The sequence below is a fragment of the Pantoea sp. SGAir0184 genome, assembly GCF_043544755.1.
Genome location: NZ_CP028051.1, coordinates 568,734 through 679,800, shown reverse-complemented (window position 1 = coordinate 679,800; position 111,067 = coordinate 568,734). Strand labels below are relative to the sequence as shown.

Annotated in this window: 90 protein-coding genes and 4 pseudogenes (1 of these 94 running past the window's edge); 41 read left to right on the top strand and 53 right to left on the bottom strand. The window is 56.3% G+C overall.

All coding sequences use genetic code 11. The features are described 5' to 3' along the window. The first annotated feature begins 635 nt into the window (after positions 1–635). Complete coding sequence (locus C1N60_RS23220) at positions 636–1,328, top strand: hypothetical protein (RefSeq protein ID WP_394521882.1); 693 nt, start codon at positions 636–638, stop codon at positions 1,326–1,328. Positions 1,329–1,953: 625 nt separating this feature from the next. Here the strand turns inward: C1N60_RS23220 and C1N60_RS23215 are convergent. The 3 genes from C1N60_RS23215 to C1N60_RS23205 form a co-directional block, all read right to left on the bottom strand. Next, complete coding sequence (locus C1N60_RS23215) at positions 1,954–2,508, bottom strand: hypothetical protein (RefSeq protein ID WP_136546502.1); 555 nt, start codon at positions 2,506–2,508, stop codon at positions 1,954–1,956. 366 nt (positions 2,509–2,874) lie between these two features. Then, a complete protein-coding gene (locus C1N60_RS23210) occupies positions 2,875–3,114 on the bottom strand; it encodes a hypothetical protein (RefSeq protein ID WP_058781467.1) in 240 nt (79 codons plus the stop codon). 521 nt (positions 3,115–3,635) lie between these two features. Next, on the bottom strand, positions 3,636–4,712 hold the full coding sequence (locus C1N60_RS23205) for a LacI family DNA-binding transcriptional regulator (protein ID WP_127834887.1): 1,077 nt from the start codon (positions 4,710–4,712) through the stop codon (positions 3,636–3,638). Between the two features lie 195 nt (positions 4,713–4,907). Between C1N60_RS23205 and C1N60_RS23200 the strand changes: the two genes are divergently transcribed. The 7 genes from C1N60_RS23200 (at position 4,908) to C1N60_RS23170 (ending at position 12,673) form a co-directional block, all read left to right on the top strand. Continuing rightward, on the top strand, positions 4,908–5,729 hold the full coding sequence (locus C1N60_RS23200; protein ID WP_058759175.1) for an ABC transporter substrate-binding protein: 822 nt from the start codon (positions 4,908–4,910) through the stop codon (positions 5,727–5,729). A 73-nt stretch (positions 5,730–5,802) separates the two neighbouring features. After that, a complete protein-coding gene (locus C1N60_RS23195; protein ID WP_348879641.1) occupies positions 5,803–6,609 on the top strand; it encodes an amino acid ABC transporter permease in 807 nt (268 codons plus the stop codon). A gap of 1 nt (position 6,610) precedes the next feature. Then, positions 6,611–7,357 carry an amino acid ABC transporter ATP-binding protein gene (locus tag C1N60_RS23190; RefSeq protein WP_394521881.1) on the top strand — a complete coding sequence of 249 codons (747 nt, stop codon included), beginning with the start codon at positions 6,611–6,613 and terminating at the stop codon, positions 7,355–7,357. Continuing rightward, a complete protein-coding gene (locus tag C1N60_RS23185; protein ID WP_394522011.1) occupies positions 7,357–8,430 on the top strand; it encodes a Gfo/Idh/MocA family protein in 1,074 nt (357 codons plus the stop codon). The genes C1N60_RS23190 and C1N60_RS23185 overlap by 1 nt, the downstream gene beginning before the upstream one ends. A gap of 34 nt (positions 8,431–8,464) precedes the next feature. Beyond that, the gene (locus C1N60_RS23180; RefSeq protein ID WP_394522010.1) at positions 8,465–9,583 is read left to right on the top strand and encodes an NAD(P)/FAD-dependent oxidoreductase; all 1,119 of its coding nucleotides are present in this window, start codon (positions 8,465–8,467) and stop codon (positions 9,581–9,583) included. 271 nt (positions 9,584–9,854) lie between these two features. After that, entirely contained in the window at positions 9,855–10,865 is a 1,011-nt protein-coding gene (locus C1N60_RS23175) for a GlxA family transcriptional regulator (protein WP_262264957.1), read from the top strand. A 158-nt stretch (positions 10,866–11,023) separates the two neighbouring features. Next, positions 11,024–12,673, top strand: coding sequence for a methyl-accepting chemotaxis protein (locus C1N60_RS23170; RefSeq protein ID WP_390958383.1), 1,650 nt, complete (start codon positions 11,024–11,026; stop codon positions 12,671–12,673). A gap of 91 nt (positions 12,674–12,764) precedes the next feature. Here the strand turns inward: C1N60_RS23170 and alsS are convergent, their stop codons facing one another. After that, on the bottom strand, positions 12,765–14,444 hold the full coding sequence (gene alsS, locus C1N60_RS23165) for an acetolactate synthase AlsS (RefSeq protein WP_262264959.1): 1,680 nt from the start codon (positions 14,442–14,444) through the stop codon (positions 12,765–12,767). 14 nt (positions 14,445–14,458) lie between these two features. Next, a complete protein-coding gene (gene budA / locus C1N60_RS23160; RefSeq protein ID WP_238562326.1) occupies positions 14,459–15,241 on the bottom strand; it encodes an acetolactate decarboxylase in 783 nt (260 codons plus the stop codon). A gap of 104 nt (positions 15,242–15,345) precedes the next feature. Here budA and C1N60_RS23155 point away from each other — a divergent pair, with 104 nt between their 5' ends. Both C1N60_RS23155 and C1N60_RS23150 read left to right on the top strand, forming a co-directional pair. Next, positions 15,346–16,227: a LysR family transcriptional regulator gene (locus C1N60_RS23155; RefSeq protein WP_262264960.1), complete on the top strand. Its 882-nt coding sequence runs from the start codon at positions 15,346–15,348 to the stop codon at positions 16,225–16,227. Positions 16,228–16,725: 498 nt separating this feature from the next. Then, the gene (locus C1N60_RS23150; RefSeq protein ID WP_136548388.1) at positions 16,726–18,507 is read left to right on the top strand and encodes a bifunctional diguanylate cyclase/phosphodiesterase; all 1,782 of its coding nucleotides are present in this window, start codon (positions 16,726–16,728) and stop codon (positions 18,505–18,507) included. Positions 18,508–18,625: 118 nt separating this feature from the next. Here C1N60_RS23150 and C1N60_RS23145 read toward each other — a convergent pair whose 3' ends face one another. The 3 genes from C1N60_RS23145 to malT form a co-directional block, all read right to left on the bottom strand. After that, positions 18,626–18,913 carry a type II toxin-antitoxin system RelE family toxin gene (locus C1N60_RS23145; RefSeq protein WP_394521880.1) on the bottom strand — a complete coding sequence of 96 codons (288 nt, stop codon included), beginning with the start codon at positions 18,911–18,913 and terminating at the stop codon, positions 18,626–18,628. Further along, the gene (gene relB, locus C1N60_RS23140) at positions 18,913–19,152 is read right to left on the bottom strand and encodes a type II toxin-antitoxin system antitoxin RelB (protein ID WP_058759167.1); all 240 of its coding nucleotides are present in this window, start codon (positions 19,150–19,152) and stop codon (positions 18,913–18,915) included. The genes C1N60_RS23145 and relB overlap by 1 nt, the downstream gene beginning before the upstream one ends. A gap of 127 nt (positions 19,153–19,279) precedes the next feature. After that, positions 19,280–21,982, bottom strand: coding sequence for an HTH-type transcriptional regulator MalT (gene malT, locus C1N60_RS23135; RefSeq protein ID WP_150059019.1), 2,703 nt, complete (start codon positions 21,980–21,982; stop codon positions 19,280–19,282). Between the two features lie 276 nt (positions 21,983–22,258). On the opposite strand from malT, the gene malP reads away from it, so the two are divergent. Continuing rightward, positions 22,259–24,661: a maltodextrin phosphorylase gene (gene malP / locus C1N60_RS23130; protein WP_262258159.1), complete on the top strand. Its 2,403-nt coding sequence runs from the start codon at positions 22,259–22,261 to the stop codon at positions 24,659–24,661. 8 nt (positions 24,662–24,669) lie between these two features. Continuing rightward, on the top strand, positions 24,670–26,739 hold the full coding sequence (malQ, locus tag C1N60_RS23125) for a 4-alpha-glucanotransferase (protein WP_262258161.1): 2,070 nt from the start codon (positions 24,670–24,672) through the stop codon (positions 26,737–26,739). 94 nt (positions 26,740–26,833) lie between these two features. On the opposite strand, the gene malM is transcribed toward malQ, so the two are convergent. From malM to malK, 3 genes are all read right to left on the bottom strand, one after another. Beyond that, on the bottom strand, positions 26,834–27,745 hold the full coding sequence (gene malM, locus C1N60_RS23120) for a maltose operon protein MalM (RefSeq protein ID WP_394521879.1): 912 nt from the start codon (positions 27,743–27,745) through the stop codon (positions 26,834–26,836). Positions 27,746–27,859: 114 nt separating this feature from the next. Then, on the bottom strand, positions 27,860–29,161 hold the full coding sequence (locus C1N60_RS23115; protein WP_104187313.1) for a maltoporin: 1,302 nt from the start codon (positions 29,159–29,161) through the stop codon (positions 27,860–27,862). A 41-nt stretch (positions 29,162–29,202) separates the two neighbouring features. Beyond that, entirely contained in the window at positions 29,203–30,312 is a 1,110-nt protein-coding gene (gene malK, locus C1N60_RS23110) for a maltose/maltodextrin ABC transporter ATP-binding protein MalK (protein WP_021509417.1), read from the bottom strand. A gap of 361 nt (positions 30,313–30,673) precedes the next feature. Here malK and malE point away from each other — a divergent pair, with 361 nt between their 5' ends. The 3 genes from malE to malG are packed head-to-tail and all read left to right on the top strand — an operon-like array spanning position 30,674 to position 34,355. Beyond that, positions 30,674–31,864, top strand: a complete 1,191-nt coding sequence (gene malE / locus C1N60_RS23105; RefSeq protein ID WP_165899346.1) for a maltose/maltodextrin ABC transporter substrate-binding protein MalE — start codon at positions 30,674–30,676, stop codon at positions 31,862–31,864. A gap of 58 nt (positions 31,865–31,922) precedes the next feature. Further along, entirely contained in the window at positions 31,923–33,455 is a 1,533-nt protein-coding gene (gene malF, locus C1N60_RS23100) for a maltose ABC transporter permease MalF (RefSeq protein WP_262258166.1), read from the top strand. A 9-nt stretch (positions 33,456–33,464) separates the two neighbouring features. Next, positions 33,465–34,355: a maltose ABC transporter permease MalG gene (gene malG, locus C1N60_RS23095; RefSeq protein WP_058759158.1), complete on the top strand. Its 891-nt coding sequence runs from the start codon at positions 33,465–33,467 to the stop codon at positions 34,353–34,355. A gap of 133 nt (positions 34,356–34,488) precedes the next feature. On the opposite strand, the gene C1N60_RS23090 is transcribed toward malG, so the two are convergent. From C1N60_RS23090 to C1N60_RS23075, 4 genes are all read right to left on the bottom strand, one after another. Next, positions 34,489–36,546, bottom strand: coding sequence for a pyrroloquinoline quinone-dependent dehydrogenase (locus C1N60_RS23090; protein WP_394522009.1), 2,058 nt, complete (start codon positions 36,544–36,546; stop codon positions 34,489–34,491). Between the two features lie 31 nt (positions 36,547–36,577). Next, complete coding sequence (locus C1N60_RS23085; protein WP_150360275.1) at positions 36,578–36,961, bottom strand: hypothetical protein; 384 nt, start codon at positions 36,959–36,961, stop codon at positions 36,578–36,580. Between the two features lie 353 nt (positions 36,962–37,314). Then, on the bottom strand, positions 37,315–38,343 hold the full coding sequence (locus tag C1N60_RS23080) for a methionine synthase (RefSeq protein WP_021509410.1): 1,029 nt from the start codon (positions 38,341–38,343) through the stop codon (positions 37,315–37,317). Between the two features lie 27 nt (positions 38,344–38,370). Next, positions 38,371–39,354, bottom strand: a complete 984-nt coding sequence (locus tag C1N60_RS23075) for a DUF1852 domain-containing protein (protein ID WP_262258170.1) — start codon at positions 39,352–39,354, stop codon at positions 38,371–38,373. A 575-nt stretch (positions 39,355–39,929) separates the two neighbouring features. Here C1N60_RS23075 and C1N60_RS23070 point away from each other — a divergent pair. Continuing rightward, positions 39,930–40,970, top strand: coding sequence for a tyrosine-type recombinase/integrase (locus tag C1N60_RS23070; protein ID WP_262258172.1), 1,041 nt, complete (start codon positions 39,930–39,932; stop codon positions 40,968–40,970). Between the two features lie 144 nt (positions 40,971–41,114). Further along, a complete protein-coding gene (locus C1N60_RS23065) occupies positions 41,115–42,809 on the top strand; it encodes a thiamine pyrophosphate-binding protein (protein ID WP_262258174.1) in 1,695 nt (564 codons plus the stop codon). On the opposite strand, the gene C1N60_RS23060 is transcribed toward C1N60_RS23065, so the two are convergent. Both C1N60_RS23060 and C1N60_RS23055 read right to left on the bottom strand, forming a co-directional pair. Further along, positions 42,799–43,719 (bottom strand): LysR family transcriptional regulator, encoded by a 921-nt coding sequence (locus tag C1N60_RS23060; protein WP_021509406.1) that lies wholly within the window; start codon positions 43,717–43,719, stop codon positions 42,799–42,801. The two genes, C1N60_RS23065 and C1N60_RS23060, sit on opposite strands and share 11 nt — an antisense overlap. Positions 43,720–43,843: 124 nt before the next feature. After that, positions 43,844–44,746: a LysR family transcriptional regulator gene (locus C1N60_RS23055; protein WP_260640860.1), complete on the bottom strand. Its 903-nt coding sequence runs from the start codon at positions 44,744–44,746 to the stop codon at positions 43,844–43,846. 137 nt (positions 44,747–44,883) lie between these two features. Between C1N60_RS23055 and C1N60_RS23050 the strand changes: the two genes are divergently transcribed. Both C1N60_RS23050 and C1N60_RS23045 read left to right on the top strand, forming a co-directional pair. Then, positions 44,884–45,477 carry a UbiX family flavin prenyltransferase gene (locus C1N60_RS23050; RefSeq protein WP_159377716.1) on the top strand — a complete coding sequence of 198 codons (594 nt, stop codon included), beginning with the start codon at positions 44,884–44,886 and terminating at the stop codon, positions 45,475–45,477. A gap of 10 nt (positions 45,478–45,487) precedes the next feature. Further along, positions 45,488–46,987, top strand: coding sequence for a UbiD family decarboxylase (locus C1N60_RS23045; protein ID WP_058770182.1), 1,500 nt, complete (start codon positions 45,488–45,490; stop codon positions 46,985–46,987). Here C1N60_RS23045 and C1N60_RS23040 read toward each other — a convergent pair. Both C1N60_RS23040 and C1N60_RS23035 read right to left on the bottom strand, forming a co-directional pair. Further along, positions 46,984–48,537: a GGDEF domain-containing protein gene (locus tag C1N60_RS23040; protein WP_058759152.1), complete on the bottom strand. Its 1,554-nt coding sequence runs from the start codon at positions 48,535–48,537 to the stop codon at positions 46,984–46,986. The two genes, C1N60_RS23045 and C1N60_RS23040, sit on opposite strands and share 4 nt — an antisense overlap. Positions 48,538–48,686: 149 nt before the next feature. Further along, complete coding sequence (locus tag C1N60_RS23035) at positions 48,687–49,715, bottom strand: zinc-dependent alcohol dehydrogenase family protein (RefSeq protein ID WP_394521878.1); 1,029 nt, start codon at positions 49,713–49,715, stop codon at positions 48,687–48,689. 110 nt (positions 49,716–49,825) lie between these two features. Between C1N60_RS23035 and C1N60_RS23030 the strand changes: the two genes are divergently transcribed. Continuing rightward, complete coding sequence (locus tag C1N60_RS23030) at positions 49,826–50,731, top strand: LysR family transcriptional regulator (protein WP_262258186.1); 906 nt, start codon at positions 49,826–49,828, stop codon at positions 50,729–50,731. Between the two features lie 301 nt (positions 50,732–51,032). Further along, a complete protein-coding gene (locus tag C1N60_RS23025) occupies positions 51,033–51,764 on the top strand; it encodes an N-acyl amino acid synthase FeeM domain-containing protein (RefSeq protein WP_127834908.1) in 732 nt (243 codons plus the stop codon). Positions 51,765–51,806: 42 nt separating this feature from the next. Here C1N60_RS23025 and C1N60_RS23020 read toward each other — a convergent pair whose 3' ends face one another. Then, positions 51,807–52,721: a LysR family transcriptional regulator gene (locus C1N60_RS23020; RefSeq protein WP_262258609.1), complete on the bottom strand. Its 915-nt coding sequence runs from the start codon at positions 52,719–52,721 to the stop codon at positions 51,807–51,809. Between the two features lie 119 nt (positions 52,722–52,840). Between C1N60_RS23020 and C1N60_RS23015 the strand changes: the two genes are divergently transcribed. From C1N60_RS23015 to C1N60_RS23000, 4 genes are all read left to right on the top strand, one after another. Continuing rightward, complete coding sequence (locus C1N60_RS23015; protein ID WP_132463874.1) at positions 52,841–53,578, top strand: SDR family oxidoreductase; 738 nt, start codon at positions 52,841–52,843, stop codon at positions 53,576–53,578. A 36-nt stretch (positions 53,579–53,614) separates the two neighbouring features. After that, positions 53,615–54,529 (top strand): SDR family oxidoreductase, encoded by a 915-nt coding sequence (locus tag C1N60_RS23010; RefSeq protein ID WP_394521877.1) that lies wholly within the window; start codon positions 53,615–53,617, stop codon positions 54,527–54,529. Positions 54,530–54,589: 60 nt separating this feature from the next. Further along, positions 54,590–54,850, top strand: coding sequence for a hypothetical protein (locus tag C1N60_RS23005; protein ID WP_394521876.1), 261 nt, complete (start codon positions 54,590–54,592; stop codon positions 54,848–54,850). Between the two features lie 158 nt (positions 54,851–55,008). Continuing rightward, the gene (locus tag C1N60_RS23000) at positions 55,009–55,338 is read left to right on the top strand and encodes a hypothetical protein (RefSeq protein ID WP_104093288.1); all 330 of its coding nucleotides are present in this window, start codon (positions 55,009–55,011) and stop codon (positions 55,336–55,338) included. On the opposite strand, the gene C1N60_RS22995 is transcribed toward C1N60_RS23000, so the two are convergent. Further along, positions 55,322–56,134, bottom strand: coding sequence for a DUF4225 domain-containing protein (locus C1N60_RS22995; RefSeq protein WP_394521875.1), 813 nt, complete (start codon positions 56,132–56,134; stop codon positions 55,322–55,324). The genes C1N60_RS23000 and C1N60_RS22995 overlap by 17 nt on opposite strands. Positions 56,135–56,460: 326 nt before the next feature. On the opposite strand from C1N60_RS22995, the gene C1N60_RS22990 reads away from it, so the two are divergent. Further along, positions 56,461–57,561 (top strand): NADH:flavin oxidoreductase/NADH oxidase, encoded by a 1,101-nt coding sequence (locus tag C1N60_RS22990; protein ID WP_394521874.1) that lies wholly within the window; start codon positions 56,461–56,463, stop codon positions 57,559–57,561. A 129-nt stretch (positions 57,562–57,690) separates the two neighbouring features. Continuing rightward, positions 57,691–58,104: a hydroxyisourate hydrolase gene (gene uraH / locus C1N60_RS22985; RefSeq protein ID WP_262258194.1), complete on the top strand. Its 414-nt coding sequence runs from the start codon at positions 57,691–57,693 to the stop codon at positions 58,102–58,104. A gap of 188 nt (positions 58,105–58,292) precedes the next feature. Here uraH and C1N60_RS22980 read toward each other — a convergent pair whose 3' ends face one another. Beyond that, entirely contained in the window at positions 58,293–59,132 is an 840-nt protein-coding gene (locus tag C1N60_RS22980) for a helix-turn-helix transcriptional regulator (protein WP_262258195.1), read from the bottom strand. A gap of 99 nt (positions 59,133–59,231) precedes the next feature. Between C1N60_RS22980 and C1N60_RS22975 the strand changes: the two genes are divergently transcribed. Continuing rightward, the gene (locus C1N60_RS22975) at positions 59,232–60,128 is read left to right on the top strand and encodes an SDR family oxidoreductase (protein WP_394521873.1); all 897 of its coding nucleotides are present in this window, start codon (positions 59,232–59,234) and stop codon (positions 60,126–60,128) included. A 131-nt stretch (positions 60,129–60,259) separates the two neighbouring features. Here the strand turns inward: C1N60_RS22975 and C1N60_RS22970 are convergent, their stop codons facing one another. The 4 genes from C1N60_RS22970 to C1N60_RS22955 form a co-directional block, all read right to left on the bottom strand. After that, positions 60,260–61,498, bottom strand: a complete 1,239-nt coding sequence (locus C1N60_RS22970; protein ID WP_394521872.1) for an aromatic amino acid transporter — start codon at positions 61,496–61,498, stop codon at positions 60,260–60,262. 158 nt (positions 61,499–61,656) lie between these two features. Beyond that, positions 61,657–62,667 carry a Gfo/Idh/MocA family protein gene (locus C1N60_RS22965; protein ID WP_058776359.1) on the bottom strand — a complete coding sequence of 337 codons (1,011 nt, stop codon included), beginning with the start codon at positions 62,665–62,667 and terminating at the stop codon, positions 61,657–61,659. A 31-nt stretch (positions 62,668–62,698) separates the two neighbouring features. Beyond that, positions 62,699–63,520, bottom strand: coding sequence for a TIM barrel protein (locus C1N60_RS22960; RefSeq protein WP_394521871.1), 822 nt, complete (start codon positions 63,518–63,520; stop codon positions 62,699–62,701). Between the two features lie 136 nt (positions 63,521–63,656). Then, entirely contained in the window at positions 63,657–65,102 is a 1,446-nt protein-coding gene (locus C1N60_RS22955; RefSeq protein WP_394521870.1) for a sugar porter family MFS transporter, read from the bottom strand. 317 nt (positions 65,103–65,419) lie between these two features. On the opposite strand from C1N60_RS22955, the gene C1N60_RS22950 reads away from it, so the two are divergent. After that, positions 65,420–66,763, top strand: coding sequence for an MFS transporter (locus C1N60_RS22950; RefSeq protein ID WP_394521869.1), 1,344 nt, complete (start codon positions 65,420–65,422; stop codon positions 66,761–66,763). A 3-nt stretch (positions 66,764–66,766) separates the two neighbouring features. Here the strand turns inward: C1N60_RS22950 and arnF are convergent, their stop codons facing one another. Genes arnF through arnB form a run of 7 tightly spaced genes read right to left on the bottom strand, consistent with a single transcriptional unit; the run spans position 66,767 to position 74,111 of the window. Next, a complete protein-coding gene (gene arnF / locus C1N60_RS22945; protein ID WP_394521868.1) occupies positions 66,767–67,129 on the bottom strand; it encodes a 4-amino-4-deoxy-L-arabinose-phosphoundecaprenol flippase subunit ArnF in 363 nt (120 codons plus the stop codon). Then, positions 67,126–67,446, bottom strand: coding sequence for a 4-amino-4-deoxy-L-arabinose-phosphoundecaprenol flippase subunit ArnE (gene arnE / locus C1N60_RS22940; RefSeq protein ID WP_021509383.1), 321 nt, complete (start codon positions 67,444–67,446; stop codon positions 67,126–67,128). Before arnE ends, arnF begins: the two co-directional genes overlap by 4 nt. Continuing rightward, positions 67,443–69,098: a lipid IV(A) 4-amino-4-deoxy-L-arabinosyltransferase gene (gene arnT, locus C1N60_RS22935; RefSeq protein WP_394522008.1), complete on the bottom strand. Its 1,656-nt coding sequence runs from the start codon at positions 69,096–69,098 to the stop codon at positions 67,443–67,445. The genes arnE and arnT overlap by 4 nt, the downstream gene beginning before the upstream one ends. A 31-nt stretch (positions 69,099–69,129) precedes the next feature. Then, positions 69,130–70,014 carry a 4-deoxy-4-formamido-L-arabinose-phosphoundecaprenol deformylase gene (gene arnD, locus C1N60_RS22930; RefSeq protein WP_021509381.1) on the bottom strand — a complete coding sequence of 295 codons (885 nt, stop codon included), beginning with the start codon at positions 70,012–70,014 and terminating at the stop codon, positions 69,130–69,132. Then, positions 70,011–71,990 carry a bifunctional UDP-4-amino-4-deoxy-L-arabinose formyltransferase/UDP-glucuronic acid oxidase ArnA gene (gene arnA / locus C1N60_RS22925; RefSeq protein ID WP_394521867.1) on the bottom strand — a complete coding sequence of 660 codons (1,980 nt, stop codon included), beginning with the start codon at positions 71,988–71,990 and terminating at the stop codon, positions 70,011–70,013. The genes arnD and arnA overlap by 4 nt, the downstream gene beginning before the upstream one ends. Then, positions 71,987–72,973, bottom strand: a complete 987-nt coding sequence (gene arnC / locus C1N60_RS22920) for an undecaprenyl-phosphate 4-deoxy-4-formamido-L-arabinose transferase (RefSeq protein ID WP_021509379.1) — start codon at positions 72,971–72,973, stop codon at positions 71,987–71,989. Before arnC ends, arnA begins: the two co-directional genes overlap by 4 nt. Before the next feature lies 1 nt (position 72,974). After that, positions 72,975–74,111, bottom strand: coding sequence for a UDP-4-amino-4-deoxy-L-arabinose aminotransferase (arnB, locus tag C1N60_RS22915; protein WP_215800940.1), 1,137 nt, complete (start codon positions 74,109–74,111; stop codon positions 72,975–72,977). Between the two features lie 457 nt (positions 74,112–74,568). Here arnB and C1N60_RS22910 point away from each other — a divergent pair, with 457 nt between their 5' ends. The 4 genes from C1N60_RS22910 (at position 74,569) to C1N60_RS22895 (ending at position 79,251) form a co-directional block, all read left to right on the top strand. After that, the gene (locus tag C1N60_RS22910; RefSeq protein ID WP_230201141.1) at positions 74,569–74,784 is read left to right on the top strand and encodes a hypothetical protein; all 216 of its coding nucleotides are present in this window, start codon (positions 74,569–74,571) and stop codon (positions 74,782–74,784) included. Between the two features lie 625 nt (positions 74,785–75,409). Next, entirely contained in the window at positions 75,410–76,174 is a 765-nt protein-coding gene (locus C1N60_RS22905; protein WP_394521866.1) for a prepilin peptidase, read from the top strand. Between the two features lie 215 nt (positions 76,175–76,389). Then, positions 76,390–77,772 (top strand): diaminobutyrate--2-oxoglutarate transaminase, encoded by a 1,383-nt coding sequence (locus C1N60_RS22900; RefSeq protein WP_176428146.1) that lies wholly within the window; start codon positions 76,390–76,392, stop codon positions 77,770–77,772. Positions 77,773–77,784: 12 nt separating this feature from the next. After that, the gene (locus tag C1N60_RS22895; RefSeq protein ID WP_058770207.1) at positions 77,785–79,251 is read left to right on the top strand and encodes a pyridoxal phosphate-dependent decarboxylase family protein; all 1,467 of its coding nucleotides are present in this window, start codon (positions 77,785–77,787) and stop codon (positions 79,249–79,251) included. 83 nt (positions 79,252–79,334) lie between these two features. On the opposite strand, the gene C1N60_RS22890 is transcribed toward C1N60_RS22895, so the two are convergent. Next, positions 79,335–79,727, bottom strand: coding sequence for a RidA family protein (locus tag C1N60_RS22890; RefSeq protein ID WP_058770208.1), 393 nt, complete (start codon positions 79,725–79,727; stop codon positions 79,335–79,337). Positions 79,728–79,856: 129 nt separating this feature from the next. Here C1N60_RS22890 and C1N60_RS22885 point away from each other — a divergent pair, with 129 nt between their 5' ends. Then, positions 79,857–80,459: a TetR/AcrR family transcriptional regulator gene (locus C1N60_RS22885; protein ID WP_021509093.1), complete on the top strand. Its 603-nt coding sequence runs from the start codon at positions 79,857–79,859 to the stop codon at positions 80,457–80,459. Here C1N60_RS22885 and C1N60_RS22880 read toward each other — a convergent pair. Beyond that, positions 80,440–81,351 (bottom strand): LysR substrate-binding domain-containing protein, encoded by a 912-nt coding sequence (locus C1N60_RS22880; protein WP_021509092.1) that lies wholly within the window; start codon positions 81,349–81,351, stop codon positions 80,440–80,442. The genes C1N60_RS22885 and C1N60_RS22880 overlap by 20 nt on opposite strands. 97 nt (positions 81,352–81,448) lie before the next feature. Between C1N60_RS22880 and C1N60_RS22875 the strand changes: the two genes are divergently transcribed. After that, positions 81,449–82,312: an aldo/keto reductase family oxidoreductase gene (locus C1N60_RS22875; protein WP_394521865.1), complete on the top strand. Its 864-nt coding sequence runs from the start codon at positions 81,449–81,451 to the stop codon at positions 82,310–82,312. Between the two features lie 14 nt (positions 82,313–82,326). Here the strand turns inward: C1N60_RS22875 and C1N60_RS22870 are convergent, their stop codons facing one another. After that, entirely contained in the window at positions 82,327–83,820 is a 1,494-nt protein-coding gene (locus tag C1N60_RS22870) for a MocR-like pyridoxine biosynthesis transcription factor PdxR (protein WP_215787765.1), read from the bottom strand. A 109-nt stretch (positions 83,821–83,929) separates the two neighbouring features. Between C1N60_RS22870 and gabT the strand changes: the two genes are divergently transcribed. Next, entirely contained in the window at positions 83,930–85,183 is a 1,254-nt protein-coding gene (gene gabT / locus C1N60_RS22865) for a 4-aminobutyrate--2-oxoglutarate transaminase (protein WP_394521864.1), read from the top strand. Between the two features lie 104 nt (positions 85,184–85,287). Next, positions 85,288–86,685 carry a GABA permease gene (gabP, locus tag C1N60_RS22860; protein WP_021509088.1) on the top strand — a complete coding sequence of 466 codons (1,398 nt, stop codon included), beginning with the start codon at positions 85,288–85,290 and terminating at the stop codon, positions 86,683–86,685. 31 nt (positions 86,686–86,716) lie between these two features. Here gabP and C1N60_RS22855 read toward each other — a convergent pair whose 3' ends face one another. After that, a complete protein-coding gene (locus C1N60_RS22855) occupies positions 86,717–87,037 on the bottom strand; it encodes a hypothetical protein (protein ID WP_058759124.1) in 321 nt (106 codons plus the stop codon). A 172-nt stretch (positions 87,038–87,209) separates the two neighbouring features. Between C1N60_RS22855 and C1N60_RS22850 the strand changes: the two genes are divergently transcribed. Beyond that, entirely contained in the window at positions 87,210–88,502 is a 1,293-nt protein-coding gene (locus tag C1N60_RS22850) for a glycoside hydrolase family 10 protein (protein WP_394522007.1), read from the top strand. 40 nt (positions 88,503–88,542) lie between these two features. Here the strand turns inward: C1N60_RS22850 and C1N60_RS22845 are convergent, their stop codons facing one another. The 7 genes and pseudogenes from C1N60_RS22845 to C1N60_RS22815 form a co-directional block, all read right to left on the bottom strand. Then, on the bottom strand, positions 88,543–90,402 hold the full coding sequence (locus C1N60_RS22845) for a hypothetical protein (RefSeq protein ID WP_394521863.1): 1,860 nt from the start codon (positions 90,400–90,402) through the stop codon (positions 88,543–88,545). Positions 90,403–90,743: 341 nt separating this feature from the next. Beyond that, on the bottom strand, positions 90,744–92,726 hold the full coding sequence (locus C1N60_RS22840; RefSeq protein ID WP_394521862.1) for an autotransporter outer membrane beta-barrel domain-containing protein: 1,983 nt from the start codon (positions 92,724–92,726) through the stop codon (positions 90,744–90,746). A gap of 518 nt (positions 92,727–93,244) precedes the next feature. Then, positions 93,245–93,606 (bottom strand): annotated as a pseudogene (locus C1N60_RS22835) (immunity 8 family protein). Further along, positions 93,603–93,884 carry a hypothetical protein gene (locus tag C1N60_RS22830; RefSeq protein WP_394521861.1) on the bottom strand — a complete coding sequence of 94 codons (282 nt, stop codon included), beginning with the start codon at positions 93,882–93,884 and terminating at the stop codon, positions 93,603–93,605. The pseudogene C1N60_RS22835 and the gene C1N60_RS22830 overlap by 4 nt, the downstream one beginning before the upstream one ends. 9 nt (positions 93,885–93,893) lie before the next feature. Further along, positions 93,894–94,295 (bottom strand): hypothetical protein, encoded by a 402-nt coding sequence (locus C1N60_RS22825; RefSeq protein WP_394522016.1) that lies wholly within the window; start codon positions 94,293–94,295, stop codon positions 93,894–93,896. 711 nt (positions 94,296–95,006) lie between these two features. After that, positions 95,007–95,195: a CPCC family cysteine-rich protein gene (locus tag C1N60_RS22820; protein WP_222986736.1), complete on the bottom strand. Its 189-nt coding sequence runs from the start codon at positions 95,193–95,195 to the stop codon at positions 95,007–95,009. Further along, positions 95,192–96,133 (bottom strand): annotated as a pseudogene (locus C1N60_RS22815) (VENN motif pre-toxin domain-containing protein); the annotation flags it as partial. The gene C1N60_RS22820 and the pseudogene C1N60_RS22815, both read right to left, overlap by 4 nt. Positions 96,134–96,497: 364 nt before the next feature. Here C1N60_RS22815 and C1N60_RS22810 point away from each other — a divergent pair. After that, positions 96,498–96,730: pseudogene (locus tag C1N60_RS22810) on the top strand (SymE family type I addiction module toxin). Positions 96,731–96,787: 57 nt separating this feature from the next. Here the strand turns inward: C1N60_RS22810 and C1N60_RS22805 are convergent. From C1N60_RS22805 to C1N60_RS22785, 5 genes and pseudogenes are all read right to left on the bottom strand, one after another. Then, positions 96,788–97,204 carry an Imm63 family immunity protein gene (locus C1N60_RS22805; protein WP_348879319.1) on the bottom strand — a complete coding sequence of 139 codons (417 nt, stop codon included), beginning with the start codon at positions 97,202–97,204 and terminating at the stop codon, positions 96,788–96,790. A 1-nt stretch (position 97,205) separates the two neighbouring features. Further along, positions 97,206–97,471, bottom strand: a pseudogene (locus C1N60_RS22800) (TNT domain-containing protein); the annotation flags it as partial. Positions 97,472–97,642: 171 nt separating this feature from the next. Beyond that, positions 97,643–97,861 (bottom strand): hypothetical protein, encoded by a 219-nt coding sequence (locus C1N60_RS22795; RefSeq protein WP_282997118.1) that lies wholly within the window; start codon positions 97,859–97,861, stop codon positions 97,643–97,645. 108 nt (positions 97,862–97,969) lie between these two features. After that, a complete protein-coding gene (locus C1N60_RS22790; RefSeq protein ID WP_282997117.1) occupies positions 97,970–98,149 on the bottom strand; it encodes a hypothetical protein in 180 nt (59 codons plus the stop codon). Then, positions 98,128–98,295, bottom strand: coding sequence for a VENN motif pre-toxin domain-containing protein (locus C1N60_RS22785; RefSeq protein WP_394522006.1), 168 nt, complete (start codon positions 98,293–98,295; stop codon positions 98,128–98,130). Before C1N60_RS22785 ends, C1N60_RS22790 begins: the two co-directional genes overlap by 22 nt. Positions 98,296–98,578: 283 nt before the next feature. Between C1N60_RS22785 and C1N60_RS22780 the strand changes: the two genes are divergently transcribed. After that, on the top strand, positions 98,579–98,791 hold the full coding sequence (locus C1N60_RS22780) for a SymE family type I addiction module toxin (RefSeq protein ID WP_058775899.1): 213 nt from the start codon (positions 98,579–98,581) through the stop codon (positions 98,789–98,791). Between the two features lie 303 nt (positions 98,792–99,094). On the opposite strand, the gene C1N60_RS22775 is transcribed toward C1N60_RS22780, so the two are convergent. Further along, on the bottom strand, positions 99,095–99,886 hold the full coding sequence (locus tag C1N60_RS22775; RefSeq protein WP_394522005.1) for a VENN motif pre-toxin domain-containing protein: 792 nt from the start codon (positions 99,884–99,886) through the stop codon (positions 99,095–99,097). A gap of 336 nt (positions 99,887–100,222) precedes the next feature. Here C1N60_RS22775 and C1N60_RS22770 point away from each other — a divergent pair, with 336 nt between their 5' ends. After that, positions 100,223–100,441, top strand: a complete 219-nt coding sequence (locus tag C1N60_RS22770) for a SymE family type I addiction module toxin (protein ID WP_058775900.1) — start codon at positions 100,223–100,225, stop codon at positions 100,439–100,441. Between the two features lie 38 nt (positions 100,442–100,479). Here the strand turns inward: C1N60_RS22770 and C1N60_RS22765 are convergent, their stop codons facing one another. The 3 genes from C1N60_RS22765 to C1N60_RS22755 all read right to left on the bottom strand — a co-directional run. Then, complete coding sequence (locus C1N60_RS22765; RefSeq protein WP_058775970.1) at positions 100,480–100,752, bottom strand: colicin immunity domain-containing protein; 273 nt, start codon at positions 100,750–100,752, stop codon at positions 100,480–100,482. Positions 100,753–101,107: 355 nt separating this feature from the next. Further along, complete coding sequence (locus C1N60_RS22760) at positions 101,108–101,440, bottom strand: hypothetical protein (RefSeq protein WP_394521860.1); 333 nt, start codon at positions 101,438–101,440, stop codon at positions 101,108–101,110. Then, positions 101,440–111,067 carry the 3' portion of a hemagglutinin repeat-containing protein gene (locus C1N60_RS22755; RefSeq protein WP_394521859.1) on the bottom strand. The gene runs 1,082 nt beyond the window's last position, so 9,628 of the gene's 10,710 nt are visible here — the last part of the coding sequence; the start codon falls outside the window, past its right edge — the gene reads right to left on this strand; it ends in the stop codon at positions 101,440–101,442. The genes C1N60_RS22760 and C1N60_RS22755 overlap by 1 nt, the downstream gene beginning before the upstream one ends.

The following is a 111,067-nucleotide window of genomic DNA, read 5'->3' as shown; positions in this document are numbered from 1 at the left end:
CGAACTCGCTGTTGTGCAGGCAAAGATGCCACGACCATGCAGTGTTGTCTCCGGTGGTACAGCACCCGAATAAATATAATCCAGCATGACAGCATCGCCCGCATAGCCGCGTGGTTTGCTAAACGCTCGGGAGGTGTAAGGATCCTGCTGGCAGAGCATAAAGAAGGGATGTTGACGGGCCGACAGCCAGTAATCATCTGAAGAGCTAATGTTTATCCTGTCGCAGAGCCGAGTGAGTTTTTCTCCGCTGAGTTGAAAAGCAGAAAAGTAATCGCCTCTTTCACAATAAGCCAGCGCGCAGTCCAGTAGGGAATGTAGCTGTGTCTAAAGAGAATCTGATTTTGTTTCAGAGAGTTGCATGTGTATCCCACCTTAAAGGGTAAGTAGCGGATAACGCATAGAGACAGACAAAAATGAGCTTAGCATTCATAAATGAATTTACTAGATCGAGCCGCTACGCTTTTTTGTAAATGTCAGATGGAGGGGTATGGAGCGGGGCAGAGCTGACAGGTTTTCTCAGTGCCCGCAGCAAAAAATGACCTCTACGGTCTGAATCAATTGATAGCCTGTTATATCTGATAGCGATACTATTCATCATCTTCACCGGTATTCACCCAAATGCTGTAAGGTCTGACATGCAACCACTAAGCCTGCAAAACAGATATCGTTCTGCAAACGAAAACACCATCGCGTTGTGGGCGAAAAATGCAGGCATCGGAAACATCCGTGAAGAGAACTACTACGATCCGGTAAAACTGGCGCTTGTCGCAGGGATAAAGCCGTCAGTTCCCTTACCGGTGTTACGTCTGATTGATGAATTGCAACGACTCACACTGGCAGATCCGCTTGCCGATACGCTGCCAGCGCAAGGCCTTCATTTTACTTTTTTGCCTCTGACTTTACCGCTGTATAACGTCAACGAGCCTTTACCAGCGAAAGCGGCGCAATTGACCACGATCTGGCAGGAATTTGCTGCAAAAAAAATCGTTATCCGGAATCTGCGCTTAGTGGCGTTGCCCAGTCAGTTATTGCTTGCGGGCATACCTGATACGCCTGCGATTGCCATGCGTCAGTCATTCTGCGACAAGGTTCTGGATTCAGACTGGAAAAAAGAATTGCTGATGCGGCATGGCAACAGCCTGTTGCCGGCACCCTTCTGGCACAGCACGTTACTGCGCTACAGCGCTGAGTTTTTACCCGCAGTTTTGCGTCAATTCTTTTATGAGCGTCAGGACATAAATTTTGGTGCGGTGGCGGGAGAACTGATGCTGGCGAAGACTAACTACAACTGGACTAAGTGTTATCCGTTATTGCCGGCGAGGGTTTAAATATGGTGAGTGCGCCATAACTGGCAGCCTCAGACTAATGGAGCTGTGTGTGGATACTACTGATTCACCTTTCGGGTCAAAGTGCGCATAATCATGATTATGTTAAATATGGTATTCCGTCAGGTATCGCAATCCTTCAGTTTCGCCCTTTACGCCTCTTAGCAGGCCCACAACTCATTCCACCACGGCGATACTATGTGAAAACTTATCCCACCGGTCCGTTTGATGGACACCACGGAGATATCCTGGTGCGCATCAATGCGCACCCTACAACAGACTGTCCGCTGCCCCCTCACGCTGTCGTTAGGTTTCGCCCTTCACGCCTCTTACAAGGCCCACAACGCATTCCACCACGGCGACACTATGTGAAAACTTATCCCACCGGTCCGTTTGATGGACACCACTGCGTTATCCTGGTGCGCATCAATGCGCACCCTACAACTGAATACCCGGTTAGCTTCGCCCTCGGTGCTTCAACTATCTCTTTAGCTCATCCACAATGACAACGCTACGCGAAAACATCCCGGTTATCCCTCAGCGCTTTCGTCAGATTTCACGTAGCGCTATCGATTTGTTTGCTGGATATAGCTAGTTATTTTCAGAAGGTTTTAATCCAGGCAGTTTCTTATTTCATTACAACAATTTCGTTGTCTTTTTTGTCTTCACATTTACCCTTTCTTTTCTCTAATGTATTGACTTCCTTGCCCGGGTTTATATATTCATAGTCAAAAAGTGATTTAATCTCACTATGAAGCATTTTACAAGAATTTTTATCTAAATTTGTGATAATGTAAGCAAAGTATTTCACATCTTTAGATTTACCATCAAGAGGTGGGATTTCTTTTATAAATAAATTTTCCGGGATTTTCATGTCGATATAAAATCTCTTCAACCAGTCAGACCCTTTGCTCTCGTAACTGATATAACTTTCTTCAAGGTTGTTATAGTATCCATTGGACGGTGAAGATATTAAAGCGACAATTTCCGCTGGTTTATAAATGGCTTTTACTCTATTAATTCCTTCGAAGGTGTGATTTATATTTGATACTGTTTCAGCCACCTCAATAGCCATTAACGGCGAAGCAGAGATGGAAAATGTCGTTAAATTAACTCCTAATAATATTGCACCAAATCTGCACCCAAATGATTTCAATTTTTTATCAAGCGAAAAATTCATCATGGAATCCTCTTTGTCTAAGTTAAAGTTTATGCTTACATACCTGAATAATATATCAAAAAAGTAAAGTTAATCTTATTTTTCAGTTAAAATTAAATTTATTCAATAAGTTAAGATCGCGCTTCTCGATAATGTTTAAGTAAAAGGATCGGTGTCCGGGCGCATATCACAAATTCACCCTGTCGGCACCGCGAGCCTGAATCGGTGCGCGTCGTTCCTATACTCCAGATCCGGCTTTGCGAGAGGTGAAATGTAGCCCGCGCTGCAAAACAGTCGAGTTCGGGAAACGACATGGCCAGCGATCGCTGGTGCTGGCCATCGAGGCGTATTTCGTCGCGTTTCCTTTCTAGCACCGGAATAACCAGCTCATTAGTCGATAAATCCTGTTCGGTTAAAATGCCCGACTGGTAATATAACCCCGCTGCATGCTGTGGCCTGCGGCGCGGCAGCGTTCCACAGCGCGTCTCGCTGCTGCTGGTCTTGCTGCAGTCGCTGTTGCTGCTGGTTCTGAATATAGTCGCGGTCGCCGGGATTCAACGGTGCGGCCAGCGCTGAAGCAGTAAATAAGCTGACGCTTAGCGCCAGTAACTTCCCTGTATTTGCCATCATAGAAGACTTAAGTGAAATTGATTGTAAATGTTTTGTAAGCCTGCTTGCGCAGAATATCACTTAAACAATCAGAAAGTTCCTGATGGAGAAATAAAACGAGAATGATTCTTTGATAGCATTTAATTTGATGTGGTGTGCTGCGCTAACTCAAATCAAAAGAGAGTTATTTTATAATTACTGGCAAGCGCTGAAATTCATCCGGGGTTATTACAACTATCTCATTAATCATAGCGCTGGATTTAAAACTTACCCACTCTGACAAATTAATGAAACGAGGGTATCTCCTTGATTACGCCTATGCAGTGCTATCCAGGTGCGCATGAATGCGCACCCTACGAGATATCGCACAATTTAGTGTTTATGCGGTGCGCATGAATGCGCACCCTGCGAGGCATCACACAATTTACTTTTTCTCTGGCGCGTTTTAAGAAACAAAACCGTGCGGTTTTCTGTAGGGACGCCATTCATGGCGACCAAAAAAAGCAGGGAGAAATTCCACAAGCTCGCCGCGGCGCATGGTATCACCCGGCCGGCGGGTTTTCCCCCACCGAGCCGCGCACCACCATCCAGCTGTCAAACGCGGGTAAAGCGCCGGCGGATTGCTGGCGGATATGGCAAATCAACCGGCGCGCGGCTTCGCGACCCATTTCATACACCGGCTGGGCGACCACGGTCAGCGGCGGTGACATCAGCTCGGTCCAGGGAAAATCGTCGTACATCACAAAAGAGATATCTTCGGGTACACGCAGGCCGCGTTTGGCCAGGCCGCGCAGGATGCCCATTGCAATCAGGTTATCTGAGGCAATCAGCGCGCTGGGTGGTTCGGCGAGCGCCAGCAGTTCAGTCAGGATCTGCTCAATGATGGCTTCGCTGAGCGCATTAAGCCGAATCAGCGCTGGATCCAGTTCCTTACCTGCGGCCCGGTAGGCATCAATCATTCCGCTAACACGTTGCGCCACCGGCGTGGGGCCCAACGTGATTGCCGGCGAATACGGTGCAGCGCTGCGCATGCTGGAGAGATAAGCAATTCGCTGATGCCCGGCCGCCAGTAACAGCTCCGTCGCCTGTTTGGCCACTGCGACAAAGTTCGCCTGGATGGTCTCCACTTCCATCCCCTGCACTGCCCGGTCGAACATCATTAATGAACGCCCTTCTGCCAGCACCTGGCGCAGATGTTCATTATCCTCAAACAATGAGCTGCATGGCGCGACGATGATGCCATCGACGCGCTTATCCAGCATCACGCGCACGGCTTCCCGCTCCTCGTCCAGTGTTTCATCGCTGTTGCTCAGCAGCAGGTGAAAGCCCGCCTGGCGCGCGACGTCGGCCATGCCGCGCAGCGCGAGGCCAAAGTGCGGGTTTTCGATGTCGCCGACAATCACCCCGATGGTATTGGAGCGGCCGGTGTTCATGCTGCGCGCCAGCTCGTTCGGTCGGTATCCCAGCGCTTCAGCAGCCTGATTCACCCGCGTCTGCACGTCTTCACTGACGGAACCATACCCGCCCAGCGCGCGAGCCGCCTGAGCTTTGGAAACATTGGCGGCGCGGGCGACGTCGGCGACGGTCGGACCGCGTGAACGAGCATTTTCATTGGTCATAATTATTTCGAATCACAAGTTGATAACAACATAATTGACGCTGCTGATAGCGTGTGCTTAATATCAGTATATCCGAATGAGACCGGTCTCACAACCAGAGCCGGTTTCATTTTGCCCCGCGTTGAGACCGGTCTCAATAACAATAAACCGGCTTGGCGAACTCTGAAGTTTCACCTGCACAGACGGAAGAGCCTTATGACATCGCACAAACGTTTCAATCACCTGACCGCCGCCCTGTTCGGCACGGCAATGCTGGTTTCCGCCAGCTGGAGCGCCCATGCCGCCAGCGACAGTAATCCCTGGGGTTTGATCGAACCCGGTCATCTCCGCGTTGCCAGCCTCGGCGACGCGAAGCCCTACACCTTCACCGATAAAAACGGCAACTTCACCGGCTTTGACGTCGAATTCTTCAAAAATGTGGCGCATCGCATGGGCATCGATCAGGTGGATTTTATCGGTCAGGACTTCTCCGCCATTCTGCCGGCGGTGGCAAATGGCCAGTATGATGCCGGCGTCGCCGCGATTGGCATCACCCCGCTGCGCGAAAAAACCGTCGATTTCTCCACCGGCTATCTTGCGGGCTATCTGACGGTGCTGACCCGCAGCGATTCCGGGGTGAAAAACGTTGAAACCCTGGCGCATAAACGGCTGGGGGTGATTCAGGGCACGCTGCAGGAGAACTATGCGCTGCAGCACTTCAAACAGACCGATCTGGTGCGTTTCCCCGATAACAACGCAGCGGTGTCCGCGCTGAATAACGGCACGCTCGATGCCATGTTCCTCGACTACGAAGCCGCCAAAGATTATGCCACCCGCTTTAAGCTGGTCACGGCGGCGAACATCCCTTCATTTGACGCGCCTGCGGGTGTCGCCATCGCCAAAGGCAAGCCCGAGTTCAAAGCAGCGCTGGATAAAGCCATCAAAGCGGCGATGCAGGATGGGACCTGGAAACAGCTGTACCAGAAGTGGTTCCCGGGTTCGCCAATGCCGCAACAGTATCTGCCCGGCGGCCAATAACCCTGCGCATCGTTATGCGTGAGACTGCATCCGGTGACGGCGCATGTCCGTCACCCGCAACCGAGAATCGGCTATGGATCTGATCACTATTCTTTCCCGTACGTTTTTTGATATTCCATCGATGATGGACGTCCTGCCACAGCTGCTGGGAACCGGACTGGTTAACACCATCATTATCTCCGTGGCGGCCACCGTGCTGGGCACGTTATTCGGCCTGATACTGGCGCTGATGGGCATCTCGCCCTCGCGCTGGCTGCGCGTGCCCGCGCGGCTGTATACCGATCTGTTTCGCGGCTTGCCTTCCATCCTCACCATTCTGTTGATTGGTCAGGGCCTGGCGCGTTTTAGCTATCAGCTATTTGGTCCGACGCCGTATCCGCTCGGCATTTTTGCCCTGAGCCTGATTGCCAGCGCTTACATGGGCGAGATTTTCCGCTCCGGTATTCAGAGCGTGGAACAGGGGCAGATGGAAGCCTGCCGGGCGCTGGGAATGAGCTATGGCCGGGCGATGCGCCTGGTGATCATTCCGCAGGGCATCCGCCGCGTGTTGCCTGCGATAGTCAATCAGTTCATCGCAATCATCAAAGACTCGTCGCTGGTTTATCTGCTGGGTCTGATGACCGGTCAGCGTGAGCTGTTCCGCGTCGGCCAGGATGCCGCCGTGCTAAGCGGCAACCTGTCACCCCTGATGCTGGCCGGGCTGTTCTATCTGGTGATCACCGTGCCGCTCACCCACGCCGTGAACTACATCGACGTCCGCTACCGTACCGGACGTCGCCGCGCCACCGCGCCACAAAGCGGCCTGAAGGAGCTCGATGAAGTGCAGCAAAAGCGCAACGTGGTTCCGGCGGTCTCACTTACCAGCGAGCGAGGACACTAATATGGCCATGCCATCTGCATTTCACGGCGCCAGTCTCGAGCTGCGCAATCTGACCCTGGCGTACGGCCCGATTGAGGTGCTGCGCAATGTGTCGCTAAGCATCGAACCGGGCACGACAACCTGCATTATCGGTCCCTCGGGATCGGGAAAATCCACCTTACTGCGCGGCATCAATCGCCTGCATGAGCCGAAGAACGGCGATGTCTTACTGGCCGGGCGCTCTGTTCTCAAGGACAAGCCCGATGCGCTGCGGCTGAGAATTGGCATGGTGTTTCAGCATTTCAACCTGTTTCCCGATCACAGCGCGCTGGAAAACGTGGCGCTGGCACCGTGGAAAGTAAAAGGCCGTCCGAAAGCCGAAGCGCTGGAGATTGCCCGTCAGCGGCTGGCTGAAGTGGGACTTGCTCAGCGAGCCGATCACCGGCCGCGCGATCTCTCCGGTGGGCAGCAGCAGCGGGTGGCAATAGCGCGCGCGCTGGCGATGGAGCCGGAAGTGATGCTGTTCGATGAATCTACCTCGGCACTCGATCCTGAGCTGGTGAAAGGCGTTCTGACGTTAATGGCCGATTTGTGCCAGCGCGGCATGACCATGGTAGTCGTGACCCATGAGATGGGCTTCGCCCGGCGCGTGGCCGACCAGGTGGTGTTTATGGATGAAGGCGAAATCGTGGAAGCCGGCACGCCGGAACAAATCTTTGACCGTCCGCAATCCGCGCGCCTGCAGCGTTTTCTGTCGGAGGTACTGTGATGACACATCTTCAGGTTAGCGGCCCAATCCGCACGGCGCTGGTGGGGTTTGGCGTCGCCGGCAGCGTGTTTCATGCACCGCTGCTTGCCCATAACGCCGACTATCGTTTCGACGTTATCGTCACTGGCGATGCCCAACGCGTAGCGACCGCGCAGCAACGTTACCCCCATGCACGCGTGCTGCCGGACTGGCCAGCGCTGCTCAAGGCCATTGATGGCGGCGAGATCGGCATCGATCTCATCGTGCTGGCCACGCCGACGGCGCAACACGCGGAGCAGGCTGTACAGGCCAGCCAGCGCGCGATCCATCTGGTGGTGGATAAACCGTTCGCACCAGACGTGCAGGCGGCAGAAATGATGATCGCTGCCGCGCAGCAGGCCAATACCTTGCTCACCGTGTTTCATAACCGACGCTGGGACGGCGACTTTCTGACGTTGCAGCGCCTGGTGCACAAGGAAGCCTTCGGCACCGTAAGGAGTTTTGAGTCGCGTTTCGAGTGGTGGCGACCACAGGGATTCGGCAACTGGCGTGACAGCGTCACGCTGGCGCAGGGCGGTGGTTTGCTGCTGGATCTCGGCAGCCATCTGATTGACCAGGCCATCCAGCTCTTTGGCCCGGTCGCCCATGCCACGGCAGAGCTGGCGCGCCATTCCGGCCCGCAATCGGACAGCGACGAGGACTGTTTTGTCTCATTGCTGCACCACAACGGCGTGCGCTCGCGGCTGTGGATGAATGGCCAGGCGGCACTGAATGCGCCGCGCTTTCACCTGCTGGGCAGCAAAGGCGCTTTCACCCACTGGGGGCTGGACAATCAGGAGCCGCAGCTGGCGGCTGGCATGTCGCCCGGCGATAGCCAGTACGGCGTGACGCCGGCAGAAAACTCTGCCCGGGCCGGCACGGTCGGGGCAACCACAACGGTGCCGATTGAACGTGGCCACTACCCCGCTTTCTATCAGCTGTTAGCCAACGCCCTGATACATGGCGGGCCGCCGCCGGTTGATGCGCGTGAAGCGCTCGGCGTTTTACAGCTTATTGAGCAGCTCCATCGGCAGCATCGCGTACGTATTGCCTGAAGGGCGAACATTTTTTTAACAGAAGGAATGAATGATGTCTGACAAAACCGTGGCAAAAACCGTCATCGTGCTGGGTGGCGGCATCCTCGGCGTCTCAACCGCCTGGCAGCTGGCGCAGGCGGGCGCGCAGGTCACGCTGGTGACGGAAGCGGCACTCTGCTCCGGCGCCACCGGCCGGTCCCTCTCCTGGCTCAACTCCGCGGGCGAGCGTTCGCAGCCTTACCATGCGCTGCGCATGGCGGGCATTGACCGCTATCGCACGCTGTTTGCCCGCCATCCGCAGCTCGACTGGCTGCGCTTCGACGGCGCGATTTACTGGGCCGCTGACGATGACGCGGGCACCAAAGCGCGTCATCACTATGAAAAAGCGCAGGGCTACGACTCAAAGCTGATCAATCGCGCCACGGTCGGTGATGTCGATGCGCAGGTGAATCCGGCCAGCCTGAGTCAGGTCGCGATTGCCAACCCCGGTGAAGGCTGGGTCAGCCTACCGCATCTGGTTGAGCATCTGGTTCAGGCATTGCGCGCGCTGGGCGGAGAGATCGTTGAGCACGCCGGTAAAGCCAGCGTGATCACCAAAGACGGCCGGGCCAGCGGCATTCGCAGCGAAAAGCGCGGTGAGCTGCTGGCCGATCGCGTACTGGTAGCGTGTGGCCCGTGGACGCCGGAAGTGGTTGCCCCGCTCGGCGTGCACATCCCCAACGGTTCTCCGGTCTCTATGCTGGTGACCAGCCAGCCCGGCGATCACCGGCTGCAGGTGGTAATGAATACGCCGCGCGCGGCGGTCCGGCCTAATCCCGGCAACACCATCGCCGTCGATCATGACTGGTATGAAGAGCACATCGTCGCGCAGGCCGACGGGCAGTACAGCATTGATACCGCAGTCATTAACCAGCTGATGGCGGAAGCAGGTAACCTGATCGCTGACGGCGCGCCGCTGAAAGCCAGCAGCTGGAAAATCGGTCTCAAACCGATTCCTGGCGATGGCGAACCGGTGGTCGGTGAGCTGCAGCAGATTCCCGGCTGTTTTGTTGTCTTCACCCATTCCGGCGCCACGCTGGCATTGATCCTCGGTGAGATACTGACGCAGGAGATACTCACCGGCGTTAAACACCCGATGCTGGCGACCTTCCGCCCGGAAAGATTCAGCTAACGTCAGCACCAGCGCCACGATGATGTTGGCGCTGGCTACACGCCCTATTGTCTGTCACACACCTCTCATTTGCCCGATCCCATCGCTTCATCCACGCGCCCTTTCCGCTTCCCTGCTGGTCTGATATCCGCGTATTGCCGGTTTCTTTTCCGATGACAACCGCCAGGGCCAGATAAACTAAGAGTCCGCTATTGAGGCCACAAAGCTTCAGCGGCGGAAAATGTCACATTTTTCACGCAAATCACGACAATCTGAACACAGGAAACCCCTTATGCGTATCGCCATACTCGCCCTGGAAGGCAGCGTACTGTCCGCCGTTGCCGGAATGACCGACCTTTTCTGGATAACCAATAAAGCGATTGCCTCTTCCCCCGTGCACGCCGCACGCTTTCCCGATAAAGCTTTTGAAACGCTGATTGTCAGCGCCAACGGGGATCCGGTGTGGGATACGGAAGGCCGCCTGATTCACATCGACAGCTCATTTCAGGGGGCCGGTGCGGTTGATGTGGTGATTGCGCCCGGCATGTTGCTGGGGCCCGACCTGCAACCGATCAACCTCGACAGTATCCGTCAGGCTGCTGGCTGGTTTAAAAAACTCTATCAGCAGGGTGTCTGGGTGGCTGCTGCGGGCACCGGTGGCGTGATCCTCGGCGAGGCGGGTTTGCTGAATGACCGTTTCTACACCACCACCTGGTGGGTCAGCCATATGCTGCAGGCGCGCTATCCGCAGGCGCGACTGGCGAAAGGCAAAACGCTGGAGGAAGACGATCGCGTCATTACCAGCGGTGGCTGTTTTTCGTGGATATCGCTGGCCCTGTATATCATTGAAAAAAGCGCCGGCAAGGCGGTGGCGGATCTCACCCGGGAGATGTCGCTGGCCGATAACCCTGTGCTGCACACCCACCTTCCCGGCTCGCCGGGTACGGGGAAAAGCAGCACGCCGTTTCTGGTGCGGGCGCAGGAGATCATCCGCATGGAAAATCCCGCCATCAATGCCGCGCAGCTGGCAACCGCACTCAACGTTACCGGGCGCACCCTGCAGCGCAGAATGAAAGCCCTGTCGCAGGAGACGCCAAAAGAGTTTATTACCCGCATCCGCATTGAACTGGCCTGTACCATTCTGGCCAGCACCGACGTTAGCGTGCGTCAGACCGCCATGCAGTGCGGCTACAGCGAAGACACCGCCTTCCGTAAAGCCTTCCATCAGGTGATGGCGATGACGCCGGCCCAGTATCGTGAGTGGATAGCACACCGTAAGGCGCAGGTAATCAGCACCAAATAATACGCCACGCATTTTGAAAGTTTTTTAATTACTTCAAAATTAATGATCCTGAGAAGTTAATTTATTCATATTTTTTGAAATAACCTTTTGTGATGTGATGCCGATTAACGCTGAGTTGTTGTGTTCTTCCTTTTAAACTTTTTCCAGGTAAACAGATGATGAATATTACTCAAAGACTTACCCTGGCTTTCATTTTGCTCTCAGCTTCACTGGTGGTGACGGGTATTATTTCTGTGCGACTGCTGGGCGGTTTTCAGGACCGTTTTGAATACGTACAGGCTAACGCAATTCCTTCTATTCGCGATTTATCCGAGCTGATCGATCGCAGCAATAAACTCTCTCTGTCGCTATATAAGCATCAAAGCCAGACTGACAATGCGCGCATGCCGCCGGTCGAGAAAGAGATCGCCCAGCGCCTGGCCGATATTAAAACGCTGGCAGAATATTATTTAGCCAATGATATCTCCAGCGACGAAGACAAGCAGATCACCATTAAAGGCCTGGCGACGCTGCGGCTGGTGGAGTCGCGGTTGCCGGCGTTTCTTGCTGCTTCACATGCTCATCAGGATGACGTCACGCTCGGCATGCTGGAAGCCGAAAGCGGTATTGGCGGCGCCATCAGCCAGTTAAAAAATGATTATCGCCAGCAGATGGCGCTTAATTTGTCGCTGGGTGACGGCTTGCGCGTGGTGAACCAGGAGATCTATCACCGCACATTCTGGGGATTGAGTGCCGGGGTCACGCTGACACTGCTGTTACTGGGTACGCTCACCGCGTTAACCCTGATGCGCATTCGTCAGAGCCTGAAAGCAATTGGGCAGGTGATGGATCACGTTGGCAGCAGCCTTGACCTGAGCGTCACCGCCGATGACAGCAAAAAAGACGAAGTCGGCAACATGGCCCGCGCCTTTAACCAGCTGCTTGACCGGGTTGGCAGCGCGCTGGCGCAGGTCAGTACCGCTTCTCACGCCGTCAGTTCGGCGTCGGCACAAATCGCCGCGGGTAATGAAGATCTCTCTTCCCGAACCGAGCAGCAGGCCGCCTCGCTGGAACAGACGGCGGCCAGTATGGCGGAACTGAGCGAAACCGTGCGTCAGACGGCGGATAATACCCGGCAGGCCAACCGTCTGGCCGGTAACGCGACAGAACTTTCAGACGCCAGCGCGGTGTCGCTGGGCAATATGCTCAGCACCATGGCGGAGATTCGCTCAAGCTCGAAAAAAATCACCGAAATTGTCACGCTGATCGAAGGCATTGCCTTCCAGACCAATATCCTGGCACTGAATGCTGCTGTCGAAGCGGCACGCGCCGGTGAACACGGTAAGGGCTTTGCGGTCGTCGCGGGTGAAGTGCGCAACCTCTCACAGCGTTCGACCCAGGCGGCCAGAGAGATCAAACAGCTGATCGATACCTCTTACAGCCTGGTGGAATCGGGTGCGGTACAGGCCGAAGCGGTGGAAGAGAACATGGCCGGACTGAAAACCGCGTTCCGCCAGGTGAATGATTTAGTCAGCGAAATTGCGGCGGCTGCGGAAGAGCAAAACACCGGCATCTCTCAGGTGCACCTGGCGATCAATCAGATGGATGATGTGACGCAGCAGAATGCGGCGCTGGTAGAGGAGGCCTCTGCCGCATCGGCGTCATTGCAGGATCAGGCGCAAACCCTGTCCGGCCTGGTGAATCAGTTTTCACTGGCCGGGTCCGCGCGACCTGCTGAGCGCCCGAAAACGGTCTCCGCGCTGAAACGTCCGGCTGCTGTACCCGTGGCCGCCGGTCACGGCATGGACGCGGACTGGCAGAGCTTTTAACCCAATACGGCCAGCCAGGCGCTAAATAGCGCATTACTCCGGACCGCCGTGACGTTGACGGCCGGTCCGGACTGGCTCAGGTGACAGCCGATCAAAGCAGCTGGCTGAGGTGCAGCTGCCCCATCAACAGCGGGTTATCGCTGTAATCTACCGGGATGGCGACCACAGCCGGTCCTTCCACCTCCATCGCCCGCCGCAACGTGGGTTCCAGTTCAGCTGCGCTGTTCACCGAAAATCCAGCGGCACCAAACGCCTGCGCGTAAGCTTTGAAATCCACCGGCCCGAAGTTCACACCGGACACGCGCTGGTATTTCTTCTCTTCCTGAATCGCCACCATGTTATAGCCATTGTCGACCCAGATGATGTGCAGAATATTGGCCTTTAACCTGACGGCGGTTTCCAGCTCCATGCTGGATTGCAGAAAGCCGCCGTCGCCCGACACTGAAACCACTTTACGGGACGGATCGACCAGCCAGGCGCCAATCGCCCACGGCAGCGCCACGCCCATGGTTTGCTGCCCGTTGGAAATCATGATTTGCCGTGCCCGGAAGCTGTAAAGATAACGGGCAATCCAGATATGAAAACTGCCCATGTCGACCGTCAGGCTGACGTCACTGTTAATGATGTCCTGCATCGCCCGGACGATACGCAGTGGATGCAGGGCGAACTGATCGAGGCTGGCACCCTGCATCGCCAGCAGCTGACGCTGTTGCTGACGATCCTGCAGAATGGTGGCGGCAGCGTCGCTGAGCTGCAGCGGCGACGTGATTTGCGCGGCGATTTTGCGCACCGTACCGGCGATATCACCTACCAGTTCGGCGTCGGGCTGATAGTGGTTATCGGTCTCGGCGGGCAGCACGTCGATGTGCACCAGCAAGGCGTTGCTGCTGTTCCACATGGCCGGTTCATACTCGACCGGGCTGTAACCAATGGTGATAATCAAATCCGCCTGCTGGAGCAGGCGGTCACCGGCCTGATTGTTAAACAGGCCAACCCGGCCGGCAAAGCGTGAGAAGTGCTCCTGCCGCACCGCGCCCGCCGCCTGATAGGTGCTGGTCACCGGAATACGGCTTTTGCTCAGCAGTTCATGAATCGCCGCGCTGTTCTCCGGCTGGCTGGCCATCAGGCCCAGCATAATCACCGGATTTTTCGCCCGCGTAATCTCGCGGCTTACGGCATTCACCAGCGCGTCGGGCGCAGCGCCCAGCGTGATGTGTGCTGAACGCTGTAACAGGCTGCCTGACACCGGCTGGTCAACAATGTCCTGCGGCAGACTGAGGAATGATGCGCCGCCGCGCCCGTTTTCGGCATGGCGAAACGCGTTCGATACGCACTCCGCGAGCGCCGAGGCATCAGTGACTTCGACGGCAAATTTGGTCACCGGGCGAAACATCGCCACCGTGTCCATGCTTTGATGCACCTGTTTGGCACTGTCGGAGCGCTTAACCGCCCCGCCGATCGCCACCACCGGATCGCCTTCGCTGGTGGCAGTGGCCATGCCGGTCACCAGGTTCGAGCAGCCGGGGCCAGACGTCACCAGCGCTACGCCGGCGTGGCCGGTCAGACGGCCAATCGCCGCGGCCATGAACGCCGCGTTGGCCTCGTGGCGCACCGGAATCAGCTGAATGGAGGAATCCACCAGCGAATCAAACACCTTGTCGATTTTGGCACCGGGAATGCCAAAAATATGGTTTACGCCCTGCGCTTCCAGCTGAGCGACAACCAGGTCTGCACCACTGTTCCACAGCGTCTGGGTTTTAAGCTGTTTCATGATCACCTCTGCGATTAACTTTCGACGGAACGGATCGCGGCATCCAGATCCTGCGGATTGAGATCGGCCTGTAAAAACTCTCGATCCTGCGGCAGGTCGACCACCAGCTTGCTGATGGCACCAAACGTCAGCGTGCCCTGCTCCAGCACATAGTCGAGGATATGCCCGCCGCCCTGACGATCGTCGGTGATGAAGTGCTCGTGATAGCCGGCGACGTTAATACCCTGCATATATTGCGGCGTGCGGAATCCAATCAGCTCACCGTCGCGCTGGCGAAAATCAAAGGTGGGCTGATTGCCCAGCACTTCCGGCATAGAGCGATACGGACGGCACTGGCAGGGCACGGTGCGCGTCTGTACCGAGGCAAAGCGGCCGCTCAGGCGCAGCGCGCAGAAATGGTTATCGGAGGTGATGATGCGATCAATCACCTGATGGACGTCATCGCGCGTGGCGGTATGCGCAAAGCGGTGCTGATGTTCCGGTTTAAAGAAGGTCATCACGGCGAACGGGGTTTGTTGCTCAGGCCGCGCCGGACTGGCGCTGCCGTCGGCGCGCAGCTGATAAACCTGCCGGTCAAATGCCACCAGTTCACCATCCAGCTGATTGAACGTGCCGAGGCCAAAATCGCCCTTCTGCAACAGCTGCGCGACGGTGGTTGAACCGTCATAGACGCCGTTGAGCAGCGCACTCATCAGGGAGGTCTGATAGATAACCTTTTCTGGTGATTGCTGTTCCAGTTGAGTGACGGATGCTTTTAGCTGATCTTCGCATGAACAATCAGATACAAAGTTACACATTTGCTGCCTCACAATCAGATAGTTAAGCCGTGTTAATATCATGGTGGGCTACATAGCTCACAGAATCCAATAGTGAAAACTGCCAACTTCGAGACGTTTTTGATATGGAACTTCGCCACCTGCGTTATTTCGTTGCCGTTGCTGAAACGCAGCACTTTACCCGCGCTGCCGAGTTGCTGGGCATATCGCAGCCACCGCTCAGCCAGCAAATCCAGCGGCTGGAGCACGAGATCGGCACGCCGTTGCTGAAGCGCCTGACGCGCGGCGTGGAACTGACCGATGCGGGCCGCGCGTTTCTGCCCGATGCGATAGCGATTGTGCAGCTGGCCGATATGGCGCTGGAAAAGGCGCGCGGCGTGGCGCGCGGCATGAGCGGCCAGATGTCACTGGGTTTTGCCAGCTCGGTGGCGTTTGGCGCGCCGGTGTTTGAACTGATTCGCGCCTTCAAAACGCGCTACCCGGCGATGGAGCTCATCACCCGGGAAGAGAACATGGCGCTACTGATGCAGGACTTAGGGGAGGGTTTGCTGGATGCGGCGTTCATTCGTCTGCCGTGTGAGAGCAGTAAGGCGTTTAACCTGAAAGTGATCGCCACGGAGGAGATGAAAGTGGCGCTGCCAGCCAGCCATGCGCTCAGCCAGCAGCAAAGTGTTGCGCTAACGCAGCTGGCCGAAGAATCACTGATTATTTTCCCGCGCGAGGTTGCGCCCAGCCTGTACGAATTAATCGTCAGTGCCTGTCTGCGCGCCGGCTTTGATGCAACACGCTTTCAGCAGGCTCCGCAGATTACCTCCTCGCTCGGCATGGTGGGCGCAGGCTGCGGGGTTGCGCTGGTGCCGGCTTCGCTGTGCTGCGTCAACAATCCACAGCTGGTATTTCGTGACATTGAAAACAATACGCTGTTCACCGACATTGCCTTTGCCTGGCGGCGTAATCATCCGGCCAAAACGGTGTTACACCTGCTGAGTTTGATTAACGGGGAATAATTTGAGGGGGAAATCTGATGTCTGTGGTGACAGAGCGGAATGAACAATACGCTTATATAACATTAGCCGGGATAATAAATATACCGGCAGGTGCGTTTTTTATCAGGATAATAATACGCAGTGATACTATTATTTTGCTCATCAATCACTAAAAACCAGCATTATTTCCCGACTCATCCCTGCCAGAAATTAATAACGTCTTCATTGGCAATGTCTAATACCTGTACCTTCTACTTAATTAGAGTTAGCAGTAAGGACTCATAACCTGTTATCAATCAGACTGATAAAAATATTACGATAAATTATCAGAATCGTCGCTGCTTAAAAATTTCGTTAAAGAAAATAAAAATGACAGATGCCGGTGTTAAGCCTACCATGAGAAAGACCATTATAATATTTACGCTTATTAACCACGCCAGCGGCAGGGTGTTGCAGGCCGCATACTGTACTTTTTGCTGTTAAATTTCGCATCGGAACCAGGCCGGCGCGGAGGAAATTATGCTGATGAATTTCAACGGTGACGACGATCGCCGTGCGCGGGCATTGAAGGCGCTGCGCAGTCGCGACGAAAGCCGTGACGACGTATTACAAAACTTTGTCCGGCTGACCAGTCAGGCACTGGGTATTCCAGGTAGCTTTGTCTCGGTTCTGGATGATGAACATCAGCATATCTGCGCCGCCCACAATTTTGCGCTGGAGCAGTCTTCCCGCGAGGACTCGCTGTGCCGCCACGCCGTGGACAGTGACGGCGCGGTAGTTATCTCCGACACCCTGCTGGATGCGCGTTTTGCCCGTCATCCGCTGATCATCGGTGCCCCTTTTATCCGCTTTTACGCCGGTGTGCCGCTCAGGCATCGTGACGGTTACGTGCTGGGCACGCTGTGCGTGACCGACGTTGCACCGCACCCGTTCAGCGCTGATCAGGTGAAGGTATTACAGCTGCTGGCCGATCTGGTGATGTCATTCCTCGAAGCGTGGCACTGCGCCGGCTTCACCGATCCGGTCACGGCACTGCCTAACCGCCAGCGCCTGATTCGCGACCTGCAGCGGCTGGCCTCCATCGGGGACCGGACGCCGCAGCGGCTGATCCTGATCGACTGCATTGACATGCCGCGCGCCTACGAGCTGGCGCGCTCCATGGGCATGGGGCCGGTGGAAAGCCTGCTGAAGCACGTCACCACGTTACTGCCTTTGCGCCTGCAGCCCGGTGCGGACGACATCATTTATACCGTCGCCACCGGGCGTTTTGCGATTCTCACCATGGATAACAGCCCGCTGACCGCCGCATCGGTGGCGGAAAACCTGGCAGGGATCAGCGCGGATTTGGACGCGGGCATCTCTGTCGCCCTCACCTGCTTTACCGGCGAGGTCATTTTCATTCCAGCAGAACTTCGCGCGCAGGAAGTGCTGCGCCGGGCGGTGAGTGCGCTGCATGAGGCGATCGGCAACCGGGTGCCCGCCATGAGCTTCAGCCTGGTGGCCGATCAGCGCCGCACTCAGGACTTTCTGCTGATGAACGATCTGGCTGCGGCACTGCAACAGGATCAGGGCCTGTGGCTGGCGTTCCAGCCGAAGATCTGCCTGAACAGTGGCCGGCCCATTGGACTGGAGGCACTGGTGCGCTGGCGGCATCCGCAGCGCGGCGAACTCGCTCCCGATCTGTTTATCCCGCTGGCGGAACAGACCGAGCTGCTCAGCGCCTTAACCAGCTGGGTGACCGACAAGGCGATCGCCAGGTTAAAACGCCTGCAGCACAGCCCCCTCCAGCTGCCAGTGACCATCAATATCAGCAGCCGCGACTTCTCTGATCCCGGCTTTGCCGATGCGCTGGAAACGAAGATGCTGCAGGCCCGCCTGCCGACCTCGCTGCTGGGCATTGAATGTCTGGAGACCGAGCAGATTATTAACAGTCCCGCCGCGCTACAGGGGCTGGAGATGCTCAAGCTGCGTGGGTTTGGCATCTCGCTGGATGACTTTGGCACCGGCTACAGCAATATCGGCTACCTGCGACGGATGCCGCTGGATGTGATCAAGCTTGATCGCGCGCTGATCAGCGAAATCGCCTCAGATACCGCGTCGCGGATTATCGCACGCAGCATCATTACCATGCTGAAACAGCTGGATTACACCGTACTGGCTGAAGGCGTAGAGAATGTCGACACCGTTGCTGCGCTGGCGGAGTACGGCTGCGATCAGGCGCAGGGTTACTTCTATGCGCGCCCGCTGCCGGAAAGCGAGCTGGATGCGTGGCTTACGCGCCAGCTCGCGGCACAAAGCTGAGTTGTGGTTCAGTGCACGCCGGGGAGCGTCTGGAGCAGATTCAGTGGCAATACGATGACTCTGTTAGCTTAAAGCAGAATGATACTTTAAAGGTGAAACAGAAATACCCGGCTTAGTTTTAGAGAATGCGCTTCACGGCCTCGTTATAAACCTCCGCGCGTTCTCTTTTACCAACCGAAATCACGAAAACCACCACCTTCTCGTCTATCACCTGATAGACAAGGCGATAACCTGAAGACCTGAGCTTTATTTTGTAGCAGTCAGGCATACCGCGAAGCTTGTTCGCTTCAATACGGGGTACCTCAAGTACTTCAGCCAGCTTTTTTTTTAATTGTTCACGTACCGTCGAGCCCAGCTTTCGCCATTCCTTTAGTGCCCGCTCGTCAAAATCCAGAAAATAGGCCATCAAAGGTCATCCAGCGTCACACGAACTGGCTTAGGATTGCGAAGCCGCTCTTTCACTATTTCGACCAGCTCAGCATCTTCGTCGCTCAGCAGTGTCTGTTTGAACGGTAAACGTTCATTTTCGGCGATATACTCAAGCATGAGACGAAGCGCTTCAGAGGGAGTCACCCCCATTTTTTCAAGCGCAGCGTAAGAACGTGCTTTGAGTTCATCATCAATACGCAGGTTGATGCTGCCCATGTCCTACACCTCTTGTACATACAAATGTCATTACAAGTATTTCACTCCCTCATGCATATATCAAGTCATGCCCAGCGTTATACGCGCTCTGCGAGGTAATGAGATCCACCGCCACACGACTTCTGCCTTAAACGTAGCCCATCAGTTTCAGCATTGACTGCGCCTGGTGCATCGCTTCGGCGCGATGGGTGACGCCCAGCTTCTGGTACAGATTACGGATATGGGTTTTGATGGTGGTTGCCGCGACGTCCAGCTCGCCGGCGATCTGATCGTTGCTGTAGCCGGAATAGATCAGCCCCAGCACCTGCCATTCGCGCTGGGTCAGCGGACTGGTGCGAATCAGCTCCGGCACATCCGGGTGGTTCAACAGCCGGCTGACGAAGCCCTCATCGAAATGGGCAAACTTATGCCGGTGATACTTGTTGATCTCACTGAGAATGCGCCGGGCCCGATGCTGATCGAGTTCGCTCAGCGTATTGAGCTGAATTAACTGGCGCAGCTGCTGCGCCATCATTTCGCCCTCAATCACGAAGTGGCTGACGAAGCCGGTGCTGCGTGCCAGCTTCAGCGCTTCGAGCAGCGCCTGCTGCGCCTCCGCTTTGCGCGCGGTTTGCCAGTAGATTTGATTAAGCAGCAGCAGGTTACGGTTTAAATCACTCATCAGCCGCAGCGCATGCGCATTCTCATTCAGCTCATCGAGGATCACTTCGGCCTGGCTGAGGTTGCCCAGCAGGATCTGCGCCCGCGCCACATTGCGCCACTGGCCCTGCAAAAAATGATTGTTGGCAAAGGCGGGTTTATCGGTATGGCGCATCCAGTGGCTGGCGCTCTGCGCATCGCCCGTCATCTGCCAGTAGATCAGCCGCACTTTGTCGGCGTTGGCAATCCAGTCGCTGTGCAGCACGCCGTTATTCATCAGGTTTTCCAGCCGGCTGAGATAGCTGCGCGCATTATCCAGATTGCCGCGTGCCAGCGAGCACTGAATCAATAGCCCAAGGCACTGGATTTGCTGCTGGGGCGGATAGCCTTTCAGGACTTTGATGCCTGCGCGCGCGGCGTGTTCGGCCTCATCCAGCCGGCCCCACGCCCACATCAGCTGCGCACGGATGCGCAGTAAAAACTCGTGCAGCGGGATGTTCGCCAGATGCTGTTCACTCACCAGCACAAACGCTTTTTCCTGAATCTCCCACGCTGACTGTAAAAAGCCCTGCGCGAACAGGATTTCGCTCTGCTGAATCAAACTCCACAGCGCGTAGTGCCAGGCTTCATCGCGGCGCGCCATCTGTTCGGTTTGCCGCATCAGCGCCAGCGAGTTGGTCAGGTCACCTTTGCAATGCATCACTTCGCCGTGCACTGAGGTGGCCACAATGCGGCTGTAGCGACGCGTTTCCGGCAGCGTTTCCAGCGCCAGCCGTGCCAGCCGCTCTGCTTCGTCGGCGTTGCCGTGATTGATGGCCACCTGTGCGCGCACCGCATTGAATTCGCCCTGCAGCGCGGCGTCAATTTCGCAGTCGCAGCCTTCCTCAAAGCGCGCCAGCAGCCGGTTAACTTCAGAAAAGCGATGCTGGCTCTGCATCAACCAGGCCTGCAGCAGTACCAGTTTCGGACTGGCCAGCAGCGTGCGCCACGGCAGCGCATTCAGCGACTGCTCCAGCAGTGCCAGTTCGCTGCGGTTGAACAGCGTCCACGCATGCTGCAGCAGCACGTCGCGCAGCATATCGGTATCGCCGGACGCCAGCGCATGATGAATCGCCTCGCCGGGAAAACCTTGCGCCATCCAGCTTTGCGCGGCCGCGCGGTGAATGGCCGGTAGCTCGCTGGCCAGCTCCCATTCGCAGCGCTGACGCAAAAAGCTGCCGAACAGCGGGTGATAGCTGAACCACTGCCCTGAATCATCCATGCGCTGAATAAACAGCCCCTGACGTTCAATTTCTTCCAGCCGCATGCGCCCGTTGTCTTCACCGGTCACGCAGGCGACCAGCGCATCATTCATCGACTGCAATAACGCGCTTTTCAGCAAAAAATGGCGCGTGGCGGCATCGACGTTATCCAGCACTTCCTCGACCAGATAATCGGAAAGGTGGCTGGCATTAATACCGGAGAGCCGGCGAGCGGAGTCCTGCGCCGATGCCGCGCCCTGACGGGTGGACAGTGCGATCAGCTGTAACGCGGTCGCCCAACCTGCTACATCATCACACAGACGGTTGCTCTCATCCGGCGCGAGCGGCGCACTCAGGCGGCAGTCGAAGAACTGTTTCGCCTCCTGATGGGTGAAGGCCAGCTGCTGGCTGCCCAGCTCCAGCAGTTGTTCACGCACGCGCAGATTAGCAATACCCAACTGCGGCAGATTGCGGGACAGCACCACCAGCGTCAGGTTATCCGGCTGATGGCGCAGGAAAAAGCGCATCGCTTCATGCACGGCAGGATTGGTGATGTGATGATAATCATCAATGATCAGCCACAGCGGCTGCTGCCACGCGGCCAGCTCATTAAACAGCTGGGCGAACAGCGCATTGAGGTTCACGTACTGACGCTTTTGCGCCAGCGTCTCGCTGCGGCTGCATGCGCCGCGGGTAGCCTGCTGCAGCGCGGCGATCAGGTAATCGGCGAAGCGCTCCGGCTGATTGTCGCCCTCGTCTAATGAATACCAGCCCAGCTCGCTTTTATCAGCCGCCCACTGCGATACCAGCGTGGTTTTGCCGTAGCCCGCCGGGCTGGCAATCAGCACCAGCCGGTAATTCGCCGCTGCGCTGAGCTTTTGCAGCAGACGATCGCGGGTAACCGTGCTTTCAGGACGAACGGGACGACTCAGTTTTGAGGGTATCAACATGGGCGCACGCTTCTCCGTTAACGTTCAGCGCATCATTTTTTTACGCTTCGTAATTAATAGTCATACACGTTCGGAGATTCGGTTACTGAATGCAAGCGAACTGATTAGTTACGCTTTACAAAAGCGAGTGTTATCACACTCCTGCCGCGCTTTCAGATTTACCTCAGCCTCTCCACCCTCCCAGTCCTCCCCGTGGAATTTTTTACAGGAGGAGGTAGCCGCCTGGCGGCAGCGTCACACTGCCTGTAACCCTATTTATTCGACTGGAGTTTCCCTATGGCACTGCCCACATTTGACCCTGACCGTTTTTCTGCCGCGCTGGTGCGCCAGTGGCAACGTTTTGGCCTGCCGGATGCGCAGGAAATGAGCCCCGACCAGTGGTGGCATGCGCTGAGCGGCGCGCTGGCCGAACTGCTGGCGGATATACCGGTGCAGCCGGCCGCTGGCGGACAGCGCCACGTTAATTATCTGTCGATGGAGTTTCTGCTGGGCAGGCTGACCGGCAACAATCTGCTGAATCTCGGCTGGTACGACGGCGTCAAAGCGACGCTGGCCGCAGCAGGCGTGACGCTGAGTGACGTGCTGGAGCGTGAAACCGATCCGGCGCTGGGCAACGGCGGTCTGGGACGGCTGGCCGCCTGTTTTCTCGATGCGATGGCGACCACCGGCCAGCCTGCGATCGGCTATGGCCTGAACTACCAGTACGGCCTGTTTCGCCAGCATTTTGTCGGGGGCGCGCAGCACGAACAGCCGGATGACTGGCAGCGCGATCGTTATCCCTGGTTTCGCCACAACGCGGCGCTTGACGTGCAGGTCGGACTGGGCGGCAGTGTGACCAGCATTGACGGCGTGACGCACTGGCAGCCTGCTTTTGTTGTGCAGGGTGAAGCCTGGGATCTGCCGGTGGTCGGTTTCCGCAACGGCATCACGCAGCCCTTGCGTCTGTGGCAGGCAAAGCATGCCCGACCGTTTGATCTCCAGCGTTTCAATAACGGCGATTTTCTGCGTGCAGAACAGCAAGGCATTGAGGCGGAAAAACTGACCAAAGTGCTCTACCCGAATGACAACCATCAGGCCGGCAAAAAGCTGCGTCTGATGCAGCAGTATTTCCAGTGTGCCTGTACGCTGGCGGATATTCTGCGCCGTCATCAGGCCGCGGGGCGAGCCATCGAAACGTTAGCGGATTATGAAGTGATCCAGCTGAACGATACGCATCCGACGCTGGCCATCCCGGAGCTGTTGCGCCTGCTGCTGGATGAGCACCGGCTCAGCTGGCAGGACGCCTGGCGCATTACTCAGCGCACCTTCGCCTATACCAACCACACGCTGATGCCGGAAGCGCTGGAGTGCTGGAGCCTGCGCCTGGTGCGCAGCCTGCTGCCGCGCCATGTGATGATCATCAATACGCTCAATGCGCAGCTAAAACAGCAGGTTGAGGCACGCTGGCCGGGTAATCAGGCGATCTGGTCAAAACTGGCGCTGGTGCACGATCAGCAACTGCGCATGGCAAATCTGTGCGTGGTCGGCAGCTTTGCAGTCAACGGCGTGGCGGCGCTGCATTCGCGGCTGGTGGTACAGGACCTGTTCCCCGAGTATCACGCGCTGTGGCCGGAGAAGTTCCACAATGTCACCAACGGCATCACGCCGCGTCGCTGGATCAACCAGTGCAATCCGGCGCTGGCGGCGCTGATCAACAAAACGCTGCAGCGTCCGTGGCTTAACGATCTCGATGCGCTGCAGGATCTGACGCCATTCGCCGACGATGCCGCCTTCCGCGCCGAATATCGCGCCATTAAGCAGCACAACAAGCAGGCACTGACAGAGTGGATCGCCGCCCGAACCGGCATTGCGGTGCAGCCTGATGCGCTGTTTGACGTCCAGATCAAGCGGCTGCACGAATACAAACGGCAGCACCTGATGCTGCTGCATATGATTGCGCTGTGGCAAACGCTGGTCAGCGATCCGCAGGCCAATCTGGCTCCGCGCGTGATGCTGTTTGGTGCCAAAGCGGCGCCGGGTTATGCGCTGGCAAAAAACATCATCTACGCCATCAATAAAGTGGCGGAAACCATCAACCACGATGCGCGCGTCGGCGACCGGCTGAAAATTGTCTTTATCCCTGATTACAACGTGTCGGTTGCCGAGCGCCTGATCCCGGCCGCCGATCTCTCGGAACAGATCTCTACTGCGGGCAAAGAAGCATCCGGTACCGGCAATATGAAGCTGGCGCTGAACGGCGCACTCACCATCGGTACGCTGGATGGGGCCAACGTTGAAATCGCGCAGCAGGTCGGTGAAGAGAATATCTTTATCTTTGGCCATACCGTAGAGCAGGTCAGCGCGCTGAAACAGGCCGGTTACTCGCCATTGAACTGGCGCAGTAAGGACGCGCAGCTGGATCGCGCGCTGACCGCGCTGGAAGATGGCACCTTCAGTAACGGCGACCGCACGGCGTTCAGCGATCTGGTCAACAGCCTGGGCGCGCAAGGCGGCGATCCTTATCTGGTACTGGCTGATTTTCGCCACTATCTCAACGCGCAGCAGCAGGTTGAAGCGCTGTGGGCCGATCCTGAGGCCTGGACGCGCGCCGCAATCCTCAATACCGCGCGTTGCGGCATGTTCAGTGCCGATCGCGCCATTCGTGACTATCAGCAACGTATCTGGCAGGCCAGCCGCTAAGGAACGCCATGAAACCCAAAGATGCTCTTGATCGCCGTGCTGACGCGCTTATCGCTGCGGAATATATTGATGCGCACGGAAAACCGCGGCAGATTTCTGCTCTTACCCATCAGCGTCTCGCCGCGCTGATGCAGGCCCCTGCGGACGGCTCCGCACCGCTGCCGCCGGTGGTGATTTTTTATGTCGGACAGCCACTGAGTCTGGCACCGGTGCTCAGCGCCGATGCGGAATGGCAGCTGACGAGCGAAAGCGGCGAAAACTGGTCCGGGCGCTGCCAGCCAGGTGAAGCGTTGGTGTTGCCCGCGTTGCCCGCCGGTTATCACCAGCTGACATTGACCCAGGAGTTACAGTGTCACCGTTGCCCGATTATAGTGGCACCCCGCCGCTGCTACGAACCTGCGGAACTGCTGGCGGGCGAATCGCTGTGGGGCAGCTGTATTCAGCTGTATACGCTGCGCTCTGCGGCTAACTGGGGCATCGGGGATTTCGGCGATCTGCGGCAGATGATCGCTGAAACCGCGCGGCGCGGCGGCGCGTTTGTCGGGCTCAATCCGCTGCACGCGCTGTTTCCTGCCGCACCGGAGAGCGCCAGCCCTTACAGTCCCTCTTCCCGGCGCTGGCTCAACATCGTCTATATCGACGTGGGCGCTGTGGCAGATTTTGGCCTCAGCGACGCGGCGCAGGCCTGGTGGCAAGCTGAGGAGACGCAGCAGGCTATTCGGGCAACGCGTGATGCCGCGTGGGTGGATTACACTGCCGTCACCCGGCTTAAGTTGCAGGGACTGCGGCTTGCCTGGCAGCAGTTTCGCCGGCGCACGGCAGATGATGGACAGGCGCAGGCGTTTGCGGAGTTTGTGCGTGCCGGGGGCGACAGCCTGCTGCATCAGGGGCTGTTTGATGCGCTGCACGCGGCGCGCAGCGCCCAGGATGGCACGGGCTATGGCTGGCAACACTGGCCGGCCGAATGGCAGCAGGCCAACAGTGCGACAGTGCTGGCGTTTCGCATTGAGCACAGCGACGAGGTGCGTTTCTACATGTGGCTGCAGTGGCTGGCGGCAGAGCAATTCGCCGCCTGCTGGCAACTGTGTCAGCAGCAGCAGATGGCGATCGGGCTGTATCGCGACCTGGCGGTGGGCGTGGCGGCGGATGGCGCGGAAACCTGGCGCGATCGGCAGCTTTACTGCCTGGACGCCAGCGTTGGCGCGCCGCCGGATATCCTCGGTCCGCTCGGTCAGAACTGGGGATTGCCGCCGATGGACCCGCAGGTGATGGCCGCGCGCGGCTATGAACCATGGATCGCCCTGCTGCGCGCCAGCATGCGCGACTGCGGCGCACTGCGCATTGACCATGTGATGGCGCTGCTGCGTTTATGGTGGATACCGAAGGACGAAAGCGCGGCGCACGGTGCCTATGTGCACTATCCGGTGGATGATTTGCTGGCGATTCTGGCACTGGAGAGCCAGCGCCATCGTTGCATGGTGATTGGCGAGGATCTGGGCACCGTGCCGGAAGCCATCGTTGATAAACTGCGCGACGCCGGTGTGTACTCCTACAAAGTGCTCTACTTTGAGCAGGAATCGCAGCGCCACTTCCGCGCGCCCGCGGCGTGGCCGCGTCAGGCGATGGCCGTTACCACCACCCATGATATGCCGACGCTGCGCGGCTGGTGGCAAAGTGACGATTTGCGGCTGGGCAGTGCGCTGGGGCTTTACCCCGATCGGGCGATTCTCGCTGGCCTGTATCGCGATCGGCGCCTGGCTAAACAGGCGTTGCTGCGTACGCTGTTGCGCAGCGGTGATCTGCCGCCGCGCCGCCGCTTCCGGCGGGCCAGCGTCCGCATGAGCCATCAGCTTAGTCAGGCGATCCATCGCTATCTGGCCCGCAGCCAATGTGCGCTGCTCGGTTTGCAGCCGGAAGAGTGGCTGGATATGGCACTGCCGGTCAACGTGCCGGGCACCGTCGATCAGTATCCCAACTGGCGACGTAAACTCAGCGTAACGCTGGAAGCGATGGCGGAGGATGACAGAATTGATGCGTTGCTGACGGCGGTACATTCACGCCAGCGTCAGCGTAAGTAGCACGAAACCGACCTGCTGCGTGCAGGTCGGAGTGCCATAAAAAAGGTGCGCCGAAGCGCACCAGGTGGGGCAACTCAGCACTGTCGGGGCAGTTTCACCCCTTGCCTTTAACACTGCTGATAAAGGTTTGCCGCGCCGATGTCGATCCCAGACGCTCTGCTTCATCCAGCAGCTTCAGCGCTTTATCGATATTGCCCTGTTGCACCGCCTGACGAATGCTCTGATTGAAATAGCTTTCCGTCTCATTCTCCAGCGGTGCCGGTTCAGGCGCTGGCGCGTGCGCCGTCGTGGCGGCCATGGCCGGCCGGGTGCTGCCAACGGTGACAGCGGCAGGCGCGGCTGAGCCAAACAGCGGGCCGACCAGAATCGACGAGCCGGAACTGGTTGCCACTTTCAGTTTGATTTTGCCGTCGCGACTGTGACGCGCCACCGGATCGGGAATATCCGGTACCGCATGGCCGGTGCCTTTGGCATAAGCTTTGGCCGGATCCAGCAGCGTTGTGGTCTGGGTTAAATCCTGATCGGTGGTGAACACCAGCAAATAGATCTTCTGCTGGCCCGGCACCGGCGTCAGCTTCATCACCCCTTCCAGCCGGTCGGCGCTCATCACGCCGGGCTGCTGATAGCTAAAGAAGCGACTCGGAAACCACGCGGCCGGCTGCAGGTTTTCATCCAGTACCAGCACATTAGGGGCAAAGACCTGATTGTGTACCACCTCGCTGCTTAGCGTAACCGTCAGCTCGCCCTGATTGGCAGGCAGGCTGTAAGCCGCGATGGCTCCTGTCACGCCACGTACATCCAGCGGCGTTGCGCTTTGTGTCAGCGTGGTGGTTTGTGCACGCGTTGCATCTACCGGCTGCCAGCTGAGCTGCTGCAGCCGCGCGGTGGGAATGGACGGCGCCGCGGAAAGATCCTGCGGTACCAGATTGATGTCGGCCTGAACTGGCATAATGACGCCGGTCAGCAGCGCGCTGCTCAGGCAGAAGGCAATAAGATGTTTTTTCATTGTGATATCCCAACAAGCTGTCAGGCAGCGACGTGGGCCAGGCAATGGCTGCCGCTGTCCGAATACGCCGTGCGTCTGCCGCACGGCGGATGTTTGCTTAACCTGCGCAGCGCCTTACCACCAGATTTCCATCTGTGCGCCGAAGGTCCACTCATCGTTGTCGCCACGGCTGTTGGTGAACAGACCGTTGCCGCTGCTGTCCGCCGCGGCCAGCGAAGTGATATCGCCGGAGGCGTCTTTGCTGTAGCCCCACTTCTCATCCCATTTGGCGTAGGTGGCGAACAGGCGCAGCGCCGGACGTGACCAGATGCTGTCGCCAGCCTGCCACTGCTGCGCCAGGGTAATTTTGTACTGGCCGTTGCGTTCGCTGACCTGCTGTGACTTAACGTTGTCATAGCCGACTTCCAGCAGGGTGCTCATGATAGGCGTCCATTTGTACATAGGACGTACGCCGACGGTGTACCACTCGGTTCCGCGGTTGTTATCCAGATCGACGTTCTGGTACATCGCCACGTACATCAGATCCCAGCGATCGGCCAGCGAGATCGCACCGTGATCGAGGATGCGGTACATATTGCCGTTGTTATTGATGTTGCTGCCCTGCGGCAGGCCTTTGCCCTGCGAGGTCAGCGCATCAGTGGCGTACTGCAGCACAAACTTGTTGTAGCCTTTCAGCATGCTCTGCGTGTGTTCCGCGGTGAACATCCAGCCATCTTTCGACGCGCCGTCATCTAAGCGATAACCGTCACGCGCGTTGGCGCGGCCATAGTCGACACCCAGTTCCAGCACGCCATTGGGGTTAGTTTCCATGCCGGCGAGACGTACATCAAAAACGTCATTGGCGGTACTGGTGGCGTAATCACGAATCTGGTCACTGGAGAAGGTGTAAGAGCCGCCCGCTTCGGAAGAGCGTGTCGCGGCGAACGAGAGCTTACCAAACCCGAGATCGACATCTTCCAGACCGGCGCCCGGACCGGAGATATCCCAGTAGTAGAAGTCGATCATGTGAACATCATGACGCTGATAAAAGCGTTTACCGGCCCAGATGGTGGAACCCGGCAGCGCATCGATCAGGTTTTTACCTTTAACGTTGGCTTCACGGAAGGCCGGTGAGGTCGCTTCCCAGTCATTCTGCTGGGAAACGGAATAGGCGACGTTGGTATCGAAATAGAAACTTTTATCGCCCTCTTTCCACACTTCCTGACCCAGTTTCAGTTCAGCATAGGTTTCACATTCGTTGCCCAGACGGTATTTGCTTTGCGCGCCGGTAGCCTGAAAGCACTGTTGCTCACCGCCGCTGCCGGTCCAGCCGATACCCGAACGGGCGTAACCCGTAAAATCGACCGCCATGGCTTGAGCGGAGAGCGTACCCGCTGCGATGGCAATCGCGACGGGAAGTTTGCGCAGAGTTAACATTTTCTATCTCCTGAGGTCATTGCTTTTATTGTTTTGCAGGGCTAAACACCGGGTTCCTGATGCAGCCTGCGGCAGGCGCTCCCGTCCTCGCGGAACAGGTGACAACGCTCCGGCGGCAGGCCAATACCCATCAGGGCGCCCTCTTCTACCAGCACCACGTCCTCCTGGCGATACACCAGGTTCTGACGAATGGCGGGGATCTGGATATGGATTTGCGTCTCGTGGCCGAGCTGCTCAACCACCTGCACTTCGCCCTCCAGCGTGACATCGGCGATGTCGCTGGAGAGCAGATGTTCCGGACGAATACCCAGCGACATGTTGCTGCCGATCTGGACGCCGGCGCTCTCCACCGGCAGCCATACAAGCTGATCGTTGGGCAAACGCACCTGCACCTGATCGATGGCGGTGGCGGTCACTTTGACGGGCAGAAAATTCATGCGCGGCGAGCCGATAAAGCCGGCAACGAAGCGGTTAGCGGGATAGTGATAGAGTTCGAGCGGCTTACCGACCTGGGCGATGCGACCGGCGTCCAGCACCACGATCTTGTCGGCCAGCGTCATCGCTTCGATTTGATCGTGCGTAACGTAAATCATGGTGCGCTTCAGGCGCTTGTGCAGGCGTGAGATTTCAATGCGCATCTGTACGCGCAGCGCGGCATCAAGATTGGACAATGGCTCGTCGAGCAGAAACACACGCGGTTCGGCCACCAGCGTGCGCCCGATGGCCACGCGCTGCCGCTGTCCGCCCGATAGGGCTTTGGGCCGCCGTTCCAGCAGGTGCGCCAGCTGTAACACCTCTGCCACCTGATTGACGCGCTGCTGGATTTCAGCACGCTTTACGCCGGCCAGCTTCAGGCCAAACGACATGTTTTCGGCCACCGAAAGGTGCGGATAAAGGGCGTAAGACTGAAACACCATGCCGATGCCGCGCTCAGCGGGCGGAACATCGTTCATACGCTGACCGCCAATCAGCAGATCGCCGCGGGTGATGGTTTCCAGGCCGGCGATCATGCGTAACAGCGTTGATTTGCCGCAGCCGGAGGGACCGACGAACACCACAAATTCCCCTTCGCCGATCTCCAGATTGATGTCTTTTGATACCTCGGTATCGCCCCAGGCCTTGGTGACATGGTGTAACGCAACGCTCGCCATGATGCTTTCCTCTTCGCAGGCTCATGCTTGCCTGCAGCACCGCAGGCAGACTCCGGCGACCACTATGGGCAGGCGCAGACGGCGCAACATCCTCCACCGTGTGGGTTTTTACTGGGGGATGAGGCGGGAGGAGGAGTACGCGCACGCCAGCCGCGCCGGCGCGACGTTCACGGCAATTTTGTGAGCTGTCACGCAGAGCTGATGCGTCAATAGTGTGCGCCAGCGCGTATTAAGGCGCTGTTTTGCAAGCGCGATCACGGCTTAGTGCCTTTGGGCGTAGAGCGCAGGAGGATGAGGAAATGGCATAACGCCGCACAATGATGCCACTAATGATTTCCGCTTCCGCTAACAGGATGGAGTTATGACAATGAAAACCGGCGCACGCGTTCTGGCCCTTTCCGCCCTTACGGCCGTACTGTTTTCGGCTTCGGCCGTGGCCAAAATTGAAGAAGGTAAACTGGTCATCTGGATCAATGGTGATAAGGGCTATAACGGCCTCGCCGAGGTAGGCAAAAAATTCGAGCAGGACACCGGTATCAGCGTGACGGTCGAACACCCGGACAAAATGGAAGAGAAATATCCGCAGGTTGCCGCCACGGGTGACGGTCCGGACATTATCTTCTGGGCGCACGATCGCTTTGGCGGCTATGCCCAGTCAGGGCTGCTCGCCGAAGTCACGCCGGATCAAAACTTCCAGCAAAAGCTGTTTCCGTTTACCTGGGATGCAGTGCGCTTCAACGGCAAGCTGATTGGCTATCCGGTGTCTGTGGAGTCGCTGTCGCTGATTTACAACAAAGATCTGCTTCCCACCCCACCGAAAAGCTGGGAAGAGATGGCGGCGCTGGATAAGCAGCTGCGCGCCAAAGGCAAGAGCGCCATCATGTTTAACCTGCAGGAACCCTATTTCACCTGGCCGCTGCTGGCCGCCGGTGGCGCCTATGCTTTCAAAAAGACCGATAGCGGCTATGACGTGAAAGATACCGGCGTCGACAACGCCGGCGCGAAAGCAGGCATGCAGTTCCTCGTCGATCAGGTGAAAGCCAAAATCCTTAATGCCGATACTGACTATTCGATTGCCGAAGCGGCCTTCAATAAAGGACAAACCGCGATGACCATCAACGGTCCGTGGGCGTGGAGCAATATCGACAAAAGCGGCATCAACTACGGCGTTACACTGTTACCGACGCTGAACGGCAAGCCAACCAAAACCTTTGTCGGCGTACTGAGCGCGGGCATCAACGCGGCCAGTCCTAATAAAGAGCTGGCCAAAGAGTTTCTGGAAAATTACCTGCTGACTGACGCCGGTCTCAACGCGGTTAACAAGGACAAGCCGCTGGGCGCGGTCACCCTGAAGTCATTCCAGCAAACGCTGGAGAAAGACGCGCGCATCGCCGCCACCATGAACAATGCGCGCAATGGCGACATCATGCCTAACATCCCGCAGATGGCGGCCTTCTGGTATGCGATGCGCACCGCGACGCTGAATGCGCTGAGTGGTCGTCAAAACGTCGATGCGGCGCTGAAGGATGCGCAGGCGCGTCTCAATAAGTAATGCTGTTACGGAGCCGACGGCTGTCGGCTCGCCACTGGCTGTTAAGGAACACCGTATCATGTCAGGAATACCGCAAAAGAGACGGCACAGCCTGGTGCTGCGCAGCCTGCTGGTCGGGATCGGCTGTCTGCTGGTCGGCTACCTTCTGGTGCTGATGTATGCTCAGGGTGAATACCTGTTTGCGCTGGTCACGCTGGTAGTCAGCGCCGCAGGCCTGTGGATTTACACCAACCGGCGCGCCTATGCCTGGCGCTATGTGTATCCGGGACTGGCCGGCATGGCGCTGTTCGTGCTGTTTCCTCTGGCCTGTACCGTCGCTATTGCCTTCACCAACTACAGCAGCACCAACCAGCTCAGTGAGGCGCGCGCGCAGCAGGTGCTGCTGAGCCGCCAGTATCAGGCCGGGGCCGCGATGAACTTTGCGCTCTATCCGCAGGGCGATCGCTGGCAGCTGGCGCTCAGCACAGGCGATAGCAGCTTCCTGTCCGCGCCCTTCACGGTGGGTGGGGCACAGCAGCTCAGCCTGACACCAGCAACGCTGCCCGCCACCGCGCGCGCCAGCTTAAAAATCATCACCCAAAACCGTCAGGCGCTGAGTCAGTTAACTGCCCGTCTGCCGGATGGTCGCGAGCTGGTGATGAGTTCGCTGCGCCAGTTTTCCGGCACGCGGCCGCTGTATGTGCTGGACGCACCGGGACAGCTGAGAAATCAGCAAAACGGTGCCCGCTATCAGGCTAACCGGGACACGGGGTTCTATCAGCAGATTAACGCAGATGGCAGCTGGGCCAGCGAACAGCTCAGCCCCGGCTTTACCGTTGGCGCGGGCTGGAAAAACTTTGCCCGCGTGTTCACCGATCAGGGCATCCAGAAACCCTTCCTGGCGATATTTGGCTGGACGATGCTGTTTTCGCTGTTGACCGTGCTGCTGACGGTCGCGGTGGGCATGGTGCTGGCGTGTCTGGTGCAGTGGGAAGCGCTGCGGGGCAAGGCCATCTATCGCGTGATGCTGATTCTTCCCTACGCGGTACCGGCATTCATTTCGATACTGATTTTCAAGGGGCTGTTTAACCAGAGTTTTGGCGAAATCAACGTCATGCTCAATGCGCTGTTTGGCTTCAAGCCAGCGTGGTTCAGCGATCCGACGCTGGCGCGCGCCATGCTGGTGATCGTCAATACCTGGCTGGGTTATCCCTACATGATGATCCTGTGCATGGGCTTGCTCAAGGCGATCCCGGACGATCTGTATGAAGCGTCCGCGATGGATGGCGCCGGGCCGCTGCAAAATTTCTTTTTGATTACGCTGCCGCTGCTGCTGAAACCGCTACTGCCGCTGATGATCGCCAGCTTTGCTTTTAACTTCAATAATTTCGTACTGGTGCAGCTGCTGACTAATGGTGGCCCCGATCGACTCGGCACCACTACGCCGGCGGGCTACACCGATCTGCTGGTCAACTACACCTGGCGCATCGCCTTTGAGGGCGGCGGCGGTCAGGACTTCGGCCTGGCGGCAGCCATCGCCACGCTGATCTTCCTGCTGGTCGGTGCGCTGGCGGTGATTAACCTGAAAGCGCTACGCATGAAGTTTGATTAAGGAGGCGTTATGGCCATGGTACAACCGAAATCGCAGAAGCTGCGTCTGCTGCTGACGCATCTGCTGCTGCTGCTGTTTATCGCGGCAATTCTGTTCCCGCTGCTGATGGTGATTGCCATCTCGCTACGCAGCGGCAATTTCGCCACCGGCAGTCTGATCCCGGAACAGATTTCATGGGAACACTGGCGGCTGGCGCTCGGGTTCAGCGTCACCCATGCCGATGGTCGCGTGACGCCGCCGCCCTTCCCGGTGCTGCTATGGCTGTGGAATTCGGTGAAGATCGCCGCCATTAGCGCACTGGGGATTGTGGCGCTCTCGACCACCTGCGCCTACGCGTTTGCCCGCATGCGCTTCGCCGGTCGCGCCAGCCTGTTAAAAGGCATGCTGATTTTTCAGATGTTCCCGGCGGTGCTGTCGCTGGTGGCGCTCTATGCGCTGTTTGACCGGCTGGGGCAATATCTGCCGTTTCTCGGCCTCAATACCCACGGCGGCGTGATCTTCGCCTATCTGGGCGGCATCGCGCTGCACGTCTGGACCATTAAGGGCTATTTCGAAACCATTGATGGTTCGCTGGAGGAAGCGGCGGCGCTGGATGGTGCCACGCCGTGGCAGGCGTTTCGTCTGGTATTGCTGCCGCTTTCGGTGCCAATCCTCGCGGTGGTGTTTATCCTGGCGTTTATCGCTGCGGTCACCGAAGTACCGGTCGCCTCGCTGCTGCTGCGCGACGTCAACAGCTATACCCTCGCGGTCGGGATGCAACAGTATCTTAATCCGCAGAACTATCTGTGGGGCGATTTCGCGGCGGCGGCGGTGCTGTCCGCCATTCCCATCACGCTGGTGTTTTTACTGGCACAGCGCTGGCTGGTGAGCGGGCTGACGGCGGGCGGTGTAAAAGGTTAAAGATTCATCAGTACCACTGCTTCCTCAACGGCAACCACCTGTTGAGGTTTTGGCGGCCAATGGCCGCCGTTTTTATTGCAGGCATAAAAAAGTGGGGCACCGTGGCCCCACTTTGTTGGTTTACTGCGCTGGGTTATTCCGGCAGTGCGTAAACCACCACCTGATCGCCCACCTGATCCTTCAGGATGGTGTTACCACCGGCGACAAAGGCAACATACTGCCGGCCTTTGTATTCATACACCGAGGGGTTGGCAACTGCGGGCGCTTCAACCTGATCGGACCACAGCTCTTCGCCGCTATCCAGTGAATAGGCGCGTACTTTGGCATCCATTGAGGCACCGATAAAGATCACGCCGCCGGCGGTGACTGCCGGACCGCCAATGGTTGGCGAGCCCCAGCTTTCCGGCATGAAGAAGCCGTACTGCTGCGACGCGCCGACCGGTCGACGCCATTTCACATCACCGGTGTGCATATCGAGCGCAACAATCTCGCCAAACGGCGGCTGCCAGCACGGCATGCCCAGCCAGTTATTCGCCACCATCAGGCGCAGGCCGTAAGGCGCGCCTTCCTGCGGGGCGAAACCACTCTCGTTACCCGAGCCGTTATCGGCCTTGTCGTAATCGGCGCGGCTGTACAGCTTCACGTATTGCACGATGTGTGAGGTGTTCACAATGGCGATCTGTTTTTGCGGATCGAACGCCACGCCGCCCCATTGCACGCCGCCCGCGCTGTCCGGATAGGTCAGTGCGCCTTCGCCTTGGGTGGTTGGTGGTGTGTACATGCCGTCATAGCTCAGCTTATCCCACAGGCGTGAGCACTGACCGGCGCCAACAATATCAGCCAGCTTCCAGATCGCCGGTTTTTTGGATTGATCCAGCAGCGGTGCCGGTTTGGTCGGGAATGGCTGGGTTGGCGACAGTTTCTCGCCCTGCACCGAACCATCCCCCTGCGGCACCGGACGCTCCTCAATCGGCCAGACATCTTCACCGGTCAGGCGATTGACCACAAACAGGAAGCCCTGCTTGGTGGCCTGAATCAGCGCCGGAATCTGCTTGCCGTTCACGGTAATGTCCATCAGCGTCGGTGCTGAGTTAATGTCGTAATCCCACACATCATGGTGCACCCACTGGCGCGACCACACCACTTTGCCGGTATTCACATCCAGCGCGGTCGTGGAGGTGCCGAGCGGAATTGGATCGACGCGGTTGCCGCCCCAGTAGTTTGGCGAAGGTGATGACACCGGCAGATAAACCAGGCCATGCGCTTCATCGGCCGACATGTGGGTCCAGACGTTAGCCGTGCCGGTGCGCTGGCGAATGCTGGCCGGGATGGCGTCAAAAGTCCATTCACGTGCCCCGGTCTGCGCGTTAATTGAAAACACCGTGCCCGGCGGCGCTTCTGCGTAAGCCCAGTCTTTGCCCGCCCAGCCAACGATCAGGTGATCACCCACCACCGTCGGCGGCTGGAGCAGGGACAGCGGGAATTTAGCGTTAACCGTATTCCACTGGTTGACGTTGAGCACGCCTTTATCCGCAAAGTTTTCGCACGGCTTGCCGGAATCGGCATCCAGTGCGTACAGCTTGCCGTCAACGGTGCCCATATAAACGATTTTCTGGCAGGCCTGACCCACCTGCGGATTTTTCGCCTGCCAGTAAGAGACGCCACGATTTTTCAGTACCGGCTGGGTCAGCGCCTGACGTGGCGATTTAGTATCGTAATGCCACTTCTCCTTGCCGGTGCCCGGATTCAGCGCAATCAGCCGATCAAATGGCGTGCCGATGTACAGCGTATCGTTGGCAAAAATTGGCGTGGCGGACCAGACGGTCGCTGGCGTGTCGCCCTTGCCATCCGAAACGTCACCGGTGTGAAACTCCCAGATTTTTTTCAGCTTGCTGACGTTGTCAGCGGTGATTTGTTTCAGCGGGCTGTATTTCTGCGCGTTGAGCTGGCCGTGAAAACTGTCCCACGTCGCCGTGGAGGGCACCAGCGGCGTGGCCGGCTGGCTGGCAGAGGCCACTTTCTCGCCGTCGCGCTTGCCGCTGGAGACATCATCAGTGGCGTGCGTGGTGCCGGGCGCCTGCTGATCGGCCGCATCCACGTTGAGTTTCTCCTGCGTACCCATCGACGCCTCAGCGGCTTTATCCTCGGCGCGTAGCGTGGCAGGTGCCATCAGCAGCGCCAGGGCGGTCATGCCGACTTTGAGCAGCGGAATGTATTTTTCATTATGCACGGTTAGCTCCTTGTGCAGTGGCGTGGCGAACGCGATGCGCCGGATTGCGCGCCAGCATAATCAGACCAATCAGGCCGATGATCATCGCCAGCGTAATGATCCCCTGATGCAGCAGCGCGGCAGCAAAACCGATCGCGCATAGCAGCAGCAGCGTGATGACGATCAGGAAAATGCGCCCGGCACGGCCGGTGGCCGCGCGCAGCAGAAAGGTCAGCACCGCCAGGACGACGCTGGCAATGGCGACGCCCAGCGCGCCAATGGTGCCGGTAACACCGGTGAGTGGCGTGAGCCAGGCATACAACGCGACAGCAAAGCCGATGAGTGCCGCCAGCAGCAGCAGTAAACTGCCCAAACGGGAGGATTGAGATTGCAACATACCAGGAAGTCCCTAAAGGATGAAAGCACAGAAAAAAGCGTGTACTGATGAGTCAATGCGGCTGTTGTTCGCGCGGGCTAATCAAATTAACGCCAGCGCAGCGTGAAAAGCAGCGGCATATATCACTTCGCGTTGCTGAGTATAGACGATGATATTCAGGCTGCCCGCCGGAGTAGATGCAGAGCAGGAATCAGATAAAAATGGGGAATTTGTAATGGTCGGAGCGTGTATTTATAAAGGATAATTTAGCGAGGCCAGACAGGCGGCACGGCAAGGATGTTGATTACCGACGCTCAGGCCGCAGGATATTTAAACCCTGCGGACTGAGTCAGAGACAAATAAGGCGTTACGCGTTAGCCTTGCAGTTCTTTCCGCACAATCTCTGCGCCGGCACTTAATGCCTGCAGCTTGCCGTAAGCCACATGACGTGACAGTGGCGTCATGCCACAGTTGGTGCTTGGATAAAGTTTATCGGCATCAACAAACTGCAGCGCTTTACGCAGCGTGGCAGCCACTTCTTCCGGTGTTTCGATGGTGTTGGTGGCGACATCAATCGCGCCAACCATGACTTTTTTACCACGAATCAGTTCAATCAAATCCATCGGCACGCGTGAGTTCTGACACTCAAGCGATACAATATCAATGCCGGAACTCTGCAGTTTCGGGAAGATCTCTTCATACTGACGCCATTCAGTGCCCAGCGTTTTTTTCCAGTCGGTGTTGGCTTTGATGCCGTAGCCGTAGCAAATGTGCACTGCGGTTTCACATTTAAGGCCTTCAATGGCTCTTTCCAGAGCGGCAATGCCCCAGTCATTCACCTCGTCGAAAAAGACGTTAAACGCGGGCTCGTCGAACTGAATAATATCAACGCCAGCGGCTTCTAATTCGCGCGCTTCCTGGTTGAGAATTTTAGCGAATTCCCAGGCCAGCTTCTCACGGCTTTTATAGTGATCGTCATACAGCGTGTCGATCATGGTCATCGGGCCAGGCAACGCCCATTTGATTGGACGCTGCGTCAGCTGACGCAGGTATTTGGCATCATCGACAAAGACCGGTTTCTGCCGGCTCACTTCGCCCACGACGCCGGGTACGCTGGCATCATAGCGATTACGGATGCGCACCGTTTTGCGATTTTCAAAGTCAACGCCGTTAAGGTGTTCGATAAAGGTGGTGACGAAGTGCTGGCGCGTTTGCTCACCGTCGCTGACGATATCAATACCGGCCTGCTGCTGGTCGTCCAGACATAAACGCAGTGCGTCCTGCTTGCCCTGAATCAGCTCATCGCCCTGCAATTTCCACGGCGACCATAATGTCTCTGGCTGCGCCAGCCAGGAAGGTTTTGGTAAGCTGCCCGCGGTTGACGTCGGTAATAATGTTTTCATTAATCAATAACCTTATTTATTCGTTAATCAAAGAGCGAAATGATCAGACCACTGTTTCAGAATGCTGTGGTAAGGCTTAATAAACTGCTCTTCGGTAAATTTACCCTGCTCAATCGCCAGGCGTGTACGCTCTTCGCGATCGTAAACAATTTTGGTCAGCGAGTGATCCTGATGATACAGGTCTGGCTGATATTCAATGCCCGCCGGTGAGTTCGCATTGTAAATCTCCGGGCGGTAAATTTTCTGGAAGGTTTCCATGGTACTGATGGTGCTGATCAGCTCAAGGTTGCTGTAATCGCTCAGCAGATCACCGGAGAAATAGAAGGCGAACGGCGCCACGCTGTTGGCCGGCATGAAATAGCGCGCTCTGAGCCCCATTTTGGCAAAATAGAGATCGGTCAATGAAGATTCATTTTGCTGATACTCAATGCCCAGTACCGGATGCTGGTTACCGGTACGACGGTAAATATTTTTGCTGGAGACGCTGAGGCAAATCACCGGCGCTTTGCGGAAGTTAGCCTTATACGTCTCTGAGTTGACAAAATGGCGGAAAATATTGCCGTGCAGCACGCCGAAGTCATCCGGAATACTGAAACCGGAACGGCCTTTATTATGCTCGGACAGCAAAACGCTGAAATCATAATCACGCACGTATGAAGAGAAATTGTTGCCGGTGATCCCTTCAATGCGCTCACTGGTTTTTTTATCGACGATGTTGGTCTTCAGGATCTCAATCGCCGGAAAGCTTTTGCCCTCGCCGCCTGCACCCAGATTCATCTCCACAGAAATGATATCCAGTTCAACCGCATAGCGATCGCCTTTGGGGTTGTCCCAGTTCGCCAGCGAATTGAAACGGTTATTCATCATGATCAGCGCATTGCGCAGATTCTCTTCACGATTGCTGCCGCGCGCCAGGTTGGCAAAATTGGTGGTAATGCGCGTATCTTTGGAGGGATTGTAATTCTCATCGAAGCGCGTGCTTTTTATACTAAAGGTAAAATCATTTTTCATCGCGAGCGGGCATCCTGATTTCTGCTTGCAGCCTGACGCTGTTCTCTCCTTTACCGGAGTTCTCAAAACGTTTACAGGTTTGCAAATTCAGCAGTGGTCATATTGTCGAAAATATTTAACATGACCTTAGTTATGCCAGAGTCCCTGCGTGAGGAAAAGTGATTAAATTTCAAAGCAAGATGAGCTAACTTCATGTTACCTGCACCAGGCTCGCACTGAGGGTAAGTAAGCAAAGGTTGGGCAAAAAACCTGCAAAATCAGGCGATAATCTGAACCATTGAGCTGGCAACCCTTAGCCTGACAGCTGACGGCGCGTTTGTCAGTTGAAAAAACTTCACCATCACCGTTTTTCATCCCCTTTAGCGCTGTCCATCCAGATTTTCAGCGGTTAGAATAGCTGACTTCATATAATTGGCATTATATGAAGTCAGGATCCGCAGGATCATCACCTTTGGTTAACATGAGGCAGTGTGTCTGCTCCACGCCGTGCATAAAAAACCGGCACCGCTACGTTAAATCTGGCGGGTGATGACCCTGCTACATGCACAGAATTCACGTAGCGACATCATAAATTAATGAGTAAAACGGACACCCTGCCCGGGATTACCGCCAGCCCGGCCCTGATGCACAGTGCTGATGAGGATATTGCTGAACGCCTGAGAGAATTTGTCAGTGATAAAGAGGCGTTTTCTGATAACACGTGGCGACAGTTGCTGAGCGTTATGCGGATCGGCAGCCGCTGGGCGACTGAACATGGCCGGCAATTTTTACCGATGGATCCTGCCGATCTGCGTGACTACCTGCTGTGGCTTCAGGCATCGGGACGCGCCTCTTCTACCATCGCGACTCATGCGGCATTAATTTCCATGTTACACCGTAACGCCGGTCTGGTGCCGCCCAATGTTTCGCCGCTGGTGTTCCGCGCGGTGAAAAAAATCAATCGCAGCGCGGTGATAGCCGGTGAACGTGCCGGCCAGGCCATCCCCTTTCGCATTCGGGATTTACTTAAGCTGGATCAGCGCTGGGCGGGCGCTGACCGCCTGCAGCAGCAGCGCGATCTGGCATTTTTGCATGTAGCTTACGCCACGCTATTACGCATTAGTGAATTGAGCCGCCTGCGGGTGCGTGACATTTCGCGTTCGGCCGATGGCCGTATCATTCTTGATGTCGCCTGGACCAAAACCATTGTGATGACCGGGGGACTGATTAAGGCACTCGGCGATCTCTCATCACAACGGCTGACCGAATGGCTGGTGGTATCCGGGCTGATCGCAGAACCCGACGCGTTCATTTTTGGCCCGGTGCACCGCGCCAACCAGGCGCAGATTGTCTGCGATAAACCGCTCTCGACTCGCGCGCTGGAGGATATTTTCGTCCGCGCCTGGCGTGAAGCGGGACCGGGCACCGGCGTGCAACCCAATAAGAATCGCTATCGCGGCTGGTCGGGACATAGCACCCGGGTCGGTGCCGCCATCGACATGGCCAGCAATAAGTACAGCACCGCGCAGATCATGCAGGAAGGCACCTGGAAGAAGCCGGAAACGGTGATGCGCTATATTCGCCACGTTGATGCCCATGCCGGGGCGATGGTGGATTTGATGAATGGGCACCTTTAATCACGCGGCTTTGCTTCATAGCCATACCTTTTAGGGTATCAAACAGGCCAATCTTAGTATTGGAATCAACGCTCACCCTGCTTCTAAGATAAATTCAGCCCGGAAACTGGCGGATTATTAACCGATAGTCAGAGGTGAACAACGATGAATAAACCCATTGCAAAATTAAACGACACCCCGGTACGCCGCGGTGGTGATGTCCTGCTGGAAGTGTTAGAGAGCGAAGGCGTTGAGTATGTGTTCGGTAACCCAGGTACGACTGAATTACCGTTCATAGACGCCCTGCTCCGAAATACCAACATCAACTATGTGCTTGCCTTGCAGGAAGCCAGTGCGGTTGCGATGGCCGATGGTTACGCGCAGGCTGCCGGTAAGCCCGGTTTTCTCAATCTGCACACGGCCGGTGGTCTGGGGCACGGCATGGGCAATCTGCACAATGCGGTTTGCTCGCAAACGCCATTAGTGGTGACGGCTGGCCAGCAGGATTTACGCCACAGCATCACCGATCCCCTGCTGCTGGGGGATTTAGTGGGTATGGGTAAGATTTTTTCCAAATGGTCGAAGGAAGTCACCAGCGTTGACCAGCTGCCAATCCTGGTGCGCCGTGCTTTTCATGATGCGGACGCCGCACCCAAAGGCCCGGTTTTCCTCTCTTTACCGATGGATGTGATGGAAGCCATGAGCTCCGTTGACATCGGCGCGCCGTCTAACGTTGATCGTAAAGCGGTCGCAGGTTCACTGCCGCTGTTAGCCAAAAAGTTAGCCGCCTTCACCCCCGGCAAGGTCGCGATTATTGCCGGCGATGAGATTCATCAAAGCGGCGCGGCTGCGGAAGTTGTCGCACTGGCTGAGTTGCTGGCCGCTGACGTTTATGGCTCAACCTGGCCGAATCGGATTCCGTATCCCACCGCGCATCCTCTGTGGCGAGGCAATCTCTCTACTCAGGCGATAGACATTGCCAAAGCGCTTGATCAATACGATGCAATCTTTGCGCTCGGCGGTAAATCGCTCATCACCATCCTCTACACCGAGGGGCGTGCCGTGCCGGAGCATTGTAAAGTGTTCCAGCTCTCAGCTGATGCCGGCGATTTGGGACGAACTTATCGTAGCGAGCTCTCAACTCTCGGCGATATTAAATTATCGCTGGCGGTGCTGCTACCTGAGCTGAAAGAGGCTACCGCGCATAATCGCCCGGATTATCAGCGTCGTTTCGCGGCTGCGGCAGCACAGTTCGAACAAACTAAAGAGAACTTATTACAGTCGGTACAAGAGCAGCAGTCGGCCACGAAGATCACGCCATTGATCGCCGCATTTGAGGCCGCGCGCGCTATTGGTCCGGATATAACCATTGTTGACGAGGCCATTGCGACCTCACAATCGCTGCGTAGATCGCTGTCGAGTAACAGAGCAGATCAATATGCTTTTATGCGCGGTGGCGGTTTGGGCTGGGGCATGCCCGCTGCAGTGGGATATTCCCTCGGACTGGGCAAAGCCCCTGTTGTCTGTTTTGTTGGGGATGGTGCGGCAATGTATTCGCCTCAGTCGCTGTGGACCGCCGCTCATGAGCAATTGCCGGTAACCTTTATTGTGATGAACAATACTGAATATAATGTTCTTAAGAACTTTATGCGGTCTAAAGACGATTATACCTCGGCGCAAACCAATCGCTTTATCGCCATGGATTTGGTAGATCCTGTGATTGATTATCAGGCACTTGGCACCGCGCTGGGGCTGAAAACGCGTAAGATTGAGGTGGCTTCACAGATCGCTGCGGCTGTCGAGGAGGCTATCGCCAGCGGTAAACCCAGCCTGATCGAAATCGTGATTGCTAAGAACTGATGCGGGTATCCGATGCCGTGCTTAACTCCTCTGCGAGGGCACGGCATTGGTTAACAAAGTGTTCCAGCGCTGGATTTTTATTATTAGAAGACCACATCAGGATATTTTCGATGGTATTTGCGTCCGCAATCTTCCGATAATTAATGCCTCTTATCTGCGCCGTCGCCATACTTGCCGGAATGATGGCCACCCCTAATCCATGAGCGACGAAATTAACGATGGTTTGCTGGACCGAAACCTCAACGCCAATATGTGGACTAAAGCCGGCTTTCAGGCACTGATTAAAAATTCTGTCATAAAGCAGCGGCGACATAGGGCGAGGCACAATGATAAACGGGTCATTGGCCAGCGTTTCCAGGGTGAAATTTTCGACATTCGCCTGGGGATGATCCGCAGGCAGCGCGACAATTAACGGTTCACGCAATAACACCAGCGAGTTAATCGCGGAGCTGGTAACTTCCGAAAAGCTAATCGCAACGTCCAGCCGCCCATCCTCCAGCGCAGCGTTTAACCCGGTCGGGATCATTTCCTGAAATTGCAGATCAATACTGGGATAATTCATTCTGTGTTTCATGACCAGTTGCGGCACAACACTGTACGATGCGTACATGGTTGCGCCCAGCTTAATTAATCCCATTTGCCCTTCTGAAACAGCCTGCACATTACTACACGCCTGCTGCATCATTCTTAATACGGCGTAAGCATCTTTTAAAAATTGCTCGCCGGCAAAGGTAAGTTTCATGCCTTTGGCATTACGGGTAAACAGTTTCGCACCCACATCACGTTCGAGCTGGGCTATTTGTCTGCTTAGCGGTGGCTGCGAAATATTCAGCTTTTCTGCTGCCCGGCCTATATTCCCCACTTCTGCCACGGTACAAAAACTCATTAGCTGATTAAGTGTTGGCTTCATGACTACGCTTCTCACGCATAATCTGACAATAGATGACGTCAGTGAATCACAATTTAGCCGATATGCCATAGCAATTCGCCATATTGATCCCCATAACGCCGCTGAGGCTGGAATGCCCGGCTGATTACGCAGCGGGTTCCTCACCATAGTGTGACTGCGCGTACCCGGCAAAGCGCCGGATCTCCGGGTTAGCCGCGCCGGTTTTCCAGCACAGGTAGAGTGCCGTTGTGACATCCTGCTGCGCCAGCGGCAGCAGTGCCACATCCTGCCGCAAAAATCTCTCCGGAGCGTGGGGGATGAAGGTCACGCCCAGACCCAGCGCAGCGAGGTCAACGGCGGTGGCCACATCGCGCGCGCGGAGCACGCTGACGGGAATCTGCCTGGCGACCGCATAGAGATTAAGTACCGCGCCACCCAGCCCGATGCCTTCCGGATCTTCCTGCAAAATCAGCGGCTCCGCTAGCAAATCAGCGAGCGAGACGCAGGCCTGCTGCGCCAGCGGATGGTCGTCGGCCAGCACCGCACACAGCGAGGTTTGATGCAGAATTTGCCGGCTAATCTGACGACGTTCCGGCAGTGGCCCGCGCAGGATGCCGATATCCAAATCGCCGCTCTCCAGCAGGCTTAGCTGTTGGTTGACGCTGTACTCCACGGGTTGCAGCGCGATCTGGGGAAAATCACGTCTGAAGGCACGGATAATTTTGACCAGCGCCGGCTCCAGCATAGATGTGCCCACATAGCCAATGCGTAACATGCCGCGTCGTCCGGCGGCCACCTGCTTAATCGTGTCCTGCAGATGCTCCACACGCTGCACCGTTTGCTGGACTTCCCCGAGCAGCAATGCGCCTTCGCGCGTCAGACTCACCTTACGCTTGTCGCGCGCAAATAACTTCACGCCCCACTGCTGCTCCAGTGCCTGAATATGCTGAGACAACGCCGGTTGCGTCAGGTTAACCGCCGCCGCCGCTCGCGCGAAATGCAGCGTATCGGCGAGTGCCAGAAAAGAACGCAGCTTACGGTAATCCATGGCACACCTGATAAGGGTTCGTTATTAATAAAAGCATAATACCAATTAGACCCTGATTAGCGAGCGCATTATCTTTGCCAGCAGGACGGCGACGGCAGGAACGCGCCGGAAAATTTTTGCCTTTCACAGGAGGCCTTATGCGCATCATTGTCGGCGTAACCGGCGCTACCGGTGCCCCACTCGCGCTGCGATTACTGCGGCAGCTGGCGGACATTCCGCACATCGAAACGCATCTCATTTTGTCACGCTGGGGAAAAGTGACGCTGGAACATGAAACCAACTGTTCTCTCAACGACATCAAACAGCTGGCCGATGTGTTTCATCCCGCCGGTGACCAGGCCGCGACTATCTCTTCGGGCTCATTTGTCACCGACGGGATGGTGATTATTCCCTGCAGCATGAAAACGCTGGCCGGTATCCGCAGCGGGTATGCGGAAGGGCTGATTGGCCGCGCGGCGGATGTCGTCCTGAAAGAGCAGCGCAAACTGATTCTGGTACCGCGCGAAACCCCGCTCAACACCATTCATCTGGAAAACATGCTGGCGCTGTCACGCATGGGCGTCAGCCTGATTCCGCCTATGCCGGCCTGGTACAACCATCCGGCCACGATTGCCGATGTGGAAAATCATATCGTGGGTCGCGTGCTGGATCAGCTTGGTATCGACACTGCTGGCGCCACGCGCTGGCAGGGTTTACATCCCGCCAGTGATGACCTGACACTCCCAAACTAAGGAACAGCCTATGTCAAACACATCTCCCTCTTCGCACAGCAGTGAGGTTTACGATCTGCGTTCTGCCATCGAACTGCTGAAACAATTTGATGGTGAGTATATTGAGACCGATGAACCGGTAAATCCCGAAGCGGAACTGTCCGGTGTCTATCGTTACGTTGGCGCGGGCGGTACCGTGATGCGTCCCACGCAGACCGGACCGGCGATGGTGTTTAATCACATCAAAGGTTACGACAACTTTCGCGTACTGATTGGTTTGCTGGCTTCACGGCAGCGCGTGGCGCGCCTGCTAGGAGTGCCGAAAGAAAAGCTGGCGCATCTGTTGCGTTCATCGGTACACAACGCCATTGCGCCGGTGGAAATAAGCCAGCAGCAGGCGGTTTGTCAGGAAGTGGTGCACCTCGCCACGGAAGACGGTTTTGATATCCGCCGCCTGCTGCCTGCGCCTACCAATACGCCTGAAGATGCCGGCCCTTATTTCACCATGGGGATGTGTTATGCCGCCGATCCAGAAACCGGCGAACATGACGTCACTATTCACCGCTTGTGTGTACAGGGCAAAGATGAGATCTCGATGTACTTTGTGCCGGGCCGCCATCTTGATCAGTTCCGCATTAAGGCTGAGCAGGCGGGCAAAGCGTTGCCGATTACCATCAGTATTGGTGTCGATCCGGCCATCGAAGTTGGCGCCTGTTTCGAGCCGCCGACTACACCGCTCGGTTTTGATGAGCTGGCGATAGCCGGGGGCTTGCGCGGTCGGGCGGTTGAGCTGGTTAAGGGTGTCGCCGTTGATGCCCGCGCCATTGCCCATGCAGAGATCGTGATTGAGGGTGAACTGGTGCCGGATTATCGCGTACAGGAAGATCAGCATACCCATAGCGGTAAAGCGATGCCGGAATTCCCGGGTTATACCGGTGAAGCGCAGGCGGCAGTGCCGGTGATTAAAGTCAAAGCCGTGACGCACCGCAAAAATCCCATCCTGCAAACCTGCATCGGACCGAGCGACGAGCACACCAATCTGGCCGGTATCCCGACCGAAGCCAGCATTCTCGATATGGTTGAGCGTGCGTTACCCGGTCTGGTGAAGAATGTGCATTGCCCTTCGCCAGGCACCGGGAAATATGTTGCGGTGCTGCAAATCAATAAGCGCGGCCCACAGGATGAGGGACGCCAGCGTCAGGCTGCCCTGCTGGCTTTCTCGGCCTTTTCAGAGCTGAAGCACGTGTTCCTGGTCGATGAAGATGTTGATGTGTTCGACTTAAATGACGTGATTTGGGCGATGACCACGCGTTATCAGGGCGACGCGGATACCATCTTCATTCCCGGCGTGCGCTGTCACCCGCTCGATCCCTCACAGGATCCGGCCTTCAGCAACTCGATTCGCGCTCATGGCATCACCTGTAAAACCATTTTTGACTGTACGGTGCCGTATGACCTGAAACACAACTTCCAGCGCTCGCAGTTTATGGAAGTCGATGTTTCACGCTTCATTCCAGGTTTTAACCGTTAATCACTCACTGCCCGCCAGGCCTGCGCCTGATTGCGTCCGCTATGCTTGGCCTGATACAACGCCGCATCAGCATGCTCGATCAGGTTGCCGGCCTGATCGTCATGCCAGGTGGTCGCACAGCCCGCGCTGAGCGTCACCTGCGCGTCGGGCAGTGCGGAGGCGGCGTGAGGCAGATGCAGGTCAGCAATCGCCTGTACTGCCTGACGCGCAATATTCAGCGCCGCATGCTGATCGGCACCGGCGAGGATGATGGCAAACTCCTCGCCGCCATAGCGCGCGACCATGTCGCTCTGCCGTAGCTTAAGGCGTTTAAGCGCGTCGGCCACCTGGCGTAAACAGTGATCGCCTGCCACGTGCCCGTAGCGATCGTTGTAGTGTTTGAAGTAGTCAATATCCATCAAAATCAGCGACACCGGTGCTGATTTTTCCCGCAGATTATGCAGAGCATTCTGCAAAAAGCGGTCAAACTGTCTGCGGTTAGCCAGACCGGTCAGCCCATCAAAAAACGCCAGCTGATCCAAATGGTGATTGGCATCGGCGAGGTCGTTTTTTAGTTTGAGCAGCGCTTCCTGATAATGCTGGCTATGCCGAGCCTGACGAATGACAAACAGTCCCAGCAGGATAATCGCGACCAGCAGCGCCACGTTCAGGGAAATATCCTGCAGTCTTCCTTTCACCCAGCGCAGATACAGATTGCGCTTGTCATAACCCGCCGCGACGACCAGCGGATAGCGTTCTGAGCTGGCGAAGCCGAAGATGCGCACCTGGCCATCCAGCGCCGCGTTCCACTCGCCGCTGCCGCGATCGGCTTTCACCAGCATCTGCTGGAACAGATGGCTGGCGGAGAGACTTTTGCCGATATAGCTGTCGGGCATCGGACGGGCATAAAGCACCGTGCTGTCTGCCAGCATCAGTACCAGCACGTCGCGCGGCCCCAGTTCGTAGTAACTGTAAAAACGGCGGAAATAATCCACTTTAATGGTGGCTAACAGGATGCCTTTGAAATCACGCGCGGCATCGCTGACGCGCAGGGAAACCGGAATAACCAGATCGCCAGTGCTGCGGCTGCGAATCACCGGGCCGATGTGCAAACTGTCACGGCTGTTGTTGCGGTGATAGCGGAAATATTCACGGTCAGAGTTGTTGGTGCCCACCGGCACGCTGCGCGTGGAGGTGGCGATCCAGCGGCCCTGCTCATCATAGTAAAACAGCCCATGCAGCTGCGGCAGACGGCTTTGCAGATCGCGCATAATCTGGCTCAGATTGGCGGCGTTGAGTTTTTCCAGCGGCTGCGCCTGCAGGTCGCGCTGCACTTCACGCAGGGCCAGTTCGGTCTGGAGCACGGTATCTTCCGCCTGACGTGACTGTGACAGGGAAAGATTGACCGCCATCTCTTCCGTCTGGCGCACCGCGCCGTGCCAGTCTTCGCGCAGCGTCCACAGGGTGAGCGCAATGATCGCGCATATCAGCAATCCGCCGGACAGCAAAATACTGCGCAGCAGCGAGGAACCTGAAATGATTGCCGCTTCATTTTTCCTTTTAAACGTCATGTTTCACCCTGTTGCCGTGTTAACGCTAAGTTAAGCACATAATCAGCGACGGGATTTTCAGGATTAAAGACGGTAATGATGTCAGGCGTGGCGATGGCCACTGGACGACGGGTGAATGCTGCATAAATCGCCAGCGATCAGCGCGCGTCTCACTCGCTGCTCATCGTGATGACTACCTTACCGAAAGGCCCCCGGTCCAGATGATCCAGTGCTGATGGCAGGTCAGAAAACGCGTACACTGAGTCGATCACCGGCTTTATGCCGGTCCGATCAACGGCACGAATCAGGCGTGTGAGTGCGCGACGGCTACCGGTGCCGATACCATGAAGGGTCACGTCTTTCATCATCAGCGGCATCGCCGGTGAGCTAAAGTCAAAGCCCTCAAGCGCACCGATCTGACAGATGTGCCCACCGACCGCCGCCAGCTGCACGGATTTCCCCAGATGATCGCCACCGATGACTTCAAGGATATGATCGGCGCCGTGATTGGCGGTGATGCGGTAAATTTCTTCCATCCAGTCTTCACGGTGGCGATCCACATAATGGTCGGCACCCAGCGCTTTCGTCCGGTCGGCGTTGTTGGCTCTGCCGGAGACAATCACCTGCGCGCCATGAGCTTTGGCAATCTGCAAACCAAACAGGGCAACCCCGCCGGTACTGGGAATCAGTACAATATCGCCAGCCTGCACGCCGGCACGTTCGACCAGCGCAAACCAGGCGGTGAGACCGGCACAGGGCAATGTGGCAGACTGAATCGCGTTAAGCGTCGCGGGGGCGGTAACCAGCCACGCTTCCGGCATAACCACATATTCAGCCAGCACGCCGGGATAATAGCCGCCCAGCGTTTTATAGGCTGGCGTGCGCGCATCGCCGGGACGCACACCGTCAATCCAGTCGGGCGTAAACGTTGAAATAACCCGCTCACCGATGCTGAAGCGGCTGACACCTTCCCCCCGGCCAACAACGACGCCGGCCAGATCGGACCCCGGTGTAAAAGGAAACGCAAGCGGCAGACCCCGGCCATTCTCAATTACCATCTTGTCCCGGTGATTCAGGGCGACGGCTTCAACCTTCACCAGCACCTGCTGCGGACCCGGAACCGGCATTGCGACCGTTCTCAGTTCGAGGTTATCGCGCCCGATGGCGTCTGTTTCCCAGCGCCGCATGTGTTTTGTCATCGTTAAGCCCTTCCAGGTAATTAATTTTGTTGGTGTTGTTAGTCTCCGGCTTCTGATTATGAATAACAATACGCTATAATCGACACAGGTTGTTGAGCCGGGAAGCAATAATGAAAGGCAGCGAATATAGCGAACTCCGGGCATTTGTTTGTGTCGCGGAGGAACGCAGTTTCAGACGGGCGGCGCAGCGCCTGAGTATGTCGCCCTCCGCGCTGAGTCATACCATCCGCGTGCTCGAAGAGCGTTTGGGTAGCCGGTTACTCAACCGGACCACCCGCAGCGTGGCGCCGACGGAAGCAGGACAGGCCCTGCTCAATCGCCTGATGCCGGCGATGGCGGAGATCGCCTCGGCCGTCAGGGACGTCGGTGCCTGTCAGGACGAGCCGCGTGGACGGGTTCGCATCAATCTGCCACGTATTGCTGCCCGCATGTTGATTGCGCCCATGCTGCCGTCATTCAGGGAGAACTATCCGCATGTCTCTCTTGATGTGGTCATTGATGACAGCCTCACAGACATTGTCGGCAAGGGATTCGATGCCGGTATCAGATCGGGACAACTCGTGCAGCAGGATATGATTGCCGTGCGGCTGACGCCCGACATGCGGATGATTGTGGTCGGTTCCCCGGACTACTTTTCACGCCATCCCGAGCCACAACATCCGCAGGATTTGCGCCAGCATCAATGCCTGACCTATCGCTGGGCCGATACCGGGGTGCTGCAACGTTGGGAATTTCATGGGCCGGCAGGCGCGCACAGCGTGAATGTTGAAAGCATTGTCACCGCCAACGAAACGGATTTTGTGCTCGACGCGGCGTTAAAAGGAACCGGGCTGGCCTATATCAGCCATCAGTTCGCACAACCCTGGATTGAACGCGGCGAACTCAGGCAGGTACTGGGCGAGTGGTCTGCAGTGTTTTCAGGTCTTCATCTCTATTACGTTAACAATCCCCATATGTCGGCCTCGCTGAGAGCGTTTATTGACCAGTTAAAATCCTTTGTCGCGACGAGGCGTTGAAATCAGCCAGCGCCATGCTGCTGGTCCCGCCACGAATATTAAATCACGCTAATCATTAACCCTGCTGTCGTTCCGGTTGTTACCGCCGGTATTTTCTCCCCTGTAACGCGCCTTATCCCCTGCCGCCACGCTTTTCTGAAGATCTAAATTTGCAGCAAAAATTTATTCAATCATTAAATTATATTTATTATATTAGCGAAACTTTAATGTGGACTGGTTGAGGATTACAGTGCATTTAACAAGGAAATCAGTGATTAGCAGCGCTATCTCTGATGGCGTACTGACAAAAAGAACCCACAGAATGTGCAGGATACTTAATGGTATCGATCAGCGCATTAGCATTACACCGGCAAGCGGATTGATTGACTTCCTTAAAGGGATGGAGGTGACCAACGAACAGTACCGGCGCAGTGGAATCGTTAAGGAAAAACGCTCAATTTTTCTCTATAACGAAGGGCTGCTGAATCCGGAAAGCACGCTGTTTCTCGCCCGCAAAGGCCAGGATATCCTCGGCACGCTAAGCGTCATCGCCAATCACAATAACCGTCTGCCGTGCAGCAAACTTTTTCGTGAAGAGATGGCCGCCCTGCAGCTGGAAAAGCGCAAAGTGGTAGAGCTTGGCACGCTGTCGGTACGCTATCAGGCAGACAGTGAAAACATCGTGTTTATGCTGTACCTGAAAATCATGATCTACACCATTTTCATTGAACAGGTGGATGACATCTTTATTCAGGTTAAAGAGAAGGTTGCTGCGTTTTACGAGCGCAATTTCCTGTTCAAACAGGTCGGCGGCACGAAAAAGCACCCGGATTACAGTGACCTTAACGCCGCACTGCTGCGCGTGGATGTGAAAAGTATCCGCGACAAAATTTATGAGCAGCAGTGTTATGGCCCGATGGGCTGGCTGCGCATGCTGCGTGAACTTGGTTTACTGCAGCACTACCGCACGCTGAGCCAGCAGTGCCACAGCTGCCCGCGCTTTACGCCGGATCAGCGGGACGCGGAGCTCTATCAATATCTGTGTAATCTGTGACGGCGCCAGACTCCTCTGCACCGTTTTCGATTTTCACACAGATCACTTGCCGGCATTGCTATCCACGTCGTGCTGCAGGAAGAGTTCTTTTAGCCATTCGATGAAGACCCTGACTCTGGGCGATAGCTGTCGGTTACGCGGATACAGGACAGAGACGGGAGACGGTTCAGGTGGAAAGGCTTTGAGCAATTCGACAAGCGCCCCCGTCTTCAGATCATCTTCCACGTGATAACGCGGCACCTGGATGATGCCGAGACCCATGCGCGCCACGGATACAAAGGTATCAGCCGCATTAACGGTAATTGAAGTTTTGATCGTCGTGGTGATGCGCTTGCCGTCCACCCTGAATGCCAGCGGGAGTATGCCGCTACTGCCCGTGGTGCGGAATCCGATCATCCTGTGGCCGGAATGCAGTTCATCCGGATCCGACGGAAGCCCGAACCGGGAGACGTAACCGGGCGAAGCGACCGTGACCTCTTCCAGCGTGGCGACGCAGCGTGCGATCATATCGCTGTCCTGCGGCGTTCCGACACGCAGGACACAATCAATTCCCTCACGCACCAGATCGACCAGCCGATCACCCTCGCTCAGATAGATTTCGATATCAGGATAAGCTTCGAGGAAACAAGGTAGGTGCGGCAGAACAAAATGTCTTGCCAGCGTGCCATGAACATCGACACGCAGCAATCCCTTCGGCCGGGCGCCGGCAAACGCGCCCTCGGCATCCTCGATATCGTCCAGTATAGAAACGCAGCGCTTGTAATAGGCTTCACCGTCCAGCGTCGGGCTGACGTGACGCGTGGTGCGTTCCAGCAGCTTAATCCCGAGGCGCGACTCAAGTTGCTTAATCGCGTCCGTTACGGTCGAGCGTGGCAGGCCGAGATCTTCCGCCGCCCTTTTGAAGCTGCGGCGCGCTACCACACGCGTGAAAACGCGCATCGTATCAATTCTGTCCATGATATTGTTCGTCATAATCGGATTCTGATACCAGATAATGACTGATTATCCGGAAAGGATACAGTGCTAGATTTTCTCCGTGTTCAGGCGCGATACCGCGCGAAAATCGGAGAATATCTATGTCTGTTTCAGAGAAAGTTGCAATCGTAACCGGTGCATCCCGCGGAATTGGTGCCGCCATTGCCAGGCAGCTTGCTGCGGACGGCTTTGCCATCGTGGTGAACTATGCCGGCAACGCAGAGGCCGCTGCCGCCGTGGTTGAGGAGATCGAAGCCGCCGGTGGCAGAGCCATCACCGCGCAGGCGGACGTTGCTGATGCCAGCCAGGTCAAACGCATGTTCGATTTAGCCGAATCTGCGTTTGGTGGTATTGATGTGCTCGTCAATAATGCCGGCGTAATGATGCTATCTCCGCTGGCCAGCGCCGACGATCAGAGTTTTACCAAGCAGATCGACATCAATCTGAAGGGAACGTTTAACACCCTGCGCGAAGCGGCAAATCGCCTGCGTTCTGGGGGACGCATCATCAACTTCTCCACGTCGGTTGTCGGGCTTAAGCTTGAGAATTATGGCGTCTATGCCGCGACCAAGGCGGCCGTCGAAACACTGACAACCATCATGTCCAAAGAGATGCGCGGACGCAGCATCACCGTCAATGCCGTCGCGCCCGGTCCGACTGCGACCGACCTCTTCCTCAACGGGAAAAGCGATGAACTGATCGCGCGCATGTCCAAAATGAATCCGCTGGAACGCCTCGGCACGCCTGAGGATATCGCCAGTGTTGTTTCTTTCCTCGCCGGACCACAGGGCAGCTGGATGAACGGACAGATCCTGCGCGCCAATGGCGGAATGGTCTGAGCCGCAAACTGCAGATTGAGTCAAAGGAGTACTGTTATGTCTCAGAAGATTATCCTGGTGACCGGATCGTCAAGCGGCTTCGGTCGCCTGACTGCCGAAGCGCTGGCTCGTGCTGGCCATACCGTTTATGCATCAATGCGGGATATTGCGGGTCGTAATGCCGCAAATGTCCGCCAGTTAAGCGAACTTTCCACGCGGGAAGGAATTGACCTGCGACCGCTGGAACTTGATGTTCAGAGCGATAAATCGGTTGATGCTGCCATTGAAACGATAATATCCGACGCCAGGAAGCTTGATGTGGTGGTACACAATGCTGGCCACATGATGTTCGGCCCGGCCGAAGCCTTCACGCCAGAGCAGTTCGCCCAGCAGTATGACGTTAACGTGCTGGGAACGCAGCGCGTCAATCGGGCCATACTGCCGCATATGCGCTCCCGCCGTGAAGGCCTGCTGGTCTGGATTTCCAGTTCCAGCGTGACCGGCGGCACACCGCCCTATCTGGCCCCTTACTTTGCCGCCAAAGCGGCGATGGATACGCTTGCCGTTCAGTATGCGCGCGAGCTCAGCCGATTCGGCATTGAGACGACAATCATCGTGCCGGGAGCCTTTACCAAAGGGACGAACCATTTTGCCCATTCAGGAAGTCCTGCCGACACCGGGCGTGTCGCAGAGTATGAAGCAGGTCCTTATGCCGGTTTCGGCGATGTTGTGCAAAAGGCCTTTGCGGAGATAGTGCCGGAAGATGCCGATCCCGCGCGCGTTGCAGCACAGATTGCCGATGTTGTCGGTATGCCTTTTGGTACGCGTCCATTTCGTGTGCATAACGATCCGTCCGAAGACGGCGCGAATATCGGCTTTGCGGTCATCGACCGTTTGCGCGCCGAAATGCTACATCGGGTTGGACTGTCCGATCTTCTGACACCAGCAAAAGCACCGTCGTGTGAAGGATAACAGGCGTGACCGGCGGGATCGCTCGCCGGTCGCTTTAACACGCAAACAGGAGCGCCGGAAATGCACACCGTTGTCATCCTTATCTGTGGCTTTGCGCTATTTGGCATCTTCCTGGCATTTGGATGGCTCTGGCATTTAGGGCCCTTTCCCAGTGAGTTAACCACGAAAAGTTTCATCGCCGTCTGGGTGATAATCGCATTCATCAACATGTGGACAGGTATCAACAAAGCCGGCTATGCGTTCAGTGAAGAATTGGCCGTACTGCCGTTCGTGTTGCTGCCGCCGGTCATCGCTGCCGGTTTCGTGCTGTTTCTCTGGTAAATCGATTACAAGTAACCAGCAAGTCAGACTAATGACGTAAGCTGCTGTTTCAAAGTTAAATTAACTAACATCGAAACATGATTCACAGATGGCGATTTATCGCCTGTTTTCGGGTAAACTCACTGGTGATGTTATGGTGAATTTTAAGGATGAAATCCATGAAAATTAGCGAAGAATCACTGCTGGAGTCCGGCTTCAGTCATAAAGATCTCCAGAAAATCAAAAGCAATGTGGAAAATTTCGGGGGAACTCTTGATGAAGTGGTTCAGGATTTAGCAAAACGATTCAATGTAGCTAAGTGGATAACTATTATTGCTTTTTTAATCCTGATTTTTACATCTTTTTTATCTACAAAAAATAACACACTCTCTCTGGCTTTTGCGTTAATTGTAGGGTTACCTTTTATCTGGTATTTAACGCCCGCCAAACTCGCTTTTAAAGCCTGGCGGTATAAAAAACATGCTTCCGGGATTAAGGGCGATCTGTAATTGTCATCAGATCAAAAATAACTTTGGCCTTCACGCCGTATCCAACAATTTTCATGGTTAGTTTTGGCCGACTTAACGTACTGACTTTCCTGTAATAATCGATGGGCATATAGCGAAATAGCCTCCATGCTCCAGGCTTTCTTATTAAGCCTAAAATGCTGTAAGCGTTAGCAATAAGTGAGATTGATTTATATACGCCTAATCCACTTTTAGAACTAAAACCCATAAATTCAGCCGCAGACATAGCAGCATTGGCAGCGAACCCTTCAGATGAAGAATCATGAAGTACCTGATGGCTAAATTCTTTACTAAGGCCATTGAATCCATCCACAACGAGTATTGCGCCAGCCAGCACACCCAATGGATTAGCGCTAGCCAGTAGCGTTGTTCCTAAAGCTATTTCTGCGCCCGAAAGCACTACATTCACAGCAGAAATCACATAACCGACAATTTTGTTATTTTCCCGGACGAACTCCACTTTGGCGTAAAGTTTCGCAGTATTCCTGCGCAGCATTTGCCCCTGCTCTGCAAGATTTTCGGTCTCTGCCCTGAGGTTTTCTACGCAGGCCATGCACTCTTCATCAGACTTTGCGCGCCGGGCGATCGAGAACTGCTCTTCAATCACATCCCTTATTTCCTGCACAAACTGGAGTCGTGTAAGTCCATCCCTGATGTGAAACCCGGCTTCACGGTTAGCCGTTTCAATCAGCTTACGGGCTTCAAGATTGACCATCGATTCTGCCCAGGCCCTGTTGCGCCCATTTGAACGCATCATTGCGAGTAGTGCTTCATCCATTTCACAGTTCCTTTGATTAGCCGATGATTCGATAATACTTAATCAGATCCCACTTAACATGAGAAGTTATTTTGAGCCGCCAGGTTTACGCCTGTCCAAAGTCCCTTAGCGTTAGCTTGCGTTCTGTTAAACCTCAGCCCCTGGTTTGAATGGCTGGTACTATCCAGCCTTACCGGCACGTTAGCCGAACCCGGCGCTATTACATCAATCACTAAAAGTATGTTGTAATTAATGTGTGTCATTGCCGCTTACATCTGGCATTGCTGCAAATCCGGCTGCAGCTCCTATGCTGTAGGGAGTCATTAACGTGCGGATATGAGGTATGCATGAGTTTACTGTTTAGCGCGACGCAGCTTGGCGAGTTGTCGCTGGAAAATCGCATTGTAATTGCACCGATGTGCCAATACTCAGCGGAAGAGGGTCAGGCAACGGCCTGGCACCGCATTCATCTCGGCCAGCTGGGGCTCTCTGGCGCGGGACTGCTGATTATCGAGGCGACGGCGGTGGAAGCCATTGGTCGTATCACGCCGGGCGACCTGGGATTATGGGACGACGCTACTGAAGCCGCGCTGGCCAGCGTGCTGCAGGACGTGCGGCGCTACGCTACCCTGCCGATTGGCATTCAGTTGGGTCACGCCGGGCGCAAAGCATCCTGTGCAGCGCCATGGCAAGGCGGTGCGCAGCTCTCTGAGGAACACGGCGGCTGGCAGACCGTCGCGCCGTCTGCGCAGCCGTTTGGACAGGATGAACGTCCGCCGGCCGCACTGAGCAAACAGGATCTGGCGCAGCTCAAAAAAGCCTTTGTCGATAGCGCCCTGCGCGCGGTACGCATCGGCATTCAGCTGGTTGAACTGCATGCTGCGCACGGCTATTTGCTGCACCAGTTTCTGTCGCCGCTCAGCAACCAGCGTGACGATGAATATGGCGGCTCATTAGAGAACCGACTGCGTTTCCCGCTTGAGGTATTTAAGGCGCTGCGCGCTGCGCTGCCGGCGGAAATCCCGGTTGGCGTGCGGCTTTCCGCCACCGACTGGATCGAGGGCGGCTGGGATAATCAGCAATCGATTGTTTTCAGCCAGCAGCTCGAAGCCGCAGGCTGCGCCTACATTCACGTCTCCAGCGGGGGCCTGGCACCGCAGCAGCAAATCAGCGTGGGCCCTGGTTATCAGTTGCCGTTCGCCCGCGAGATTCGCCAGCAGGTCTCGATTCCGGTGATTGGCGTGGGGCTGATTACCGAACCGAAACAGGCCGAGCAGGCGCTGCAGGAGCAGGATGCCGATTTGATCGCGCTGGCACGCGCGGTACTGTATGACCCACGCTGGCCATGGCACGCCGCCGCCGAACTGGGCGCGCAGGCCAAAGCGCCGCCACAGTATCTACGTTCCGAACCGCACGGCCTCAAAGGCACATTGATCAGTAACCAGTAATCCGACTGACCGGCAGCCGCCCGGTTGCCGGTCCTGTTCTGGGAAATTTCACAGATTTCAGCCCGTTGTGCGCCTCTGCACGCTTTTCGTCTTATGCTTCTTCTGCCAATCAACCAAAAGGAAGATAAAATGAAATTGCAGCATTATTTACTGGGCGGCGCGCTCTGTGCTTTCAGCGTGAGCGGCCTGGCCGCAGAGATGAAAAACCCACTGAGTGTGCACGTGCTGAATCTGCAAACCGGTGTACCGACCGCAGGTATTGAGGTCGAGCTGGATAAGCAACAGGGTGAAGAGTGGGTGAAACTGGCGCAGGGCACCACCAACGAACAGGGACGTATTCCGGCGCTTTACCCGGCGGGCCAGAAGGCGCAGACCGGGATTTACCGCGTAATTTTTAAAACCGGTGACTATTACAAAAAAAACGGTCAGCCGACCTTCTTCCCGGAAATTCCGGTGATGTTCAACCTGGATAATGCCGATCAGCACTACCATATTCCACTGCTGCTCAGCCAGTACGGCTACTCCACCTATCGCGGCAACTAAGCAAAAAAGGCGCTGCGAACGGTATATTTATACCAGTACGTTTTGTTGAACCGTTGCCTCGTTAAGCGATTGAATCAGGCAGGAGAACCTCTATATCGTTTCTCCTGCCCATTACAGGGTAAGCCTGTTTTTTTTCGACTGGTGTGATTGCTATAGCGTGCTGGCTGACGCATTAAAAACTGCCTGACTCAGCTTTCGCGCTGAGCTGGGTTCTGTGAAATCCAGCGCTCTGTTTTCGCTCTGCTTTCATCGGTTGCCGGATTAAAGAGCATCATCGTTAAATCCGGCCTGCCTTCAACAGAATAGGTCGAGAACTCCAGGGCAATCGTCCCCATTTGCGGATGATGCAGCACCTTAAACCCTTCGCCATGCCCGGCCACATCGTTGTTACGCCACAGGCGGGCGAAGTCAGCGCTTTGAGCGGATAGCTCCTCAACCAGTCGATCGATTTCCTCTGAAGCACCCAGGCGCGCGGCATCCGCCCGAAAGGCGTTGACGATGAGACGGGCCACGCCCTCCCAGTCGTCTTGCATCCCCCGCGCTTCCTGGTCGGTAAACAGCAGGCGCAGAATATTGCGCCGCGCGGGCGGAAGTTGCCCGTAATCCTTCAGCACAACCGTCGCCGGGTGATTCCATGCCACCACGTCCCAGGTGGCGGTTTTGATAATCGCCGGAATCGTCAGGCTTTCCAGTACGCGTTGCAGCCGTGGGGTTATGCTGTCGGACCGACTTACCCGGTTTTCTGGCGGATGCCCAAATGCGAGGATAAACAGATGATCGCGCTCGGGAGACGTAAGCCGCAGCCCGGCAGCAATGCGGTTCAGTACCTCACGCGAGGGCGCTCCCCCGCGGCCCTGCTCAAGCCAGGTGTACCAGGTCGGGCTGATATTCGCGAGCTGGGCAACCTCTTCGCGGCGCAGGCCCGGGGTACGGCGGCGGCCGGGCAAAAAACCAAACGAAGCCGGGTCAATTGCCAGACGGCGTGCCCTTAAAAACTCACCCAGCGGATTTTCAGAAAGCAGCGTCATAAATCACCCTGTTAATGTTTATACCCTGATAACTTCACTACTTTAATAGTAAAAGATCCGCGCTTACGCTGTCGCACTAAATCACTCAGGAGACAGGCTATGCGTATTTTTATAACGGGTGCGACGGGCTTTATCGGCTCACGCGTTGTATCGGCCCTGCTGGCTCGCGGCCATCAGGTGACCGGTCTTGTACGTTCAGAAGAAGCAGCTCAGCAGTTAAACGATAAGGGCGCCACAGCCCAGCGCGGTACGCTGGAAGATCCCCAGGCGTGGATTGCCGGCATTGAACAATGTGATGCGGTGATTCACACCGCTTTCGATCATGATTTCAGTCGTTTTGTCGATAATTGCGAAAAAGACCGCCGCGTTATTCGCGCGATTGGCTCTGTGTTGCAGGGCAGTCAGCGTCCGCTGCTCATCACTTCTGGTACCGGAATGGGTGATGACGGCAGCGGCCAGCCCGCTCTTGAGCAGAATTTCAATCCGGCACACCCTAACCCACGCGTTGCCTCGGAAATGGAAGGCATTAAGCTCCTTGAATCGGGGATCGATCTACGTGTGGTGCGTTTACCTCAGGTTCACAACACCGAACGTCAGGGATTAATCAGCTATTACATCGCTCTTGCCAGGGAGAAAGGCGCGGCAGCTTATATCGGCGGAGGTGAAAACGCCTGGTGCGCGACACACGTTGATGACGTCGCGGGGCTGTACGTAAAAGTGCTTGAGCAAGGCGAACGCGGCAAACGATATCATGCGGTAGCAGAGGAAAGCATTGCCTCACGGCTGATTGCTGAAACCGTGGCAGCAGGGCTGGGTATTCCTGCCGTTTCGCTGAAACCCGATCAGGCCGCGGAGCATTTCGGCTGGTTCGCCGCTTTCGCCAGGCTGGATCTGCGTGCCAGCGGTGCCTGGACGCGGCAGCAGCTCAACTGGCAGCCCACAGGACCGGGTCTTATCGCTGATTTAAGCAGAGTGAATTATTCAACCCAGTCGTAGCCCCAGCGCCAGGTAGCGGCGCAATTCATTGCGCAATTTACAACGGCGCGGTGGCCAGATTAGCGCGATAAATCGCGCCGCTACGATACGAATAGTGCAGCCTCACCTCTGAACCCCATGGCTCACGCCACTCAGGCCGCAGCAAATTGCGGTAACACACCCAGCCAGCTCAGCGTCCATGCCAGCACATTCAGCGCGCCGAAAAGCAGCACCAGACCAATCGCCAGTGACGTACGCGGCCGATCGGCGAAACGCTGTTGCGCACGCCGCGCCAGCAGCGCCGGAATAATCACCGCCCACAGCGTGGCAAACAGACCGGCAAAACCGATGGCGGCGACGAAGCCATGCGGCCACCATAGCGAAGCGAGCAGCGGCGGCAAAAATGTCAGGCAGGCGGTTTGCAGACGCGCGCGCGGGGAATGCCCCCAGCCGAGGCGGTCGGCGATGAAATCAAACAGGCCTGCCGTCACGCCGAGAAACGAGGCAATTACCGCAAAATGTGAGAACACCGACATCATCAGCGACAACGCGCGCACGTGCAGATGATCGCGCAGCGCGGCCATCAGCGCGGCAATATCTCCACCCTGCTGCACGATGTCAGGAAACGCAGCGCGCGGCAAATTCCCCATGGTGCAGACAATCCAGAACAGGTACAGCGCCAGCGACATCAGCGTACCCAGCACCAGCGCGCGTGTCACCGGCGACTCGCGGCGCTGATAATAACTCACCAGTCCGGTGATGTTACCGTGATAGCCAAAAGAGGCCAGACAGAACGGCAGCACGCCCAGCGCGTAAGGCCAGTAGCTGTCTCCCGGCGCGGCGGCAGCGAACAGTGAGGGCACATCGACCTGGGTTAACAGTCCGCCGAACAGCAAAATCAATAGCAGGATTTTTGCCAGCACGCAGAACGTCATCAAACGACTGACGCCGGTGGTGCCGAGCCACACCACGGCGGCGACACACAACGTCAGCGCGATTTTGGCCCCGGCGGTTGAGAGCGGCACGCCAAGCTGATTCAGCGAGTGCTGGTAAACCGGACCGCTGGCTGAGATATAGGCGTAGGTGAGAATGCCCAGCACAAACAGGATGCTAAGGCCATTGATGCTGGCCCAGCCGCGCCCAAGCAAATCGCGCGTCAACGTATCGTAGCCCGCGCCTGGCGGATAATGCAGGCTGACACGCATAAACAGCAGCCCGGAGAGCAGCATTGCGCCCCAGCTTATGCCCAGCAGCAGCAGCGCCCAGCCAAACCACGCCCCGGCCATCACGATCGGCAACGTAAACATACCGGCGCCCACTACCGTCCCACAGATGATCATGGCGCCCCACCATACCGAGGGCTGGCGGCGCGCCATTACGCTCTCCGTCATCACACTTTTCCTTGCACAACATAAAGGCGGCGATGATACACGGGATCGCTAACAAATGTGAGGCGCGGGCGGTGACTGACGGGAAGACAGCTGTCAACAGGTGACAATGTCACACAAAAGCGCACCGGTTAGGGTGCGCCAGCCGCGATGTGACGGGATTAACGATAGAAAGCCGGACGTGGCGGCATGGTAATCGGGACAATGTCACCGTTGTTCTGTGCTGCGACACAGGCATCGGCCGCCACGGCGGCGGCATAGCCGTCCCACGCCGACGGGCCTGTCATATTGCCCGACAGCACGTTGTTAATGAAATCCTGCAGCTCAACGTCATAGGCAGCGATAAAACGCTTTTTCCAGTCGGTCAGAATGCCGGTGGAGAGCTGCGCCGCGTGGCGGGTCTGTACCGACATTGGTTCAGGCAGGCGGGCAATGCCGCTCTCGCCAACCACCTCACACTGAATGTCGTAACCATAGGCGCAGTTCACGAAGATCTCGACATCAATGCGGATGCCCTTCGCGGTTTCCAGCAGCACAATCTGCGGGTCCTTCAGGTGCGATGACGCGTGGCGGGTCTTGCGTGGGTAAATCACCTGCGCACTAACGTAATCATCGTTCAGCAGCCAGCGCAGCACGTCGAGTTCATGGATCAGCGTATCGGTGATCGCCATATCCGTGGTGTAAGCATCGCCGACCGCCGGATTGCGGTGCGCGCAGTGCAGCATCAGCGGCTCACCCAGGGTGCCGCCGTCGATAACTGCTTTCAGCGCGCGATAGCCGCTGTCGTACGGTCGCATAAAACCCACCTGCACCAGTTTTTTGCCTGCGGCAATTTCCGCTTCGACAATATTCATACAGCCCTGCGCGGTCACTGCCAGTGGCTTCTCGCAGAATACCGCTTTGCCGGCTTTGATGGCTGCCAGCACAAACTCTTCATGCGTCGGGCCCCACGAGGTAACCAGAATGGCCTGCACCTCCGGCGCGGCGATTAAATCGTGCGCGTTGTCGTAAATCTCCGCCTGCAAGCCGAGCTCGCTAATCACCTGCTCACAGTTGCTGCGATTGATATCATTAAGCGCGACCACGCGCGCATGCTGCAGCACCTGGCTGCAACGACGAATGTGTTCACGGCCGATAGCGCCAGTGCCGATTACACCAATATTGAGTGTCATGCGAGGTTCCTTCAGCAAAATGCCGGATTGGTTAGTGATTTAGATAATCAATGCTGCTGCGGATTTCGCGCGCAATATCCTCAGCGCTCCAGCTCTTCATCACCGAAGAAAACGGCTCGAAAGCATAAACACCGCGATAGCCCATCTCTTCCAGGCGCTGCACCTGCTCGCGGGATTTCAGCAGGTCATCCGCGCTCAGCATGATGCGCTCTTCGTCGGTGAGTTGATGAGTCGGGCGCGCATCCGTTACGCCAGAGAGATGCACCAGGCCGATGTGATTCACGTCTACGCCACCGGCGAAATCCTGTTCGGCGCCTTCGTACAGGTGATGATGGAAGGTATCCAGCACGATGTTAAACGGCACGCCGGCCTGAGCGATAAGCTGCTGCGCCAGCGCGGCGGAGCGCAGTGAGCTCTGCGGAAAACCGAGCGGTTCAACCAGCCCGGCAACACCATATTCGGCAAACAGCGGCGCCAGGGTTTGCAGCGCCTGTACGGTTTGCTCATTACTTACCGGTGTCCCATCATTGAGCGGACAGAGCACCAGCGCTTTCGCCCCAGTGGCGCGCGCATCGGCTAACAGCGCGCGCGTTTTTTCCAGCACTGCATCATCTAACTGATTGAAGGGATACACCGCGTTGATGGTTTCGATCTCAAGCTGATGCTGCGCTGCCAGACGACGCACTTCCTCACCGCCTGCGCCGTCGGTCACGCTGCCGCTTTTCATATCGTTGCGTATTTCAACTTTATTTAATCCCAGTTGTTCCACCAGCGCGAAGAATTCCGCCATGCTGAGATGAGGGGCAATTTTACGGTTAACACAGAATCGGTCACTGCTTATTTTGTAGGTCATGATCTTTCCTGGATAATAATCACTGGGTAAGGTTCTGTTTACTGCAAGGTACTGACATGCCCTGATAGTAAGTTATCTTTTTTGTCCGCTCTGCGGCTTCTTTGAGTGATTTACATCAGCCTGAGCGCCCTCACATTTAGCCTTTGCCGTCATACAGTTCATAGAAATAGTGTTCGACCTGTTCCAGGCTGCGCCCTTTGGTTTCCGGGATAGCGCGCAGTACAAATAGGGAGCCGCCGATCCCGATTACGGCGAAGGTGAGAAACGCTCCGGCCAGGCCAAAGGCGGCCAGCAATAGCGGGAAGGCCATGGAAATGGCGAAGTTGGCAATCCACAAGGCAAAAACGGCACCGCCCATGCAAATGCCGCGCATGCGCGCCGGGAAAATTTCCGACAGCAGCAACCAGGTGACCGGTGACAGCGCGCCCTGCTGAAAACATAAAAACATCAGCATTCCGGCCAGTACCAGGTAGGCCCGCAGCAGATTAACCGCACCACCTGCGTGATACTCTGGCATTAGCAGGCACACCGTGGCGATAAAGAACAGGCAGGCGGTACAGCCCATCTGCCCAATCAGCACCAGCGGACGACGACCAACCTTACCGATTATCACGATCCCCACCAGCGTCATGATTACCGAGATCACGCCGTTGGCGATGGTGGCGAACAACGCCGCATCGTTGCTCAGGCCGGTAGCAGTGAGCATGGTTGGCGCGTAGTACATGATGGTGTTCACACCGGTCAGCTGCTGGATGGCGGCAATGCCAATTCCCAGTAAAAACACTTTGCGCAGCCATGGCGTGCGCAAATCACGCAGGCGACCTTTGCCTTGCTGGCGATGCTCTTCGATGGTCTCTTCGATCTCCTCCAGCTCCCACTCTACGTCCTCCGCCGCCCGGGTTTTCTCCAGCACCCTGCGCGCGCCAGCGGTGTTGCCGCGCATGACGTGCCAGCGTGGACTTTCCGGCATAAAGACCATCCCGATCCACAACAGCACGGCGGGTACGGTGGAGATGGCCAGCATCCAGCGCCAGGTATGTTCGCCACCCCAGATTTCATTAAAAGTCGCATTGGAGACATAGGCCAGCAGCTGGCCAGAAACAATCATCAGTTCCTGCAGCGTCACCAGTTGGCCGCGTTTATTCGCCGGAGCAATTTCCGCGATATACACCGGCACCGTGGCAGCCGCCCCGCCAACGGCAATACCAAGAAACAGGCGTGACGCAATCATCGTCACCACATCAGGTGCGAAGGCAGAGCCGACCGCGCCGAGGGCAAAAATAAAGGCCAGCGTGATGATGATTTTGCGGCGCCCGAGGGCATCCGCGAAGTGCCCTGCCAGCAGTGCGCCAAAGGCAGCGCCTAACAACAGTGAACTGGTCACCAGCCCGGTAGTGAACGGCGTGAGATGCAAATCACTGCGCATGAAGAGCAGCGCACCGGATACCACGCCGGTATCGTAACCAAACAGCAGCCCGCCGAGTGTCGCCACCAGCGCGATGATTTTTACGAAGGGTTCGGTTTTTGTTGTGCTGTTGGGGCCGGACGCGGTGTTGGTGGAGAGATAAAGTTCTTTTTCCATAATACCTCCTGGTAAAAAATGCGTTAGGAAAAGCATCAGAACAAAGCAGCGCGTCCAGGCTATCGGCATTTTTATTTCATGTTAATTTATATTTGAAACCTGCTTTTCAAATTGTGAGTTCAAGCCTTTTGACCGGTTTATTTTGATGGATTTACATCAGCCGAAATAAGGAGAATGGAGATTGGGCGAGGTGGTTATGGAAGCGCAGCTGACCGGCCCCTTTACGCCGAGAGTCGCCACGCTTTGTGATCAATCGCGCAACAGCTGCACAAACCTTCTTGTATGGTAGTCGCTCTTTAACCTCTTAGGGATTTGTCATGGCCTCTTCAACTGTTGCTCAATCTGATACCGCTGAAGCTCACCCTAAATCATTGATTCGCCGCGTCGCCAGCGCCTCGGCGATAGGCACGGCGGCAGAGTATTACGACTTTTTCGCTTACGGTACGGCAGCGGTACTGTTCTTTGGCCATCTGTTCTTTCCCAGTCACGATCCGCTGGTCAGCACACTCGCTGCCTTCGCCACTTATGCGGTTGGCTTCCTCGCACGTCCCATTGGCGGCATGGTGTTTGGGCACATCGGCGACAAAGTGGGACGCAAAAAGGCGCTGGTGGCGACCATCCTGATCGTGGGCCTTGGCACGTTCTGCATTGGCCTGTTGCCAACCTACGAAAAAATTGGCGTCTGGGCCCCGATATTACTGATTGCCATCCGCTTGCTGCAGGGGTTTGGCGTTGGCGGCGAACAGGCGGGCGCGGTATTAATGACGGCCGAATATGCGCAGCCTGCCCGGCGCGGTTTCTTTGCCAGCTGGGTGCAGATTGGTGCTCCGGTCGGGTTTCTGCTGCCGCTGGCGCTGTTCGCTATGCTTAATGCCGCGCTGAGCGCGGAGCAGATGATGGACTGGGGCTGGCGCGTACCTTTTCTGCTCAGCGCGCTGCTGGTGATTGTCGGCCTGTTTATTCGCCTGCGCATTGATGAATCGCCGGTCTTCGCCGCCATTCGTGAAACCAAAGCGGCAGAATCCAGGCCGTTAAAAGAGGTGCTGCGTGGTAATCCGCGGCTGGTGGTCAACGGCGTGGCAGCGAAACTGATCGAAGCCTGCGCCTTTGCCCTGTTTACCGTCATCATCCTTGCCTGGGGTAAGGCTAATCAGCTTGATGCCGGTATTTTGATGAACAGTATGATCGTCGCGGTGATCCTCGAAGTCCTGGCGATCCCGCTGATGGGTGCCCTTTCCGACCGCATCGGTCGCAAGCCGGTTTACCTGATCGGCACGCTGCTGATCATGCTCTCGATCGTGCCCTTTTTTCTCGCGCTGGCGCACAACAGCTACTGGCTCACGCAGCTGGCGATGATCGTGGCGCTGACGCTGGGTCACAGCATGTGTTATGCCCCGCAGGCGTCATGGTTCCCCGAACTGTTTCCCACGCACATTCGCTGCAGCGGTATCGCGGTGATCTGGCAGATCGGTTCGCTGATCGGCAGCGGCGTACTCGGACTGGTGGCGGTGAAAATTCTGCAGGTGACCCACGGCCACTGGTATGGTCTGGCGCTGTATGTTGCAGTGCTGGGCGTGATTTCATTGTTCGGCCTGCTGCGTTTGCCGGAAACGGCGCCAGCCCGCCGCCAGGGTGAATATCACCCGTGGCAGCAGCATTAACGGTTAACGGCGCGGCAGCGCCACGCACAGCAGGCCGCAGACGATCAATATGACGCCAGCGAGACTGCTCCAGCGGAAGGTTTCATGCAAGGCTGGCAGGGAAATGGCGGCCAGCCACACCAGCACATAGCTCAGACTGAGCAGCGGATAGAGCCGGTTGAGCGGCAACAGCCGCAGCGCCAGCAGCCAGCACAGCATTGAGCAGCCGTAGGCGGCCAGTCCGGCGATTAACGGTATCAGGCCGTGCTGCCACGGTAGCGCGGTCCATGTATCCAGCGGTGGCAGCGCGAGCATTGCCGTGCGAAGCAGCAGCTGCGCCAGCGACACCAGCAGCACGCTGGCCAGCGCCAGCAGCCAGCCCTTCACAGGTGGCTCCCCATCAGCGCAACCCCGGCAACGATCGCCAGCGTACCCAGCCACTGCCGCCGCGTGTAGGTCTCTCGCCAGATGACGCGCGCCGCCACCGCCACCAGCACAAAATTCAGGCTCAGCATCGGGTAAGCCACGCTGACCGGCACGGTGCGCAATACCACCAGCCACAGCAGCATCGCCGTCCCCAGCAGCAGCAGGCTGAGCACCAGCCAGCCGAACAGGCGGTGCCCGCCGCAGTGGGCCGCCTGTTTCTGGCACAGCTGGGCGGCACAACTGAGCAGGCTTACCAGCAGGATCAGCAGCAGATTCATGGTGTCGCGTTGTAGCCGTAGTAGACCAGCCGTCCCTGCTGATAGACATCGTCCGGCACCGGCAGATGCGCATCCGCTTGCTTTTCGTCAGAATTTAGCAGCAGCACCAGCGCTACCGGACCCTGTCGGCGATGCAGGCGCAGCCAGTCGGCGAAAGCTTCCCCGTCGACGTAGCGCGTTTTTGCATCGGGATAACCCAGTCCGTACTCCAGCTCACCTTTTTCATCGAAGAAAGTGATATCGCTGCGGCGCAATTCCCATGCGACCGCAGAAGCGATGCCGGAATTGTCCACCACCAGATAGCGGCTCTGCGCCAGCTGTGGCCGAACGGCGCTCACGAAGCTCTGCGGCTGTTTGCTATCACGTACCTTTTGTGGGATAGCCAACCCGACCAGCAGCGCCAGGGCCAGCGGGCAAAGCGCAGCCAGTTGCCAGCGGCCTGTTTTCAGGCTTAACCAGCCCATCACCGCCCAGCCGGCAAATGCCAGCGCAGCGCACAGTACCCGCAGCAACTCATCGCGCGCGTACACCGGATGGTGCGCCAGTCCCCAGGGTGCCAGCACCACCACGACCAGCAGCGTGGCGCCCAGACCAAACAGCAGGTTAATCCAGCCATTTACCGCCAACGCCTGTTTCAGGCGCGCGGTGTTACCGTGCGCATAATGCGCCATTAACAACGCCAGCGGCGCAAAGCACGGCAGGATATAGGTCGGCAGTTTGCCTTTGGCGATGCTAAAGAACAGCAGCGGCAGCACAACCCAGCTAAGCAAATAGATCGCGGCAGCGTGCGGTTGACGCTGTCGCCATGCGTCGCTCAGCGCGCCCGGCAACAGGCCGAGCCATGGCAAACACCCTGCCAGCAGCACCGGCAGGTAATACCAGAACGGGGCTTTGTGCTGCGCATCGCTCTCCGCGAAGCGCTGAATATGTTCGACCCAGAAGAAGTAGTGCCAGAAATCGCCTTCCTGATGCTGAATGGACAGCGCCCAGGGCGCGCTGATCGCGGCCGCCACCAGCACAGTAAGCGGGCCCCAGCGCAGCAGTTCGCCAAAACGTCGCTGCCAGAGCACCCAGGGCACAATCGCCAGCACCGGCACCGCCAGCGCCAGAAAGCCCTTGGTCATGAAACCCATGGCACAGGCCGCGCCGAGCAGCACATACCCCATCAGCCGCTGTGAGGTACTGTGCGCCTGCGCAGCAAACCAAAAGCTGCACATTGCCGCCACCAGCCACAGCAGCAGAATCGGATCGAGCACGGCGTAAGTGCCGATGCCGTAAACCAGCAGCGAGGTAAGAAAGATCACGCTGGCGGTGAGCGCTATTTTGCGGCTGGCGAACATCCGCTTGCCCAGCCAGTAGATCAGCAGGGCACTCAGCGTGGTACAGATAATCGCACCGGCGCGCACGCCAAAATTATTATGCCCAAATAACAGCTGGCCAAAATTATTGATCCAGTAACCGGCAATCGGCTTCTCGAAGTAGCGCAAATCAAAAAAATGCGGCACCACCCAGTTACCGCTCAGCAGCATCTCGCGGCTGATTTCGGCATAGCGGGTTTCATCCGGCTGCCAGAGATCACGGAATGGCACCGGGATCAGATAGTAGAGAGCAAAAAGCGCTATCAGCAGCACTATGCGGGTGCGGCTGCGCATCGGTGTTTCCATACTTGGGTCCTGTAAAATGTTAACTCTGGCAACCCAGCCAGCCTTCCCGGCCGGCAATGTGCCCGCGCACCACATGGCCCTGCGGCAGCGTACTGAGATCGTCCGGCAGCAGCTCGCTCAGCGGACAAAACCGGATGCCCTGCTGCTGCGCGCGCGTCAGCAGATCGGCAAAGGCGGGCAAACCGACAATGCCTTCGACCTCTGCGTGAATGGTATAGACCGGCGTACCGCTGGCGGCATGCATCTGCGCGAGAATAAAGTCGTTAAATCTCTCCGCGCTGACCTGCTGGCCCACCACTTCATCCCACGTTGGCAGGGTTACCGGAATTTGCACCGTGCCGAGGCTGCCATCGCTGAGGCGCGGAATGAACGGCCCGCTGCCGCGACAGTCGCTGTTATAGCGAAAGCCAAACGGCTGCTTGGCATCCAGTACCCGGCTGTCGGCGCGCCAGCCTGCCACTGCAGAGCAGGTGACACTGTCACCCAAAATGGCTTCCAGCGCCACTTTACCGCGCGCAATCTGCGCATTCAGCTGCTGTGGCGACCAGACGCCAGCCCAGGTCTGCCAGGAAAAGTGATCCCAGGCATGTAAGCCCACTTCATGATGATCTGCCGTGGCGCGAATAATCGAAGCCAGCCCTTTGCCTATTTCGCGGCCCGGCCAGGCGGTACCGGCCAGTAAAATATCCCAGCCGTACAGCGAGGCCGCGCGCGATCTCAGCATTTTCCACAGAAAGCGCGGCTTCATCAGGCGCCACAGGTGGCGCCCCATGTTGTCCGGCCCGACGCTGAAGAAGAAGCTGGCCTGCAGCTGATGCAGGCTGAACTGCTGCAGCAGCGCCGGTACGCCCAGTTGCGTGCCGCGCCAGGTATCGACATCAACACGCAAACCCACTCGCTTCATGGCTTTTCCTGTAGCTCAACGGTGCGCAGGAAGAAGTCCAGCGTGTTGTCGATGGTGGTATCCATCGCCACGGTTGGCGTCCAGTCGAGCAGGCGGCGGGCATTCTTAATCGACGGCTTGCGGTGCTCCACGTCCTGATAGCCTTTGCCGTAGTAGCTGCTGCTCTCTACCTCACGGAAACCGGCAAACGGCGGGAAGCGATCGCGCAGCGGGTGGCGCTCAAAGCTGGCCAGCAGGTGTTCCGCCAGCTCTTTAATACTGGCTTCGTTCTCCGGGTTACCAATGTTAACGATCTGGCCATCGCAGTTGTTGTGCTTGTTCTCGATAATGCGGAACAGCGCTTCGATGCCGTCGCGAATATCGGTGAAACAGCGCTTCTGCGAGCCACCGTCGATCAGCTTGATCGGCGAGCCTTCCACCAGATTAAGGATCAGCTGGGTGATGGCGCGAGAACTGCCGATACGCGCGGCGTTGAGGTTATCCAGCCGCGGGCCCATCCAGTTAAACGGACGGAACAGCGTAAAGCGCAGCCCCTCTTTTTCGCCATAGGCCCACAGCACCCGGTCCAGCAGCTGTTTCGACACCGAATAGATCCAGCGCTGTTTATTGATCGGTCCGACCACCAGGTTGGAGTGATCCTCGTCGAAATGCTGATCGGTACACATGCCGTACACTTCGGAGGTCGACGGGAAAATGATGCGCTTTTTATACTTCACGCAGTCACGAATAATCTTCAGGTTCTCTTCGAAATCCAGCTCGAATACGCGCAGCGGATTACGGGTATATTCGATCGGCGTGGCGATCGCCACCAGCGGCAGCACCACGTCACATTTCTTGATGTGATACTCAATCCATTCAGAGTGGATGCTGATATCCCCTTCAACGAAGTGGAAGCGCGGTTCATCCAGGAAGCGGCTGATGGCATCGGAACCGATATCCAGGCCATAAACCTCAAAATTATCATCCTGCAGCAGGCGTTCGGTGAGATGGTTGCCGATAAAGCCGTTTACGCCGAGGATCAGCACCCGCGTGCGGCGTTTCACCGCTGCAACCGGCTGCGAATAGAGCAGCGCACCCGGCACCATGCCCAGACTCTGCGCCAGCTGGCTGCCGTTCATGTAAACACCGTTGTCGCTCTGCCCGGTGACCACTTCGAGCGCGCCCTCGCCGCAGGCAATCAGGAACGGCTCAACTGACAGCACCGTGCCCGGTTTGGCGCTGGGCGCATCCTGGTGAACCCGCCCTTTCCACACCACGAATTTCACCGTGCCGGCATACGCAAACGCACCAGGCCAGGGATCGGTGACTGCACGCACCAGGTTATTCACTTTAGCCGCCGGCAGCTCCCAGTTGATGCGGCCGTCCTCCGGCGTGCGGCGACCGACCACGGTCGCTTCCGCGTCGTTCTGCGGCGTGGCGGCAATCTCACCGCGCTTCATCGGCGGCAGCGCGCCTTCCAGCAGCTGGCTGGCGCAGGCCACCAGCTTACGGTGCAGCGTCAGCGCATTATCCTGCGGGTCAATCGCCACGCGCTGCTGCGCCACAATGTCGCCGGCATCGGCACGTTTCACCATGCGGTGCAGCGTTACGCCAGTCTCCGTCTCGCCGTTGACCAGCACCCAGTTAAGCGGCGCACGACCACGGTATTTCGGCAGCAGCGAACCGTGCAGGTTAAACGCGCCAACCCGCGCACAGTTCAGGATGGTGTCGCTCAGCAGTGCGCGATAATAAAACGAGAAGATAAAATCCGGTTGCATGGTGCGGATGCGATCCACCCACAGCGGATGGTTAGCATCTTCCGGCGCATAAACCGGAATGCCCTGCTCAGCCGCGAGGCGTGCTACCGAAGGAAACGCATGGCTCTCCGGCGAGGTATCCGCATGGGTGAAGATGGCACTGATTTCATAGCCTGCGTTCAGCAGCGCAGTGATGCCTGCACAGCCCATTTCGGCATAGGCGAAGACGATAGTTTTCATTGCTTAATTTCCTGTACAGACGGGGCATCTTGTTGCGGATGGATAACACGTTGAATGAAGTAGCGCGGACGGGCGCGTACGTCGTTATAAATACGACCGATGTATTCGCCCAGCAGGCCCATGCCGACAAACTGCGCGCCGACAAAAATAAACAGCACGGCAAACAGCATGAACACACCGTCACCGGCCCAGCTGGCACCGAGGAACAGGCGCAGCACAATCAGGATCAGAGAAAAGGCGAAACCGGCCAGCGCGATTAAGCTGCCGACAATACTCAGCAGACGCAGCGGCGTGGTGGTCAGGCAGGTCACCAGGTCATACATCAGGTTGATCAGCTTCATGAAGCTGTATTTGGAGTCGCCAAACTCACGCTCGGCATGCGTAACCGGCAGTTCAATGGTGCGGCGCGCGAAGGTGTTCGCCAGAATCGGGATAAAGGTGCTGCGTTCGTGGCAGTTGAGCATCGCATCAACAATGTGACGGCGATAGGCGCGCAGCATGCAGCCATAATCGCCCATCGCTTTGCCGGTCACGCGCTGAATCAGGTGGTTGATGGTGCGTGAAGCGCGGCGCCTGAACCAGCTGTCCTGACGGTTCTGACGCACGGTGCCGACCACGTCGTAGCCCTGCTGCGCAGCTTTGACCAGATTGGGGATCTCTTCCGGCGGGTTTTGCAGATCGGCATCCAGCGTAATGATCACATCACCGGAAACATGGCTGAAACCGGCCATAATCGCCGAGTGTTGCCCGTAGTTGCGATTTAGCAGCACGCCGACCACGTGACTGCCCGGCATATCCGCCGCATCGGCGATCATCTGCGCGGAGCGGTCGGCGCTGCCGTCATCCACCAGTAAGATTTCATAGTCAAGGCCGAGCGTGCGGCAGGCCGCGTCGGTACGGCGCACCAGCTCCGGCAGGCTCTGTTCTTCGTTGTACACCGGGATCACCACGGAGACTTTGCGAATCGGTTTTTCTTCCAGCATCTCAGGCTCCCGCAAGGTGGCGTAAGGCAGCAATCACACGCGTTACATCGTCATCGAGCATGTCGGGGAACAGGGGCAGCGAGCAGATACGTTCACTGTTCCATTCGGTGGCCGGCAGCGAGAGCTGCGGATAGCGTTCACGGTAATACTTGTGGGTATGCGCGGCGCGGAAATGCAGGCCGGTGCCGATGTCATGAATTTTCAACTGCTCCATCAGCGCATCGCGACTGATACCGCAGCGCGTTTCATCCACGCGAATGATAAACAGATGCCACGCATGCTGATGCGGCCACGCCGGCTGCACCAGCGGCAGCAACGGCGTATCTGCCAGCTCGCGCAAATAGCGCGCGGCGATGGCCTGGCGACGTGCATTGATGGCCGGCAACTTTTGCAGCTGCACCAGCGCAATCGCGGCGTTGATGTCTGGCAGGTTGTATTTAAAACCGGGCATGATCACTTCGGCCTGCGGTTTGCGGCCATGGGTATGGCGATCGTAGGCATCGACGCCGAGGCCGTGGAATTTCAGGCTGCGCAGGCGGTCAGCCAGCTGCGCATCATCGGTCACCACAATGCCGCCTTCGGCGCAGGTGATGTTTTTGATGGCGTGCAGCGAGAAGATTGCGGTGCCCTGCTGCCCGACGTGCCGGCCTTTGTAATAGCAACCTACCGCGTGGGCCGCATCTTCAATGAGCGGGATATTGTGGCGCGCGCTGACGGCGCGAAGGGCGTCGATATCCGCCGGCGCACCGGCATAGTGAACCGGCACGATGGCGCGGGTGCGCGGCGTAATGGCCGCTTCGATCTGTTCTGCGCTCACCATCAGGTTATCGCGATCCACATCGATCATCACCGGCGTCGCGCCCAGCAGCGTAATAATATTGAGCGTGGAAACCCAGGTCAGCGACGGGGTGATCACCTCGTCGCCGGGCTGGATACCCAGCGCCATCAACGTGACGTGCATGCCTGCTGTGGCAGAGCTGACGGCAATAGCATGCTGGTTGCCGGTGAGCTGGCAAAACGCCTGCTCCAGCGCAGCATTCTGCGGTCCGGTGGTAATCCAGCCCGATGCAAATACCGCCTGCACCGCGGCCAGTTCTTCCTCACCCAATGCCGGGCGCGAAAACGGAAGGAAACTCATAAGATAACCTTACTGTTGTGCCTGAAAACATGCTGAAAAATAAAACAAGCGTTATTGCCGCGCATGACAACCTGATGAAACACGCTGTAACCTTTTGTTTAAACGTTACTTAAACGAGTGTGTTCGCAGGGCGGCTGTCATCTGCGCGCAATAAAACTTAAGCAGGTCTGTTTTATCGCTATAAGAAACCAAAATACGGGGGAAAACTTAACTGAACATTAAATGGCAAAGCGGCACGCTGACTTTTTTACGTGATGTTGAAGATTGGTAGAAGATTGCGCGCCGGGACCGGAAATCAGCATCGGGTCAGACATCATGGGTCGGCTTGTCGACACACGACAATTAAAATCTCCATTTTTCAATGCATTAACTAAGAGACTATACTGTTCTTAAGGTTATCCTAAGGTTGGCTGCTTATTCTTCCTTGGGATAGTGACGCCAGAGGCTGGACAGGAGAATGATGATGAGCCCCGCGACTGACAGACTTTCACAGGCAGCACTGCGCCGGCATCACATTGGTGTGAAAACAAAAGGATTGCGTTTCCGCGGTGAGCTGTATGTGTTTCGTTATAACGCCGGCCATTACGACGTGTTTCGCAACAGCGAATGGGTGATGTCGCTCGCCACCAGCAATGTGCTGGAAGCCATGCAGCAGTTCAAACAGAGCCAGTAAACTCGCTGACGCATAGATAAGGTTAATATCTGTCTCCGCTGGCGTATTGATTAGATTGTTGCCCGCCTCAGCTGGCGCATTGATTGGATTTTTGCCTGTCTTCGCATCGATTTGGTCATTGCCAGCCCGTAAATTCACGCATCCCTGCTTATATCTCCTCTGTTCTCTGGAACCCGCTCGTAAATCCTGCTGCAAATCGCTGCAACGCCGCTTTGCTGCTCGCCACGCCGTCTCCACCGGCGTATTGTGCCTCTCGCACACCGGCCATGGTTGACGACAGATCGCGGTGCGCATCAATGCGCACCCTACTGGTTTTGTAGGGTCGCCATTTATGGTGACCTGTCGTCAAACCGCAAAGAGCTGGTAGCGGCGCGATTTCGCGGTACGCATCAATGCGCACCCTGTGAAACCTGTAAGGTCGCCATTTATGGTGACCTGTCGTCAAACCGCACAAATCCGTAGCGGCGCGATTTATCGCGCAAACAGGTTATGCGGCACCTTTATGGCAACCTGCTGTGCAACCGGGCAAAAAATCGCCCCCACGGCCACCGCGCCATGACCTGCCCGGTCGCCATTCGTGGCGACAGAAAAACCCAACGCTGCATGGACAGCAGGAGAAAACCTCATGCAAATTGCCTACTGGTTGATCGGTACACTGCTGGCGCTATGTGTCGGTAGCTTTCTCAACGTGGTCATTTATCGCCTGCCGCAGCAGGTAATGAACCCGCAACCCGGCCTTACCCTGCTGCTACCGCGCTCGCACTGTCCACACTGCCAGACCACGCTGCGCGCGATCGATATGCTGCCGCTGCTCAGCTGGCTGTTGTTACGCGGACGCTGTCGCTACTGCCACCACCCGGTGAGCCTGCGCTACCCGCTGACGGAGCTGCTCACCGCCGCGATCAGCCTGGCGCTGGCCTGGTTGCTGCCGCCCGATAGCCGCCTGCCTGCCGCCCTGCTGCTCGCCTGGATTCTGCTGGCGCTGACCCTCATCGACATTGAGCATCTGCTGTTGCCGGACGCTATCACCCTTTCACTGCTGTGGCTTGGCCTGCTGTTCAAAGCACTGCACTGGCTGCCCGGTACGCTGAATGATGCCGTGTTCGGCGCGATAGCCGGCTACAGCGCGCTGTGGCTAGTGGGTGGACTCTATCAGCTGATAAAAAAGCGCCCCGGCCTCGGTGGCGGAGACGCCAAACTGCTGGCTGCGCTGGGTGCCTGGCTCGGCTGGGCGCTTTTACCCTTTGTGCTGTTACTGGCTTGCACAGGCGCAATTTTGTTTGTTCTGATGGCCCGATTAGGCTGGCAACGCGAGCTGTATCACGTGCTGCCCTTTGGTCCGTGGCTGGCACTGGCGGGCATAAGTCTTTTTATTCACACGATTATTTAATCGCCTGTTCATATCGCGGCGCTAAAATAAGTGGCCAGTTTCTGTCCAACGTCCTGATTCCTATATGAAAAGAATAAACAATTCTAAACAAAATTAATCATTGTGATGTGCGTCAAAAGGCTCTATATTGGCCGCGTTTTTTGAGCCACTGATACTTTTTTGTTCAACTAGTCAATCGGCCAGCCTGTTCGAGCCCCGGTTGAAGGAGAGATATGATGACGGATAAAGTCCGTATTGATACTTTTGGTGCCAACTCATTCAACGGAAACAACGACGCATTCTTAGCCCGTCAGGCTGAGTTTGAATCAAACGTCAGGAGTTACCCGCGCAAGTTGCCTTTAGCGATTGCCAAAGCCAATGGCGTGTGGATTACGGATGTTGAAAACAAACAATATCTTGACTGTCTGGCTGGCGCAGGGACGCTGGCACTTGGTCATAACCATCCTGATGTTCTGCAGAGCATCCAAAATGTCATTACCAGCGGCTTGCCGTTACATACTCTTGATCTGACGACGCCTCTGAAAGATCAGTTCTCCGAATCTCTGCTCTCGCTGCTGCCAGGTCAGGGTAAAGAGTACTGCCTGCAGTTCACCGGTCCATCCGGTGCTGATGCCGTTGAAGCGGCGCTGAAGCTGGCGAAAAAAGTCACCGGCCGCAGCGGCGTAATCAGCTTCTCTGGCGGTTACCACGGGATGACGCACGGCGCGCTGTCCGTGACCGGCAACCTGTCGCCGAAAGAAGCGGTTGACGGCATGATGCCAGAAGTGCAGTTCATGCCTTACCCGCACCTGTACCGTTGCCCGCTGGGCCTCGGCGGCGAAGCTGGCGTGAAGGCCCTGACCTACTACTTCGAAAACCTGATCAACGACGTTGAAAGCGGCGTGCGTAAACCTGCGGCCGTGATCCTCGAAGCAGTTCAGGGTGAAGGCGGTGTGAACCCGGCGCCGGTTGAGTGGCTGCAGCGCATCCGCAAAGTGACTCAGGAACACGGCATTCTGCTGATCCTTGACGAAGTCCAGGCTGGCTTTGCCCGTACCGGTAAGTTCTTTGCCTTCGAACACGCGGGCATTGAGCCAGACATCATCGTGATGTCTAAAGCGGTGGGCGGCGGTCTGCCTCTGGCCGTGCTGGGTATCAAAAAGCAGTTTGACGCCTGGTCACCTGGCCACCACACCGGTACCTTCCGCGGCAACCAGCTGGCGATGGCAACCGGTCTGGCGACGCTGAAGATCCTGACCGAGCAGAACATCGCCGGCAAAGTGGCAGAACAGGGTGAATGGCTGAAAGCCCAGCTGAACGCGATGGCGAAACGCTTCCCGGTTATTGGTCACGTACGCGGCCTCGGGATGATGATCGGTATCGAAATCGTTAAGCCACACGAGCCAGCTGACCACATGGGCAGCTTCCCGGCCGACGGCGAACTCTCTGCACTGCTGCAGAAAAAATGCTTCGAAGCCGGTCTGATTCTGGAGCGTGGCGGTCGTCATGGTGCGGTACTGCGCCTGCTGCCATCACTGCTGATCAGCAACGAAGAGCTGGCCGTGTTCCTGGATAAATTTGAGCAGGCGCTGCTGGGCGCTGGCGTCAAACCTGTTTGACTGGAAGAGTAAATGTCTGAAGTAAACCCGATTCTGGCCGCCTCGGCCCCGAGCATTGAGGCGTACCAGCAGGCGATTGCCCAGAGCAGCGCCGCGGTTGTGCAGTGGCTGCAACAGCCTGAGATGTACCAGGGCAAAACGGTTGCCGAACTGCGCGAGCGTATCACGCTCGACTTCAATCCAAACGGCCTGGGCAACCAGGCCGCGATTGAACGTGCGATTGAATATTTCCTCAAAGACAGTCTGGCGGTGCACCATCCGCAGTGCGTTGCGCATCTGCACTGTCCGAGCCTGGTGGTAAGCCAGGCGGCTGAAGTGCTGATCAACGCCACTAACCAGAGCATGGATTCGTGGGATCAGAGCCCTTCTGCCACCATTATTGAAATTAAACTGATTGAGTGGCTGCGTGCGCAGGTTGGCTATCCGGCCGGTGATGCGGGCGTGTTCACCAGCGGCGGTACGCAGAGCAACCTGATGGGCCTGATGCTGGCACGTGACGCTTTCTATGCACGTCAGGGCCATTCCGTGCAGCAGCACGGCATCACTGGCGATCTGCGCAAGATTAAAGTGCTGTGCTCAGAAAATGCCCACTTCTCCGTGCAGAAGAACATGGCGCTGCTGGGCCACGGCTATCAGTCTGTGGTGCAGGTGAAGTCGGATCAGTTCGCCCGTATGGACGTGAATGACCTGAAAGCCAAACTGGCGCAGGCTGAAGCCAACGGCGAACAGATCCTGGCGATCGTCGCGACGGCAGGTACTACCGATGCCGGTGCCATCGATCCGCTGCGTGAAATCGCAGCCATCGCCGCTGAGCACAACATCTGGGTGCACGTGGATGCGGCCTGGGGCGGTGCGCTGCTGCTGTCTGAAAAGTATCGTCATTACCTGGATGGTCTGGAGCTGGTGGATTCCGTCACCCTCGACTTCCACAAACAATACTTCCAGACCATCAGCTGCGGCGCGTTCCTGCTGAAAGACGCGCGTCACTATGAGCTGATGCGTTATCAGGCGGCTTACCTCAACTCCGAGTTCGATGAAGAAGCTGGCGTGCCGAACCTGGTGTCCAAATCACTGCAGACCACGCGTCGTTTTGATGCGCTGAAACTGTGGATGGGTCTGGAAGCGCTGGGTCAGAAACAGTACGCCGCGATTATCGACCACGGTGTGAGCCTGGCACAGGACGTTGCGCAGTTCGTTGAATCTGAGCCGCGTCTGGAGCTGGTAATGCAGCCACAGCTGGCCAGCGTGCTGTTCCGCTATCGTCCAGCCCAGCTGAGCGACAGCGCGCAGATCGCCCTGTTCAACCAGCGTATCGGCGATGCGCTGCTGGAATCTGGCCGCGCTAACGTCGGTGTGACCGAGCATGCAGGCGTGACCTGCCTGAAGCTGACGCTGCTGAACCCGACCGTCACGCTGGAAGACATCAAGCTGCTGCTGGCGCTGGTAGAAAAAACCGCTGATCAACTGCTGAGCGCCTGATTAGGCGTGAAGTGAACAAGCCGCTAACCGGCAACGGTTAGCGGCTTTTTTTATGGGTTACAGACTGATCGCCGCACGCTGGCTCACTGCGGAATGCGCGCAATTACCTTGATTTCAAAATCATAACCCGCCAGCCAGTTGACGCCCACCGCAGTCCAGTTGGGATAAGGCTCATCGCCGAAGAAGCGCAGCCGTACTTCGTTCACCGTGGCGAACTGCGCTTCTGGATCGGTATGAAACGTAGTGACATCAACCACGTCATCGAAACTGCAACCGGCGGCCTTCAGCACCGCCGCGAGATTGGTAAATGCCTGATTAACCTGACGCGTAAAATCGGGCTCGGCGGTGCCATCATCACGGCTGCCCACCTGGCCGGAAACAAACAGCAGATCGCCGGAGCGAATCGCCGCAGAGTATTTATTGATGTTGTACAACGCCTGACGGCCCGCTGGAAAAACAGCATCGCGTTTGTTCATAATCGTACTCCTGAAGATGAGAGAAGAAAACGGGTTAGCTATGCCCGCTTTCGCTTTAACATACGCCGCGTATGTATTACTATGTTTTACATACGCGGCGTATGTCAATGCAAAATTTAAGGAACAGCGATGGCAGCCAGACGACGGGCAGACCAGGTGGAAGAGACGCGCGGCAAACTGATTGCCGCTGCACGACGCGCGTTTGCGCAGAAAGGTTACAGCGAAGCGTCAATGGATGACCTCACGGCAGCCGCCGGGCTGACGCGCGGTGCGCTGTATCATAATTTCGGCGACAAGAAAGGGTTATTGCAGGCGGTTATTGACCAGATTGATGGTGAGATTCTTGAGCAGATGCGCGCAGCCGGGCAGCAGTATCACACTCGCTGGCACGCGTTTCTGGCGGAAGCCATTACCTATATCGAGATGTCGCTGGAGCCGGAAGTCCAGCGCATCATGCTGCTGGATGGCCCGGCGGTGCTGGGCGATCCGTCGCGCTGGCCTAATCAGACCGCCTGTCTGCGCACCACCGCCGCCATGCTGGCGGAGCTGATTGAGGAAGGTACGGTGAAACCGGTCGATACCGAAGCGGCGGCGCAACTGGTCAACGGCGCCGCGCTCAATGCCGCGCTGTGGATTGCCGCTGCCGATGAGCCGGTCGCGGCGCTGCCGCGTGCGGTGCAGGCCTTCCGGCTGCTGGTTTCGGGGCTGCTGGTCAACCCGGCGTCGCATTGAGTTCGCGTATCCAGCTGAGAAACGCCTGCAGCGGTGCCGGGATCAGCCGGCGATCATTGTAATACAGCCACAGGCCGGGAAAGCTGAGCCACCAGTCGGCAAGAATCGGTTGCAGACTGCCGTTGGCCAGCGCCGGCTTCAGCCAGTCCTCAAACAGATAGACCACGCCGGCACCGGCGATGGCTGTCGACACCGTCAGCTCCATCGCCGCACCGATGCTGCAAATCAGCGGCCCCTGCGGCTGTAGCGTGATGCGTTCCGCGCCGCGGCTGAACTCCCATTCGGCCGTCACCCCGGTGGCATAACGACCATACAGACAGCGATGCTGCATCAGGTCGCGCGGATGCTGCGGCGTACCGTAAGCCGCCAGATAGGCCGGCGCCGCGGCCGCGGCAAAGCGCTGCACGCGCGGACCAATCGGCAGCGCCACCATATCCTGCTCCAGATGATCGTCATAACGGATACCGGCATCGCAGCTGTCGCGAAAAATGTCCTGCACATTACTCTCCGCCACAATCTCCAGCCGGATGTCGGGATAGCGCTGCAGAAATCCCGGCACAATCGCCGGTAATACCAGCCGCGCCGCGCTGACCGGCACGTTCAGCCGCAGCGTGCCGCCCGGCGTGTCACGGAACGTGTTCAGGGCATCCAGCGCCGCATCCACTTCGTTCATGGCGGGCAGCAGCCGTGACATCAAAGCCCGGCCCGCTTCGGTCAGTACCACCGTTCGCGTAGTGCGATTGAACAGCCGAACGCCCAGTTGCTGTTCGGCGCGCCGCACCGCATCACTCAAACGCGACGGATTGCTGCCGCTCATGCGCGCCGCCTCGCGAAATCCACCGGCTTTTGCCACCGCCACTACCGCATGCAGCAACGCCATATCCAGCGCCATTGTGCGTCACTCCGTACAGTCTGTCCTGATTTACACGGATAGTCGCACAGCACCGTTGTGATTACAATTTAAACACTATCCGATGAAGGAGGTTTACATGTCACAGGCTACAACTACTTATAAGCTGGGCGACCGTCAGGTTGCCCGTCTCGGCTACGGTGCCATGCAGCTGGCCGGTCCCGGCGTATTTGGCCCGCCAAAAGATGAAGCCCGCGCGCTACAGGTGCTGCGCGATGCCGTGGCTGCCGGTGTGAATCACATCGACACCAGTGATTTTTACGGGCCGCACATCACCAATCAGCTGATCAAAAAAGCGCTTTATCCTTACCCCAGCGATCTGCTGCTGGTGACCAAAGTGGGTGCCCGACGTGATGCCAAAGGCGGCTGGCTGCCCGCCAGCACGCCGGAGGAGCTGACGCAGGCGGTTGAAGATAACCTGCGTAATCTGGGGCTCGACGTGCTGGAGGTAGTCAATTTACGCTCGATGCTGAGCGTTCATGGGCCAGCAGAAGGATCGCTGGAGCCGCAAATTGAGGCGATGATTAAGTTGCAGCAGCGTGGCCTGATTCGGCACATTGGCCTGAGCAACGTGACTGCCAGTCAGGTGGCGCAGGCACAGCAGATGACGCCGATTGCCTGCGTACAGAATCTGTTTAATCTCGCCAATCGTCAGGATGATGCGCTGATCGACCAGCTGGCCACACAGGGCATTCCCTACGTGCCGTTCTTTCCGCTCGGCGGTTTTTCGCCGCTGCAGTCGGAACAGCTCAGCGCGGTGGCCAGCACGCTCAACGCCAGTACGCTGCAGGTGGCGCTCGCCTGGCTGTTGCAACGCTCAGATAATATTCTGCTGATTCCCGGCACCTCCTCGCCGCAGCATCTGCAGCAAAATCTGGCCAGCGCGGCGCTGACGCTGAGCCCGGAGGTGGTTGCGCAACTGGACAGCATTGGCCGGGCGTAAGCCACACGCCGGGGCTATCCCCGCCCGGCGATGCCCGCTTCTATCAGGCAGGCTTTGAGCACACCAAACGCATCCTGGCACTGGCGCTCATCCACGCAGGCGTAACCGAGCAGCAGACCGCGTCGCTCCTGCGGATGCATATAGTATTGCGACAGCGGCCGCACCTTCACGCCGCGTCGCAGCGCCAGCGCGGCAATCGCCACATCATCACAGCCCGGGGGCAGATTCAGCACCAGATGCAGCCCGGCTTCATGATTGACCACCGGCATGAATGCCGCGCCCAGGTAGCGTTCAATCAGCGTCATCATAAAGCGCCGGCGCTGACTGTAGAGTTTGCGCATGCGGCGGATGTGCGTCATGTAGTGGCCTTTCTGGATGAATTCCGCCAGCGCGCGCTGCACCAGCAGATGGCCGCCGCGATAGAGTTCGGCCGCCGCCACGCGCAGCGGCTGCGCCAGCGCTTTCGGCACCACCAGATAGCCGAGACGCAGTGCGGGATAGAGCGTTTTACTGAAGGTGCCCATGTAGATCACTGGCGCATCTGGCTCAAAGCCCTGCAACGACGGAAATGGCTGGCCGGCAAAGCGAAATTCGCTGTCATAGTCATCTTCCACCAGCCAGCTTTTGTGTTTGCGCGCCAGGTCGAGCAGTTGCCTGCGCCGCTCCAGACTGAGATGCACACCCAGCGGATACTGGTGTGACGGTGTCACAAAAATCATCTTCGGCGCTTTGCTGCGCGGTGCCAGCTCCGGGATAATGCCCTGTTCATCCACCGCTTTGGCCTGAATTTTTAGTCCGTTAATGCGTAACAGGTTGCGTGTGCCCCAGTAACCTGGCTCCTCGATCCACACCGGATCGCCCGCGTCGCACAGTACGCGCGTCACCAGATCCACCGCCTGATGAATGCCTTCGGTAATGATAATTTGATCGGCGTCGGCACGCACCGAGCGCGCCACGCTGAGATACTCAGCCAGCGCCTGGCGCAGCTGCGGACAGCCGCCGTTGCTGCTGTAAATCAGCCGCTCGATGTCAGGTTCGCGATTCAGGCGCGACTGAATCTGGCTAAATAACTTATGCGGAAACTCACGCACATCCGGCGCGCCAGGTACAAATGCGCCCCACTGATAAGGCGAGGCATTGGCGTGACCGAGCAGCGTGGCGCCGCGTTTTGAAATCGCCGCCGGTTTACTCATCAGGGGTTCACTGAGCGGCAGCGCCGGCGTGCTGTTGAGGCTCCCTTCCGGCAGGTTTTCTGCAATCCAGGTGCCGCTGCCGGTGCGCGCGCTGACATATCCCTGCGCGACCAGATTTTCATAAACGTTTAGCACCGTATTACGCGACACCGCCAGCTCGCGCGCTAAATCACGCGTCGCCGGCAGGCGTGAGCCGCGCGGGAAAATGCCCTCTACAATCGCCGCCTGCATGCAGTGCAGCAGGCGCTGCTGCAGCGTGCCTTCCGCGACAAACTGTAGTCGTTCCAATACATGATCGGCGTACAAACTCCGCAATTGGCTCCATCCTTCTCAGTGAAATTGGCTCTGGCAACCGCGCTCAGTGCAGGCATAAATAAGCGTGTTTGTCGTGATTTGTAAAGACGCTTATCGCTAAGGAAAGGTTATGGAAGGTAAAAACAGCCAGTTGCAACAACGCAAAGATGACGCGCTGCCGCGCGGCACCGGTAATCTTTGTCAGTGGTATGTCGATCAGGCCGAAAACGCCACCCTGCGTGACGTTGAGGGCAATAGCTGGATTGATTTCGCTGGCGGCATCGCGGTGCTCAACACCGGCCACCGTCATCCGCGCATCGTGCAGGCCATTGCCGATCAGTTAGCAAAATTCACCCATACCGCGTTCCAGGTCACGCCGTATGAGAGCTATGTGGCGCTGGCGGAACGCATCAATCAGCGGGTGCCAATTGCCGGTAAAGCCAAAACCGCCTTTTTCACCACCGGCGCTGAAGCGGTAGAGAATGCGGTTAAAGTGGCGCGCGCCGCTACCCGTCGTCACGGCATCATCACCTTCGGTAACGCCTTTCACGGCCGCACCTTCATGACCATGGCGATGACCGGCAAAGTGGCCCCCTATAAGCGCGATTTTGGCCCGATGCCGGCCTCGGTGTTTCACGCCCGCTACCCTAACGCGGTCACCGGCATCAGCGCTGAGGACGCTATCGCCAGCCTGCACGATCTGTTCAGCCACGACATCGCGCCGCAGGATGTGGCCGCCATCGTACTGGAACCGGTGCAGGGCGAAGGCGGTTTCCACATCGCGCCGGCGGCGTTTCTTACGCAGCTACGTGCACTGGCCGATGAGCACGGCATCCTGCTGATTGCCGATGAGGTTCAGAGCGGATTTGCCCGCACCGGCAAGCTGTTTGCCATGGAACACTACAGCGTGCAGCCCGATCTTATCACCATGGCGAAAAGCCTGGCGGGCGGTATGCCGCTGTCGGCGGTGAGCGGTCGTGCTGACATCATGGATGCGCCTGGTCCGGGCGGGCTGGGCGGTACTTACGCCGGCAATCCACTGTCGATTGCCGCCGCGCATGCGGTGCTGGATGTCATCGACGAAGAACAGCTGTGCCAGCGCGCCAGCGACCTGGGCGCTACGCTGAGCGAACTGCTGCACCGCGCGCGCCGCGCTAACGCGTCGATTACCGACGTGCGTGCGCTGGGCTCAATGGTAGCGATGGAGTTTGCCAGTGCGCAGCAGGCGCAGGCGCTGCAGCAACAGGCGATGGCGCGCGGTCTGCTGCTGCTGACCTGTGGCCCGCAGGGCAACGTGATCCGCTTCCTCTATCCGCTCACCATTCCGGATGCCCAGTTCCGTCAGGCGCTGGATATTCTCGACAGCCTGCTCAGCCAGCCTTAGCGTTCCACCCATTGTCCGATCGCTTGCCTGCCGCGCGCAGGCAAGTTTCACCTGCATAACAGGCGGGGTCTGCCCTGCCTGAGAGACGATCTGGAGAGATATTGATGACTGCTCAGAATGCCGATGTACTGGCACAAAGCCTGAAACCCCGCCACGTGCGCATGCTGTCGATTGCCGGTGTGATTGGCGCCGGGCTGTTCGTCGGTTCCGGCCATGCGATTGCCGAAGCCGGACCGGCGGTGCTGCTGGCCTATATCGCCGCCGGCGCGCTGGTGGTGCTTATTATGCGCATGCTGGCGGAGATGGCGGTCGCCTCACCGGACTCCGGTTCCTTCTCCACCTACGCCGACAAATCCCTTGGCCGCTGGGCTGGGTTTACCATCGGCTGGCTTTACTGGTGGTTCTGGGTACTGGTGATCCCGCTGGAGGCCAACGCCGCCGGCACCATTCTGCACGGCTGGTTCCCGCAGGTGGCGGTGTGGGAATACACGCTGGCGATCACCAGTTTCCTGACCATCAGTAACCTGTTCAGCGTGAAAAACTACGGTGAGTTTGAGTTCTGGTTCGCGCTGCTGAAAGTGGTGGCTATCGTCGCCTTTCTTTGTGCCGGCAGCCTGGCGCTGTTTGGCCTGCTGCCCGGCAGCAGCACGCAGGGTATTTCACATCTGTACGACACCCACGGTTTCATGCCTAACGGTATCAGTGCCGTGCTCGCCGCCATTCTTACCACCATGTTCTCTTTCATGGGCACGGAAATCGTCACTATTGCCGCCGCCGAATCCAATGAGCCACGCAAGCAAATCACCCACGCCACCAACTCGGTGATCTGGCGTATTGCGCTGTTTTATCTGCTGTCGATCTTTCTGGTGGTGGCGCTGGTGCCGTGGAACACGCCGTCGCTGATGAAAGCCGGGTCTTACCAGACGGCGATGGAGATGATGAACGTGCCGTATGCCCGGCAGATTGTCGATGTGGTGGTGCTGATCGCGGTATGCAGCTGTCTTAATTCTGCGCTTTACACCGCGTCGCGCATGCTCTATTCCCTGTCGCGTCGTCAGGATGCGCCAGCGGCGGCCTCGCGCACCACGCGCAGCGGCACGCCGTGGGTCGCAGTGCTGATGTCTACCGCCGCAGCATTTCTGGCGGTGATCGCCAACTATCTGGCACCAAGCGCGGTATTTGAGTTCCTGCTGGCCAGCTCCGGCGCCATTGCGCTGCTGGTTTATCTGGTCATTGCCGCTTCGCATCTGGTGCTGCGGAAAAAGCGCGAGGCGCGCGGCGAGCAGCTCAGCTATCGCATGTGGCTGTTCCCGGGTCTGACGTGGGCCACCATGGTGTTCATTGTTGGCGTACTGACGTCAATGCTGTTCAATGCGCAGCATCGTTCAGAAATTATCGCCACCGGGCTGTTAACGCTGCTGGTGCTGGTTGCCAGCCAGATAGTGCACCGCAAGCGCGCGGCGCGTAAAAACAGCGAGGAGATGGTAGCGCTGCGTTCGTAACGCTCGCCTTAACGGGCACGGAAGCCCGCCGTTACTGCACATCAATACTGATCGACTCATCCGCCACGTTAATCGTCACGGTGCAGTGCGTCCACACCGGCTGCCCTTCAGTCATCTCATGTTCGATAAAGTATTGCTGAAAGTCTTTCAGCGCAGCACTGAGATCGCCAATCGCGCGCGCGTCCGGCTCGAACCAGTCCGGTTCGCCGTTTTCATCAAGGTAGTTAAACTGAAACTGCCCGCCCTCCTCATCGGCAAACAGCTCCGCCTGCACCACCAGCACCTGCGCGCCGTCGGGGCCACAGCTGAAAATGATCTGGCCAATGCGGCGATAAAGGTCTTCGTATTGCATAGTGAGAACTCCTGTAAGATGCGGGACGCGCGACAGCGCCGCGGCGGCATTCATCTCAGCCAATGTCTTGACATTATGTCTGATGATCAGAGAATGAACGCCTGCGAATAACGGACTACAAGAAACGGAGTTTATCATAGCCTGTTCAGCGCGTTACCTCTCTGTTACCCACATTAAACGCGTCGCCCGTCTGCTGTCTGCCGTGCTGTTGCTGGCCAGCTGCGCCTCGGAGCCGCCAAAATCGCTGGTCACCCCGTTTCCGTCGCCAACCAAACCTCCTGTTCCGGCTAAACCCGCAGCGCAGACTGAACCGCTGCGCGGCGTCTGGCTCACCACGGTGTCGCGCCTCGACTGGCCGCCGATATCCTCCGTTACAGCCAGCCCGGCGCTGCGTATTCGCCAGCAGCAGCAGGCGCTGACGGCCAAACTGGATAAGCTGCACAGCCTGGGTATCAACACGGTGTTTTTCCAGGTGAAGCCCGATGGCACCGCGCTGTGGCGTTCGCGCATCCTGCCATGGTCCGATACCCTGACCGGCAACATCGGGCAGGATCCGGGTTACGATCCGCTGCAATTTATCCTCGACGAGGCGCACAAACGCGGCATGAAGGTGCATGCGTGGTTCAATCCTTACCGCGTGTCGACCAATACCAAACCTGCCACCGTGACGGCGTTAAACAACACGCTCCAGCTGCAGCCGGCCAGCGTGTTTGTGCTGCATCGCGACTGGATCCGCACCGCCAGCGACCGCTTCGTGCTCGATCCGGGCATTCCGGCGGCGCGCGACTGGATCACCAGCATCGTGGCGGAAGTGGTGTCAAACTACGCCATTGATGGCGTTCAGTTCGATGACTATTTCTACACCGAAACCGCGGCATCGCCGCTCAATGACAGCGCCACCTTCCGCCAGTACGGCGCGGGCTTTGCCAGCAAAGCCGACTGGCGGCGGCACAATACCCAGCTGCTGATCGAACAGGTTTCCCACACGATTAAGCAGCTCAAGCCGGGCGTTGAGTTCGGCGTCAGCCCGGCGGGCGTATGGCGTAATCTGTCGCACGATGCAGCCGGCTCCGATACGCGCGGTGCGGCGGCTTATGATGAAGCCTATGCAGACACGCGCCGCTGGGTGCAGCTTGGCCTGCTGGATTACATCGCGCCGCAGTTGTACTGGCCGTTTGCCCGTCAGGCCGCGCGCTATGACGTCCTGGCGCGCTGGTGGGCCAATGTGGTACAGCCAACGCGCACCCGGCTGTACATCGGCGTGGCGCTGTATAAGGTGGGTGAAGCCTCGAAAAGTGAGCCGGACTGGACGGTTCAGGGCGGCGTTCCCGAACTGAAAAAACAGCTCGATCTGAATGAATCGCTGCCGCACATCGACGGCACCATTCTGTTTCGCGAAGATTACCTTAATCAGCCGCAGACGCAGCAGGCAGTCGATTATTTACGTCAGCGCTGGGGAAAATGAATTATTCAGGCCAGCAGAGGAATACTGCTGGCCTGAAGCGTTAGCGCGGGTTATCCGGATCGAGTAATTCAATACTGCGCGGCACGCCGTTCACGCGGACTTTCAGAAAACGGCGGGTGATCCACTTCCCCGCGGCATCCTGCTCCTGCCGTTCAAAAAACGGCCCACGCAGCAGCAGTTCTTTATTATTGTTGTAACCAAAGCCGACATCTTTATTGCCCACCCAGTGCTGTTCAAAGGCGACGACCGGCTGGTTGTCCAGCGCCGTGGCTTCTTCCGCACTGCAGGCGGTAAAACTTTTGCGGAAAATAAAACACTGACCGGACTGATAGCGATCGCGCCCGTTGGTTTCCACCAGCGCAATTGAGAAGCCGGTATAGGCCGGAATTTTAACGTACAGTTTGGTGTGTGCGCCTTTGCCCTCAATATGCACCTTAATTACGGGTGAGGAGCCTTCGCTGTGCCAGCTGCCAATGGTGTTATCGTCGTTGCGCGCCTGCAGATAAATATGCGCCACGCCCTCCGGTGTCCGGTAGCTGTAATCGGTTTGCGTTTCCGACTGGGAAACATACTGCGCGCTGCCGAGAATGCGAACGTGAATTTGTGAGGTAGCGTCGGAAAAATTAAATTCGCCGACGTAAAACCATTTTGCGTCTTTGCCACGGTTATCCATGTGATGCTGCGAGGTGGTGAAGTCATAACTCAGCGATCCCTGAATGATCGCGCCGAGATCGGAAATCTCCATCACGCCACGGTCGCCTTCCGCCAGCAGCGTCCATGGCTCAATACCCTCTTTGCTGAAATCAAAGCCCGCGCTGTCGCGGTGCACGCTTTTCTGGATAATCATCGCGCGGCAATAGCCCATTTTCATGGGATTTTGCGTCGATTCAATCACCAGCCCTTCAATGGTCCACTGGCCATTGGTGAGATCGCCGGCAAATTCGGAGTGCTCGATCCAGCCATTACGAATAAACGATTGCGTGCAGCGCGGCAGATCGAACACTGGCTGTTTGGTGCTGCGCTGCAAATTAAAGTTGGAGAGTTCAATGGCGGTCGAATGATCCCAGGCGCCTTTTTCCCGATCGGACCAGCGCGCATAGACAATACTGCCCTGACAGCCACGTGAATAAAACTGGTCGATTTTACAGTCCAGCGTATCAATCAGTTCCAGTGCCCGCCCGCCGAGGTAGCGAAACTCCATACTGCTGACGCGCAGAAACTGGCCACCGATAATACTGTTGGTAAAGAAGCCGACATTATTAAACGCCGTGCCGCCGTCTTCGCCGCTGTCAGAACTCATGCCTTTCACCACAAAGCCGGAGATCTCCACATAGCGTGCGCGCACGCTAAAGAAATGAGTTTTGCGCGGTTTCGGTCCCCAGTTAAATTTCAGCGTGGTGGTGGGGAAATAACCGAAGTTGACCGGCGCGCCGGAAATTTTAAAGCGGTTAATCTCTCTGTCTCTGCCCAGCACTTCCGCTAAATCAAAGCCGGACAGGCTGAACTCACCGGCAGTAAAGCGAATGCCCGCGGAGGGTAAAACACGCTGTGACCATTTAAACATGCGGATCACCGCATCAATACAATCGGTGGTGCCATCGGCTATCGCGCCAAAATCCACCACCGTGACCGCGCTATAATCGAGGACCACTCTTTTCCAGCGCTTTTTACCGGACGTCACGAAATTCAGCCCGCCGTCATCGGGCGTGCTGTTGTCGGTGGCATCGTAGACAAACACGCCGCCGCCCATCCGACTGCCACGGCTGTACTCCAGCACCGACGCAATTTCGCCAATCGAAACAGGTTCCTGTTTACGTAAATCTTCAATGGTATGTAATTGAATCACCGTCCCGGTGGCAGATGGTGTGGTAGTGCTGGTGATGCCAGATGTATTCGCCATGGTGTTCCCCATAAATTATTAACGTAATACGACAGAGCATCAGCAGTATAAGTGATTGAAAATTAATATATTCACCTGTACCAGCTTATACGGGAGCTTTTCAGCGGCATGATGTGGCGAGAGAGAATAACGATATGATTCAGGAAGGAAAGCGAAGCGACAAAAATACATTTTACAGATTTATCGCAGAATAATTGTGGTAATCGCCGGTACGAACGTTCTGATTAATTTGACTTACGAAGAAGAATGGCTTGAATTATCGAAATATTTCCGGCGATCATCAGTTAAATTTCTTGCGCGCAACGCTGCGCCAGCGGAAATCCCCGACTGGCGCGCCGTTATCAAAATGTCGCGTTCAGGCCAATATTCCAGCTCACCTGGTGATAGGCGCTGTTGCCACCGACCGCAGAAACCCCGGCAAAGGCGTTGACCGTTTCACCCAGCGGCACGCTGGCCCCCAGCGACATATCCAGCCAGTTTTTATCACCGGCGCTGACGCTGCGTACAAACCCGGTCTGCGTTGACTTCAGCCCGGCGCGCACCGCGTTCTGCGTATCGTCAAACTGGTGGTTATAACTGAGCTGCGCCCACGGATTCACCGGCCACAGTTTGCTGTCGATACGCCAGCCAAGCGCGCCGATTTGCGAATGCAGGGTTTGATCGGAAAAGCGCATGGCGGTGCTGCTGTCGCCGTTTTCGCTGTAGCCCCCTGCCCGCACATAATCCAGTGCGTAGCTGGCAACCGGACCGGTAGAAAGGTGTTCGCCTATCGGCACATCCCAGCCGGTTTGCACCCGCAGCCCGAGCATTTTGCCGCTGCTGCTGCCCTGTTCGGTGCGCGTTGCCGGGCCGATATCGATGCGACGTTCGATGCTGTCAAAATCGAGATCGGCATAATGCACATCCGCGTTGATCCAGCCCTGCTCCAGCAGCGTCAGCTGGCTATACAGCGCCAGCAAATTGCCGCGCAGCTTGTAATCATAGTGCGCCGAAGGATGCTGGTGCTGCGCGGTGCTCGACAACAGCAGACCCGCCTGCCAGTTATCCGTGAACTGATAGCCTAATCCCAGCGTCAGGCTGCCAGTATCAGCGTCGCCGTTAAGCAGGCTGTCGCCGCGATAATCAATATGCTGACCGGCATAGCCGCCGAACACGCTGACCTGACCGGCGCTGGCCGGCTGCTGACGCTGCTGCTGTAAATGGCCGTCGAGGGTGTTCTGCATATCCCGCGACAGCATCAGCGGCGCCCGTGCCAGTGCCGCCACCTGCGCAGGTGCGTCGAGGATCGATTGAATGTAGTCGGCGATCATGGCATGTACCGCCGGGCTGGGATGCAGCCGGTCGGCAAACAGATAGGCCTGCGCGTTGCTGAAACCGGGCGTTGATGAGGTGCATTCGGCGGCAGAGGTGCCGACCGGACAGGCCATCCCCAGCGTATTGCTCAGGCCATAGCGTTGCGGATTGGCAATTACCTCGTTGAACAGGCCGGCGATGTCGGCACGCACAATGTTGCCATTCAGCGCCACCAGCCCGGCCTCTTCCTGCTGGTTATAGCCATCGGAGAGGGCCGTCACCTGCTCGCTGAGCACCTGCCAGGCCGAAAACAGCTGCTGCGCCAGCGCGGCACGCAGCGCCGGGATGGTCGATACCTGTGCGGCGGCCTGATCGAATGCGTCGCGCACCGCCTGCTGGCGCGCAGCCACGTCGGGCGTGGCATGGCTGTCCAGCGAGGCAAACGCCGCGACCATCGCCGACTGCGCCGCCGGGCCCAGCACACTCAGCACCGCCTGCACCATGAAAGGCGTGGAGCCAAGCTGCGGCACGTTTGGCACGATTACCGCCCCCGCACCGGCATCCAGCAGGGTTTTGATTTGCGACACCGCCGCGCTGGCGCTGTTGCTGATGGTCTCGCGCGCGGTAAGCGGATTGGTCACCGCCGCCGCGATATCGTTAGCGCCCACCCAGTGAATGTACAGTCCGTTGCTATCTGCGCGGCCGCCGGTGGATTGCAGATAAGCAGCCAGCTGGTCTTGCGTATTGAGGCTGGCATCCAGCGCCGGCACGGTAACGCCGCCGCCCTGTGCATAGTTGCTGCCACCGCGCGACGACGGCTGCAGCGTTTGCCCGAGCTGTGCGGCGAGGATCTCGTCATACAGTGGATGTTGCGCGCCATCATAAGTAAAGCGCCCGACATTACCGCCATCGCTCAGGCTATCGCCGAAAACCGTCAGGTTATCCCACGCCAGGGCGCTAAACGGCACATACAGGCAACTCAATGTGGCAAACGCGACCGCCGATCGCGCCAGGTTGCGACTCTTCATCATTCACTCCGAATCAGGCCAGAGCTCATGTCTGGCCGCTAAAGGTGCCGGCGCGTCAGGATGCCGTCGCGCAGGCTGAAAACCGCTTAAGCAGCGGAAAGGACAGTGATAACAAGGATGCTTAAGGTGTAGTCAGGCAGGCGCGCCTTTACCAGGCAGAGAGCGGAAATTTGCGGGATGGATCGGCACGTCAGGGATTGTGGACTGACAACCGCAGCGTGAGGAACGGTGCTTTGAGTGACAAAGCGGCGGCGTTAACTGAAGCCAGTATAATGCGCAGATCTCAGGTATCCATATAACTCACTGATCTTATTGATATCAAGTTGCTCCCGGATGCCAACCGGGGTTGCAGTTTTAGGCAATTTGCGACGTGACACAGGCGCAACAAAAAGTTATCAGGCAACTTCCGGAAGTGATGGCTTTCGAATACGAAGCGGAGCCAGGTGATCGCACAACCGGGGCAGATAATCATCCGGCTGGCAGGCTATGTACAAATCCCGGTGCAATGACCGGGATTCACTCTAATAAGGCTGATAGTCCTCATATTGCCAAAAACTAAAACGGCTGAGCTTTTGAGCAATCTCGGGCCAATCATCTGCATGACAATCAGCGATCTGTTTTTTTATAAAGGCTAAAATTTTATCGTAATTATACTCATTAATGATGATCATCCCTTTACCCCAAAAAACGTCTTTTTTTCAGCCTCCAGGGCTAACCATTTAGGAGTACAAATTAATATGTCGAAATACTCAGCTCCTTCTTCATTATCAGGGCCAATCATCGCCCTAACCCAACTCCCAAAAACTTCAGGGTCGTCTGGCCAATAGAAGAGCAAATCATCTTCTATATCTAATGAACGTAATTCTTTTAATAAAGCTTTCATTTAATTATATCCAAATGGCCATTACTAATCGGCGGCTCTCCACGCGCTACTTTTTGCTCGAAATTAGCCTGAATTCCTGTTGTAGCTTTTGTACTATTTGGTTTAGCTGAAGGTGGCCGATAGACTCTTAAGCCATCAGCACTTACCCATGATGTTCCATCTTTGGATATTCTGTAACCCGGCCCCACCCATGCTTCTCCTAATATATTGGCTTCATTAGTTGTGGCATTTCCTAAGCCAAAGTTTCCTTTATTTACTTTAGCTGCATCACGTAACATCCCAATATGTTATGCAATATTTAATGTTTTGGAATTACTAGCTAATTGACTATTTTTCGCCGTATTAGCTGCTACAGCTTCAGCCTTCGCTGCCATCGCTTCTACCGCTGTCTTACCAACCCCGATGGCGCCAGCAACACCTACGCCCCCTGGTGTCACAGCTTCAGCAACCTGCAAACCAGCATTATTCAGGCATATCCTTGGAGCTACTTTACATCCTTCCAGTGCAGCCTTAGCGAGAGCAGCAATTTCAGGAGTGGCGGCAACAATCGTTGCCCCTCCTGCCACAGCACTTACGCCAGCAGAGACAACAAGGTTACCCTCTGCAACCCCTTTGGCTATCCCGGCCTTACACGCTGTATCACACTCTGGTGTTTTACCCAGCCAGAACCCAAGGTCTGAGCCAGCCATTGCACTCAGCGCATTATTCTCAACCGCATTCTTCCCTGCCTGAGCGCCGGCTAGCGCACTGGCGCTACTGCCGCCGGTCACGCCGCCTGCCAGACCTGCAGCCAGGGTACTCAGTGACTGATGATCTGCTTATCCGACTTCTGCAGGTCACTCACCTGTTTACCCGGATACATCGAATGTATGAGCAGCGGCCCATCAGCTCTCCGCTGACCGCACCGGTCGCACCTGCGGCCGCGCTGTTTCTCCCGCCCGCGATTTTATCACACAAACCATTGCACTGGTGCCTCGGCTGGAAAGGCAGATCGATGCAATCCGACAGATACCAATGACGAAGCAGAAGATTATTTCTGAGATGCTGGATAACGTGATAGGTAAACGGAGCAGCTAACAGGCGCGGAACAGGGGTATTCGCACCCCCAGCCCACTGACCGCAAGCAATTAACGAGGAGCTGGTTATGGCTGGCACGCATCATAAGTCAGGGGCCGACACGCCCACAGCTAAATCAAGACGTTATACCGTGGGATATATATGCGATCACCTGAAGCACCGGCCTTCACCGTCATCACCCTGCGCGGCCACTGGATGGCCGAGCTGGGATTTTGCGACCGGGCAGAAGATCGAGGTGATCACTGAACCGGGACAGATGATTATCCGGCTGGCAGCAGCTGAGTGATAATGTAAAAATCCCGGCTCGATAGCCGGGATTTGTTTTATTTATGAAAAAAACGCCTTTTAGCTTCATTTAAGCTGGGACTGTTAGCCCCGCCAGAAAAATCAGGATCTTCAGCTTGCACAGGATCATCTTCCCAGCCGCAGATCGAGCAAATTTCATAACCACCTAATTCCAAAATGGTTTTATTGCCACAGCAAGGGCACGCATGAAATTCCTGTTCCGTCATTGTTTGTTCCAATATTCCATCCCCTTTTCTGGCTTAAACATTGTTCTTGGCACACCACTAACATCTTTGGATGCGAAGGTATTCGTTGCTGGATTGTAATACAGCGTATCGCCATTAGGACGAGTTTTTACTTATGTGCCAACAGGCGGATTATTTATAAATGAATGAGTAGCATCTACATATTGTTTAGGATTCTGGAATTCAGTGAACTCTTGCTTATGTTTATCCCAATGCCCATAGGCACTAGGAACAGGTTCTTTTTTCTTAGTTTCAGTCCAAATCTGAGTATCTTTAGCTTTCGCAGAAATCTGCTGGCTGCTTTCATTTATCAGTCTTGATGCTTCGGCAAGATCTCCTTTCTTAAGCGCCGTTGCAGCTACTTTGATAGCCTTGCCTGCAACATCACCCGCTCCAGGTACTAATCCGACCATTGCCACAAGGTAATCAAGTTTAGTTTTGGCTTCCTTGAAACTCTTTATGTCACCGATGATTGGCACAAAATCCAGTCCGGCCAGATCCGCACCTGCCAGCGATTCATCACGATGCGCATCCATTTTAGCACCGCAGGCTTCGGCACTCATTCCGGCACAATTTTAAGCCTTGAATTCCTCAGTAACCTTCACTAATGCATCCGGCGCTTTCTGATATTTCTCCTGCTGTGATATTCCAGAGGCTTTGTTCTCCGCAAGGTCACTCAGCGCATGATTCTCCACCGCATTCTTCCCTGCCTGAGCGCCGGCCAGTGCACTGGCGCTACTGCCGCCGGTCACGCCGCCTGCCAGACCTGCAGCCAGGGTACTCAGTGCACTGATGATCTGCTTATCCGACTCCTGCAGGTCACCGACCTGTTTACCCGGATACATCGAATGCATGATCAACTGACCCATCAGCTCTCCTCTGACTGCACCCGTCGCGCCTGCTACTGCGCTGTTTCCTGCTGCCCGCGATCTTATCACACGAACCATTGCACTGGTGCCACGGCTGTAAAGGCAGATCAATGCGATCAGGCAACTGCTAATTACGAAGCAGAAGTTTGTGGCTGAGATGCTGGACGATGTGATTGGTTAAACAGAGTAGATATCCGGCGCGGAGCTGAGCTGAGGTGCGCCAACACCTCAGCCTGCTAACCATAACCAACTATACGAGGTAGTTAATCATGGCTGAGCACGATACTAAGCCACAAGTGAGCATTTCCAGAGCGTTACGGCAGCGATTGGTAAAACGGAGTAATTAACAGACGCTGAACTGAGGTGTTGGAGCACCCCAGCCCACTGACCATGAGCAACTAAGAAGTAGTTGATCATGGCTGACACGCATCATGAGTCAGAGACCCGCACACCCACAACCGCTGCCTGCGGACTACAGGCGCATTATTACAGGTCGGCTAGCGGCCTAACCGGTGCCAGCCGAACCCGCTGCCAAAGCTCACCATTAAAGGCCGCTGGCTGGAGCATCTGGGCTTCACGACCGGGCAGAAGATCGAGGTGATCACCGGGCCGGGGCAACTGCTCATCCGGCTGGCGAATGAAGGGTAATTAACTGATCTGTGGATTAAAATCCCGGCACTAAGGCCGGGATTTATTGAGTTAAGATTATAAGTAGAGGCTATCATCGTAAGGACTGGCAGCAAGAATTTCTTCAAAATGTTTTCGAGATTTTATTCCCCAGTCGATGTTGATTTTGTTCATAAGCTCAATAATCTTTGGAAAATAAATACGCCGACTATCTTTACCAGGAATCCGATTATTTAATTCGTACTCGACTGCTACATCATGTATAAAATCATACATAATCCAATAAAGTAACTCATCTGTTGAATCTGTAACCTTTCTAGAGAACTCACATCCTCTCTCGGAACAGATATAATTATACTTTCCATTTTCAAATGAAATATAAGGCGTTCCATCATCAATAGGTGCTGAGCAAAGGTTAACAGAGTGAACCGGAAAACCTAATATCAAAACCAGCGTATCTATTTTTTTTTGAAGATCATTAATACTCAACAGCATTTCAATTAACCCTCTCAATATATTTGTTGTCTAACAACCATTGTACATTTACTGGTTCCTGCATATTAGGCAGAATCTGAATACCTCCGCCAGGTTCACCAAAAGCAGGGGCTATTTTCCCTTGCATAACAGGCAACGGTTTTATGACAACGTATTCATGGTATTTATCCGCTAAGGAGCCAGGGCTAAAGCGCGCTGTTCCTGGGGCGTACCTTGTGGTGCCAAGAAAGAACCATTTGTCTTGCCATACCTATCCAAATGAGTGCCTACAGGAAGCGTTGTTTTAACTGGTTCTTCGGCAAAACCTAATTTTGCAGGCCAGTTCCAGTCTCCGCTTTCATTACGGTATTTATCGTACTGTGACCCCCCTGAAGCTTCCTCATCAGCAGCATTTCTATTTGGCTCTGCCGTTCTTCCGGCTGAAGGTTGAGATAGTTTTTATGCTGAACTCTCTTTTGTCGGTTCCTTAATTACACTCTTCAGCCCGTAAGCACCCGCCAGAGCGGCAGCCAGTTCCTGAGTCTGCATTGCTATATCATAACGGCCTGCTGCTGTTTCCCAGCTCACACCGGACGCCTGTGCTATTGCTGTTATGGCTTGGTCGCGGCTGATACTGCCTGCATCCAGTCCCTGCAAAACACTTTCCAGGTTTTTCACATCCTGTGGATATAAATCCCTGTACAACAATGAGTAGGTCGCATTTTCACCATATTTATTAAATGCTTTCTGAGCCGGGCCAATCAGCGCACCACAGGCTGAATCACCTTAATTACCATCCATACAGACCGCTTTTATCGCTTCATCACGCGCTTTATCTGTCTGATTAATCGCCGCAAGCTCTTTCGCTTCAGCCGGTGTCAGTTCCTGTTTCAGATAGTCGCGCTTCGTCTCCAGCTGTTTCTTTCTGTCGGCTTCCTGCACGCTCAGCCAGTTATTCTCAACCACATTTTCCCTGCCTGAGCGCCGGCCAGCGCACTGGCGCTACTGCCGCCGGTCACGCTGCCTGCCAGACCTGTAGCCAGGGTACTTAGTGCACTGATGATATGCTTATCCAACTCCTTCAGGTCACTGACCTGTTTACCCGAATACATCGAATGCATGATCAGCGGCCCATCAGTTCTCCGCTGACCGCACCGGTCGCGTCTGCTGCCGCACTGGTTCCTGCCGCCCGCGATCGTATCACACGAACCATTGAACGGATGTCTCGGCCGGAAAGGCAGATCGATGCGATCCGACAGACGCCAATGACTAAGCAGAAGTTTATTTCTGAGTTGCTGGATAACGTGATGGGTAAACGGAGCAGCTAACAGGCGCGGAACCGTGGTGCTCGAAACCCCAGCCCGCTGACCGCAAGCAATTAACAAGGAGCTGGTTATGGCTGGCACGCATCATAAGCCAGAGACCGACACGCCCACAGCTCAATCAAGACGTTACACCGTGGGATATGTCCGGGATCAGAGGAAGTTCACGCTTTCACCGTCTATTATCCTGAAGGGCCACTGGATGGCGGCACTGGGATTTGAGACCGGGCAGAAGATCGAGGTGCTCACTGAGCCGGGACAGTTGATTATCCGCCTGGCTGCTTAAGGATAACTGACTGATAAAAATGGAATCCCGGCTCACTGGCCGGGATTTTTTGTTAAGATCAATTAGGATCTGATGGGGGAGATTTTCGCGTATTGAACTTGTCTGTCAGATTAAAAACTATTGTAGCTAATGTAATCGCTGTTCCTGCAATAGTTCCAAAAACAATAGCTCTCTTTAGCTGTCCATCGGGAATTAGAAAAAATCCATTTTTGATATATATAATCATCGATGATCCAGCCCCCAAAATAAAACAAATCAGTATACAAAAAACACAAGAGTAAATTAGTAATTTGATATATGCGATCATTTTTTCTCCTCCTTTTCTTTTTCAGAAGATTTTTGTGGAGTTAATGTATTTAAGAGATTTTGTGTATATCCACCTAAAAATTCTGTCCCGAGCGAGCCTATAGCATCAAATATGAAGCCAGGTGCATCCTTTCCTGTTAACGAATTAACAACCCCTGGTGCATATTCACCAAATCCCCATCCCAATCCAGCGCTACCTGCGGCGATACCAATCGCCCCAATATCAGCTCCATTGCTCAATGCCGCACCAGTCGTAGCTATTCCTACGTTCTGCAATAGTCCACGTCCCGGAGCCAGTGCGCCGGTTACAGCCGCAGAAGCACTGCCCCAGTAGTCCCAGGTTGTTTGCTGATTTTCAGGCAGGCTTTGATTCTTCTCACTGTTGATATCAAACCACTGATACGTACCATTAGCCATTGCCGCGATGACTGCACCACCGACTACTTTACCTACCGATGCAGCCGGACCTAAATAAGCTGCTCCTGCTATCAACACGCCGTCCTTATATCCATTCACGATAACCTTGGTTATATTCGCGCCGTCAGGCAAATCACCCTGCGTCAGTTTATCCAATCCTGCCTGTTTCTGCTCTGGTGTAAGGTTATGTTCCTCTGAATACTGATTCCATGACTGCGCAGCGGAGCCTGAACTGGTCATACCCGTACCCAAACTTAGCGCATTATTCTCAACCGCATTCTTCCCTGCCTGAGCGCCGGCCAGCGTACTGGCGCTACTGCCGCCGGTCACGCCGCCTGCCAGACCTGCAGCCAGGGTACTCAGTGCATTGATGATCTGTTTATCCGACTACTGCAGGTCGCTGACCTGTTTACCCGGATACATCGAATGCATGATCAACTGACCCATCAGCTCTCCGCTGACCGCACCGGTCGCACCTGCTGCCGCGCTGGTTCCTGCCGCCCGCGATCTTATCACACGAACCATTGCACTGGTGCCACGGCTGGAAAGGCAGATCGATGCGATCCGACAGACGCTAATGGCGAAGCAGAAGTTTATTTCTGAGATGCTCGATAACGTGATGGGTAAACGGATTAGCTAACAGGCGCGGAACTGAGGTGCTCGAATATCCCAGCCCGCTGACCGCAAGCAATTAACGAGGAGCTGCTTATGGCTGGCACCCAGCTTAAGTCAGAAACCGACACGCCCTCAACTAAATCAAGACGTTATACCGTGGGATATATTCGTGATCACCTGAAGCACCGGCCTTCACCGTCGATCACCCTGCGCGGGCACTGGATGGCAGAGCTGGGATTTGCGACCAGGCAGAAGATCGAGGGGATCACTGAACCGGGACAGATGATTATCCGGCTGGCAGCAGCTGAGTGATAATGTAAAAATCCCGGCTCAATGGCCAGGATTTCCTTTTAGTTATCTGTATAAGCGGCTATTAGCTTATTTATTTCACACCAAAGTTGACCTTCATTAAATTCACATTCTTGACGATCATTATCTGGGTTATACATATCAGCAATACAAAATACGCTGGAGAGTAACTCACTTAAATTATCATCATCCTGTGCAAGTAATTCATTATCACGTTCTGTTTTCCACTTAATCATATAAGTGTCCACAAAGCAGCCAGCGGTTATGTCCTTGGATATAAAACTGTCAATGTAGCTCTTAAGTGATTGACTCATCTTGAATCTCGTTATCCATAACGTTATCATACTTTTTCGTTTGAGGATCAAGCTTCCATCCACTGACAAAATTACCTGTTATATCAACCACAACTACATTATTTTTTGCGGGTTAAAAAATACTTTCAATTCTGGAACTAACAAGTATTTGCCATGTTCATAAGTACTTGTGTTATCTAAATGTGGCGTGGTCTCCGTCAACAGGCCGAAGATGAAGCAGTGACTTAAGGCGTTCCTTGGCGCGCTGAACTACACCGACGATCTGCCGGTGATCAAGCGCGGGAACGGGCATTATGGGTGGATTTGACGGCTAAAAATAGGAAGATCCCGGCTTGAGAGCCGGGATCATTGATGGCTAATCGTCGTAGCGGAAGTCTATATTTAGTTTCATTTTTTCAACATCCAGAGTCAGTTTACATCCATGCCACGCAGGGCGGCCATTGGTCAGATTGTTTTCAATATAGTAGTTGCGAAGCTCTACTAAATAATGAAGGATATCTGTATTCGCCCTTCCACCTGCCGTTAACCATTGAGTTTTATCATCATCATCAAGATAATCATATTCATACTCACAATGATCATTTTCCGGTGACAATTCTGCACGCATAATGATCTTCTTAGCTTTGTCGGGAGCGATACTATATAAAACAGTACCGATATCTTTATAAATCTCTTGATCATTTCTCATTATTTCCCTCCCGGTGCATTTATAAAGGTTTTTTCTATTGGGCGACCACCATTAATAGAGTAGATAACGTTGAAGCTTTCAGGGCGACCACCAGTTCCAGAATAAACGGGATCTATCTTAACATTCACCTGCTTACCCTCTTTCAGGGCAGAAGCCCACGTATTTTCCATTTGTTTCCAGGCACCCTTATTCAGATTACCACTCATTGGAACAATATTAAGCTTCTCACCCATACCACCAAAAATGCTGGCTATCAGGTGACCACCTTCATCCCCTGCAACCCCACATTTACCAGCTTTGCACTGTTGGTATGTATTACGGTCTTTTGTCAATAATGACAGATCTGCTTCAACAGACGCTACCCGGCCATTATTATCGGTCACATAAGTTTTATTAGCATCAACTTTATACGTTTTATTTGGCAGGGGATTATTCAGTTCTTTACTCCAGTTTCCCTTACTACCTGATACTGCAACGATTTCATCGCTGGCCTTATTGATCAGCTTCGAGGCTTCAGCAAGTTCCCCTTTGTTCAGCGCTGTCTCAGCCGCTTTAATGGCCTTGCCCGCCACATCCCCTGCGCCCGGTATCAACCCTAACGCTGCGGCAAGATAATCCAGCGCACTCTGCGCTTCCGCAAAGCTCTTGATATCACCCACCACCGGCACAAAATCTGCACCGGCGGCAAGAGTTTCTTTCAGCGATTCACGCCGCTCGTCGTACATTTTCACCGAGCAGGCTTCCGCGCTTAATCCGGCACAGTTCTCCTTCATATAGCGCTCGTTTTCCGCCTCAACATACTCACCGGCCTTCTGCTCAAGCGTTTTACCTTCAGACTGCGCCTGCGCTATATCACCCAGCGAGTTATTCTCAACCGCATTCTTCCCAGCCTGAGCGCCGGCCAGCGCACTGGCGCTACTGCCGCCGGTCACGCCGCCTGCCAGACCTGCAGCCAGTGTACTCAGTGCACTGATGATCTGCTTATCCGACTCCTGCAGGTCACTGACCTGTTTACCCGGATACATCGAATGCATGATCAACTGACCCATCAGCTCTCCGCTGACCGCACCGGTCGCGCCTGCTGCCGCGCTGTTGCCTGCCGCCCACGATGTTACCGCACCTACCACTGCATGAGCCATCGCTTTTGCGGCCTGATTGTCGGCGGTATATTTGTGTATCTGCTCGGCCAGATACGGTGCCGCCGCGCCGCTGGCTGCCTGTGCCAGATTGCCACCCGCCAAACCCTGAATCGCCGCAGTCGCCGCCTGAATCCCCTTCTGGATATCGCTGCCGGTGCCCCAGAGTGCCATGGCCTTCTTATAATCACTGCTGTTTTCCAGCGCTTCCTGATACGCTTTCTTTTCAGCCGCAGGAGCGTCGGCATCCGGCTGGTTTATGTTGTTTTTTGCCAGTTCCTTCTTACCTGCTTCCGTCGCCTCAATCTGCCCCTGCGTCCGGGCGATATCAGCAACCTGGCTGCCTATTTCACCGATCAGCTGAGCCGTCTGCAGGCGTTTCTGCTCCTTCTCTTTGTCGAAAATCGGGCTGATGCTGTCATTAGCGTGCTCGGTGTCGCGGCTAAGTGCAGCAACATCCTGCTGCTGATTTGCCTGGTCGCGCACCACTATCGTTCCCTGGGCAACGGCTGACTGCGTGGTTCCCTCTGCGTGGCCACTGCTGCCTGCGCCCGCCAGCATACTGGTGGCCATGTTCCCTTTGAACTGGCCGCTGAAGTTGCCCGTCGAACTGAGGCCAATCCCCTGGTGCTGGGTTTTATAATCTGCCTGATTATGCAGGTCCGTGAAGCCAAGCGTGCCGGTATCAAGACGGTTTTTATCCGCGTCAGCCTGGCTGGCGATCACCGCACCATTGAGCTGGGTGTGACTGCCAACGGTAATATCAAACCCGCCCTGACCGGCATAAATGCCGCTTTGCTCCAGCACACTGTCGTAATTGCTGTGCATTTTATCCTGGCTGGCGTTGATATAACCGGAACCGGTCATCGAGCCAAAAGTGAAACTGCCGCCGGCACCAACACTGATCTGCTTCGAATCATAGTTATCACTATCCTGCAGGCTGGTAATAGACAGGTTGCGACCAATGTCAGCAGTCACGCTGTTACCGTTAACCAGCGCGCCAGTCAAAGTGGTGTCACGACCGCTACTGATGTCGACAACACCGCCGCTGTCGAGGGTGGTTTCGCTCCAGACGGTGCCATTCCCCTTTTCATGGCCTTTCGCCCCGTTAACGCTGGCGAAAATACTCAGTCCTGCGCTGCCACTGCCCACGCCGAAACTTAGCCCGATACCGCCACCGCTGCTGCTGTTTTTACCGCTGGTTTGTTGCGTACTTGCCGCGCCCGTCAGGTTGATGTCGTTCGCTGCGTGCAGTGACGTATCACCACCAGCCTTGAGCTGGCTACCGGCAATCAGTAAATCACCGCTGCTGGCACTATTGCCGTTACCGGTGGCATCAATACTGAGGTTTTTCCCGGCATTCAGCGTAGAACCGCTGACGGCGTCGGACTCCTGATGCTGCTGAGATTTTGATTTTTGAGTGGTCAGCGAAATACTGATGCCAACACCATTGTTAGGATCGCCATTGGCCTGCGCAAGCTGGCTTGCCTGGTTCGCCTGAACACCGGAAAGCACCGCTTTGGTTGCCTGTAATGCGGCCAGACGGCCATCGCTCTCTTTTTTGGCGGACTGTGCGGCAGAGACCGCACTGTTAACTGCCTCGGCTACTGCGCCTGAAAGCGCCAGCGTCAGTCCACTGGTGCGCTGCTCAAAACGTTCGTCGCGCGTACGTACATCGTGGCCGGGCGTGATTGCTACGCTGTCACCTTTCAGAGCCATGTTGCCGCCGGCAATCAAATCCGCCCCCTGCACCTGCAACTGCTGGCCTGCGGTGATTGAAACGTTCCCGCCGGTGCTGCCAACGGTACTGACACTCTGGCTTTGCGTCGTGCCTTTTTCCTTCAGATCGTGCAGCGACTTACTGCTGCCGATGCTGATACCCAGCCCACCGGTTCCCATCAGGCCGCTTTTTTTCGTCTCGGAGAAGCGCCAGCTTGACTCCGTGTTGGTAGCGGCAGAGATCCCGACATTGTTACCGGCGCTGAGCGCCACATTATCATCACCCGCGACCTGCGATCCTTTTACCAGCAGATCGTGACCCGCGCTCACGGAGATATTGTTGCCACTGAGCAACGTGCCTTTTTCGTGCGTAGCGCTGTCTTCCTGAATGGTGTGGGTGGTCTTCTTGCTGAACAGACCTTTTTTGGTTTTCGTCTCTTCGCGATAGTTATAATCGCTTTCGGTGGCCGTAGTGAGGTTAATATCATGCCCGGCTCGCGCGGCGATATCCTGTTTTGCCGTAATCTCACTGGCTGCGCTGTTGATGTCATTCCCTGCTGCGAGCACGATATTACCGCCACTGCTGATTTCGCTGCCGGTTTGACGAACCTGCTCGTTGATCGTCACTTTTTTGCCGCCCCGGCTCTCGCTGTATACGCGACTCTGCTGGGCATTCAGGTTCAGATCACGCCCTGCGCTCAGGGAGGCGTTTAAATCGGCCATCAGCTGCGCTGCCTGCGAGTTAATATCGCGACCGGCGCTCAACGCTAAATTTCCGCTGCTCTGGATGGTACTGCGCGTAGCGTTAATGCTGTCGCTTTTGCTATTGCCCTGCGTCTGATGGCTACTGTTATCCAGCGTATTCAGATTGATATCATTTGCAGCGGCCAGCCTCGTATCGCCTTTTGACACCAGCGTGCTGCCGCTCAGATTCAGGTCGTGACCGGCACGCGCGGTGAGATCGCCACCCGCGCTTACGCTACCGTCCTGGCTGGTGGTCACCACAGCGCTGCCATTTTTATTAAGGCGATCGGTATGCAGTGCATTGGCGGCGATATTGATATCGCCCCGCGCACCCAGTTGTAAATCACCGCGGGCAGCGAGCGTCGCACCCGTGTTATTGATGTTGCCACCCGCGCTGAGGCTGGCATTTTTGCTGGCTGAGATACTGGCCACATCCCCTAACTGGGTATCACTGAAGCTTAACGCGGGCGCATTTTTGATGCCGTTAAGCGCCAGGCTGCTCCACTGCTGAGCCTGCGTAACGTTATTGATGTTTCCCGCCGCCGATGCGAGCGAAACGGTTTCGGCCGAAATCGATGCACCGATATTATTAATATCGCCAATCGCGTTCAGTTGCAGATCGCCGCCCGAAGCCAGTAAACCAGCATGCAGGTTATTCAGCGTGCTATTGCTGTTGGCTGACAGCAGCGTTTCGGCTTTGATAGTACTACCGTCGTTATTGATCTGCCCGGCATCCAGTTTCACCGCCTGACCAGCAATCACACTACCTGCCGCTATCTCACTGTCGCCTGGCGCCAGATAGAGTTTCGGAGCCAGCACGGTTTGACCATTAACCGTGGTTTTTTCCCACCACACAATACTCGTAGTCAGGGCCGCCACCTGTTCCGGCGAAAGGCTAACCCCCAGTTGCAGGCCCAGGCCCGCCTGTTGCCGGGCCGCGCTGTCCATCAGGTATTGCATCTGCTGCAGATCGGAGCCGGTACCACCCACATAGCGATGCCCGGTCTGGCTCAATATGGCGTTACTTACGTAGCGGGTATCGAACGCGGCATCACCGAGGAATTTATAATCCTTATCGGGTGTAAGCTGCAGACGATTCAGCAGATAGGCAGAACCGAGGAATTTATCTTTGTCGGTATAGATTGCCGCCGTTTCGACTCGTGGGCTGCTGCTCAGCGTCGGCTGCGTTACCGCCTGAGCCGATTGTTGAGCTGCCCCGGAAGTCGGGTTCCTGAGAAACGCATTGAGGCCATCAAACAGGCTGCCGTCGGTTTTACCGACCTCTGCCAGCTGTGGGTTAGTGGTAATCAGGTAGGGACTGGCAGGATCTTTACTGGCGACAAACAGGCCGTTGTTACCGGCAGGCAGTGGATAATCAGTTAACGCCGCGCCCTGATTACCTATTTGCTGTAGCGCGCCTGTCAGCGCATCCTTCCACTGCGGAGACCCGACGGCGATAGTTTGCCCGGCGGCAAGCTGCTGGTTCTGCACGCCACCCACGGATTGCAGTGGCGCAGTTCCTGCGATACCCGGTTTGCTAATGGCATGCACCATGCTGCCAGCGTTAGCCACGGTATCCGTATTGCTCAGGTTATTCGTAAAACGGGCGCTGACGTTGCCGCCAGCCTGAATCACGGCACGCAGACCTTCTCCCGTCTGGCTGGTTTCATAAACGGGTGCGCCCTGCAGGGTATAAACCACCTCGGAGCCCAGGCCACTCTCGTATTTCACACCATGTGAATTCCCGTTACGTAAATCAGCAATGATCGAAGGTGCAGTATCTTCTTCGCCGTAAAGGTTAGTATCAATCCGTCCCGTATTAGGATTGCCATATTTGTAGACCAGATACTGGCTTTGAATACTGTTTTCCCAGGACTGATTATTCAGATTGTTGCCGGTGAGCACGATATCCTGACCGGCGAGTAAATTACTGGCTTGATTGTCGAGGGCATCGGCTGTCACTACCAGATTCCGGTTAGCAGCGATTCGACCTGCACCGCCAGTCGCGCTGGCCGTGACGGTGGTAGAACTTACGAGAAACTTGCGAACCGCCGTACTAAGTTTCGGTGCCAGCGTGGTGTAAGGCCGGTATTCGGTGTGGCCGTTTCCTTTACCATTACTTCCCCCCGTCTGATAACCATGCATGCCGTGATAAACGCCGATCTCATCGTCATCAAGCTGACCAAGCTTCACTTTCATGGTGGCTTGTCCCAATCCGGCGGGGGCATTCGTAGCGGACGCTGAAGTTACAGAGGTATTCATCCCCTCACGCTGATTCAGCAGATGCCCGGTACGGATGGTGATATCTCCGAGCGAGGTTTCAATATTGCCTGAGGTATTGATCACTTCAGCGCTGGCGTTACCCGCCGCATCGCGCTGCAGCCACAGGCTATTATTCGCCAGGATATCGCCACAATTATTTTGAATACTGCTGGCCAGCAGTTGCATATTATTCCCGGCATACAGCAGCGCACGGTTTTCTATCCGGCTGCCTGCTGTCATCAGCAAATTCCCTGCTGTCCCGACGAAGCCATAATTCACTAACTGGCCGCGACTGGTGAGACGCATATCTCCGCCGGCCTGGACGCTTCCGCTATCATTAAGCGTCATGTTGCTGGCATCGACGTTCAACGCGCCGCTGCCGCTGCGTAGCTGACCATTATTGATGAAATTATTGCTGCTGAGTTGCAGGCTGTTGCCCTGCAGCGTCCCCAGAACGGTGAGATCGCCTTGCGTACTGAGATTCAGCGTTTTACCCGCTGCCAGCGTGCCGCTCTGCGTGAACCCCGATCCCAGTTGCAGGGTCATGTTGCCCAGCGCCAGCAGGCTGCCGGCCGCATTCAGCACAGGCGTATTGAGGGTCAGATCGCCTGCACTATAGAGTTTGCCGGTTGCCTGGTTATCAGCATTCTGTAAGGTCAGGGCCAGCGCACGGCTGGCGAATACGCTACCGCTGTTGTGCAACACACCGCCGCGCACCTGTAAATTATCGCCCTGCAGCTGTCCCTGATTGGTCATCTGGCTGGCATTCACCTGGCTATCACCCAGACCGGTAAAAGTCCCGCTGTTCACCAGGTTGTTACCACTGTAAGCCAGCCCCTGCGCCTGCACCAGGCCGCTATTCAGTACCGTCGGTGCCGACAGCGTCAATCGTCCACCGGTAAGCAATCTTCCCGGGTTATTCAGGCTGTCGCTTAGCGTTATCGTCGTAATGCCATCGCCCTGAATCTGTCCCTGGTTCAGTAAAGATTGCGCGTTGAGTTGCAGAGCACCCTGGCTGCGCAGAACCCCGCCCTGATTCGCAATCGCCTGTTCAACGTTGCCATTCAGGTTCTGCTGGGCATACAGCTGACCACGGTTAGTCAGGTTGCCGCTGGTTATCACCAGATTTTTGGCTTCGATATCACCGGCACTATCAATCGAGCCCGCTTTCAGGGTGCTGGTTCCCGCGCTCAGCAAAGCAGCGCCTTTTAGCTGCTGCAACTGTCCGCTGAGGTTGGCCGTCAGCTCGTCTGTTGCTGTAGCACTTCCCTGATTAAGCAGCGAATTACCCTGCAGCTGCAGATTTTTTGCCGACCATTTGCCTTCATTATTCAGGCTCGCCGCCTGAATGGCCGCCAGACCACTGGAAACGATATTACCCTGTGCCAGCGTGTGCAGGTTGCCGGTTGCCGTAAGACTGGTGCGCGCTGCGGACTGGATGCTGCCATTGACATCAATCTGGCTGGCACGGGCATCAATGCTGTTCGCCTGCCAGCTACCCTGCTGGTTGATACGTTGCGCATTCACGTTCAACGCGCCCTGAGTCAGTAACCGGCCCGACTGGGCATCGGTCAGATCCTGCTGTAATTGCAACACCAGGGATTTCAAGCCGATCAGATTGCCGCTGTTGCTTACACTGTCCGCCTGAATCGCCAGCATATCGCCCTGCATCTGACCCTGATTACGCAACTGCGAGCCTGTCAGCGAAAGTTGTTCACCACTCAACAGCTTGCCACTGTTATTAAGCTCGCGGCTTTGCAGCGTAGCGGCGCTGTCCGACAGCAGGCTACCTGCGTTGTCCAGCGTCTGCTGCAACGCAACATCAAGCCCTTTGCTGCCGAGGGCGATTCCGCTGTTATTCAGCGTATTGCCGCGCAGTTGCAACGAGCTGCCCTGCAAGCGTCCGGCATTTTGTGTGCTTTCAGCGTCCACTTTCAGCGCACCGCCTGACAGAATTTGCCCGGATTGCAGGTTATTGAGCGCATCGCTGCGCAGCGTGACCGATTGATTGCCCTGCATCAGCCCACTGTTAGTCAGTTGTTCGGTATCAAGTTCGAGGGTTTGTCCACTGAGGTTACCTGCGTTGCTCAGCGCGGAAGTGTTCAGCGACACCCCATCTGAGGCCAGTAGTGAGCCCGCAGGCGCGTTATCGAGCGTGTTTTTTACGCTGATATCCAGCGTTCGCGCAGAGGTTTGCCCCTGGTTGCGCCACGCATCGCTGCGGATCGCCATCGCGCCCAGCGCGTTAAGAGTGCCCTGCTGCTGTAATGTTCCAGCGGTCAGATCCAGGCGATCATTGGCGCTCAGCGCGCCCGTGTTATTAATAATGTCTGCGGCAATGGTCAGATCCTGCGCGCCGGTCTGCGCCCGGTTGTTGAGCATACCCGCCTGCAAAGTCAGCTGGCCGGGTGTAAACCACTGGCCAGCCAGATCGGCCTGGTCGGCAACGTTGAGCGCGATGGCGCTTTTGCCCTGCGTGCGCGCATTGTCACCACTGCTTAACTGTTGCGAATTCAGTGTCAGCGCCTGGTCGGCGGAAAGCGTGCCGTTCAGCTCAATATTTTGCCCATTGAGCTGAATGTTTTGCGCACTGGTCTGTAACGAACCTGCGCGGGTCGTCAGTTTTTCTGTCTGGAAATTGAGGTTGTGCTTCGCGCTCAGCGTTCCACCGAGGTCAGCCTGGCTGGAGTGCACCCGCAGAGCGCCGTCTGTCAGGGTGTTACTGCCATCGCCAGCGGTAAACTGATCCGCATTCAGCGTTAAGTCGCCCTGCGCGCCCAGCAGACCGTTGTTATCCAGCTGGCCGACATCCAGCCGCTGCCCGGCGCCAGATTGTGCCGTACCGTTATTTGTTAATACGTGGCCAGAAAGCGTTTGCTGGCCGAGCGATTGCAGCAGACCCGCGTTGGTGAGGTGATCAAAACTGAAGTGCGTATTACCATTTGCCGCCAGCGTACCGCTATTGACGAAGTCAGTTGCACTGAAAGCCAGCTCGCGTCCGGCAATCAGCGTGCCAGCCCACTGGCTTTGATCATTAACCTGTAATGCAATGTCATTACCGGCGGATAGCTTGCCCTCACTGAGAGCGTTGAGGCGGTCTGCACGTAAAGTGACATTGCCACCCGCACGGCTTTGTCCATCCAGCTGCTGCTGTGCGCTGGTCAGGCTAAGGTCCTGCTGAGCCGTGAGCATTCCGGTTTTGCTCAGGTGCAAGGCACCGCCGCTCAGCTGAACATTATCTCCGTCCAGCTGACCACCGATCGTAGCCTGCTGGCTGGCCGTCAGTGAGACGTCACCGTCACCGTGCAGTCTGCCTGTGCTGCCAAGCGTGAGGGTATCGCCGTTCAACATCAGGCTACCCCCGCTGGCAATCTCGCCTTGCAGTATTTGCTGACGGGCGCTGAGATTGATGTTGCGCTGGCTGCTAAGCCGGGCGTCTGCTGCGGTTTGCAATGAGGTGCTGCTTAGCGTCAGGCCGTTTTTACCGCTTACAGAACCGTTCAGGGTGAAATCGCCACCCGCTAAGTCCAGCTCTTCACCGGCGAGTAACGTCCCCGTTGCGCCATTCAGCGCCTGCTGCGTGGCACTGATATGCAGCGCACGCGAAGACCCGATCAATCCCTGATTGTCCAGCGATGAGGTTTTGAGCGTTTGCCCGCCTGCCGACTGTAAGCGTCCCTGGTTGCGTAAGGTATTTGTCGTAATAGTCTGGTTTTTCTGCGCCTGAATCAGGCCGTTATTCATCAGCGTCTGCGCCGTCACACTG

What these genes read in the sequence shown, in the direction of transcription:
- C1N60_RS23220 (WP_394521882.1), top strand. Translation starts at nt 636, where the DNA reads ATGCAACCACTAAGCCTGCAAAACAGATATCGTTCTGCAAACGAAAAC.
- C1N60_RS23215 (WP_136546502.1), bottom strand. Translation starts at nt 2,508, where the DNA reads ATGATGAATTTTTCGCTTGATAAAAAATTGAAATCATTTGGGTGCAGA.
- C1N60_RS23210 (WP_058781467.1), bottom strand. Translation starts at nt 3,114, where the DNA reads ATGATGGCAAATACAGGGAAGTTACTGGCGCTAAGCGTCAGCTTATTT.
- C1N60_RS23205 (WP_127834887.1), bottom strand. Translation starts at nt 4,712, where the DNA reads ATGACCAATGAAAATGCTCGTTCACGCGGTCCGACCGTCGCCGACGTC.
- C1N60_RS23200 (WP_058759175.1), top strand. Translation starts at nt 4,908, where the DNA reads ATGACATCGCACAAACGTTTCAATCACCTGACCGCCGCCCTGTTCGGC.
- C1N60_RS23195 (WP_348879641.1), top strand. Translation starts at nt 5,803, where the DNA reads ATGGATCTGATCACTATTCTTTCCCGTACGTTTTTTGATATTCCATCG.
- C1N60_RS23190 (WP_394521881.1), top strand. Translation starts at nt 6,611, where the DNA reads ATGGCCATGCCATCTGCATTTCACGGCGCCAGTCTCGAGCTGCGCAAT.
- C1N60_RS23185 (WP_394522011.1), top strand. Translation starts at nt 7,357, where the DNA reads ATGACACATCTTCAGGTTAGCGGCCCAATCCGCACGGCGCTGGTGGGG.
- C1N60_RS23180 (WP_394522010.1), top strand. Translation starts at nt 8,465, where the DNA reads ATGTCTGACAAAACCGTGGCAAAAACCGTCATCGTGCTGGGTGGCGGC.
- C1N60_RS23175 (WP_262264957.1), top strand. Translation starts at nt 9,855, where the DNA reads ATGCGTATCGCCATACTCGCCCTGGAAGGCAGCGTACTGTCCGCCGTT.
- C1N60_RS23170 (WP_390958383.1), top strand. Translation starts at nt 11,024, where the DNA reads ATGAATATTACTCAAAGACTTACCCTGGCTTTCATTTTGCTCTCAGCT.
- alsS (WP_262264959.1), bottom strand. Translation starts at nt 14,444, where the DNA reads ATGAAACAGCTTAAAACCCAGACGCTGTGGAACAGTGGTGCAGACCTG.
- budA (WP_238562326.1), bottom strand. Translation starts at nt 15,241, where the DNA reads ATGTGTAACTTTGTATCTGATTGTTCATGCGAAGATCAGCTAAAAGCA.
- C1N60_RS23155 (WP_262264960.1), top strand. Translation starts at nt 15,346, where the DNA reads ATGGAACTTCGCCACCTGCGTTATTTCGTTGCCGTTGCTGAAACGCAG.
- C1N60_RS23150 (WP_136548388.1), top strand. Translation starts at nt 16,726, where the DNA reads ATGCTGATGAATTTCAACGGTGACGACGATCGCCGTGCGCGGGCATTG.
- C1N60_RS23145 (WP_394521880.1), bottom strand. Translation starts at nt 18,913, where the DNA reads ATGGCCTATTTTCTGGATTTTGACGAGCGGGCACTAAAGGAATGGCGA.
- relB (WP_058759167.1), bottom strand. Translation starts at nt 19,152, where the DNA reads ATGGGCAGCATCAACCTGCGTATTGATGATGAACTCAAAGCACGTTCT.
- malT (WP_150059019.1), bottom strand. Translation starts at nt 21,982, where the DNA reads ATGTTGATACCCTCAAAACTGAGTCGTCCCGTTCGTCCTGAAAGCACG.
- malP (WP_262258159.1), top strand. Translation starts at nt 22,259, where the DNA reads ATGGCACTGCCCACATTTGACCCTGACCGTTTTTCTGCCGCGCTGGTG.
- malQ (WP_262258161.1), top strand. Translation starts at nt 24,670, where the DNA reads ATGAAACCCAAAGATGCTCTTGATCGCCGTGCTGACGCGCTTATCGCT.
- malM (WP_394521879.1), bottom strand. Translation starts at nt 27,745, where the DNA reads ATGAAAAAACATCTTATTGCCTTCTGCCTGAGCAGCGCGCTGCTGACC.
- C1N60_RS23115 (WP_104187313.1), bottom strand. Translation starts at nt 29,161, where the DNA reads ATGTTAACTCTGCGCAAACTTCCCGTCGCGATTGCCATCGCAGCGGGT.
- malK (WP_021509417.1), bottom strand. Translation starts at nt 30,312, where the DNA reads ATGGCGAGCGTTGCGTTACACCATGTCACCAAGGCCTGGGGCGATACC.
- malE (WP_165899346.1), top strand. Translation starts at nt 30,674, where the DNA reads ATGACAATGAAAACCGGCGCACGCGTTCTGGCCCTTTCCGCCCTTACG.
- malF (WP_262258166.1), top strand. Translation starts at nt 31,923, where the DNA reads ATGTCAGGAATACCGCAAAAGAGACGGCACAGCCTGGTGCTGCGCAGC.
- malG (WP_058759158.1), top strand. Translation starts at nt 33,465, where the DNA reads ATGGCCATGGTACAACCGAAATCGCAGAAGCTGCGTCTGCTGCTGACG.
- C1N60_RS23090 (WP_394522009.1), bottom strand. Translation starts at nt 36,546, where the DNA reads ATGACCGCCCTGGCGCTGCTGATGGCACCTGCCACGCTACGCGCCGAG.
- C1N60_RS23085 (WP_150360275.1), bottom strand. Translation starts at nt 36,961, where the DNA reads ATGTTGCAATCTCAATCCTCCCGTTTGGGCAGTTTACTGCTGCTGCTG.
- C1N60_RS23080 (WP_021509410.1), bottom strand. Translation starts at nt 38,343, where the DNA reads ATGAAAACATTATTACCGACGTCAACCGCGGGCAGCTTACCAAAACCT.
- C1N60_RS23075 (WP_262258170.1), bottom strand. Translation starts at nt 39,354, where the DNA reads ATGAAAAATGATTTTACCTTTAGTATAAAAAGCACGCGCTTCGATGAG.
- C1N60_RS23070 (WP_262258172.1), top strand. Translation starts at nt 39,930, where the DNA reads ATGAGTAAAACGGACACCCTGCCCGGGATTACCGCCAGCCCGGCCCTG.
- C1N60_RS23065 (WP_262258174.1), top strand. Translation starts at nt 41,115, where the DNA reads ATGAATAAACCCATTGCAAAATTAAACGACACCCCGGTACGCCGCGGT.
- C1N60_RS23060 (WP_021509406.1), bottom strand. Translation starts at nt 43,719, where the DNA reads ATGAAGCCAACACTTAATCAGCTAATGAGTTTTTGTACCGTGGCAGAA.
- C1N60_RS23055 (WP_260640860.1), bottom strand. Translation starts at nt 44,746, where the DNA reads ATGGATTACCGTAAGCTGCGTTCTTTTCTGGCACTCGCCGATACGCTG.
- C1N60_RS23050 (WP_159377716.1), top strand. Translation starts at nt 44,884, where the DNA reads ATGCGCATCATTGTCGGCGTAACCGGCGCTACCGGTGCCCCACTCGCG.
- C1N60_RS23045 (WP_058770182.1), top strand. Translation starts at nt 45,488, where the DNA reads ATGTCAAACACATCTCCCTCTTCGCACAGCAGTGAGGTTTACGATCTG.
- C1N60_RS23040 (WP_058759152.1), bottom strand. Translation starts at nt 48,537, where the DNA reads ATGACGTTTAAAAGGAAAAATGAAGCGGCAATCATTTCAGGTTCCTCG.
- C1N60_RS23035 (WP_394521878.1), bottom strand. Translation starts at nt 49,715, where the DNA reads ATGACAAAACACATGCGGCGCTGGGAAACAGACGCCATCGGGCGCGAT.
- C1N60_RS23030 (WP_262258186.1), top strand. Translation starts at nt 49,826, where the DNA reads ATGAAAGGCAGCGAATATAGCGAACTCCGGGCATTTGTTTGTGTCGCG.
- C1N60_RS23025 (WP_127834908.1), top strand. Translation starts at nt 51,033, where the DNA reads ATGTGCAGGATACTTAATGGTATCGATCAGCGCATTAGCATTACACCG.
- C1N60_RS23020 (WP_262258609.1), bottom strand. Translation starts at nt 52,721, where the DNA reads ATGGACAGAATTGATACGATGCGCGTTTTCACGCGTGTGGTAGCGCGC.
- C1N60_RS23015 (WP_132463874.1), top strand. Translation starts at nt 52,841, where the DNA reads ATGTCTGTTTCAGAGAAAGTTGCAATCGTAACCGGTGCATCCCGCGGA.
- C1N60_RS23010 (WP_394521877.1), top strand. Translation starts at nt 53,615, where the DNA reads ATGTCTCAGAAGATTATCCTGGTGACCGGATCGTCAAGCGGCTTCGGT.
- C1N60_RS23005 (WP_394521876.1), top strand. Translation starts at nt 54,590, where the DNA reads ATGCACACCGTTGTCATCCTTATCTGTGGCTTTGCGCTATTTGGCATC.
- C1N60_RS23000 (WP_104093288.1), top strand. Translation starts at nt 55,009, where the DNA reads ATGAAAATTAGCGAAGAATCACTGCTGGAGTCCGGCTTCAGTCATAAA.
- C1N60_RS22995 (WP_394521875.1), bottom strand. Translation starts at nt 56,134, where the DNA reads ATGGATGAAGCACTACTCGCAATGATGCGTTCAAATGGGCGCAACAGG.
- C1N60_RS22990 (WP_394521874.1), top strand. Translation starts at nt 56,461, where the DNA reads ATGAGTTTACTGTTTAGCGCGACGCAGCTTGGCGAGTTGTCGCTGGAA.
- uraH (WP_262258194.1), top strand. Translation starts at nt 57,691, where the DNA reads ATGAAATTGCAGCATTATTTACTGGGCGGCGCGCTCTGTGCTTTCAGC.
- C1N60_RS22980 (WP_262258195.1), bottom strand. Translation starts at nt 59,132, where the DNA reads ATGACGCTGCTTTCTGAAAATCCGCTGGGTGAGTTTTTAAGGGCACGC.
- C1N60_RS22975 (WP_394521873.1), top strand. Translation starts at nt 59,232, where the DNA reads ATGCGTATTTTTATAACGGGTGCGACGGGCTTTATCGGCTCACGCGTT.
- C1N60_RS22970 (WP_394521872.1), bottom strand. Translation starts at nt 61,498, where the DNA reads ATGACGGAGAGCGTAATGGCGCGCCGCCAGCCCTCGGTATGGTGGGGC.
- C1N60_RS22965 (WP_058776359.1), bottom strand. Translation starts at nt 62,667, where the DNA reads ATGACACTCAATATTGGTGTAATCGGCACTGGCGCTATCGGCCGTGAA.
- C1N60_RS22960 (WP_394521871.1), bottom strand. Translation starts at nt 63,520, where the DNA reads ATGACCTACAAAATAAGCAGTGACCGATTCTGTGTTAACCGTAAAATT.
- C1N60_RS22955 (WP_394521870.1), bottom strand. Translation starts at nt 65,102, where the DNA reads ATGGAAAAAGAACTTTATCTCTCCACCAACACCGCGTCCGGCCCCAAC.
- C1N60_RS22950 (WP_394521869.1), top strand. Translation starts at nt 65,420, where the DNA reads ATGGCCTCTTCAACTGTTGCTCAATCTGATACCGCTGAAGCTCACCCT.
- arnE (WP_021509383.1), bottom strand. Translation starts at nt 67,446, where the DNA reads ATGAATCTGCTGCTGATCCTGCTGGTAAGCCTGCTCAGTTGTGCCGCC.
- arnT (WP_394522008.1), bottom strand. Translation starts at nt 69,098, where the DNA reads ATGCGCAGCCGCACCCGCATAGTGCTGCTGATAGCGCTTTTTGCTCTC.
- arnD (WP_021509381.1), bottom strand. Translation starts at nt 70,014, where the DNA reads ATGAAGCGAGTGGGTTTGCGTGTTGATGTCGATACCTGGCGCGGCACG.
- arnA (WP_394521867.1), bottom strand. Translation starts at nt 71,990, where the DNA reads ATGAAAACTATCGTCTTCGCCTATGCCGAAATGGGCTGTGCAGGCATC.
- arnC (WP_021509379.1), bottom strand. Translation starts at nt 72,973, where the DNA reads ATGCTGGAAGAAAAACCGATTCGCAAAGTCTCCGTGGTGATCCCGGTG.
- arnB (WP_215800940.1), bottom strand. Translation starts at nt 74,111, where the DNA reads ATGAGTTTCCTTCCGTTTTCGCGCCCGGCATTGGGTGAGGAAGAACTG.
- C1N60_RS22910 (WP_230201141.1), top strand. Translation starts at nt 74,569, where the DNA reads ATGATGATGAGCCCCGCGACTGACAGACTTTCACAGGCAGCACTGCGC.
- C1N60_RS22905 (WP_394521866.1), top strand. Translation starts at nt 75,410, where the DNA reads ATGCAAATTGCCTACTGGTTGATCGGTACACTGCTGGCGCTATGTGTC.
- C1N60_RS22900 (WP_176428146.1), top strand. Translation starts at nt 76,390, where the DNA reads ATGACGGATAAAGTCCGTATTGATACTTTTGGTGCCAACTCATTCAAC.
- C1N60_RS22895 (WP_058770207.1), top strand. Translation starts at nt 77,785, where the DNA reads ATGTCTGAAGTAAACCCGATTCTGGCCGCCTCGGCCCCGAGCATTGAG.
- C1N60_RS22890 (WP_058770208.1), bottom strand. Translation starts at nt 79,727, where the DNA reads ATGAACAAACGCGATGCTGTTTTTCCAGCGGGCCGTCAGGCGTTGTAC.
- C1N60_RS22885 (WP_021509093.1), top strand. Translation starts at nt 79,857, where the DNA reads ATGGCAGCCAGACGACGGGCAGACCAGGTGGAAGAGACGCGCGGCAAA.
- C1N60_RS22880 (WP_021509092.1), bottom strand. Translation starts at nt 81,351, where the DNA reads ATGGCGCTGGATATGGCGTTGCTGCATGCGGTAGTGGCGGTGGCAAAA.
- C1N60_RS22875 (WP_394521865.1), top strand. Translation starts at nt 81,449, where the DNA reads ATGTCACAGGCTACAACTACTTATAAGCTGGGCGACCGTCAGGTTGCC.
- gabT (WP_394521864.1), top strand. Translation starts at nt 83,930, where the DNA reads ATGGAAGGTAAAAACAGCCAGTTGCAACAACGCAAAGATGACGCGCTG.
- gabP (WP_021509088.1), top strand. Translation starts at nt 85,288, where the DNA reads ATGACTGCTCAGAATGCCGATGTACTGGCACAAAGCCTGAAACCCCGC.
- C1N60_RS22855 (WP_058759124.1), bottom strand. Translation starts at nt 87,037, where the DNA reads ATGCAATACGAAGACCTTTATCGCCGCATTGGCCAGATCATTTTCAGC.
- C1N60_RS22845 (WP_394521863.1), bottom strand. Translation starts at nt 90,402, where the DNA reads ATGGCGAATACATCTGGCATCACCAGCACTACCACACCATCTGCCACC.
- C1N60_RS22840 (WP_394521862.1), bottom strand. Translation starts at nt 92,726, where the DNA reads ATGATGAAGAGTCGCAACCTGGCGCGATCGGCGGTCGCGTTTGCCACA.
- C1N60_RS22830 (WP_394521861.1), bottom strand. Translation starts at nt 93,884, where the DNA reads ATGTTACGTGATGCAGCTAAAGTAAATAAAGGAAACTTTGGCTTAGGA.
- C1N60_RS22825 (WP_394522016.1), bottom strand. Translation starts at nt 94,295, where the DNA reads ATGGCTGGCTCAGACCTTGGGTTCTGGCTGGGTAAAACACCAGAGTGT.
- C1N60_RS22820 (WP_222986736.1), bottom strand. Translation starts at nt 95,195, where the DNA reads ATGACGGAACAGGAATTTCATGCGTGCCCTTGCTGTGGCAATAAAACC.
- C1N60_RS22805 (WP_348879319.1), bottom strand. Translation starts at nt 97,204, where the DNA reads ATGCTGTTGAGTATTAATGATCTTCAAAAAAAAATAGATACGCTGGTT.
- C1N60_RS22785 (WP_394522006.1), bottom strand. Translation starts at nt 98,295, where the DNA reads ATGTATTCGGGTAAACAGGTCAGTGACCTGAAGGAGTTGGATAAGCAT.
- C1N60_RS22780 (WP_058775899.1), top strand. Translation starts at nt 98,579, where the DNA reads ATGGCTGGCACGCATCATAAGCCAGAGACCGACACGCCCACAGCTCAA.
- C1N60_RS22770 (WP_058775900.1), top strand. Translation starts at nt 100,223, where the DNA reads ATGGCTGGCACCCAGCTTAAGTCAGAAACCGACACGCCCTCAACTAAA.
- C1N60_RS22765 (WP_058775970.1), bottom strand. Translation starts at nt 100,752, where the DNA reads ATGAGTCAATCACTTAAGAGCTACATTGACAGTTTTATATCCAAGGAC.
- C1N60_RS22760 (WP_394521860.1), bottom strand. Translation starts at nt 101,440, where the DNA reads ATGAGAAATGATCAAGAGATTTATAAAGATATCGGTACTGTTTTATAT.